This is a genomic window from Pseudomonas sp. CFBP13509, assembly GCF_005233485.1.
GTDB lineage: Bacteria > Pseudomonadota > Gammaproteobacteria > Pseudomonadales > Pseudomonadaceae > Aquipseudomonas > Aquipseudomonas marginalis.
In genome coordinates this window covers 57672-164143 of sequence record NZ_QGAA01000014.1, presented here as the reverse complement: position 1 = coordinate 164143, position 106472 = coordinate 57672, and the positions used below count along the sequence as shown (strand labels likewise).

At 59.4% G+C, this 106472-nt stretch carries 88 protein-coding genes and 1 tRNA gene (1 of these 89 only partly in view); 36 read left to right on the top strand and 53 right to left on the bottom strand.

What is annotated here, in order from left to right; all coding sequences use genetic code 11:
- Positions 1-266: 266 nt before the first annotated feature.
- From tcyJ to PspCFBP13509_RS22555, 11 genes are all read left to right on the top strand, one after another.
- Positions 267-1067 carry a cystine ABC transporter substrate-binding protein gene (tcyJ, locus tag PspCFBP13509_RS22605; protein WP_065925824.1) on the top strand — a complete coding sequence of 267 codons (801 nt, stop codon included), beginning with the start codon at positions 267-269 and terminating at the stop codon, positions 1065-1067.
- A complete protein-coding gene (gene tcyL / locus PspCFBP13509_RS22600) occupies positions 1067-1732 on the top strand; it encodes a cystine ABC transporter permease (RefSeq protein ID WP_065925825.1) in 666 nt (221 codons plus the stop codon). Before tcyJ ends, tcyL begins: the two co-directional genes overlap by 1 nt.
- A 3-nt stretch (positions 1733-1735) precedes the next feature.
- Positions 1736-2482: an L-cystine ABC transporter ATP-binding protein TcyN gene (gene tcyN / locus PspCFBP13509_RS22595; RefSeq protein WP_027607834.1), complete on the top strand. Its 747-nt coding sequence runs from the start codon at positions 1736-1738 to the stop codon at positions 2480-2482.
- Between the two features lie 305 nt (positions 2483-2787).
- Positions 2788-3564 carry a hypothetical protein gene (locus PspCFBP13509_RS22590; protein WP_137212723.1) on the top strand — a complete coding sequence of 259 codons (777 nt, stop codon included), beginning with the start codon at positions 2788-2790 and terminating at the stop codon, positions 3562-3564.
- A 187-nt stretch (positions 3565-3751) separates the two neighbouring features.
- Positions 3752-4993: an SfnB family sulfur acquisition oxidoreductase gene (locus PspCFBP13509_RS22585; protein ID WP_065925828.1), complete on the top strand. Its 1242-nt coding sequence runs from the start codon at positions 3752-3754 to the stop codon at positions 4991-4993.
- Positions 4994-5017: 24 nt separating this feature from the next.
- Positions 5018-6211 (top strand): SfnB family sulfur acquisition oxidoreductase, encoded by a 1194-nt coding sequence (locus PspCFBP13509_RS22580; RefSeq protein ID WP_137212722.1) that lies wholly within the window; start codon positions 5018-5020, stop codon positions 6209-6211.
- A complete protein-coding gene (locus tag PspCFBP13509_RS22575) occupies positions 6211-7563 on the top strand; it encodes an LLM class flavin-dependent oxidoreductase (protein WP_065925830.1) in 1353 nt (450 codons plus the stop codon). Before PspCFBP13509_RS22580 ends, PspCFBP13509_RS22575 begins: the two co-directional genes overlap by 1 nt.
- Before the next feature lie 145 nt (positions 7564-7708).
- Positions 7709-8524: a MetQ/NlpA family ABC transporter substrate-binding protein gene (locus tag PspCFBP13509_RS22570; RefSeq protein WP_065925831.1), complete on the top strand. Its 816-nt coding sequence runs from the start codon at positions 7709-7711 to the stop codon at positions 8522-8524.
- On the top strand, positions 8521-9636 hold the full coding sequence (locus tag PspCFBP13509_RS22565) for a methionine ABC transporter ATP-binding protein (protein ID WP_065948525.1): 1116 nt from the start codon (positions 8521-8523) through the stop codon (positions 9634-9636). The genes PspCFBP13509_RS22570 and PspCFBP13509_RS22565 overlap by 4 nt, the downstream gene beginning before the upstream one ends.
- Complete coding sequence (locus PspCFBP13509_RS22560) at positions 9626-10270, top strand: methionine ABC transporter permease (RefSeq protein WP_016974994.1); 645 nt, start codon at positions 9626-9628, stop codon at positions 10268-10270. The genes PspCFBP13509_RS22565 and PspCFBP13509_RS22560 overlap by 11 nt, the downstream gene beginning before the upstream one ends.
- A 39-nt stretch (positions 10271-10309) precedes the next feature.
- Complete coding sequence (locus PspCFBP13509_RS22555) at positions 10310-10936, top strand: class I SAM-dependent methyltransferase (protein ID WP_065925833.1); 627 nt, start codon at positions 10310-10312, stop codon at positions 10934-10936.
- Positions 10937-11019: 83 nt separating this feature from the next.
- Here the strand turns inward: PspCFBP13509_RS22555 and PspCFBP13509_RS22550 are convergent, their stop codons facing one another.
- From PspCFBP13509_RS22550 to PspCFBP13509_RS22535, 4 genes are all read right to left on the bottom strand, one after another.
- Entirely contained in the window at positions 11020-13194 is a 2175-nt protein-coding gene (locus tag PspCFBP13509_RS22550; protein WP_137212721.1) for a glycoside hydrolase, read from the bottom strand.
- 161 nt (positions 13195-13355) lie between these two features.
- The gene (locus tag PspCFBP13509_RS22545; protein ID WP_065925835.1) at positions 13356-16412 is read right to left on the bottom strand and encodes an efflux RND transporter permease subunit; all 3057 of its coding nucleotides are present in this window, start codon (positions 16410-16412) and stop codon (positions 13356-13358) included.
- Positions 16409-17479 carry an efflux RND transporter periplasmic adaptor subunit gene (locus PspCFBP13509_RS22540; RefSeq protein ID WP_065925836.1) on the bottom strand — a complete coding sequence of 357 codons (1071 nt, stop codon included), beginning with the start codon at positions 17477-17479 and terminating at the stop codon, positions 16409-16411. Before PspCFBP13509_RS22540 ends, PspCFBP13509_RS22545 begins: the two co-directional genes overlap by 4 nt.
- Entirely contained in the window at positions 17476-18558 is a 1083-nt protein-coding gene (locus tag PspCFBP13509_RS22535; RefSeq protein WP_065948527.1) for an efflux RND transporter periplasmic adaptor subunit, read from the bottom strand. Before PspCFBP13509_RS22535 ends, PspCFBP13509_RS22540 begins: the two co-directional genes overlap by 4 nt.
- Positions 18559-18797: 239 nt before the next feature.
- Between PspCFBP13509_RS22535 and PspCFBP13509_RS22530 the strand changes: the two genes are divergently transcribed.
- Entirely contained in the window at positions 18798-19154 is a 357-nt protein-coding gene (locus PspCFBP13509_RS22530) for a hypothetical protein (RefSeq protein WP_137212720.1), read from the top strand.
- Between the two features lie 57 nt (positions 19155-19211).
- Here PspCFBP13509_RS22530 and PspCFBP13509_RS22525 read toward each other — a convergent pair whose 3' ends face one another.
- From PspCFBP13509_RS22525 to PspCFBP13509_RS22470, 11 genes are all read right to left on the bottom strand, one after another.
- A complete protein-coding gene (locus tag PspCFBP13509_RS22525; protein WP_065925839.1) occupies positions 19212-20063 on the bottom strand; it encodes a transporter substrate-binding domain-containing protein in 852 nt (283 codons plus the stop codon).
- Positions 20060-20836, bottom strand: a complete 777-nt coding sequence (locus PspCFBP13509_RS22520) for an amino acid ABC transporter ATP-binding protein (protein WP_065925840.1) — start codon at positions 20834-20836, stop codon at positions 20060-20062. Before PspCFBP13509_RS22520 ends, PspCFBP13509_RS22525 begins: the two co-directional genes overlap by 4 nt.
- Entirely contained in the window at positions 20833-21492 is a 660-nt protein-coding gene (locus tag PspCFBP13509_RS22515) for an amino acid ABC transporter permease (protein ID WP_027607849.1), read from the bottom strand. Before PspCFBP13509_RS22515 ends, PspCFBP13509_RS22520 begins: the two co-directional genes overlap by 4 nt.
- On the bottom strand, positions 21473-22138 hold the full coding sequence (locus PspCFBP13509_RS22510; protein WP_057725386.1) for an amino acid ABC transporter permease: 666 nt from the start codon (positions 22136-22138) through the stop codon (positions 21473-21475). The genes PspCFBP13509_RS22515 and PspCFBP13509_RS22510 overlap by 20 nt, the downstream gene beginning before the upstream one ends.
- Positions 22139-22725: 587 nt before the next feature.
- Positions 22726-23508, bottom strand: coding sequence for a MetQ/NlpA family ABC transporter substrate-binding protein (locus PspCFBP13509_RS22500; RefSeq protein WP_027607851.1), 783 nt, complete (start codon positions 23506-23508; stop codon positions 22726-22728).
- Between the two features lie 149 nt (positions 23509-23657).
- Positions 23658-24578, bottom strand: coding sequence for a sigma 54-interacting transcriptional regulator (locus tag PspCFBP13509_RS22495; RefSeq protein WP_137212718.1), 921 nt, complete (start codon positions 24576-24578; stop codon positions 23658-23660).
- Positions 24579-24627: 49 nt separating this feature from the next.
- The gene (locus PspCFBP13509_RS22490; protein WP_016975008.1) at positions 24628-25209 is read right to left on the bottom strand and encodes an alpha/beta hydrolase; all 582 of its coding nucleotides are present in this window, start codon (positions 25207-25209) and stop codon (positions 24628-24630) included.
- Positions 25210-25539: 330 nt separating this feature from the next.
- Positions 25540-25941 (bottom strand): ExbD/TolR family protein, encoded by a 402-nt coding sequence (locus tag PspCFBP13509_RS22485; protein WP_010565408.1) that lies wholly within the window; start codon positions 25939-25941, stop codon positions 25540-25542.
- Between the two features lies 1 nt (position 25942).
- Positions 25943-26662: a MotA/TolQ/ExbB proton channel family protein gene (locus PspCFBP13509_RS22480; protein WP_027607855.1), complete on the bottom strand. Its 720-nt coding sequence runs from the start codon at positions 26660-26662 to the stop codon at positions 25943-25945.
- Between the two features lie 54 nt (positions 26663-26716).
- On the bottom strand, positions 26717-27532 hold the full coding sequence (locus tag PspCFBP13509_RS22475) for an energy transducer TonB (protein ID WP_012721645.1): 816 nt from the start codon (positions 27530-27532) through the stop codon (positions 26717-26719).
- A gap of 224 nt (positions 27533-27756) precedes the next feature.
- A complete protein-coding gene (locus tag PspCFBP13509_RS22470) occupies positions 27757-28623 on the bottom strand; it encodes a LysR family transcriptional regulator (protein ID WP_065926340.1) in 867 nt (288 codons plus the stop codon).
- 108 nt (positions 28624-28731) lie between these two features.
- On the opposite strand from PspCFBP13509_RS22470, the gene PspCFBP13509_RS22465 reads away from it, so the two are divergent.
- Positions 28732-29919 carry a CynX/NimT family MFS transporter gene (locus PspCFBP13509_RS22465; RefSeq protein WP_065926338.1) on the top strand — a complete coding sequence of 396 codons (1188 nt, stop codon included), beginning with the start codon at positions 28732-28734 and terminating at the stop codon, positions 29917-29919.
- Here PspCFBP13509_RS22465 and PspCFBP13509_RS22460 read toward each other — a convergent pair.
- Positions 29890-32205 carry a TonB-dependent receptor gene (locus tag PspCFBP13509_RS22460; protein ID WP_065926337.1) on the bottom strand — a complete coding sequence of 772 codons (2316 nt, stop codon included), beginning with the start codon at positions 32203-32205 and terminating at the stop codon, positions 29890-29892. The genes PspCFBP13509_RS22465 and PspCFBP13509_RS22460 overlap by 30 nt on opposite strands.
- Before the next feature lie 155 nt (positions 32206-32360).
- Between PspCFBP13509_RS22460 and PspCFBP13509_RS22455 the strand changes: the two genes are divergently transcribed.
- Both PspCFBP13509_RS22455 and PspCFBP13509_RS22450 read left to right on the top strand, forming a co-directional pair.
- Entirely contained in the window at positions 32361-33305 is a 945-nt protein-coding gene (locus tag PspCFBP13509_RS22455; protein WP_065926336.1) for a LysR family transcriptional regulator, read from the top strand.
- A 100-nt stretch (positions 33306-33405) separates the two neighbouring features.
- Positions 33406-35013, top strand: coding sequence for an alkaline phosphatase family protein (locus PspCFBP13509_RS22450; protein ID WP_137212717.1), 1608 nt, complete (start codon positions 33406-33408; stop codon positions 35011-35013).
- A gap of 258 nt (positions 35014-35271) precedes the next feature.
- On the opposite strand, the gene PspCFBP13509_RS22445 is transcribed toward PspCFBP13509_RS22450, so the two are convergent.
- Complete coding sequence (locus tag PspCFBP13509_RS22445; RefSeq protein WP_065948532.1) at positions 35272-36177, bottom strand: TauD/TfdA dioxygenase family protein; 906 nt, start codon at positions 36175-36177, stop codon at positions 35272-35274.
- 179 nt (positions 36178-36356) lie between these two features.
- On the opposite strand from PspCFBP13509_RS22445, the gene PspCFBP13509_RS22440 reads away from it, so the two are divergent.
- Entirely contained in the window at positions 36357-37277 is a 921-nt protein-coding gene (locus PspCFBP13509_RS22440; RefSeq protein WP_065926333.1) for a LysR family transcriptional regulator, read from the top strand.
- A gap of 268 nt (positions 37278-37545) precedes the next feature.
- Here the strand turns inward: PspCFBP13509_RS22440 and PspCFBP13509_RS22435 are convergent, their stop codons facing one another.
- The gene (locus PspCFBP13509_RS22435) at positions 37546-38547 is read right to left on the bottom strand and encodes an ABC transporter substrate-binding protein (protein WP_065926332.1); all 1002 of its coding nucleotides are present in this window, start codon (positions 38545-38547) and stop codon (positions 37546-37548) included.
- Positions 38548-38835: 288 nt separating this feature from the next.
- On the opposite strand from PspCFBP13509_RS22435, the gene PspCFBP13509_RS22430 reads away from it, so the two are divergent.
- From PspCFBP13509_RS22430 to PspCFBP13509_RS22420, 3 genes are read left to right on the top strand one after another with little or no spacing between them, the layout of a single operon-like run.
- Positions 38836-40428, top strand: a complete 1593-nt coding sequence (locus PspCFBP13509_RS22430; protein ID WP_137212716.1) for an ABC transporter permease — start codon at positions 38836-38838, stop codon at positions 40426-40428.
- Complete coding sequence (locus PspCFBP13509_RS22425; protein ID WP_065926330.1) at positions 40425-41240, top strand: ABC transporter ATP-binding protein; 816 nt, start codon at positions 40425-40427, stop codon at positions 41238-41240. Before PspCFBP13509_RS22430 ends, PspCFBP13509_RS22425 begins: the two co-directional genes overlap by 4 nt.
- A 29-nt stretch (positions 41241-41269) precedes the next feature.
- On the top strand, positions 41270-42880 hold the full coding sequence (locus PspCFBP13509_RS22420) for an arylsulfatase (RefSeq protein WP_065926329.1): 1611 nt from the start codon (positions 41270-41272) through the stop codon (positions 42878-42880).
- Here PspCFBP13509_RS22420 and PspCFBP13509_RS22415 read toward each other — a convergent pair.
- Positions 42852-43931, bottom strand: coding sequence for a fatty acid desaturase (locus PspCFBP13509_RS22415; RefSeq protein WP_137212715.1), 1080 nt, complete (start codon positions 43929-43931; stop codon positions 42852-42854). The genes PspCFBP13509_RS22420 and PspCFBP13509_RS22415 overlap by 29 nt on opposite strands.
- A gap of 101 nt (positions 43932-44032) precedes the next feature.
- Between PspCFBP13509_RS22415 and PspCFBP13509_RS22410 the strand changes: the two genes are divergently transcribed.
- Positions 44033-45037 carry an AraC family transcriptional regulator gene (locus PspCFBP13509_RS22410; RefSeq protein ID WP_137212714.1) on the top strand — a complete coding sequence of 335 codons (1005 nt, stop codon included), beginning with the start codon at positions 44033-44035 and terminating at the stop codon, positions 45035-45037.
- 365 nt (positions 45038-45402) lie between these two features.
- On the opposite strand, the gene PspCFBP13509_RS22405 is transcribed toward PspCFBP13509_RS22410, so the two are convergent.
- Entirely contained in the window at positions 45403-45768 is a 366-nt protein-coding gene (locus tag PspCFBP13509_RS22405; RefSeq protein WP_065926326.1) for a response regulator, read from the bottom strand.
- A 38-nt stretch (positions 45769-45806) separates the two neighbouring features.
- Positions 45807-46493, bottom strand: coding sequence for a Crp/Fnr family transcriptional regulator (locus PspCFBP13509_RS22400; RefSeq protein WP_065948537.1), 687 nt, complete (start codon positions 46491-46493; stop codon positions 45807-45809).
- 83 nt (positions 46494-46576) lie between these two features.
- Between PspCFBP13509_RS22400 and PspCFBP13509_RS22395 the strand changes: the two genes are divergently transcribed.
- The gene (locus PspCFBP13509_RS22395; protein ID WP_137212713.1) at positions 46577-47104 is read left to right on the top strand and encodes an Mpo1 family 2-hydroxy fatty acid dioxygenase; all 528 of its coding nucleotides are present in this window, start codon (positions 46577-46579) and stop codon (positions 47102-47104) included.
- Between the two features lie 126 nt (positions 47105-47230).
- Here PspCFBP13509_RS22395 and PspCFBP13509_RS22390 read toward each other — a convergent pair whose 3' ends face one another.
- The 6 genes from PspCFBP13509_RS22390 to dibA form a co-directional block, all read right to left on the bottom strand.
- The gene (locus tag PspCFBP13509_RS22390; protein ID WP_065948539.1) at positions 47231-48211 is read right to left on the bottom strand and encodes a sulfate/molybdate ABC transporter ATP-binding protein; all 981 of its coding nucleotides are present in this window, start codon (positions 48209-48211) and stop codon (positions 47231-47233) included.
- A gap of 3 nt (positions 48212-48214) precedes the next feature.
- On the bottom strand, positions 48215-49087 hold the full coding sequence (gene cysW, locus PspCFBP13509_RS22385; protein WP_065926322.1) for a sulfate ABC transporter permease subunit CysW: 873 nt from the start codon (positions 49085-49087) through the stop codon (positions 48215-48217).
- 13 nt (positions 49088-49100) lie between these two features.
- Positions 49101-49919, bottom strand: a complete 819-nt coding sequence (cysT, locus tag PspCFBP13509_RS22380) for a sulfate ABC transporter permease subunit CysT (protein ID WP_027607868.1) — start codon at positions 49917-49919, stop codon at positions 49101-49103.
- Between the two features lie 140 nt (positions 49920-50059).
- Positions 50060-51070 carry a sulfate ABC transporter substrate-binding protein gene (locus PspCFBP13509_RS22375; protein WP_053137687.1) on the bottom strand — a complete coding sequence of 337 codons (1011 nt, stop codon included), beginning with the start codon at positions 51068-51070 and terminating at the stop codon, positions 50060-50062.
- A 66-nt stretch (positions 51071-51136) separates the two neighbouring features.
- Positions 51137-51319, bottom strand: coding sequence for a sulfur starvation response protein OscA (gene oscA, locus PspCFBP13509_RS22370; protein ID WP_003170956.1), 183 nt, complete (start codon positions 51317-51319; stop codon positions 51137-51139).
- Between the two features lie 298 nt (positions 51320-51617).
- Positions 51618-53528 (bottom strand): phosphodiesterase DibA, encoded by a 1911-nt coding sequence (gene dibA / locus PspCFBP13509_RS22365; protein WP_137212712.1) that lies wholly within the window; start codon positions 53526-53528, stop codon positions 51618-51620.
- Positions 53529-53694: 166 nt separating this feature from the next.
- Here dibA and desA point away from each other — a divergent pair, with 166 nt between their 5' ends.
- Positions 53695-54879 (top strand): delta-9 fatty acid desaturase DesA, encoded by a 1185-nt coding sequence (desA, locus tag PspCFBP13509_RS22360; protein WP_065926320.1) that lies wholly within the window; start codon positions 53695-53697, stop codon positions 54877-54879.
- 188 nt (positions 54880-55067) lie between these two features.
- Positions 55068-56069 carry a sensor domain-containing diguanylate cyclase gene (locus tag PspCFBP13509_RS22355; RefSeq protein ID WP_065926319.1) on the top strand — a complete coding sequence of 334 codons (1002 nt, stop codon included), beginning with the start codon at positions 55068-55070 and terminating at the stop codon, positions 56067-56069.
- A 394-nt stretch (positions 56070-56463) separates the two neighbouring features.
- Here PspCFBP13509_RS22355 and gabT read toward each other — a convergent pair whose 3' ends face one another.
- Both gabT and gabD read right to left on the bottom strand, forming a co-directional pair.
- Positions 56464-57741: a 4-aminobutyrate--2-oxoglutarate transaminase gene (gene gabT, locus PspCFBP13509_RS22350; RefSeq protein WP_065926318.1), complete on the bottom strand. Its 1278-nt coding sequence runs from the start codon at positions 57739-57741 to the stop codon at positions 56464-56466.
- 182 nt (positions 57742-57923) lie between these two features.
- A complete protein-coding gene (gene gabD / locus PspCFBP13509_RS22345) occupies positions 57924-59366 on the bottom strand; it encodes an NADP-dependent succinate-semialdehyde dehydrogenase (protein WP_065948543.1) in 1443 nt (480 codons plus the stop codon).
- 374 nt (positions 59367-59740) lie between these two features.
- Here gabD and PspCFBP13509_RS22340 point away from each other — a divergent pair.
- The 3 genes from PspCFBP13509_RS22340 to PspCFBP13509_RS22330 all read left to right on the top strand — a co-directional run bounded on the left by PspCFBP13509_RS22340 (position 59741) and on the right by PspCFBP13509_RS22330 (position 61614).
- A tRNA-Arg gene (locus tag PspCFBP13509_RS22340) sits at positions 59741-59817 on the top strand.
- 196 nt (positions 59818-60013) lie between these two features.
- Complete coding sequence (locus PspCFBP13509_RS22335) at positions 60014-60907, top strand: hypothetical protein (RefSeq protein WP_137212711.1); 894 nt, start codon at positions 60014-60016, stop codon at positions 60905-60907.
- 71 nt (positions 60908-60978) lie between these two features.
- Positions 60979-61614, top strand: coding sequence for a hypothetical protein (locus PspCFBP13509_RS22330; protein WP_137212710.1), 636 nt, complete (start codon positions 60979-60981; stop codon positions 61612-61614).
- 719 nt (positions 61615-62333) lie between these two features.
- On the opposite strand, the gene PspCFBP13509_RS31995 is transcribed toward PspCFBP13509_RS22330, so the two are convergent.
- Together PspCFBP13509_RS31995 and PspCFBP13509_RS22325 are read right to left on the bottom strand one after the other, a co-directional pair.
- Entirely contained in the window at positions 62334-62465 is a 132-nt protein-coding gene (locus PspCFBP13509_RS31995) for a hypothetical protein (RefSeq protein ID WP_017337405.1), read from the bottom strand.
- 62 nt (positions 62466-62527) lie between these two features.
- Positions 62528-63010 carry a toll/interleukin-1 receptor domain-containing protein gene (locus PspCFBP13509_RS22325; protein WP_242001091.1) on the bottom strand — a complete coding sequence of 161 codons (483 nt, stop codon included), beginning with the start codon at positions 63008-63010 and terminating at the stop codon, positions 62528-62530.
- 1208 nt (positions 63011-64218) lie between these two features.
- Between PspCFBP13509_RS22325 and PspCFBP13509_RS22320 the strand changes: the two genes are divergently transcribed.
- From PspCFBP13509_RS22320 to PspCFBP13509_RS22300, 5 genes are all read left to right on the top strand, one after another.
- Complete coding sequence (locus PspCFBP13509_RS22320) at positions 64219-69096, top strand: hypothetical protein (protein WP_137212708.1); 4878 nt, start codon at positions 64219-64221, stop codon at positions 69094-69096.
- Between the two features lie 167 nt (positions 69097-69263).
- Complete coding sequence (locus PspCFBP13509_RS22315) at positions 69264-69785, top strand: hypothetical protein (protein ID WP_137212707.1); 522 nt, start codon at positions 69264-69266, stop codon at positions 69783-69785.
- Between the two features lie 583 nt (positions 69786-70368).
- Positions 70369-71145: a helix-turn-helix domain-containing protein gene (locus PspCFBP13509_RS22310; RefSeq protein ID WP_137212706.1), complete on the top strand. Its 777-nt coding sequence runs from the start codon at positions 70369-70371 to the stop codon at positions 71143-71145.
- Between the two features lie 103 nt (positions 71146-71248).
- Positions 71249-72154, top strand: coding sequence for an aromatic amino acid exporter YddG (gene yddG, locus PspCFBP13509_RS22305; protein WP_137212705.1), 906 nt, complete (start codon positions 71249-71251; stop codon positions 72152-72154).
- 130 nt (positions 72155-72284) lie between these two features.
- On the top strand, positions 72285-73982 hold the full coding sequence (locus PspCFBP13509_RS22300; RefSeq protein ID WP_242001090.1) for a B12-binding domain-containing radical SAM protein: 1698 nt from the start codon (positions 72285-72287) through the stop codon (positions 73980-73982).
- A gap of 112 nt (positions 73983-74094) precedes the next feature.
- On the opposite strand, the gene PspCFBP13509_RS22295 is transcribed toward PspCFBP13509_RS22300, so the two are convergent.
- Complete coding sequence (locus PspCFBP13509_RS22295) at positions 74095-75159, bottom strand: 2,3-butanediol dehydrogenase (protein ID WP_227432305.1); 1065 nt, start codon at positions 75157-75159, stop codon at positions 74095-74097.
- A gap of 781 nt (positions 75160-75940) precedes the next feature.
- Between PspCFBP13509_RS22295 and PspCFBP13509_RS22290 the strand changes: the two genes are divergently transcribed.
- Entirely contained in the window at positions 75941-76576 is a 636-nt protein-coding gene (locus PspCFBP13509_RS22290; protein ID WP_065926312.1) for a LysE family translocator, read from the top strand.
- A gap of 80 nt (positions 76577-76656) precedes the next feature.
- On the opposite strand, the gene PspCFBP13509_RS22285 is transcribed toward PspCFBP13509_RS22290, so the two are convergent.
- The 7 genes from PspCFBP13509_RS22285 to PspCFBP13509_RS22255 all read right to left on the bottom strand — a co-directional run bounded on the left by PspCFBP13509_RS22285 (position 76657) and on the right by PspCFBP13509_RS22255 (position 81966).
- A complete protein-coding gene (locus PspCFBP13509_RS22285) occupies positions 76657-77262 on the bottom strand; it encodes a hypothetical protein (protein WP_137212703.1) in 606 nt (201 codons plus the stop codon).
- A complete protein-coding gene (locus tag PspCFBP13509_RS22280) occupies positions 77259-77831 on the bottom strand; it encodes an RNA polymerase sigma factor (RefSeq protein WP_065926310.1) in 573 nt (190 codons plus the stop codon). The genes PspCFBP13509_RS22285 and PspCFBP13509_RS22280 overlap by 4 nt, the downstream gene beginning before the upstream one ends.
- A 47-nt stretch (positions 77832-77878) precedes the next feature.
- On the bottom strand, positions 77879-79501 hold the full coding sequence (locus tag PspCFBP13509_RS22275) for a vWA domain-containing protein (RefSeq protein WP_137212702.1): 1623 nt from the start codon (positions 79499-79501) through the stop codon (positions 77879-77881).
- A 121-nt stretch (positions 79502-79622) separates the two neighbouring features.
- On the bottom strand, positions 79623-80273 hold the full coding sequence (locus tag PspCFBP13509_RS22270; RefSeq protein ID WP_065926308.1) for a DUF799 domain-containing protein: 651 nt from the start codon (positions 80271-80273) through the stop codon (positions 79623-79625).
- A complete protein-coding gene (locus tag PspCFBP13509_RS22265; protein WP_131697033.1) occupies positions 80270-80632 on the bottom strand; it encodes a DUF4810 domain-containing protein in 363 nt (120 codons plus the stop codon). The genes PspCFBP13509_RS22270 and PspCFBP13509_RS22265 overlap by 4 nt, the downstream gene beginning before the upstream one ends.
- A 29-nt stretch (positions 80633-80661) precedes the next feature.
- Positions 80662-81342, bottom strand: coding sequence for a CsgG/HfaB family protein (locus PspCFBP13509_RS22260; protein WP_027608087.1), 681 nt, complete (start codon positions 81340-81342; stop codon positions 80662-80664).
- A 42-nt stretch (positions 81343-81384) separates the two neighbouring features.
- A complete protein-coding gene (locus tag PspCFBP13509_RS22255) occupies positions 81385-81966 on the bottom strand; it encodes a hypothetical protein (protein WP_074848316.1) in 582 nt (193 codons plus the stop codon).
- A gap of 173 nt (positions 81967-82139) precedes the next feature.
- Here PspCFBP13509_RS22255 and PspCFBP13509_RS22250 point away from each other — a divergent pair, with 173 nt between their 5' ends.
- Positions 82140-82751 carry a hypothetical protein gene (locus tag PspCFBP13509_RS22250; RefSeq protein WP_083221256.1) on the top strand — a complete coding sequence of 204 codons (612 nt, stop codon included), beginning with the start codon at positions 82140-82142 and terminating at the stop codon, positions 82749-82751.
- A 16-nt stretch (positions 82752-82767) separates the two neighbouring features.
- Entirely contained in the window at positions 82768-83355 is a 588-nt protein-coding gene (locus PspCFBP13509_RS22245; RefSeq protein ID WP_065926305.1) for a hypothetical protein, read from the top strand.
- A gap of 91 nt (positions 83356-83446) precedes the next feature.
- On the opposite strand, the gene PspCFBP13509_RS22240 is transcribed toward PspCFBP13509_RS22245, so the two are convergent.
- Positions 83447-84067 (bottom strand): hypothetical protein, encoded by a 621-nt coding sequence (locus PspCFBP13509_RS22240; RefSeq protein ID WP_065948563.1) that lies wholly within the window; start codon positions 84065-84067, stop codon positions 83447-83449.
- 581 nt (positions 84068-84648) lie between these two features.
- On the opposite strand from PspCFBP13509_RS22240, the gene PspCFBP13509_RS22235 reads away from it, so the two are divergent.
- On the top strand, positions 84649-84906 hold the full coding sequence (locus tag PspCFBP13509_RS22235) for a hypothetical protein (RefSeq protein ID WP_065948568.1): 258 nt from the start codon (positions 84649-84651) through the stop codon (positions 84904-84906).
- A gap of 33 nt (positions 84907-84939) precedes the next feature.
- On the opposite strand, the gene PspCFBP13509_RS22230 is transcribed toward PspCFBP13509_RS22235, so the two are convergent.
- The 10 genes from PspCFBP13509_RS22230 to PspCFBP13509_RS22180 form a co-directional block, all read right to left on the bottom strand.
- Entirely contained in the window at positions 84940-85374 is a 435-nt protein-coding gene (locus tag PspCFBP13509_RS22230) for an RDD family protein (RefSeq protein WP_065926302.1), read from the bottom strand.
- A 7-nt stretch (positions 85375-85381) separates the two neighbouring features.
- Positions 85382-85855 carry an RDD family protein gene (locus tag PspCFBP13509_RS22225; protein ID WP_065926301.1) on the bottom strand — a complete coding sequence of 158 codons (474 nt, stop codon included), beginning with the start codon at positions 85853-85855 and terminating at the stop codon, positions 85382-85384.
- 127 nt (positions 85856-85982) lie between these two features.
- Positions 85983-86768: a signal peptidase I gene (lepB, locus tag PspCFBP13509_RS22220; protein ID WP_065926300.1), complete on the bottom strand. Its 786-nt coding sequence runs from the start codon at positions 86766-86768 to the stop codon at positions 85983-85985.
- Positions 86769-86807: 39 nt separating this feature from the next.
- The gene (locus PspCFBP13509_RS22215; RefSeq protein WP_065948564.1) at positions 86808-87257 is read right to left on the bottom strand and encodes a hypothetical protein; all 450 of its coding nucleotides are present in this window, start codon (positions 87255-87257) and stop codon (positions 86808-86810) included.
- Between the two features lie 22 nt (positions 87258-87279).
- Positions 87280-87741, bottom strand: coding sequence for an Imm6 family immunity protein (locus PspCFBP13509_RS22210; RefSeq protein ID WP_065926298.1), 462 nt, complete (start codon positions 87739-87741; stop codon positions 87280-87282).
- A 52-nt stretch (positions 87742-87793) separates the two neighbouring features.
- Positions 87794-88273, bottom strand: coding sequence for a hypothetical protein (locus PspCFBP13509_RS22205; protein WP_065926297.1), 480 nt, complete (start codon positions 88271-88273; stop codon positions 87794-87796).
- Positions 88274-88524: 251 nt separating this feature from the next.
- Positions 88525-88929: a hypothetical protein gene (locus PspCFBP13509_RS22200; protein ID WP_074848310.1), complete on the bottom strand. Its 405-nt coding sequence runs from the start codon at positions 88927-88929 to the stop codon at positions 88525-88527.
- 734 nt (positions 88930-89663) lie between these two features.
- Positions 89664-90338 carry a hypothetical protein gene (locus PspCFBP13509_RS22195; protein WP_065926296.1) on the bottom strand — a complete coding sequence of 225 codons (675 nt, stop codon included), beginning with the start codon at positions 90336-90338 and terminating at the stop codon, positions 89664-89666.
- Positions 90339-91297: 959 nt separating this feature from the next.
- Positions 91298-91672 (bottom strand): hypothetical protein, encoded by a 375-nt coding sequence (locus PspCFBP13509_RS22185; protein WP_065926295.1) that lies wholly within the window; start codon positions 91670-91672, stop codon positions 91298-91300.
- 2 nt (positions 91673-91674) lie between these two features.
- Entirely contained in the window at positions 91675-95724 is a 4050-nt protein-coding gene (locus tag PspCFBP13509_RS22180; protein ID WP_242001088.1) for a hemagglutinin repeat-containing protein, read from the bottom strand.
- A 410-nt stretch (positions 95725-96134) separates the two neighbouring features.
- On the opposite strand from PspCFBP13509_RS22180, the gene PspCFBP13509_RS22175 reads away from it, so the two are divergent.
- Positions 96135-96392 (top strand): hypothetical protein, encoded by a 258-nt coding sequence (locus PspCFBP13509_RS22175; protein ID WP_027608116.1) that lies wholly within the window; start codon positions 96135-96137, stop codon positions 96390-96392.
- Between the two features lie 207 nt (positions 96393-96599).
- On the opposite strand, the gene PspCFBP13509_RS22170 is transcribed toward PspCFBP13509_RS22175, so the two are convergent.
- The 3 genes in view from PspCFBP13509_RS22170 to PspCFBP13509_RS22160 are tightly spaced (at most 29 nt apart) and all read right to left on the bottom strand, a layout consistent with a single transcriptional unit that may run on beyond the window.
- The gene (locus tag PspCFBP13509_RS22170; RefSeq protein WP_137212701.1) at positions 96600-97175 is read right to left on the bottom strand and encodes a hypothetical protein; all 576 of its coding nucleotides are present in this window, start codon (positions 97173-97175) and stop codon (positions 96600-96602) included.
- Positions 97176-97177: 2 nt separating this feature from the next.
- Positions 97178-105556 (bottom strand): two-partner secretion domain-containing protein, encoded by an 8379-nt coding sequence (locus PspCFBP13509_RS22165; protein WP_242001087.1) that lies wholly within the window; start codon positions 105554-105556, stop codon positions 97178-97180.
- Positions 105557-105585: 29 nt separating this feature from the next.
- Positions 105586-106472, bottom strand: the 3' portion of a protein-coding gene (locus PspCFBP13509_RS22160) for a ShlB/FhaC/HecB family hemolysin secretion/activation protein (protein ID WP_065947708.1). The gene runs 835 nt beyond the window's last position; 887 of the gene's 1722 nt are visible here — the last part of the coding sequence; its start codon lies beyond the right edge, outside the window — the gene reads right to left on this strand; its stop codon occupies positions 105586-105588.

Sequence of the window (106472 nt, the reverse complement as noted above, 5' to 3'; positions counted from 1 at the left end):
CGTTATCGTTGACGTTTTTCGCGAGCAAGCTCGCTCCTACAGGAGGCGATGTACGCTTAACTGACTGGCATTAGGGCTTGCCCCCTCCCACATTAGACTCAACACATATTCAAAAATAGAATATCAATTGAGTTTAATATTATTTTCAAGTCTTAAAACCCGGCTTTATCATCGCGCCGCAGGCGAAGACGCGCTACGCGCTTTAAGGCAGGATACGACTACCGCGTCACCTGCTTCGCTCAACATAAAAAACACAGGGGCTCTTCATGACTATTTCTGTATTGCGTCGCACGTTGCTGGTTGGCACTTTGGGTCTGGCTCTCGGCGCCGGTTGGCTGGGCCAGGCGGTTGCCGGCGAGCAACTGGGCAACATCAAAAAGGCCGGCGAGATCAAAATCGGCCTGGAAGGCACCTACCCGCCGTTCAGCTTCCAGGATGAGAAAGGCAAACTGGCGGGCTTCGAAGTCGAGCTGTCCGAAGCGCTGGCCAAAGAACTGGGTGTGAAGGTCAAGCTGCAGGCCACCAAATGGGACGGCATTCTGGCGGCATTGGAATCCAAGCGTCTGGATGCAGTGATCAACCAGGTGACCATCTCCGACGAGCGCAAGAAAAAATACGACTTCTCCGAGCCCTACACCGTTTCCGGGATTCAAGCGCTGGTCCTGAAAAAGAACGAAGACAAGCTCAACATCAAATCAGCCGCCGACCTGGCCGGTAAAAAGGTGGGTGTCGGCCTGGGCACCAACTACGAGGAGTGGGTAAAAGCCAATGTGCCTACCGCTGATATCCGTACCTACGAAGATGATCCTACCAAGTTCCAGGACCTGCGCATCGGCCGCATCGACGCCATCCTGATCGACCGCCTGGCGGCCCTGGAATATGCCAAGAAAGCCCCGGACACCGTCGCTGCCGGTGCTGCCTTCTCCCGTCAGGAAGCCGGTATTGCCCTACGCAAAGGCGAACCTGAACTGCTTGAGGCGGTGAACAAGGCCCTCGACAAATTGCGCGCTGACGGCACCTTGAAGAAGCTGTCGGATAAGTACTTCAACGCTGACGTTACTCAATAATGGAAGCAAAGCTCCAACTCGTCCTGGATTCCACGCCCTTCTTGCTGCAGGGCGTGTACTTCACCGTCATCCTGAGCCTGGGCGGAATGTTTTTCGGCTTTCTGCTGGGCTTCGGCCTGGCACTGATGCGCCTCTCGCGCATCAGGCTGGTGAGCTGGATCGCCCGCGTCTACGTGTCGTTCTTTCGCGGCACGCCGTTGCTGGTACAGCTGTTCGTGATGTATTACGGCCTGCCGCAAGTGGGCATCGAGCTGGACCCGATTCCCGCCGCCCTGATCGGCCTCTCGCTGAACATGGCCGCATATATCTGTGAAACCCTGCGTGCCGCCATCAGCTCCATCGAGCGCGGCCAGTGGGAAGCCGCTGCCAGTATCGGCATGACCCGTGTGCAGACCCTGCGCCGGGCGATCCTGCCGCAGGCGATGCGTACGGCACTGCCACCACTGGGCAACAGCTTTACCTCACTGGTGAAGGACACCTCGCTGGCCGCAACCATTCAAGTGCCGGAGCTGTTGCGCCAGGCACAACTGGTGTCTGCGCGGACCTTCGAAATGTTTGCCATGTACCTGTCGGCCGCCCTGATCTATTGGGTACTCATCAGTATCCTGGCGCATTTCCAAAACCGCCTGGAAGACCGGGTCAACCGGCATGACCTGGAGTCTTGAAGCATGATCGTGGTTGAAAAACTGACCAAACAATTCAACGGTCAGGTGGTACTCAACGGCATCGACCTGGAGGTCAAGGAAGGCGAAGTCGTCGCTATCATCGGCCCCAGCGGTTCCGGCAAGACCACCTTCCTGCGCTGCCTGAATTTCCTCGAAGAACCCACCAGCGGCCGGATCAAGGTGGGCGACATCCAGATCGACGGCAGCAAACCGCTCAACCAGCAACAAGGCCTGGTGCGGCGCCTGCGCCAGCACGTGGGTTTTGTGTTCCAGAACTTCAACCTGTTCCCCCACCGCACAGCGCTGGAAAACGTCATCGAAGGGCCGACCGTGGTCAAGAAGATGCCCCGTGAAGCCGCTGTTGCCCTTGGGCGCAAGCTGCTGGCCAGGGTTGGCCTGGCGGGCAAGGAAGACGCCTACCCACGGCGCCTGTCCGGCGGCCAGCAACAGCGCGTGGCGATTGCCCGCGCGCTGGCCATGGAGCCGGAGGTGATCCTGTTCGACGAACCCACATCGGCGCTGGACCCGGAGCTGGTGGGCGAAGTGCTGGCGACCATCCGCAGCCTCGCCGAAGAAAACCGCACCATGGTCATCGTCACCCACGAAATGAGCTTTGCCCGCGATGTGGCCAACCGGGTGATCTTCTTCGACAAGGGCGTGATCGTGGAGCAAGGCGAAGCCAAGGCGTTGTTCGCCAACCCCAAGGAAGAACGCACCCGGCAGTTCCTGAGCAAGTTCCTCGCCCACTGATGTGCCGAGGGAGCTTGCTCCCTCACCACACAATCTGCTCCTACAGGAAATCCTCGCCATCCACGCGTAAACCCGCCGTCTCCCTGATCCAAAAACCCCCCGCCCAGTCAGACCCTTCTGAATCTGCTCCAACCCGCCGTTTAGCCTTTTGCCGCCATTGACGCTCCTTGGCCAACCCTCTTATCTAGCGTCCAGAGGATTGGATCCTATCCCGGCTACTCACTGAATCGTTCCTTTCAGCCTACCTGCGCATCCGCGCCGCAGGGCTGGAACGATTGCTGCTGGCTGCATCAAGGAGATTACTTATGACGCGCACTGCAACCCCGGCCCTGCTCACAGCCCCCACCTTGCCCCAGGCTAACCGGCACGGCATCAACGCACTGGCGGCCAGTCAACTGCAGGTGGACATCGCGCCTTACCCCGGCATGGATGAGGGCGACTTGATCGAACTGTTCTGGAACAACTGCTTTGCCGCCTCACGCAGGGTGAGCGCGTGCAAGGTCGGCTCACCGACCCATCTGCGGGTGCCGGAAAGTTTTGTGCAGGACGGCCTGGCCCAGGTGCATTACCAGGTCATGCAAGTCGGTCGTGCACCTGCCCGCTCGGCCGTGAAAGGTGTGTGTGTAAAGACCCGATACCCCGGTGGCCAGCCCTCCCCCCTGTACAGCGACGAAAACCACAACCTCGCCCCCGTCGGTTTGCCCGAGACCATCCGTCGCTACGGCGTCAACGGTCGCCAGGTGCGACGGGGTATTCCGCTGACCATCGCGCCTTACCTGAACATGGCCACGGGCGATGCCATCACCCTGCGCTGGGGAGATGTACGCATGGACCTGCCACGGATCCAGGCCAAGGCCGTCGGGGTGGTCGTGCAGGTGTGGGTGCCTTCGACGGTGATTGTCGAGGCCGGTGATGACAGCCGCCTGGAGGTGACGTACTGCATTCTCGATCGTGTCGGCAACAATTCACGCTGGGCGCCCACGCGCACGTTACGCATTGCCGCCTGCGCGCCGAGCCAGCCGGCCGGGACCGCGCGGGTCTACCAACCACGGCCCCTCGGCTCGCCCTGTGAACCGGGGTGACAGACCTTCTATGCATATTCCCAAAAGTTAGTTTATTTAAATATTTAACACGCTTAGGGTATATGCACCGGACCACCGGACATCTCTGATTTTTCTGTTTTTATTTCATTGAATGCGAGGTCGGTATGGTCAGAATTACCCCGGTGCATAACGCCAGGGCATTACGTGCAGCCAAGGAGCGGCGCTGATGTCTAACTTGGCTCTAACACCCCCCCAGCGTGATCTGGACGTTGCTCCCCTGCTGTTGCCGGCCGCTGTGCTGCGCAACGATGCAGAGGCGCTGCAGGCTGCCCATGAGCTGGCCCAGGCCGCGCGCCTGCACGCCGCCCAGCGTGACCAGCAACGCAAGCTGCCGTGGGCGCAGATCGAACAATTCACCCGCAGTGGGCTGGGCAGTATTTCCATCCCCCGCGAATACGGCGGCCCACAGGTGTCGTACACCACCCTGGCGGAGGTGTTCGCGATCATCAGCGCGGCAGACCCGGCCCTCGGGCAGATCCCGCAGAACCATTTCGGCATCCTGCAGGTGTTGCAGGGCGCCGCCACCGAGCGCCAGAAAGAGCAACTGTTCCAGAGCGTCCTCGACGGCTGGCGCATCGGCAATGGCGGCCCGGAACGCGGCACCAGGAACACCTTGGAGCTCAAGGCGCGCATCACCGCCCAAGGCGACGGTTACGTGATCAGCGGCCAGAAGTTCTATTCAACCGGCGCACTGTTTGCCCATTGGGTGGCCGTGAAGGCGCTGAACGACGACGGCAGGCAGGTCATGGCGTTTGTACGCCGTGGCACCGCAGGGCTGCGCATCGTGGATGACTGGTCGGGCTTCGGCCAACGCACCACCGCCAGCGGCACCGTGCTGCTGGACCGCGTGCCCGTGGACGCCGAACTGGTCGTAGACAACTGGCGTATCGGCGAAAGCCCGACTATCCAGGGCGCCGTTTCCCAACTGATCCAGGCCGCCATCGACGCCGGCATCGCCCGTGGCGCGCTGGATGACACCATCGCCTTTGTGCGGGAGCGTTCGCGCCCGTGGATCGATGCCAAGGTCGAGCGCGCCAGCGATGACCTCTACGTGATCGCCGATATCGGCAAGCTGAAGATCGAACTGCACGCCGCCGAGGCGCTGTTGCGCAAGGCCGGGCAAGTGCTGGACCAGGTCAGCGCCGCGCCGATCACCGCACAGTCCGCCGCGCGAGCGTCAATTGCCGTGGCCGAAGCGAAGGTGCTCACCACTGAAGTGTCGTTGCTGGTCAGCGAAAAGCTCTTCGAACTGGCCGGCAGCCGCGCCACCCTCGCCGAATTCAACCTCGACCGTCACTGGCGCAACGCCCGGGTGCACACCCTGCACGACCCGGTGCGCTGGAAGTATCACGCCGTCGGCGCCTATCGCTTGAACGGCACGTTGCCGGCTCGCCATTCCTGGATTTAACCGACCAGACCTCTGGAGAAACTCATGACCTTTTCTCACCGTGTCGCGGTTATCACCAGCGACGAACAAGCCCTTATTGTCGCCAGCGACCTGGCCGAAGACTTGCGCCGCGACAGCGCCCAGCGCGACCGCGAACGCCGCCTGCCGCTGCCCGAACTGGACGTGTTCTCGCGCTCCGGCCTGTGGGGCATCAGTGTGCCCAAGGCGTACGGTGGCGCGGGCGTGTCCAACGTCGCCCTGGCCAAGGTCATTGCCCTGATCGCCCAGGCGGATGCCTCCCTGGGCCAGATTCCGCAAAACCATTTCTATGCCCTCGAAGTGCTGCGCGTGAATGGCAGCCCTGAACAGCAACAACGCCTGTACGCCGAAGTACTCGCCGGCCAGCGTTTCGGCAACGCCCTGGCGGAACTGGGCACCAGGACCGCCCACGACCGTGTTACGTCCATCACCCGCGACGGCGACGGCTTCCGTATCACCGGCCGCAAGTTCTACGCCACCGGTGCGATCTATGCCCAGCGCATTCCTACCTCGGTGGTGGACGAACACGGCATCCAGCAACTGGCCTTCGTGCCCCGCGACAGCGAAGGCTTGACGGTCATTGACGACTGGAGCGGCTTCGGCCAGCGCACCACCGGCAGCGGCTCGGTGGTGTTCGATAACGTGTGGGTCGCCGCCCACGACGTGATCCCGTTCCAGAGCGCTTTCGAACGCCCGACCACGGTCGGCCCGCTGGCGCAGATTCTTCACGCCGCCATCGACACCGGCATCGCCCGCGCCGCCTTTGAAGATGCGCTGCACTTTGTGCGCACCAAGACCCGCCCGTGGATTGACTCCGGCAACGACAAGGCCACCGAAGACCCGCTGACCCTGAAGAGCTTCGGCCACCTGAGCATTCGCCTGCACGCCGCTGAAGCCTTGCTGGAGCGTTCGGCTGAATACCTCGACCGCGCCCAGGCCGACAGCAATGCAGAGACCGTGGCGGCGGCGTCCATCGCCGTCGCTGAAGTCCGCGCCTTGAGCACCGAGATTTCCCTGGCCGCCGGCAGCACCCTGTTCGAGCTGGCCGGCAGCCAGGCCACCCTCGCCGAGCACGGCCTCGACCGCCACTGGCGCAACGCCCGCGTGCACACCCTGCACGACCCGGTGCGCTGGAAGTACCACGCTGTGGGCAATTACTACCTCAACGCTGAAAACCCGCCACTGCGGGGGACCATTTGATGGCAAAGAAAAAGATCCTGCTCAATGCCTTCAACATGAACTGCATCGGGCATATCAACCACGGTATGTGGACCCATCCACGGGACACGTCCACCCAGTACAAAAGCATCGAGTACTGGACCGACCTCGCGCAAACCCTGGAGCGCGGGCTGTTCGACGGTTTGTTCATCGCCGATATCGTCGGCGTGTATGACGTGTACCAGAACTCCATCGATGTGCCGCTCAAGGAGTCGATCCAGCTGCCGGTCAATGACCCGCTGCTGCTGGTTTCGGCGATGGCCGCCGTGACCCGCAACCTCGGCTTCGGCCTCACCGCCAACCTCACCTATGAGCCGCCGTACCTGTTCGCACGGCGCATGTCCACGCTCGACCACCTGAGCCGTGGCCGGGTCGGCTGGAACATCGTCACCGGCTACCTCGACAGCGCCGCCAAGGCCATGGGCCTCACCGAACAGGTCGAGCATGACCGGCGCTACGACCAGGCCGATGAATACCTGGAAGTGCTCTACAAACTCTGGGAAGGCAGCTGGGAAGACGACGCGGTGCTCAACGATCCGCAGGCGCGGGTCTACGCGCAGCCGGGCAAGGTGCACAAAGTCGAGCACCATGGCGAGTTCTACCAGGTCGAGGGTTATCACCTGTGCGAACCGTCGCCGCAGCGTACGCCGGTGCTGTTCCAGGCCGGCAGTTCAGACCGTGGCCTGTTGTTCGCCGGGCGCCATGCCGAGTGCGTATTCATCAGCGGGCAGAACAAGGCCGCGACCAAGGTGCAGGTGGACAAGGTGCGCGCCAGCGCGGTCGAGGCCGGGCGCAATCCGGATGACATCAAGGTGTTCATGGGGCTGAACGTGATCGTCGGCGCCACCGAAGAACTGGCCTGGGCCAAGCATGCCGAGTACCTGAGCTATGCCAGCGCGGAGGCCGGCGTCGCGCATTTCTCGGCGTCCACCGCGATTGATTTTGCCCAATACGAACTGGACGAGCCGATCCAGTACGTAAAGAGCAACGCGATCCAGTCGGCCACCAAGAACCTGCAGAACAACGACTGGACCCGACGCAAGCTGCTCGAACAGCATGCCCTCGGCGGGCGCTATATCACCCTGGTCGGCTCCCCCGGACAGGTCGCTGACGAGCTGGAATCCTGGATCAGCGAAACCGGGCTGGATGGCTTCAACCTCACGCGCATTGTCACGCCGGAAAGCTATGTGGATTTTATCGACCTGGTGGTGCCGGAGTTGCAGAGGCGGGGGTCGTACAAGACCGCCTATGAGCAAGGAACGTTAAGAGAAAAAGTCTTCCAAGGCAGCGCCCGTCTACCCGAACAACACACCGGCTCGACCTACCGCCACTGATTGAAAAATGTGGGAGGGGGCTTGCTCCCGATAGCGGTGTATCAGTCACCGGATTGGTTTGCTGACACTCCGCTATCGGGAGCAAGCCCCCTCCCACAGTGGATCTCCACTGTTTGTACAAATACCTTATGACTGGAAATCGACCATGAAAAAAACACTGCTCTCCCACCCAGTCAAAGCACTGGCCCTGGCCTTCGGGTTGTTCAGCTCGGCCGTATTCGCCGCCGACGCCCCGTTGAAAATCGGCACCACCGCCGCCTTCGCGATTCCCCTGGAAGCCGCCGTCGCCGAAGCCGGCAAGCAAGGCTTGAAGGTCGAGCTGGTGGAGTTCACCGACTGGATCGCCCCCAATGTCAGCCTGGCCGCCGGCGATATTGACGTGAACTACTTCCAGCACATCCCGTTCCTGGAAAACGCCAAGGCCGCCGCCGGTTTTGACCTGGTGCCGTACGCGCCGGGCATCATCAACAACGTCGGCCTGTACTCGAAAAAGTACAAAAGCATCAACGACCTGCCCCAGGGCGCCAGCGTGGCGATTGCCAACGACCCGATCAACAGCGGTCGCGGCCTGCAACTGCTGGCCAAGGCCGGCTTGATCACCCTCAAGCCGGGCGTGGGCTACAAGGCTACCGAAGAAGACATCGTCACCAACCCGAAAAACATCAAGATCCTGCAAGTCGAGGCCGTGCAACTGGTGCGCGCCTATGACGATGCCGACCTGGTGCAGGGCTACCCGGCCTACATCCGCCTGTCCAAGACCTTCGATGCCGAGTCGGCGCTGCTGTTCGACGGCCTCGACCACCCGGAATACGTGATCCAGTTCGTGATCCAGCCAAAAAGCAAAACCGACCCGCGCGTGATCAAGTTCGTCGACATCTACCAGCACTCGCCGGTGGTGCGTGCCGCCCTGGATAAATCCCTCGGCAAGCTCTACCAAGTCGGTTGGGAAGATAAAAAATGACCGCCGCCCACGCTCGACTGCGCGACCTGGGCTCACCGCCCAGGGACGCCGAACAGACAGAACTGCATCCGGACCTGAACCGCGCGCACGTGCGCTTTATCAACCTGGGCAAGACCTACGACGGCGGCGTGCATGCCTTGCAAGGCATCGACCTGGCGATCCAGCACGGTGAAGTGTTCGGTATTATCGGCCGCAGCGGCGCCGGCAAATCCTCGCTGATCCGCACCATCAACCGCCTGGAACAACCCAGCAGCGGGCGCGTGCTGATCGATCAGGTGGACATCGGCGACTTCGACGAAGACCACCTGGTGGCGCTGCGTCGGCGTATCGGCATGATCTTCCAGCACTTCAACCTGATGTCGGCCAAGACCGTGTGGCAGAACGTCGAGTTGCCGCTGAAAGTCGCCGGCGTGCCCAAGCCCCAGCGTGAGCAAAAGGTGCGTGAGCTGCTGGAATTGGTCGGCTTGCAGGACAAGCACAAGGCCTACCCGGCGCAGCTGTCCGGCGGGCAGAAACAGCGCGTGGGCATCGCCCGTTCGCTGGTGCACGACCCACAGATCCTGCTGTGCGACGAAGCCACCTCGGCCCTCGACCCGGAGACCACCCAATCGATCCTCGGCCTGTTGCGCGAGATCAACCGACGCCTGGGCCTGACCATCGTCTTGATCACCCATGAGATGGCGGTGATCCGCGACATCTGCGACCGCGTGGTGGTGCTGGAACACGGGCGCATCGTCGAGCAAGGCACGGTGTGGCAAGTGTTCGGCAACCCGCAGCACGAGGTCAGCCAGACCCTGCTGGCGCCGCTGCAACATGGGCTGCCGGAAGAACTGCAAAGCCGTTTGCACACCCAGCCTGAATCACCGGACGCCGCCGTGGTGCTGCGCTTGCAGTTCACCGGCAGTGCCAGCGATGAACCGGACCTGGCCGCGCTGTTCAGCGCCCTCGGCGGGCGGGTGCGTCTGCTGCAGGGCGGTGTCGAGCGGATTCAGGGGCATGCCTTGGGGCAACTGCTGCTGGCGGTGAATGGCTCGCCCCATGGCACCGAAGAACTGCGCAACCGCGCTGCGAACTGGGCACAACAGGTGGAGGTGCTGGGCTATGTGGTTTGATCGTTTGGTGCAAGGCGCCATCGACACCTTGTTGATGGTCGGCGTGTCATCGTTGATCGCCTTGCTGGTGGGCATTCCGCTGGCGGTGTTTCTGGTGACCAGCGACAAAGGCGGCATCTACCAGGCGCCGGCGCTGAATCGGGTGCTGGGGGCGTTCGTCAATCTGTTCCGCTCGATTCCGTTCCTGATCCTGATGGTGGCGCTGATCCCGTTCACGCGGCTGATCGTCGGCACCACCTATGGGGTGTGGGCGGCGGTCGTCCCGCTGACCATCGCCGCCACGCCTTTTTTTGCGCGGATCGCCGAAGTGAGTCTGCGCGAGGTCGACCACGGCCTGATCGAAGCTGCCCAGGCCATGGGTTGCCGACGCTGGCACATCATCTGGCATGTGCTGCTGCCCGAAGCGCTGCCAGGGATTGTCGGCGGGTTCACCATCACCCTGGTGACCATGATCAACTCGTCGGCCATGGCCGGGGCGATCGGGGCCGGTGGCTTGGGCGACATTGCCTATCGCTATGGCTACCAGCGCTTTGATACGCAGATCATGCTCACGGTGATTGTGCTGCTGGTGATCCTGGTGGCGGTGATTCAACTCGGCGGCGATCGCCTGGCGCGAGTGCTGAACAAGAGGTGAGGTATAGTCGGGCCATCTCAGCGCCCGGTATTCATCACCATGCCCCTCAAGCCCGACGACCTCGACCAGATCACGTCCACCACCCTCGGCCACTACAACAAGGTGGCCGAGGATTTCCGTGAAGGCACCCGCGATCACGATGTGAGCCAGAACATCGACGCGCTGCTGCGCCATATCCAGGGCTCGGCGCCCTTTACCGTGCTGGATTTCGGCTGCGGGCCGGGGCGGGATTTGCAGACCTTTACGCGCCTGGGGCATATCGCCGTCGGCCTGGATGGTTCCGAGCGGTTTGCGCAGATGGCGCGCGAAGACAGCGGCTGTGAGGTGTTGCAGCAGGACTTCCTCAAGCTGGATTTACCCGCCGAACGCTTTGACGGGATCTTTGCCAATGCAGTGCTGTTTCATATCCCCAAGCAGGAACTGCCCCGTGTGCTCAAGCAACTGCATGGGGCGTTGAAGCCCGGCGGTGTGCTGTTCAGCTCCAATCCACGGGGTGAGAACCAGGAAGGCTGGAATGGGCCGCGGTATGGTTCTTATCACGACTTGAAGGCGTGGCAGGCATTGCTGACGACGGCGGGGTTTGAAGAGTTGGAGCACTACTACCGGCCGGCGGGATTGCCTCGGGATCAGCAGCCTTGGTTGGCCAGCGTTTGGCGCAAGGTTTAAGTCTGGGCAAGCCCACTCCCACATTTGGAATGCATTCCCCTGTGGGAGGGGGCTTGCTCCCGATGACGGACTGATACACACCACTACTGCACCTGATACACCACCGATGTCCCATCCACCACCGCTGTCACACTCCTCGCCGCAAACCCCTCTCTCGACCCCGTGGAAAAATTCGCCACCAACCGCGTGCCATCGGCAAACGTGGTTTCCTGCACCTGCCGATCCGCCGTCAGCCAGCGAAACCCGGTCATCGCCTGGGTGGCCAGGCGCTCATGCAACGGTCGGAAAAATCGATCCTGGCGCTGGATCAGCGGCAGCCGCGCCTTGAGCGTCGCAGCACTCAGGTGATACAGCGGCGGCACGTTGTAGAGCAGTTGGGTCAGCTCATTTTCAGCCCGTACATTGCTCAGCTTGAGGCTGTCGAACAGCCAGTGATGGGTGGTGATCACCGAGCCATGGAACACCGCCTGATACAGCGGCAGGCGCAGCGTCGGGTCGAAGTAGAGGGTGCGAAACGGCTCGTTCAGCGGCACCGACTTGAAGAACACCGCTGGTTGCTCCGGCGGGTACCAGTTGCCCACGTAGTAGGGCGACTGTTTGTCCTGGGTCATGTCGCGATCCCCCCAGCCCAGCACCGGGGTTTGCATGCCATGGGCGAACAGGATGCCCTGGGCGGTGATGGCGTTACCGTCTTCGGAGCCGGTCGGCAATTGCAGCGTGGTGTTCAGCCAACGGGCTGCATCGATATTGCCTTCGGCGTTTTGCGCCTGGGTCATCGGTGCGCTGTCGCGGTAACTGTCGAACAGCATGCTGGTGGCGTACGCATCGAGAAACCAGGCGTTGAAGCCGGCAACGGCCTGCACGGCTTTCACCCGCGCCTCCAACAGAGGTCGCACACAGCGCGGGTCGGTGTAGTGGCCGGACTGCTGGAAGCCGGTCTTGGGTGTGCCGTCCTTCAACACGATGGCGCAGTCGCGGTAAGCCTGGCTGCCCAGGTGGGCGGTGGTCCAGTCGGGGTTTTCGGTGGCGGACAACGCGGTTTGGTAGGAGTCGTAGGGCGCCATCAGGTAGCCGGCGTCGACACCGGCGCGGATGGTCTCGGGGTGCCAGAGGCCGCCTTCCCAGCCTTCGCCCAGGGTCAGCATCAAGCGTGGCAGCCCGGCGTCGCGCAGCGTCTGTACCACCTGGCTGCCCCAGGTGCCGGGGCTATCGCGCAGGGCACCGGCAAAGTCCACGGCCAATTCGCGACGCAACTCGCCGTAGCGCGCGGCAAGACGGCTCATATCGGGCTCGTCCACCTGCCAACTCTGCCGGGCCTTCCTATTGATCGCGGCATTGAGGCCGCGTAACAGCACGCTTTGCTCGTAGCGATTCAAGGCGCGGGGCTGCGCCAGCAGCGCTGCGGAGTCCTTGTCCAACGGGCCTCTGAGTTCATGAGCGCGCAAGCGCTGGAGCAACAACGGCCAATCACGCACATCCTCCGGCGCCAGCAGGTCATTGCCCCACAGGTAGACATGGCTGGCGCCCAGCAGCTTTTCAGCCCCAGGGGTTTGCCGCAGCTTGTCTGCCAGGGGTTCATAGCGCCCCTGCTCGACCAGCCATCGGCGATAGCGCTTGGCCCCGGCCAGCGGATCGCTTTCGCCCAGGTGCAACAGCAGGGTCATGGGGGCGGCAGGCCCGAGCGAGGTGAACTCATGGGCCAGCGACAACGCCTGGCCCCGCCAGCGCAGGCGGTTGTTATAGGGATTGGTCAGCAGCCAGTTGAGGGTGAAGGCGCCGTGATCGACGCCCCACAGCGGCAGGCTGAGGTCCTGGGTGGTGTTGATGTCACCCTGCGCCACCAGGAAAGCGTTCCACATGGCATTGCCGGCCGGCACGTAATGCCCTTCGGCCAACGGCCACATCAACCCTCGGCCCATGGCGCTCGGCGGTTGCAGAAGAATCGGCAGCTCACCGGCTTCCCGCGCCGTGATCGACAGCACCAGGTCGCGCTGCTCAAGGCTGGCAGTCACGCGATAGGCACCGTCATCCCATTGCCAACTGGCCTGTTGCGCGTTTTGTGCAAGTTGACTGACAGCACGCGCCGCTACACCGTTGGAGGCCTGCACCTGCGGCTGGCCACTGGGTGTCACACGGATGGCGAGGGTGGCCGGATCGAGTTCGACTCGCCACAACGGGTTTTCCAATACGGTGCCGGCAAAGGCCAGGGGCGACAGGAACAAGCAGCAGATCAGCGAGGTAAGACGCAGACGGTTCATGGCAGGCGACCGTTGAGAGGTGGAGGTCGAAGGGTAAAGCACTCAACGGTTGGCCAGGGCAACAGGCGTCACTTCCGGAAATTTCCCACGTCTCAAATGCCCAGCTGAGATCAATTGTGGGAGGGGCGGTGCGACGATTCGACTTGCTCCCTCCCACATTTTTAACCGTGTTGTTCCTGCTTTGGTTCGCGGATCTTGTACCAGGCCACATACAGCGCCGGCAAAAACAGCAGCGTCAGCAAGGTAGCGATGATGATCCCGCCAATCATCGCGTAGGCCATCGGCCCCCAGAACACTTCGCGGGCAATCGGGATCATGCCCAGGCTCGCCGCAGCCGCCGTGAGCAGGATCGGCCGGCGCCGATGCTCGGTGGCTTCCACTACCGCGTCCCACGGCGTGTAGCCGGCCACTTCATATTCGTGGATCTGCGTCACCAGGATCACCGAGTTGCGGATGATGATGCCGATCAGCGCCAGGATGCCGAGGATCGCCACAAAGCCCATGGGCGTGCCCGTGGGGATCAGCGCCAGCACCACGCCGATCAGCCCCAGCGGCGCGACACTGGCCACCAGGAACATCTTCTGCACGCTGTGCAGCTGGATCATCAGGAACGTCGCCATCAGGAACAGCATCAACGGCACCACGCTGGCAATCGGGCCCTGGGCCTTGCCGCTTTCTTCCACGGTGCCGCCGGTGGCGACCTTGTAGCCCACCGGCAGGCCGGCGCTGAACCTGTCGATCTCCGGCTTGAGCTGCTTGACCAGATCGGTCGGCTGCATCTCATCACGCACCGAGGCCTTGATGGTGATGGTCGGCTTGCGGTCGCGACGCCACACCAGCGGCTGCTCCAGCTCATACCGCACAGTGGCGAAGGCCAGCAGCGGAATCGAGGTGCCGTTGGGGGTGACGATCTGCAGGTTCTGCAAGGTTTCCGGCGTGCCACGTTCGGCGTCTTCGGCACGGCCGACCACGCTGATCAGGTAGATATCGTCGTGCACCTGGGTTACCGAAGCACCACTGACCACGCTGTTCATCAGTTGCGCCACGTCTTCGGAGGACAGCCCGAGCTGGCGCGCCTTGTCCTGGGCAATGTCGATGCGCAGCACTTTGCCCGGCTCGTTCCAGTCGTAGATGATCTCGCCCAGGTGGGTGTTTTTATCCAGCAGGGTCGCCAGTTCGATGGCGTGTTTGCGCACCTGGTCGGTGTCTTTGCCAGACACGCGGTACTGGATCGGACGCCCCACCGGCGGGCCCATTTCCAGCGGCTGCACGAAACTGCCGATGCCCACGAAGTCGTCGCGCAGGCGCTTTTGCAGGCGCGCAATCAGGGCACCGCGCTCTTCCAGGCCTTTGCTGACGATCACCAGTTGCGCGTAGTAGGGGTTTTCCAGTTGCTGGTCGAGGGGCAGGTAGAAACGGATCGCGCCCTGGCCGATATAAGTGCTCCAGCGTGCAATGTCCGGGTCGTCCTTGATGATCGCTTCGAGGCGGTCGACGGCCTTGCGCGTCTCGTTGATCGAGGCGTTTTGCGGCAGGTTGAGGTCGACGAGGATTTCCGGGCGGTCCGACGACGGGAAGAACTGGTTCTGCACAAACTGCATGGAGAACACCGACGCCACGAACAGGCCCACGGTAATGCCGATCGCCCACCAACGGTTGCGCATGGCCCACAGCATGCCGCCATTGAACGCGCGGCCGATGCGCCCCGGCTCGGCGTCGTGGGGTTTCACCTTGGCACTGAGGATATGCACGCCGATCACCGGCGCAAACAGCACCGCCACCACCCACGACACCAGCATCGCTACGGCAATCACCGCGAACAGGGTAAAGGTGTACTCGCCTGCCGAACTGGCGTTGAGGCCAATCGGCACGAAGCCGGCGACGGTCACCAACGTACCGGTGAGCATCGGAAATGCCGTGGAGGTGTAGGCGTAGGTCGCCGCCTGCTCCTTGGTTTCGCCTTTTTCCAGGCGCGTGATCATCATCTCCACGGTGATCATCGCATCGTCCACCAACAGGCCGAGGGCGATGATCAACGCCCCCAGCGACACACGCTGCATGGTAATGCCGCTGTATTCCATGAACACGAATACCAGCGCCAGCACCAGTGGAATCGAGCACGCCACCACCAGCCCGGCGCGCATGCCCAGGCTGATAAAGCTCACCACCAGCACGATAATCACCGCTTCGAACAGCGCGCTGGTAAAGCCGCCGACGGCCTCTTCCACCACTTCGGCCTGGTCGGAGACCTTATGCACACCGACGCCCACCGGCAGGTCGGCGGTCAGCTCGTCCATCCGCGTGTGCAGCGCCTTACCGAACGACTGGATATTGCCGCCCTTCTGCATGGCGATGGCCAGGCCAATCGCCGGCTTGCCGTTGAAGCGGAACATCGGCCGCGCCGGGTCGACGTAGCCACGGCTGATCTCGGCGATATCCGCCAGGCGATAGAAGCGGTCATTGAGGCGCAGGTTGACGTTGGCCAGGTCTTTCTCCGAGGCGAACTGCCCCGAGGTACGCACCGAGATGCGCTCCGGACCGGCCTCGATCACGCCGGCGGGGGTCACCGCGTTCTGCGATTGCAGGCTTTGCACCACCTGGCGCTGGTCGATGCCCAGGGCCGCCAGTTTGCGCGTGGAGAAGTTCAGGTAAATCACTTCGTCCTGCTGGCCGATCATCTCGACCTTGCCCAGCCCCGGTACCGAACGGATCTCGGCGCGCACCTGCTCCACGTAGTCGCGCAACTGGCGCATCGACAGGCCGTCGCCGGTAAAGGCATACACCGAGCCGAACACATCACCGAATTCGTCGTTGAACGACGGCCCCTGCAAGCCCTGGGGGAAGGTGCCGCGAATGTCGTCGATCTTCTTGCGGACCTGGTACCAGATCTCCGGGATGGCCTTGGCGCTGGTGGTGTCCTTGAGGAACACGAACACCGTGGATTCACCCGGCCGGGTGTAGCTTTTCACGTAGTCGAGGGCGTCGAGTTCCTCGAGCTTCTTCTCGATGCGGTCGGTGACCTGCTTGAGGGTTTCTTCCTGGGTCGCGCCCGGCCAGCGGGTCTGGATGACCATGGTCTTGATGGTGAACGAGGGGTCCTCTTCACGGCCCAGGTTCATGTACGAGAACACGCCCATCAGCAGCGCGACGAACATCAGGTACCAGACAAAGGACTGATGCTTGAGGGCCCAGTCGGATAAGTTGAAGCTGCCTTTCATCGCGGGCTGTCCTCGTCGATTTTGACTTTCTGCCCGGGCTTCAGGCTGTTCACGCCGGCGGTAACGATACGCTCGCCGGGTTTGACGCCGCCGTTGAGCAAGGCGCTGTCAGCATCACGACTCAGCACCGTGATGTCGCGCGGTTGCACGGTCTGGCTTTGGGTATCGAGGATCCAGATGCGGGTCTTGCCGTCGACTTCCTGCAAGGCGCTCAGGGGCAACTCGATGCGTGGGGCGATGGCCGAACTCAAGGTCACGCTGATCGCCGTGCCAAGGCGGAACGCGGGCGGCGTTTCGGCCAGGGTCAGGCGCGCGCGACGGGTGCGCGTGGCGCTTTGGGCCTGGGGTTCGATCTCGCGCACGGTGGCGGTGGTGTGGACGCTGGGGTCGAGTTGCCCGGCGACGAGGAATACCACATCCGCTGGCAGGCGCTCGGCGAGGCCGGCGGGCAGGTCGATCACCGCCTCCTTGATGTCCGGGCGCGCCAGGGTCACCACTTGCTGACCGGCGCTGACCACCTGGCCGGCCTCGGCATTCCAGGCGGTGACGATGCCGGCGTGGTCGGTGCGCAGCTCGGCGTAGTTGAGCTGGTCCCTGGCCTGGTTGACCGAAGCCTGGGCCTGGTCGAGGGAGGCCTGGGTGGTTTTCAGGTCGGTCTGGGCCACGTCCAGTTGGGCCTGGGCGCCGACGCCACGGTTGAACAGCTCCTGCTGGCGGCGGGCATTGGCCTGGGCGTTGATGAACTGCGCCTGCACCCGCGCCAAATCGCCTTGGGCGGCGCGCAACTGGTTCTGTTGGTCGGTAGGGTCGAGCACCGCGAGCAAGGCGCCCTTGTCCACTTCGGCGCCCACATCCACGGCACGCCGGGCGATGCGACCGGGGACGCGGAAGCCCAGATTGCTTTCATAGCGCGCCTGGATGGCGCCGGCGAAACGGCCGAGGGTTTCCTGGTCCTCGGACTTCACTTCCATGGACAGCACCGGGCGCAAGGGCTCGGGCGCCGGTTCTTCCTTTGAACAGGCCATCAGCAACAGGCTGGCGGCAAGTACAACCGTCAGGCGCTTCATGGCTGGGCTCCTGGCTGGGCGATCTCGACCAGCATGCCGGGGTGCAGCAATTGCCCACCGGCCACCACGACTTTTTCGCCGCCCTTGAGGCCGTCGCCAACAATCACTTTGCCTGTGAGGTAACGCGCCACCGTGACCTTGTGCAGTTGCGCCTTGCCCTCGCCGTCCACCAGCCATACGGCGGGCTCGCTGAGGTCTTTGGTCAACGCCGACCACGGCAGCTCGATACTCGCCTTGGCCGGGCCATTGGCGGTGGCGCTGACCACCGAACCAAGCCGCATGCCTTCGGGTAACGATTGCAGGGCGATCTTCACTTGCACCGTGCCGGTATTGGCGGCCACGGCAGGCGTGACTTCACGCACTTTACCCACGGCCTTGATGCTCGGGTTATCCAGCAGGCTGACGGTGATCGGCGCATCCGGCGGCGGCTCAACCAGCAGTGACTCATAGACGTTGAACACCGCGTCGCGCTCGCCATCGCTGGCCAGGCTGAAAATCGGCACGGTGGCCTGCACCACCTGACCGACTTCGGCCTGGCGCGCGGTGATCACCCCCGGCGCGTCCGCGATCAGCGCGGTATAGCCGAGTTGTTCACGGGCGTTGGCCAACTGCGCCTGCGCGGCGGCCAGGGCACTTTGGCTGCTGCGCAGCGCGGCCTGGGCGGAATCGTATTCGCTGCGGCTGGTATAGCCCTTGGGCAGGAGCTTTTCCTGGCGCACAAACGCAGCGGCGGTTTGCTTGACCCGCGCCTGCTCGGCCACGACCTGGGCCTGGGCGGAATCGACGTTGGTCTGCAAATCCTTGGGATCGAGCCTGGCCAGCACCTGTCTGGCTTTGACGCGATCGCCTACATCCACCATGCGCTGGATGATCTTGCCGCCGACGCGGAAGGACAAATCGGTTTGCACGCGGGCCTGGATATCTCCGGTCAGCGTGACGGCCGCGGCGAAATCGGCGGGTTGTACGGTTTGAACAAAGACCCGCGAATGGGCCTTGGGCTCAGCTTTTTCCTGGCCACACGCGCTCAGCAACACCACTAAACCCAGACCGACGATACAGATGGAAATACGACCGCCCATGCAGACTCCTTGTGCGCGATGCGATGTGCCAGTGTGTATGCGACTGTGAGCTTAGTTCAGGGTTCCTTATCTGCATGGGGCTCCCGCACCCCGAGGCTTCGCAGGCCGGCCAGACCTGTGAGTTCTAACAGTAGACGGCCGCCGCCAACCCTCGTAAATATTGGCTCCCGTCTTGCTGCGCGGACATTCCCACGCGCTGCCGTGCAAGCACCTCACTTACCCGTACTGAGGTAGACCCAATGAGCAGCCAAAAGACAAAAAAACTTCCGTCCCTGCAAATCAATGAGGCCAAACCACCGACTGCCCCCTCAGACTACTGGTTACTGTCCTTGAGGGATGTGCCCCCCGAGGGAGCAACCGCCGTCATTCAGCCTACCGACATAGGCACAAGCAATGATCGCCTGCAGATTTACATCGATGGCGAAGTCGTGGTGGACAAAGAGTTCAACAATCAGCCGCCGCGGGAGATTCAGGCATTCATTCCCAGGGATGCATTGCTGAAGAACATAGGCCAGCGGCAAATCCACTACATGATCCGAATCGGCCAGGGAAATGGCGAGATGGGCGACTCCGAAAAATTCCACATCACCCATTGAACAGGGGCCTGGATTATTGCTGATCGTTCCCACGGAGTGGGAACGATCAGCTAGGAATCAGCCCTGCCACTTCCCGCCTTCGACAATCACACTCTCAGGCTTGGTGTCATCGCTCAGCTCCTTGCGCACATATTGGTCATACAGCTTGAGCAGGAATTTCTCCTCACCCAGCTTCGCCAACTCGGCATTCACCCAGTCGCGCAGTTCGATATTGCCCTTCTTCACCGCCGGGGCAATCGGCGCTTCGTCACCGAGTTTCTCCTCCAGCACGCGGTAGCCCGGGTTCTGCTTGGCCCAGCTGAACAGCACCAGGTTGTCTTGCGCATAGGCATCGCCACGCCCGGCCGACAGCGCTTGCAGCGACTCGGAGTTTTTCTCGAACTTCAGCAGTTTCCAGTCCGGGTGGTTCTTGGTCAGCCAGATATCGGCAGTGGTGCCGGTGGTAACGATGGTGGTGCGGGTGGCCAGGTCATCCAGGCTTTTCACCGCGCTGTCCTGGGGCACCAACGCCTGCACCGCGACTTTCAGGTTGGGGTTGGTGAAGTCCACCGCCTCCTTGCGCTCGGGGGTCACGGTCATGTTGGCGAGGATCAGGTCGACCTTGTCGCTTTGCAGGAACGGAATACGGCTGGCCGGCTCGACGGCGACGAATTCGACCTTGTTCTCATCGCCCAACAGGTCCTTGGCGAATTGACGACCGATGTCGGTATCGAAGCCGACGTAGCGCCCGGCTTCGTTGACAAAGCCAAACGGTGGCTTGTCGGTGAATACGCCGACGATCAGCTTGTCCCGCGCCTTGATCTTGTCGAGGTAGCTCACGGCGGCAGCAGGTTTAGCAGGCTCTTCGGCCTTTTTATCGCAGCCGGCCAGTAGGGCGACAGCCAACAGTGGCAGCAGTAACTTTTTCATAGCAGCTCCAGTTCCTGGGTTTTCTTGGGCAGTGTTGAGACAAAGGAGAATTTCTCCAGGAACTGCTGCGCGCGTGCGGTTTGCGGGTTCGTAAAGAATTCTTCGGGGGTGTTGTGTTCGAGGATGCGACCGGCCTCCATAAACACCACGCGGTCGGCGACGGCGCGGGCGAAGGCCATTTCGTGGGTGACGATCAGCAGGGTCATGCCATCGCGGGCCAGGCCCTGGATCACCTCCAGCACTTCCTTGACCATCTCCGGGTCGAGGGCGGCGGTGACTTCGTCAAACAGCATGACCTGAGGGTTCATGCACAGCGAGCGGACGATGGCGATGCGTTGCTGCTGGCCGCCGGAGAGCTGGCGCGGGAAGGCGTCGCGCTTGTCCGCCAGGCCGACGCGCGCCAGCAGTTTCTCGGCCTGCTCGCGGGCTTCGCGCGGCTCGCGCTTTTGCACTTTCAGCGGGCCGAGCAGGATGTTGTCGAGCACACTCATGTGCGGGAACAGGTGGTAGCTCTGGAACACCATGCCTACGTCCTGGCGCACCTGGCGCCAGTCGGTGGTTTTATCCAACAACTCCTTGCCGGCAAACCGCAGGCTGCCGCTATGGGCCACTTCCAGGCCGTTGAGGCAGCGCAGCAAGGTGCTTTTGCCGCAGCCGCTGGGGCCGAGGATCACCACCACTTCGCCGCTTTGCACACTCAGGTCGATGCCCTTGAGCACCTGCTGGTCGCCGAAGAATTTGTTGAAACCCTGGAACTCGATCAATGCGCTCATGCTTGGGCCCAGCGCCGTTCCAGCACCTTGGAGGCGGCCGACAACGGGTAGCAGATAAAGAAGAAAAACAGGAACAGCGCGCCGTAGATCAACACCGACTCATAGGTGCGCTCGATGATTTGCTGGCCGACCTTGATCACGTCCACCACACCGATCAGCACCGCCAGGGAACTGGTCTTGATGATGCGCGTGTAGACGTTGATGGTCGGCGGCGTCATGCGCTTGAGGGCCTGGGGCAGCAACACGTAGCCGTACAACTGCGGGTCGGACAAGCCAATCGACAGGCCGGCTTCGCGCTGGCCGCGGGGCAGCGAATGCAACGCGCCGCGTACCACTTCGCCCACTTCGCTGGCGCCCCACAGCGACAACACCAGCACCGCGCACCAGAAGCTGGGGATGCTCAGGCCAAAGAAGATCGGCAGGCCAAAGAACAGCAGGTACAACCACACCAGCACCGGAATCGCCCGGAACAGCTCCAGGTAAACCCGCAGCACCGCGTTGACCAGCCTGTTGTTCAAGGTGCGCAGCACGCCATACAACACGCCGCCGACCGTACTGAAGGCGATGCTCAACAACGAAATCGACAGGGTCTGCGCTGCGCCCTTGCCCAGTTGCGGCAACGACACCCACAACAACTCAAGACCCGAACTGGCCATGCTGGAGCCTCCTTTCCAGGCGGCTGAGCAGCAACGACAGCGGCAAGAACAGCAGCACGCAAATCAGCGTCAGCACGGCGAGCATTTCGTAGGTTTTGTAGTAGAGGGCGATGTAGCTCTTGGTGGTGTAGAGAATCTCCGGCACCGCCACGGCAGAGACCACGGTGGTCTCCTTGAGCAGGAAGATGAAGTTGGCGAACAACGCCGGCAGGCTGAGGATGCCGGCCTGGGGCAGGATCACATGACGCAGCAGTTGCCAGTCCGACAGGCCGATGGACTTGCCCGACTCGATCTGCGCCAGCGGCACCGCTTCCACACCGGCGCGCAGTACTTCGGTGAGGTAGGCACCGCCGAGGAACGTCATGGTGATGATCGCCGCCCAGAACCCGGAGATATTCAAACCCAGCGCCGGCAAGGCGAAGTACACGAAGAACAGCTGGATCAGCAGCGGTGTATTGCGCGCCAGTTCCACATAGAGCGCCACCAGGCGCGACAGGTACGGCGTGCGAAACACCAGCAGTGCGGCGTTGATCAGCGCCACCAGCAACGAGGTGGCAATGGCGATCAGGCCCACTTGCAGCGTGACGCCCACGGCTTTCAGAAACGCCGGCAGGGTGCTGAGGATAAAAGCGAAATCGAAGGTCATTGTGAGTCCATGACACCGCAGGGGTAATGCGGCGAGCGTCGTCCGATCCGGCGTGGGTAACGCCGGGTAGCGCGAACTTTAAAGGTATAAAAAGTAAAATTTAAATACCGAAATAGCATATTGATATCACCCAAAAAGATAACCGACGGATTCGCGGGTTTTCCAGGTGACGGCTATGGTTGGGGGGTCAGTGTTTCGAGGGAATGAACAATGAACAAAGCGAAACCGATTGATCCGCAGGAGCTGGTGAAATGGTTGGTGGCGTTGCGCAGGGCGATCAATAGCCGGGATCTCTAAAACACTGTAGATCCGATGTGGGAGGGGGGTTGCCCTAATGCCAGTCAGTTAAGCGTACATCGCCTCCTGTAGGAGCGAGCTTGCTCGCGAAAAACGTCAACGATAACGCGTGCTTCCTGAATGAACGCGGCGCCTGTGAGTTTTTCGCGAGCAAGCTCGCTCCTACAAAAAGCCTTCTGACTGGCAAGCCCCTTCCCACATTTTTATTGCATTCCAAATTCCAGGCATAAAAAACGCCGACGCTGTAGTAGCCGCCGGCGTTGAAACCTTGAAGGGGGTTTTGGCTTACATCAGAACGCGGGCACGACTGCGCCGTTGTACTTCTTCTCGATGAAGGCTTTGACTTCCGGGCTGGTCAGGGCCTTGGACAGTTTCTGGATAGCGTCGCTGTCCTTGTTGTCCGGGCGCGCCACCAGGAAGTTCACGTACGGCGACTTGGCATCTTCGATGATCAGCGCGTCCTTGGCCGGGTTCAAGCCAGCTTCCAGGGCGTAGTTGGTGTTGATCAAGTCCAGGTCAACCTGGTCCAGCACCCGTGGCAGCAGGGCCGATTCCAGCTCCTTGAACTTCAGGTTCTTAGGATTGCTGGCAATATCTTTCGGCGTGGCCAGGGCGTTGGTCGGGTCTTTCAGGGTGATCACACCGGCTTTCTGCAGCAGCAACAGGGCGCGGCCGCTGTTGGAGCCTTCGTTCGGGATGGCCACGGTGGCGCCATCCTTGAGCTCGGAAATATTCTTGATCTTTTTCGAGTAACCGCCGAAGGGTTCAACGTGCACGCCAACCACGGTGACCAGGTTGGTGCCCTTGCCCTTGTTGAAGTTTTCCAGGTACGGCAGGGTCTGGAAGTAGTTGGCGTCCAGGCGCTTCTCGGCAACCTGTACGTTTGGCTGTACGTAGTCGGTGAAGACTTTGATTTCCAGATCCACGCCTTCTTTGGCGAGGGTTGGCTTGACCAGTTCAAGGATCTCGGCGTGCGGGATCGGGGTGGCGGCCACCACCAGTTTCTCGTTGGCCTGGGCGAAGCTTGCAGTCAGGGCAGCCGCCAATGCGGTAAACAACAGAACCTTTTTCATGCAGTGTCCTTATCGAAATTCCGGGGCGTCTCTGACGACCGTTTTTTATGTGGTGTGCCAGCGAAGTGCTATCGCGGCGTGGAATGGACAATACCTAGATTTTTTATTCCCGAACAATATCTTTTATTCACGTTGATATTCCATTTTACTCATGTAGCGGCTTGTTCCTGTAAAAAGCTGCGCAAGGTTTCCCGCTCATCCAGGCTGGCATTGGCGAAGATGCGCTGCACTTGCTCCAAGGGCGACCCCGCCACCGGCAGGTTCAGGTGTTCGGGCAGAATTTCGTCGCCGCTGCTCACCAACAAAGCGAAGTGGATGACGTTCTCCAGCTCGCGGGTATTACCCGGCCAGCTGTGGTGTTCGAGGACGCGCTGGGCCGCATCGCTGATCAGCGGCACCGGCAGGTCCAGGCGCTGGCTGTAGATACCGAGGAAGTACTCGGCCAACGACAGGATATCGCCCACCCGCTCACGCAATGCCGGCAGATCCAGCTGGCCTTCGCTCAGGTAATGGAACAGCCGCTCATGAAACTTGCCGGCGGCCACGGCCTGGGCCAGGTCGATGCTGGTGGCGGCCACCAGGCGCACGTCCACCGGGCTCGGCTGGTGAGCGCCCACGCGGGTGACTTCATGGTTTTCCAGGGCCGCCAGCAGTTTCACCTGGATCGGCAGCGGCAAGTCGCCGATCTCATCCAGATACAAAGTGCCGCCATTCGCCGAGCCAAACCACCCGGCCCGGCTGCTGGCCGCGCCACTGTGGGCGCCGGCGGCGTAGCCGAACAGTTCGGCGTCGGCGTAGGTGGGGCTGATGGCACCGCAATTGACCGATACAAACAAACCGGAGCGGTCGCTGCCCCGGTGAATATGCCGCGCCAGCAATTCTTTACCGCTGCCGGTCTCGCCTCGAATCAATACAGGCAAGGCGCGCGGGGCGAGATTTTCCAGGTCTTCGCGCAGCTTGCGCGAGCGTGGGTCGACAAACACCAGCGCCTTGGCGCGGATGCTCAGCGGGCTTTTTTCGGCGTCGGGGAAGGTCAGCAGCGGCTGACCGAAGGTTTCATGCAGACTCATGGCAGGCTCCCGCCCCAAATCCACTCAGGGACGGGGCGTTGAAAAAATATCAGGCTGTGCGCCGGGCGTGATGCTCGAGGCGGCTTTGCAGGCGATACAGGTAGGCGAACCCCTGCTCCCAGCGCTGGTGACCGGACTTCACATTGATATGCCCGGCCCCCGACAGGATGCCGGCTTCGGCGCCCCAATTACGCGCCAGCTCCAGGGCCCGGGGGGCGCTGACGGCGCTGTCGTTATCGGAACTGACCACCTGGCTGGGAAACGGCAGCAGGTCGGTCGGGATCGGCGCAAAGTTGCGCAAGGCCGGCGAGCAGGCTGGCCGTTCAACATCCGCCGGAGCCACCAGCAAGGCCCCGCGCACCTGCCGCAGGAACTGCACGGGTGCGGTGGCAGCCCAATGGGCCACGGTGATGCAGCCCAGGCTATGGGCGATCAGAATTACCGGGGTGCTGTCGGCGGCAATCGCCTCGGCCAGCGCAGCCACCCAGTCCTCGCGGCGCGGCGTCAGCCAATCGGCCTGCTCCACCCGTGCGCTGTTGGGCAGGCTGTTCTGCCAGTGACTTTGCCAATGATCTTCTGGCGATCCTTGCCAGCCCGGCACGATCAGATAACGAATCGACTCGCTGTGCATGGGTGTGCCCTCCTGCAGCGTTTAACGTTGTAGGACAGTATAGGGACGAGGGTTATATTCGTTAAGGAATAAGAAGCTATTTATTAATAACCAAAAACTCAAACCTGCATGAGGTTCAAATGTGGGAGGGGGCTTGCTCCCGATGGCGGTGGGTCAGCTGACAAATAGGCCAACTGACACTCCGCCATCGGGAGCAAGCCCCCTCCCACATTCCACATTCCACATTCCACATTCCACATTGGGATTTGGCGGTGTGGCTTGAATTCCAGGCAAAAAAAAAGGCCGCACCCTGCCAAGGAAACGGCCAAAAAATTGTCGAGGCTTTTGCAACTAACGTGCGGTAATCACCGACAGCTTGGTAATCCCCGCGCGCTCGATAGACGCCATGGCTCGCGCCACTTCGCCGTAGTTCACACCATCGTCAGCCTGCAGTTGCACCCGCACATCGGGGTCCTTGGCCTTGGCCGCCTGCAGGTTGAATTCCAGCAGGTCCGGCTGGATTTCGTCCTTGTTGATGAACAGTTTGCCGGCGCCGTCGATGCTCACCACCAGCGGGTCCTTCTGCTCCACCGGGGCTACGGCCTCGGTCTTGGGCAGGTTGATCGGGATCGCGTTGGTCAACAGCGGCGCGGTGACGATAAACACCACCAGCAGCACCAGCATCACGTCCACCAGGGGCGTGACGTTGATCTCGCTCAGTACCTCATCACTGTCTTGCGTGGAGAAGGCCATATCAGGACGCCTCCTTCACTTTTTGCGGGTTACCCGGCGCATGTTTAGTCAGGGCAGGATGCAGCAGCACACGGAAGGAGTTTTTCTGCGCCAGGCTGTAGAAGTCGTGGGCAAAGTCATCCAGGTCCGCCGCCGTGAGCTTCAGGCGACGCAGGAAGTAGTTGTAGACCAGCACCGCCGGCACCGCGACGGCGATCCCCACGCCAGTGGCAACCAGGGCGGCACCGATGGGGCCGGCCACGGTTTCAAGGCTGGCGGAGCCGGCGGCGCTGATGCCCTTGAGTGCTTCCATGATCCCCCACACGGTGCCGAACAGGCCGATAAACGGCGAGGTGCTGCCGATACTGGCGACCACGGCCAGGCCGGTTTCCAGGGACCGGCGCTCACGTACGATCTGCTGGCGCAGGGCACGCTCGAGGCGGTCCTGGTGGTTGATCGCCTGGCTCAGGTCGGCCGCGTGCGGCGCTTCCCCGACCTGGATCGCGGCGTAACCGGCCTGGGCCACACGGGCAGCGGCGCCGGGCTGGGTTTCGGCCAACTCGGCGGCCGAGTCGAGGCTCGACGCCGCCCAGAACTGTTTGTGGAACTTGCGATCCTGCGCTTTGAGGCGACCGAACTGCACGCCCTTGAGCAGGGCCAGGCCCCAGGTGGCGACCGAAAAGACCACCAGCAGCCAGATCACCGCGCTTTCGATGGATTCAAGTGGAGATGCTAATGCCATGATGTTTTCCCTCTGTACAAGTCGCGGCGTGTGCTGCACACCGCAGCGCAATAGTTAGTGAATCTTGAAGTCGATCGGTACGCTGACCCAGCCGTCCTGGGCCACATCGCCCTGCTTGGCCGGCACGAAGCTCCACCGCTTCACGGCGGTCAGTGCGGCGTCGTCGAGTTGCTGGCGACCGCTGCTTTTCTGGACCTGGATCTCGCCCGGCTTACCGCTGGCCAGTACATGCACCCGCAATAAAACCGTGCCTTCCCAACCGCGACGCTGCGCCAGTGACGGGTACTCCGGCGCCGGGTTCTTGAGGTACGCGGCGTTGGCCGAAGCCGGTGTCACCGGGGCTGGCGCGGGCGGAGCGGGCGCGGGTGCCGGTGGCGCCGGTTGCGGTGGAGTGGGCGCCTGCTCGACCGGTTTCGGTGCGGGCTTGGGCTCAGGCTTTGGCACCGGCTTGGGCTTAGGTTTTGGAATCGGCTTGGGCGGCGCCGGCTTGGCGGCCAACTCATCCACCACCGGCGGCGGCGGCTCGACAACAGGCGGTGGCGGTGGTGGCGGCACAGGCGGTGGCGGTTCCACCACGGGCGGTGCCGGCTGGGAAAATTCGATGGTCATCGGCGGAATTTCCGGCGGCACAATCGGCAGCACCGGCGTGGGTTTCTGGCTGACCCAATAAATCACTGCACCGTGCAGGGCCAACACCAACAAACCGAGCAGGATCCCTTCGCGGCGGCTGGAGAAGCGCTTCGGGGTTTGCTGCGTTCGCAATTGCCCCAACGGCGCGCGGTGCGGCCGGCCAAGGTCGACCAACTCACCACTCGGTGCCTGGCGCCATTGCGCCTCGGGTGCACTGGCGGCGGTCTGGACATTGCCCATTGATTGACTCCCTACGGTTTCGAAACAAAAAAACCGACGGGCCTGCGTGGAAGGCCGTCGAGGGCTGAATCATCGGGGCCAGACGCTTATCTCTTAAAGTAATCTTTGAAGTTATAGATAGATCAAATTTGAATAAACGAATGCTCTGCAAACACCAAAGCCCCGGCCCACGTGGCCTGGCGCCGAGGTGGTTTTTTTTGATGCTTTTCAGGCATACAAAATATTCACTTAAGGCATGGCTCAACGGGGCTGTTTGCACACAAATCGAACAGCTCAGCCTGCAAGCACTGCCCCGCGGCACTCAGGCCATGACGGGCATACAACGCCAGACGTACGCCTTGCACCACGGGCAAACCGCTGTCCGGCCCCAGTTCCACATGCCCTGGCTGCACGACCCGTCGCGGCAACAGACTCACACCCAACCCCGCCGCCACCGCCGAACACACGCTGGCCAGGCTTGCGCTGGAATAACCGATGCGCCAGCGCCAGCCGCCCACTTCCAGGTGGTGCAACATTTCATTGCGGTACAGGCCGCCCACCGGGAATGCCACCAACGGCAGAGGGTCGCGCCCCAGGCACGGCGTGCTGCGGCTGTCTACCCAACACAGCGGCTCGGGCCACGAGGCCAGGCAGTCATCGCTGCTGCCCATCTGCTTGACCAGCAACACATCGAACTCGCCGCTGCGGTATTGACGCTGCAACTCGGGCCCCAGGCCGCTGGTGACCTCCAGGCGCACCCGTGGATAGGCCAGCACAAATGCCGACAGCAACGGCATCAGGCGCTCGGCGGCAAAGTCTTCCGGCACCCCCAAGCGCAATACGCCGTCGCTCTGTTGGTTGATCAACACATCGGTGGCTTCTTCATGCAGCGCGAGGATGCGTCGCGCATAGGCCAGCAAGCGTTCGCCCTCAGCGGTGGCGACCACGCGGCGCTGGTCGCGGTCCAGCAACTGGCACGCCACCGCCTCTTCCAGGCGGCGGATCTGCTGGCTCACGGTGGATTGGGTCAGGTGCAGGCGCTCGGCGGCGCGGGTGAAGTTGCCGCAGTCCACCACGGCGACAAAGCTGCGCAACAACACGGGATCGAACATCAGCGTCACCATTCTCTTTGCCACTGGTTGGCATGGTTATATTTAATTTCAGAATACCTTGGGTACTGACCATACTCACGCCTCATTTACCGACTGCAAGAGCGTTGCATGACCCTGAATAAATCCCTCGCCGGCTGGGGCCTGCTGGTGGTGCTCGGCCTGAACCTGCGGCCGATCCTCAGTTCCATCAGCCCGTTGCTCGGCGAGATCCGCCAGGCCACCGGCCTGAGCTTCCAGAGCAGCGCCTTGCTGACCAGCCTGCCAGTGGTGTGCATGGGGCTGGTGGCGCTGGTGGGCGTGCGCGTGGAAGCCCGCCTGGGTGAGCGGCGTGGCATCGCCCTGGGCCTGATGATGATCCTGCTGGCGTGCCTGGCACGCTGGCTGATGGGCCAGGCGTCGGCGCTGCTGGTCACGGCGCTGCTCGGCGGCGCGGGTGTGGCGCTGATCCAGGCCTTGGTGCCGGCGATGATCAAGCGCGAATTCCGGCATCGCGTGCCGGTGGCGATGGGTGTGTACTCGGCCTCACTGATGGCCGGCGGCGGGCTCGCTGCGCTGCTCAGCCCGCTGGTGGCCACGCATTTCCAGGAATGGCAGGCGGGGTTGGGGGTGTGGCTGCTGCCGGCGTTGGGTGCCTTGCTGCTATGGGCCTGGCTGCCACTGGGCGCGGCCAGAAATCCACAGGTGGTGCCGGCCTTCAAGGACCTGCGCAATCGCCGCGCCTGGTTGCTGGCACTGTATTTCGGCCTGGTCAATTGCGGCTACATGAGCCTGGTGGCGTGGCTGCCGGCCTACTATCAGCAACTGGGTTGGGGCGTGCTGCCCAGCGGTTCGCTGCTGGCGTTCATGACCATCTTCCAGGTGATCGCCGCGCTGTTGATGCCGGTGCTGGCGCAGCGCGGTATCGACCGTCGGCCGCTGCTGGGCATCGCCCTGCTGGCCCAGACCGTGGGTTACCTCGGCCTGATCGTCGCGCCGCAGGAATATCCGCACCTCTGGGTGGCGTTGTGCGGCTTCGGCCTGGGCGCGTGTTTCGCCCTGAGCCTGCTGCTGACCCTCGACCACCATCGCGACCCACGCCAGGCCGGGCAACTGGCGGCCTTTGTGCAAGGCGTGGGCTTCTTGATCAATGCGGTGTCGCCGTGGCTGACCGGCTGGCTGCGCGGGCTGACCGGCAACTTTGTCAGCGCCTGGGTGGTGCTGACGGTCACGGCGGTGGCGATGCTGGCGGTGACACGCGTGTTCAGCCCGGCCACCTATCGCACGGGGCTAGAAGTCATAGCGCCCGGTCACCCCTAGCGTGCGCGGCGTACCGAGCAGGCCTTCGTAGCCGCCGTTCCCCCCCGTCCACAGCGTGGTGTAGTAGGTCTTGTCGAAGGCGTTTTTCAGCCATAACGACACGTCCCACTGCCCCTGCTCATAGTTGCCGCGCAGGCCGGTGGACAGGTTGACCACGGCGTAGGCGGGAATCTGTCCATAGTCGGAGTCCTCCACCGTGCCCACGGCCTTGGAGCGGAAGGCATAGCTGGCGGTGACGTAGGGTTCGAAGCCGTTATCCAGGTTCCACTTGTATTCGCCGTTGGCGTTGGCGATCCATTTCGAGGCCCCCACCACTTGGTGCCCACTCAGGTCGCAGGAGGCCGGCGCACCGGGGCGCAGACTGACTTCCGGCGGGCACGGCGCGTCCTTGTAAGACAGGTAGCTCACATCGTTGAACGAGCCGTTGAGGTTCAGCGTCAGGCCCTTGATCGGCACCAGGGTGCTTTCCACCTCGACACCCCGCGAGCGCACCGAACCGGCGTTGGTCAGGTACTGCACACGGTTGTCCTGGTCATAGGCATTGGTCTGGTAGCCGTTGACCTGGGTCCAGAACAGGTTGGCATTGAGCTGCAGCCGCCGGTCCCACAGCGTGCTTTTGAAACCCAGTTCGGCGTTGTTGGCGCGCTCGGTGCCGATCAACAGCGAGTCGGCCCCGGCCGTCGGTGCTGAGCCTACCGCCAGGTTGACCCCGCCGGACTTCTCGCCATGGGACAGCGTCGCGTAGCCCAGCAGGTTTTCGTTAAAGCGGTAGCTCAGGTTGAGCAAACCCGAGGGGCTGGTGCTGTATTGCGTGAGGTCGCCGGAGTCGTACGCCCCCGCGCGGCCACGTCGAGCCGTCGCGGCAGCACCGCTGACCGCCGCACCGCCAAGGGGAGCGTTGCGCGTGACCCAGGCACTTTTTTCTTCGTAGGTGCCGCGCAGGCCGGCGGTGAAATCCAGGCGCTCGGTGAGGTGCCAGGTGCCCTGGGCAAACAGTGCAAAACTGTCGGTGCGAATGTGCCCGTTGCCGACGCTGCTGACATTGGCCAGTGCGCCGGCCGGCGTGCCATTCCAGATATCGGCCTGAGGCCCGTAATAGCTGAAGGACTTGTTGTCCAGCGAGTTGCCGAAGTAGTAGGCACCGAGGACGTAATCGAAGAAACCGCCGGTAGGCGAAGCCAGCCGGAACTCCTGGGACCACTGCTTATCTTCCACCGACACCCCGGCGTTATACGACGCCGGCACGTTAAGGCCGTCGTCGTTACGCGGGGTGAAATTCCAGAAGCGATAGGAACTGACCGAGGTCAGGGTGAAATCGCTCGGCAACGTCCAGTTGGCCTCCAGCGACGTGCCGCCCTGGAACACGGTGACGTGCTGGTCGCTGTCCAGGTTGACCTTGCGGTGGGTGCCATCGACCAGGGTCGCGCCTGCGGCGTTGGCCCGCGACTGGTAGAGGTTGGTGCCGTTGATGGTCGGCCCGGTGCTGTACAGCACCCGGGTGCCGGCGCTGGAATCCTCTTCGTTGTAATCACCGATCCAGCGCAGGTTGAAGGTCTCGCTGGGCTTGTACAGCAGTTGCCCGCGAAAGCCCTGGCGCGAGCCGCCGTTAAGGTCATGGCCGTTGTATTCGTTCTTGATGTCGCCGTCGCTGCGGGTGCGATAGACCGAGAAACGCCCCGCCAGGTCATCGGTGAGCGGGCCGGAAATCGTGCCCTTGGTCTGGAAGTAGCCGTCCTCGCCCAGCGAGGTTTCAATGCTGCGCTCCGGGGTAAAACTCGGCGCGCGCGTGCTGATGTTGATCACCCCGGCGGTGGTGTTTTTGCCGAACAAGGTGCCTTGCGGGCCACGCAAGACTTCAAGCTGTTCGATGTCCATCAGGTCGAACACCGCCATGCCCGGCCGCCCCAGGTACACGTTGTCGATATACAGCCCTACGCTGCCCTCAAGGCCATCACTCGCCGGGTTGTTGCCCAGGCCACGAATCGACACGCTGGACTGGCGCGCATGCATATAAGCGACGTTGACGCTGGGCACCAGTTGCTGCAAATCCTGAATCCGATACACCCGTTGGCTCTCCAGGGCCTGGCCGCCGATCACGCTCATGGGCGTCGGCACTGCCTGGGCGCTTTCGGTGCGCCGCCGGGCGGTGACGGTGACCGTCTCCAACTCGCCGCCGGCGCTCTCGCCCTTGCTTACCGGCGCGGGCGTTTCGGCGGCCTGGGTCGGCGACCAACTGGAACTGCCGGCCACCAGAATGGCCAGGGGCAAGGACTTCAACAGACTCATAAGCGGCTCCGGAACCCGGAAATATCCATCGACAGATATTCCTTTAGGTTATTTATTTATGTTTTTACGAACATTTACTGCATAAGAGATAGCCTTTATAAGGAGTCGACCTAATGCATAGCCAATGCATTTCCCGGATATTTTTGATGTGAAAAATGCATATCGATTTGCGCCAGCTTCGTCACTTCATCGCCCTTGCCGAACAACGCAGTTTTGTCGCCGCCGCGTTGACGGTGAACCTGTCGCAATCGGCGTTCAGTCGCAGTATCCAGGCCCTGGAACACAGCGCCGGTTGCCAGCTGATTGACCGTGGCCGCAAAGACCTGGCGCCGACCAAACAAGGCCAGGTATTGCTGGAGCACGCTCGGCGCCTGGTCAGCGGCGCACAGCAACTGGCCAACGAGATCAGCCAGTTCAATGGCCTGGAGGCGGGGGAATTGCGTTTCGGCTGCGGCCCGGCACCGGCCAGCGGCTTGATCCCCCGCGCCATCGGCAGTTTTATCGGGCGCTACCCCAAGGCACGGGTGCAGTACCAGGTGGACGACTGGCAGAGCCTGAGCAAACGCCTGCTCAGTGAAGAGTTCGAGTTTTTCGTCGCCGACACCCGCCACTTCGAAGCCAACCCCGACTATCACACCCACCGCCTGCGCCCGCGCCGCTGGTATTTCTGCTGCCGCGCCGGCCACCCACTGGCCGGACGTGGCAGCGTAAGCGCCGCCGAGCTGATGAGTTACCCCCTGGCCGTGACCATCCGCCCGCCCAACCTGCGCAAGGTCATCGTCGACCTCAGCGGCCGGCCCGATTACCTGCCCAATGTCGAATGCGAGAACGGCTATAGCCTGATGGGCGTAGTGCTGCGCTCCGACGCCATCGGCATCGTCAGCGCCAACAGCGATGTGCTGCACATGGCCCGGGGCGAACTGGTGTGCTTGACGATCGAGGGCCTGGCGGAGGATCTGGAGGAGCGTTACACCCGCTACGGCGTCGTCAGCCGTGCCGGGTATCGCTTGTCGCCGCTGGCCGAAGCGATGATCGAGCAGATCAAGCAGATCGATGAGTTGGATGAAGAGGTGTGCGCGCTGGAGAACGTCGCCGTCTAGGCCATGCATCCACTGCATCAAAGCCAGTCCCCAAATGCACTTGCCAGCCCCCCACCCGAACGGCGAAAAACCTCACCTGTCCTCCGTCTGGTGAAGTCCCATGTCCCACCCCCAACCCGTGCGCAACGTGCTGTACATCATGTGCGACCAACTGCGCCGCGATTACCTGTCGTGCTACGGCCACGCCCACTTGCACACGCCGAACATCGATCGCCTGGCCGCCGCCGGTGTGCGCTTCAGCCGCGCCTATACCCAAGGCACCATCTGCGGGCCCTCGCGCATGTCGGCCTATACCGGGCGCTACGTCAGCAGCCACCAGGTGGCGTGGAACGCGGTGCCGTTGCCCCTGGAAGAACTGACCCTCGGCGACTACCTGCGTCCCCACGGCATCCGCACGGCACTGGTCGGCAAGACCCACGCCACACCCAATGTTGACGCCTTGCAACGCCTGAATATCGACCCTGACAGCGAGCAGGCCGAGCTATTGAACGAGGTTGGCTTCGAGGCGTACCTGCGTCACGACGGCATCTACCCCGACAGCCCGCTGTTCGAGGATAAACGCGAGTCCGCGCCCTACACCCATTACCTGCGCGAGCAGGGCTACAGCGGCGCCAACCCGTGGCACGAATGGGCCAATGCGGCAGCCGGTGAAAACGGCGAAGTCCTCAGCGGTTGGCACATGCGCAATGCAGGCCGCCCCGCGCGCGTGGCCGAGGAACATTCGGAAACCGTCTACACTACCGACCGCGCCATCGACTTTATCCGTGAGCAGGCCGAACAACCGTGGTGCCTGCACCTGTCCTATATCAAGCCACACTGGCCCTACATCGCACCGGCGCCCTATCACGCACTGTATGGCGCCGAGCATATCCAGGCACCGATCCAGCCAGGGGAGACCAGCGATCACCCGGTGTACCAGGCGTTCCGCCAGCACCAGGAGAGCCTGAATTTTTCCCGTGACGAGGTACGGCTCACGGTGATTCCCACCTACATGGGCTTGATCAAACAGGTCGACGACCAACTGGGACGCCTGTTCGATTTTCTGCAAGGCAATGACCGTTGGGACGACACCCTGATCGTGTTCACCAGCGACCACGGTGACTTCCTCGGCGATCACTTCCTCGGCGAAAAAGAATTTTTGCTGGAACCTGCGGTGGGCATTCCGCTGATCGTGCGTGACCCACGCGCCGCTGCCGATGCCAGCCGTGGCACGGTGGACGCGCGCCTGGTGGAAACCATTGATGCACTGCCGACCTTCCTCGACGCCTTGGGCCTGCCCGCAGCCGAGCACCGCCTGGAAGGGCGCTCACTGATCCCGTTGCTGCACGGCCAGGCAACCCGCTGGCGCCGCTACGCCATCGCCGAGTACGACTACGCCTTCCAGGCCCCGGCCCGCGAACGCCTGGCGCAACCCATCGACCGTTGCCGCATGACCATGGTGCGCAGCGAGCGCTGGAAATACCTGGCGTACGACGGCTTCCGCCCACAGCTGTTCGACCTGGAAAACGACCCGCAGGAACTGCACGACCTGGGCAACCACCCGGCCTATGCCGAAGTGCGCGAAACCCATTTGGGGTATCTGTTCGAATGGCTGCGCGGGCTGAAGCGACGCACCACCATCAGCCACGCAGAGATCGATCTGCGTGGCCAACGGTTTCGTTACGGTGAGCCGCAAGCGGAGAAAGTGGTGCAGATCGGCGTGTGGTAAACCACACATCGAATGTGGGGGGTCCCACTACCTCTTCGAAGTAGCGTTGTCGCGCAGCAAACGGGTACCTCTGTGGTGAGCGGGCTTGCCCCGCGTTGGGCTGCGCAGCAGCCCCAGAACCAGGCGCAGAGGAGTGCCTGATACACCGCATTCGTCTTCATCAGGGGCGCTTCGCACCCCAACGCGGGGCAAGCCCGCTCACCACAGGTACGGTGTTCGCCGTTGACTGACTGGCATCAGGGCTTGCCCCCTCCCACATTAGAGACCTTTGGTGGTCTGGCTGCGCTGCCCTTGCACGCCCACCGGCACATCGCCCTTGAGCGTCACCCGGCGCACGATGCGTTCCTGGGTGCCGTAGTCGTCCACGGCGTAATGCTGGGTGGCGCGATTGTCCCAGATCGCCACGTCGCCAGTGTTCCAGCGCCAGCGCACGGTGTTTTCCAGGCGGGTGACGTGGCTTTGCAGCAGGTTGAACAGCTGGGTCGAGTCAGCCTGGGAATAACCTTTCAGGCGCTTGACGAAGTGCCCCAGCAACAGGGTTTTCTCGCCACTGACCGGATGCACGCGCACCACCGGGTGCTCGGTTTCGTACACCGTCGAGGTGAACACCTTGCGGTATGCCTCAAGCCGCTCGGCCGACACATCCGGCTTGAGCGCGGCGTAGTCGTATTCGTTGCTGTGCACCGCCCACAAGTTATCCGCCAGGGCGCGCAGTTCGACGCTGAGGTCGTTGTAGGCGCTCGAGGTGTTGGCCCAGACCGTGTCGCCACCGGACTTGGGCGCCAGCACCGAACGCAGCACCGAGGCTTTCGGGTAGGCATCGACGAAGGTCACATCGGTGTGCCAGGAATTGGCGCGCTGCCCACGGGTACCGTCCAGTTCCATCAGGAAGCGCGTGCCGTCGCGCACCGGCACCGTCGGGTGGGCAATCGGCTCGCCGAGCAGATGGGCAAAGGCTTCCTGGCTCTGGTCATCGAGGTGAGTCTGCTCGCGAAAGAAGATCACCTTGTACTGCACCAGCGCCTGCTGGATGGCTTCGACCGTGGCGGCATCCAGATCGCCGGACAGTGTGATACCGCGAATCTCGGCGCCGATGCGGCCGGCGACCGGGTGAATATCCAGCGCCTGGGCGACGGGTTGAACAGCTAATGCGGCGTTGCTCATGGTGATGACCCTCTTGTGCCTGCTGATGGGGACGCTTTCCGACAACGCTCTATCCATATGCAATTTAGATCTAGTAGATGAACAAATGCTTCATTGACGGAATAAGAGCTTGCATTTAAAACCTCTGCTCCCGTGGTCGCAAATGCCTTCGACCTATTTTTAAGATGCAGGGAAAGCATATGGATCTTCGCCAACTGCGCTACTTCATCGCCCTCAACGAACACCGCAGTTTCGTGCGTGCGGCAGACGCCATGGGCATCACCCAACCGGCGTTCAGCCGCAGCATCCAGGGGCTGGAACAGGAGTTCGGCTGCGTGCTGGTCGACCGTGGCCACAAGGACCTGCGCCCCACGCCGGAGGGCCAAGTGGTGCTGCAACATGCCTTGTCCCTGGTGCACGGCGCCGCCTTGCTGAGCAGTGAAGTGACGCGCATGACCAAGCTCGACGCCGGCGACCTGCGCTTCGGCTGCGGCCCGGCCCCGGCAGTGAAACTGGTGCCGGATGCGGTGGCGCGCTTTATCAGCGCCCACCCGAAAATCCGCACCAGTTTCCAGGTGGATAACTGGGAAAAACTCAGCCGTGCCCTGAGCCGTGAAGAGATCGAATTCTTTATCGCCGACATCCGCCAATTCGAAGCCGACCCGAATTTCCAGACCCGCGCGCTGACCCCCAAGCGCGGGGTATTTTTTTGCCGACCGGGGCACCCGTTGCTGGCCAAGGACAGCCTGTCGACCAACGACATGTTCGACTACCCGCTGGCGTCGCCGCTGATCTCACAGGGCATTCGCAAACTGTTGGCGAACCTGAGCGGGCGCATGGATTTTTCCCCGAGCATCCAGACCGAACATTTCCCGGCGCTGGTGAAGATCGTACTGCAGTCCAATGCCATCGGCGTGGGCACCGAGGAGGCATTCGCCGAAGACATCGCCCAGGGCACGCTGAAGCTGCTGCACTGGCGCAACCTGCCGCAGAACATGGAGACCATGAGCGCCCGCTGCGGGATTGTCAGCCGCACCGGTTCGCGGTTGTCGCCGGCGGCGAAGGCGATGATCGAGACGCTGGTGGAGGTGGACAGGCAGGAGGTGAGTGTGGCGGTTTGAAGGGCCTCATCGGGGGCAAGCCCCGATAGCCATGAGTATCTACACAACTTCAATAGAATAGTGCGTAGCAGCTGTCGAGCCCCGGCGAGGCTGCGTTGGCCGCGACTCGTTCCTGAATCGGCAGCGCGCCTGACGCAGCCTCGCTTGCGCTCGGCAGCTGCTACGGGGGGGCCTTGATGGGGTTGGATAAGACGGTATCTACGCAGAAGGCTCGCTCAAGTTGTGTAGATACCCATGCCCCGATGGCGATAGCCCAGCACCACCCGACTCAAAGCCCCGCCGCCGACAGATTCGGCGCCACCCAGTCACTCACCTGGAACGACTTGCGAATCAGCTTCTCCTTGGAAGCCAGGTCCACCGAACCCTGCAATTTAGCCAGGAACACCGGGTCCAGGGTCGACGGGAAAATCTCGCTGAGGGTCTGGTCTTTCAAGTCATTGGTGAGGATCACCGGCGGGTAACTGGCCAGCCCGGACACCAGCGCTATGTAGGCTTGCTTGTTGTTGTCATCGGTCAACCATTGCACCGCCTGCTGCTGGGCCTTGAGCAGCTTGGCGACGGCGTCGGGGTGCTCGTCGACAAACTGCTTGCTGCCCACCAGCACCGCCTGGACGCTGCCGGCGCCACCGAGGTCCTTGGTGGTCAGCGGTATTTCAGCCAGCCCCTTGGCTTGCAATGCCGTCAGGTTCGAACCGCCCCAGGTGGCGTCGATCTGCTTGGCGGCCAACGCGGCATTGGCGGCGTTGTAGTCCAGGCTGATGACTTTGAGGTCCTTCTCACTCAAGCCCTGGCTGGCCAATGCACTGTCGAACGACAACTGGCTGGCCGTGCCACGGAACACCGCGACGCGCTTGCCCTTGAGGTCCTGCAAGGTCTTGATGCCAGAACCCGGTACCACGCCGAGGTACTGCTTGATGTCCCGCGCGGTAGCACTGAGCAAGCGCGTCTCCAGGCCATTGGAGCGGCCGATGATCGCCGCCAGGTCGCCCAGGTATGCCAGGTCCACCTGCCCGTTGGCGAAGGCTTCGTTGATCACAGGGCCGGCGCCCTTGAAGTAATTCCACTGGATCTTGATGCCTTGGTCGGCAAAGGCTTTTTCGAAGATCTGCTGCTCGCGCAGCACGTCCGTTATGCCCCCGCCGCTGTGCTGGCTGCCTGCGCTGAGGTCGGGCACGGCGATGCGGATTTCCTTGAGGTCGGCAGCCTGTACCAGGCCCGCCAGTGCGGTGCCTGCGACCAGGGTGATCAGACGTTTGAACGGCAGTTTCATAAGCGCAGCTCCTTGTGGGCGAGGGTCGCCTGGGGAGCAGAAAGTAGGCACAACCTGGTCAAAACTTTAAATACTATAAATTCACAATTTAATAGCTTTTAGGACTATGCGAAGGGAAACGCAGGCTCCAGAGGGCTATGCATGAATAGCATCGAAAATATTCTTCGAATGCATTGGATGCGTGCCGGAGCGAGGCTTTAAATGGCTTTTCTTATCCCTCAATCATCTTGATTACGTTTTTATAAGATCGAAATCACATAACGCCCTTGGCGACAACGGAGGTCCTCCATGGCCCGAATCTCACTTTTGAGCCTACCGCTCGCGGCTCCCGGCGCCGCGCCACGTTGGCCGCTGCACAGTGAACGGCTGTTGCCATGGTTGCTGCCGGTGACGCTGTTTGCGCTGTGGTGGCTGGCCAGCCGCAATCACTGGATGAGCGAGCAGATCCTGCCGCCACCGTCGCTGGTGTGGAGCAGCGCCGTGGAACTGGCCGGCGGCGAGCTGTGGAGCCACCTGGCGATCAGCCTGCAACGCCTGTCCTGGGGGTTGCTGGCGGGCATTGGCGCCGGGGCGCTGCTGGGGGCGGTGTTGGGTTTCAGCGCGCGCGCCGAGCGCCTGGTGTTTCCGACGTTCAGCGCGTTGTCGCAGGTACCGACCCTGGCCTGGATTCCACTGTTCATGGTGTTCTTCGGCATTGGCGAAACCCTGAAACTGGTGGTGCTGGTGAAAGCGATCGTGGTGCCCGTCACCCTGCATACCCTGGTGGGCGTGCGCGACGCCCAACCCCAGTTACGCGAAGCCGCCCGCGTGTTGCGCCTGCCCACGCACCTGTTGATCCGGCGCCTGATCCTGCCTGCCGCGCTGCCCGCCTTTATGGCCGGCGTGCGCCTGGCCCTGGCGGCCGGCTGGACCTCGCTGCTGGCGGTGGAGTTGCTGGCCTCCAGCGAAGGCATCGGCTACCTGATGGTGTGGGCGCGCCAGCTGTTCATGCTCGATATCGTCTTCGTGTGCATCGTGGTCATCGGCGTATTCGGCGTGGTGATGGACCGTGGCATTGGCTGCCTGGACCGCAAATGGGTGCACTGGCCCCACCCGGCCACGGCGCAGATTCGTCGCGGCCCGCGCTATCAAGGCTGGCAGCGCCTGCAACCGTGGTTGCTGCCCCTGCTGTTGCTGGCGCTGTGGCAGGTCGCGACGCAACAAGGCTGGGTCGACACGAACATTCTGGTCAGCCCATGGGTGGTGCTGCACACCACCGTCGCCGGGGTGGTGGATGGCAACCTCAGCGGTGCACTGGGCACCAGCCTGGGGCGAAGCCTGGGCGGGTTGCTGCTCGGTGGCGGCCTTGGCTTTGCCATGGGCCTGTGGCTGGGACTGTCACGGCGCAGTGAGCGGGTACTCGGGCCGACCCTGGCCGCCTTGCGCCAGATCGCGATTTTCGCCTGGGTGCCGCTGCTCACTGCCTGGTTTGGCTTGGGTGAGTTGGCCAAATGGGTGTTTATCGCCCTCGCCGCCTTCTTCCCGTTGTTTATCGCCACCCAACGCAGCGTGCTGAATCTGTCGCCACAGCTCAACGAAGCGGTGCAGGTGTTGCGCCTGAACCTGTTCCAACGGCTGCGACGCCTGGTACTGCCAGGCGCCGCAGCCGGCATTTTCGCCGGCCTGCGCCTGAGCCTGATCTACGCCTGGCTGGGCACCATCGGTGCGGAATATTTCATGCCGTCCAACGGCGGTATCGGCAGCCTGATGATCGGCGCCCAACAACTGCTGCGCATGGACCTGATCATGAGCGGCATGCTCCTGGTCGGCCTCACCGGCGCGGCCCTCAACCTGATCGGCCAGCGCATCGAAACCCGCGCCACCCGCTGGAGACACGCATGAACGCACCTATCGTCAGCTTCAACCATGTGGGCAAGACCTTCGACGTCGACGGCTTCGAGCTGGAAGCCATCCGCGAATTCAACCTGGAGATTGCCGAAGGCGAATTCGTCGCGATTGTCGGCTCCAGCGGCTGCGGCAAATCCACCCTGCTGCGTTTGCTGGTGGGGCTCGATACGCAGTTTCGCGGCGAGATCCGCGTCGACGGCAAAGCGGTCAGCGGCATCGGCGGCGAGCGCGGCATCGTGTTCCAGGAGCATCGTCTGTTCCCCTGGCTCACCGTGGCGGAAAATATCGGCCTGGGCCTGGTCAACGAGCCACTGAGCGAAGCAGAGCGCAATCGGCGCATCAGCGATTTTATCGAGCTGGTCGGCCTCACCGACTTCACCCGCGCCTATCCGCACCAACTGTCCGGCGGCATGGCGCAACGGGTGGCGATTGCCCGCGGCCTGGTGGCCAGCCCGCGCATTCTGCTGCTGGACGAACCCTTCGGTGCCCTCGACGCCCTGACCCGCCAGCAGATGCAGGACGAACTCCTGGCGATCCGCGCCCGCGCCAAAATCACCACGGTATTGGTGACCCACGATGTGGAGGAAGCGATTTTCCTCGCCGACCGCGTGGTGGTGATGGAGCCCCGGCCGGGGCGGATCAAGCAGGTCGTCGAGATTGCCCTGCCCCACCCGCGCCAGCGCAGCAGTTTCGAATTCCACCAGCTGCGTGAGGAGTTGCTGCATGAACTGACCAGCGACGGCCATTACCAGCCGCCCGCGCGCGAACAGATCCGCGACCTGCCACTGGCGTTTATCGCCTGCTGAAAAACCGCCTGCTGATGAGGAGTGCCTTGATGCCGCAACGTCCCAATTTTCTCGTGATCCTGGCCGATGACATGGGCTTCTCCGACCTCGGTGCGTTTGGCGGGGAAATTTCCACGCCGCACCTGGACGCTCTGGCGCTGAACGGCCTGCGCCTGACCGACTTCCACACTGCCCCGACGTGCTCGCCTACCCGCTCGATGCTGCTCACCGGCACCGACCACCATATCGCCGGTATCGGCACCATGGCCGAGGCACTGACCCCGGAGCTGATCGGCAAGCCCGGCTACGAGGGCTACTTGAATGACAAGGTGGTGGCACTGCCGGAGCTGCTGCGCGAGGCCGGTTATCAGACACTGATGAGCGGCAAGTGGCACCTGGGCCTGACCGCCGAACTGGCGCCCCACGCCCGCGGTTTCGAGCGTTCGTTCTCGCTGCTGCCGGGGGCGGCCAACCACTACGGCTTCGAACCGACCTATAACGACGACACCCCGGGCCTGCTCAAATCCACCCCGGCGCTGTACATCGAAGACGACCGGTTCGTGGAGCAATTGCCCAAGGACTTCTATTCCTCCGATGCCTTCGGCGACAAGCTGCTGCACTATCTCAAGGAGCGCGACCAGGCCCGGCCGTTCTTCGCCTACCTGCCGTTTTCCGCGCCGCACTGGCCGTTGCAGGCGCCTGCGGACATCGTCGAGAAGTACCGTGGCCGCTACGACGCCGGCCCCGAAGTGCTACGCCTGGAACGCCTGGAAAAACTCAAGGCATTGGGGCTGATCGACGCCAATGTCGAACCCCATCCGTTGATCGAACTGAACACCCAGTGGGCCGCCTTGAGCGACGAACAGCGCCAGGTCTCGGCGCGGGCCATGGAGGTGTATGCGGCGATGGTCGAGCGCATGGACTGGAACATCGGCCGAGTGGTGGATTACCTGCGCCAGCAGGGGCAGTTGGACAATACCTTCATTGTGTTCATGTCCGACAACGGCGCCGAAGGTGCGCTGTTGGAGGCGTTCCCCAAGTTCGGGCCGCAGTTGCTCACCTACCTCAACCAGCATTACGACAACAGCCTGGACAATATCGGCCGCGCCAATTCCTATGTCTGGTATGGCCCGTCATGGGCGCAGGTGGCGACGGCGCCGTCGCGGTTGTTCAAGGCGTTCACCACCGAGGGCGGGATTCGCGTGCCGGCGCTGGTGCACTATCCGCAGTTGTCGCTCAAAGGTCGTATCAGCCATGGTTTCGGCACGGTGATGGACATCACGCCGACCATCCTCGACCTGGCCGGCGTGCGCCATCCGGGCAAACAATGGCGTGGCAAGCCGGTGGCGCCGCTGCGGGGCAAGTCGTGGCTGGGCTTCCTCTCTGGCGAGACCGCCCAGGTGCACGACGACAACACCGTAACCGGCTGGGAACTGTTCGGCCGCCGCGCGATTCGCCAGGGCCAGTGGAAAGCCGTGTACATCCCCGGCCCGGTGGGCCCGGCGACCTGGCAACTGTATGACCTGGGCCAGGATCCCGGCGAAATTCACGACCTGGCCTTGAGTCATCCGGACAAGCTCGCCACGTTGATCGGCCACTGGCAGCAGTACGTCGACGAAACCGGCGTGGTGCTCAGCGCGTCGCCGTTTCAGCCGGATTGAGCCGGGCCTGGGGCGACGCCATGGGCTCAAGCCGATTGGCCCGCGCAAACGTGCCGAAATCATTGAAGCGCACGCCCATCTCGGCCATGACCTTATGTGCCACCTTGGCCGTCATCTGGCGGATGTAGAACGGCTCCTTCACCACAAAATGGTGAATCCCGTGGGTGCTGCCGAAGTTGAAGCAGAACGCCTGCAACGGCCACAGCCACCACGGGTTCAGCACTTGGGTTTGCTGGATCACATTGCCCGGTTCCACATCGCCGTAGTAGTGCATGTTGGAGCTGACAAAGTGCAGGCAAAAGGTGCGCAGCACATTGGGGCCGATGATCACCACGGCGGCGATGTCGATCACCTGCATCATCTGCAAGGTGCCGGTGGACCAGTCGATCGGCGTGCCCAGCAGGCTGGCGATGCCGTTGGCGGCATGGAAGCCGAGGAAGATATACCACGCGCCCCAATGCAGCAGCGCCAAAGGTGCGTAGACCAGCAGCGAGCGCTTGAGGATCTTGAGTTTGTGGCCCCAGGTCTTGGCGCGCAGCATGCGGATAAACGCCGACATCACGTTATCGCCCACCATCAGCAACCGCGCCAGGCCCCAGGGCTCGCCGTTGGTGATCGCACGTTCCTCCATATCGGTCTCGGTGCCGGAGACCTTGTGGTGATTGAGGTGCAGGTGCCGACGGATCCACGGGTTGATGGTACTCGGCCGCGCCAGCCACACCAGGCCCATCATCAGGTTGTGGGCCACGCGCTGTTTACGAAAGTACATGCTGTGGATCAGGTCGTGTTCCAGCTCGTGGGTCAGTGAGGCCAGGAACGCATTGAGCAGCAGGCAGGTCCACCAGGCCATATGACCGCTGATATAGAGCGCCGCCGAGCCCATCATGCCGAGCAAGGCAAAGGCCAGGATACCCGCGCCCAGGGCGTCCTGATGCTGCAACCACGGGTGCCGGCGACGCAAGCGCACGCCTTCGGCGAGCACCACTTCACGGATATGCGCCGAACGCTGTTGCGCGTTCATCTGCTGGGGACTTGCAGAAGTACCGTCCATGCTCCCATCCTCTTATTCATTGAGGGTTACATCCTGCACCAGGGCTTCTTGCAGGACGCTAGCCCCACACGCCAACCTGTTGACTGCAAGCGCCAATCGCCATGACCGAACCGACTTCCCTCGCCAGCTGGACCCGCGCCCTGCGCAAGCAGCTCGATGCCCTGGGCCTCGACAGCGCCGCGCTGTGCGCCCAGGCCGGGCTTGATCCGCAGCAGATGGACGACCCCAACGCGCGTTACCCGCTGTCGGCCACCACGCGCCTGTGGGAACTGGCGGTGCAGGCCAGCGGCGATCCGGCCATCGGGTTGCGGGTGTCGCGGTTTGTCAGCCCGACCACCTTTCATGCGCTGGGTTATGCATTGGTGGCGAGCGGCAGCCTGCGCGAGGTGTTCGAGCGCATCGTGCGGTATCACCAGGTGGTCAGCGATGCCCTGAGCCTGGAACTCAGCGGCGATGGCGAGCGCTACCGCTTTCGCCTGCTGCAACCGCCAGGCAGCCCGGCGCCGGCGCTGGAAGCCATCGATGCGTTTGCCGCGATCTATGTGCGCACGTGCCGCAATCGCCTGGGCCGCGACTATGCGCCGCTGGCGGTTTACCTGCGGCGCCCGCAACCCGCCGACCCCAAGCCCTGGCACACGGTGTTCCGCGCACCGGTGTTTTTCGGCGCCGAGGAAGACCGCCTCGAATTCGCCGCCAGCGCTTTCGACAGCCACCTGGACGACGCCAACCCGGAACTGGCCGAACACAACGAAACCGTGCTCAAACGCACCCTGGCGCAACTGCAACCGCTGACCTGGGAGCGCAAGGTGCGCGCGGCCATCGAGGCGCAACTGCCCGATGGCGAGCCGAGTGCCGAGCGGATTGCCCAGGCGCTGCACTTGAGTTTGCGCAGTTTGCAGCGGCATCTGGCGGATGAGGGGTGTCGGTTTGATGCGTTGCTCAATGAGTGTCGCCAGAACTTGGCGTTGCTCCACTTGCGTGATCCACAGTGTTCATTGGCCGAGGTCAGCCATCTGTTGGGATTTGCCGATACCAGCAGCTTTAACCGGGCGTTCAAGCGCTGGACGGGGATGACGCCGGGGCAGTTTCGGGATGGGTTGCGGTAAGGGGATATGTGGGGAGGCTGAAGGTCTCATCGGGGCATGGGTATCTACACAACTTTTCAGCCCCTGACAAATCTCACTGTGGCGAGCGGGCTTGTCCCGCGCTGGGCTGCGTAGCAGCCCCAAAACCAGCCTCTACAGAGTGTCTGATACACCGCGTTCTTCTTTACTGGGGCTGCTACGCAGCCCAGCGCGGGACAAGCCCGCTCACCACAACAGCCCTATCTGCCGGGCGCTCAGTGTTGAGCCCAAGTTGTGTAGATACCTATGCTCATCGGGGGCAAGCCCCCACATTTGAAATGCGTTCTCCTGTGGGAGGGGGCTTGCTCCCGATGGCAATCTTTCAGGCACTACAGTGACGGGATCAATCAGCGACCCCGATCCCGCCGCAACAGTTTCCTGACCCGCATCACCAACCCCTTGGCCTCAAACGGCTTGAGCAGGTAATCATCCTCATGCAGCTCCAAGCCGCGCAGGCGATCTTCAATCCCGCCCGGCGTGGTCAGGAACAACACCGGCGTCTCACCCTTCTGCCGGATGGCCTGCTGCAGCTTCCAGGCATTCAGGCCAGGCAACATCACATCCAGGATCACCAGGTCGTATTCGGCGCTTTCGACAAAGCGCTGCGCCGCCATGCCGTTGGCCGCGACTTCCACGGTGTAGCCGGCCTCGTTCAATCCCCGGGCCATCCGCTGTGCCTCTTCGGATTCATGTTCCACTAACAGCACACGCATAACACACCTCGATTGATCAGGTTTGCAGGCTAACACCCTCAGGTGTGCGCCGCCTCTCGTAGCCGCTGCGCATCGAGGATTTCGATCTCGCCGTAGCCCAGGCGCACGATGCCCTGGGCTTGCAGGTCCTTGAGCAAGGCATTGGTGGTCTGGCGCGACAGGCTCAACATCGCCGCCAGGTCTTCCTGGGGCAGTTGCAGCACGCGTTTTGAAGGCGCCATGTCGCCGTAGCCCTCAACAATCATCAACAGCCGGTGGGCCAGGCGCACCGAAGCGGGCATCAGGCTGAGCTGTTCGAGGCCGATAAAACTCAGGCGCAGCTTCTGGCTCATCAGCAACGCCAGGTCGCGCCAGTAGCAAGGGGATTGATCGAGGATCTTCAGCAGCGCCTGCTGCGGCACCTGCACCAGCGTGCACGGCCCCGTGGCGCAGGCGTCGTGGGTGCGCGGCAAGCCGTCGAACAGGCAGATCTCGCCGAACCAGTAGGGCGCCCCCACCAGGCTCAACAACGCTTCCTTGCCGTGCTCATTCACCGCACTGACACGCAACGTGCCGTCGAGCACCGCATACAAGCCGCAGGGGGGGTCGCCGCGCTTGAACAGGTATTGACCCGCCGTCAGCTGCCGCAGCCGCGCATGGGCCAGCAGACTATGCTGAAAAGGTACGGGCAGGTGACTGAACCAGTGGCCGACGGCCAACCGGGAGTGCCATTGCGTCGCATCCATGAGAACTCCGAAGATTGTCGCCCAACTGACAGTTAGTCCCAGGCTGACAGGGCATGATCAAACATCCTACAGGAGGAACAACAATGAAAAGCCTCGTCGATCACCTCAGTCAATACGCCGCGTACCACCGCGACCCACGCAATATCGCCAGCCACTTCATCGGCATCCCGCTGATTGTGGTCGCCGTGGCTGTGCTGCTGTCACGCCCCGAATGGGCTGTGGGTGGGCTGTGGCTTTCCCCGGCAGTGATAGTGGCGCTGTTTTCCGCGTGGTTTTACCTGCGGCTTGAACTGGCCCTGGGCGCGCTGATGACGGTGTTGATAGGCTTGTCGGTGTGGGCCGGGCACGTGTTGGCGGCGCAGAGCACGATGGTGTGGCTCAGCAGCGGGGTGGGAATGTTCGTGGTGGGCTGGGTGATTCAGTTTGTCGGGCATTACTACGAAGGCAGGAAGCCGGCGTTTGTGGATGACGTGTCGGGGCTGATTGTGGGGCCGCTGTTTGTGGTGGCGGAGGTGGCGTTTTTGCTGGGGCTGCGCCAGGGTTTGAAGCAGCAGATCGAAGAGCGCTCGGGACCGGTGGTTCGCCGCGATCTGAAGCCGAGACAGATCTGAATGTGGGAGGGGGCTTGCTCCCGATTGCAGTGGGTCAGCAGCAGATAAGCTGGCTGAAACACCGCTATCGGGAGCAAGCCCCCTCCCACATTGAACCTGTTTCACATCGGGTTTTTTGTTTGGGGCTCAGGCTTTTTGCCAGACCTTGGGCTTGAAGAACAAGGTCTCGCCTCGTACCAAACCAGTCAGGCTGTCGTGGTCCTTCACCACTTCGGCTTCGATCAGCTCGCTCTGGCCTTCGACCTTCAAGGTCACCCGCGTGGTCGCGCCCAACGGACGAATATCACGCACTTCGGCCGCGTGATGATCTTCCAGTTCGTGGCGCGACAGCGACACTTCGTGGGGGCGGAACAGCACGTGCCGGTCTTCACCCAGGTGCAGGCGGTTGGAGTCGCCAAGGAAGTGGTAGACGAAATCGCTGGCCGGGTTTTCGTAGACGTCGCCCGGTGAGCCGATCTGCTCGATCACGCCTTTGTTCATCACCACGATGCGGTCGGCGACTTCCATGGCCTCTTCCTGGTCGTGGGTCACGAACACCGAGGTCAGGTTGATGTCTTCGTGCAGGCGCGCCAGCCAGCGGCGCAGTTCCTTACGCACCTTGGCATCGAGGGCGCCGAAGGGTTCATCCAGCAGCAGCACCTTCGGCTCGACCGCCAACGCGCGGGCCAGGGCGATACGCTGGCGCTGGCCGCCGGAGAGTTGTTCCGGGTAACGGTCGGCCAGCCAGTCCAGCTGCACCATGTTCAGCAGTTCATGAACCTTGGCCGCAATCTGGCTTTCGTTCGGGCGCTGGTTCTTCGGCTTCATGCGCAGGCCGAAGGCGACGTTGTCGAACACGGTCATGTGGCGGAACAGCGCGTAGTGCTGGAACACAAAACCGACGTTGCGATCACGCACGTCGTGGCCGGAGACGTCTTCACCGTGGAACACGATGCTGCCGTCATCCGGGGTTTCCAGGCCGGCGATGATGCGCAGCAAGGTGGTCTTGCCGCAGCCGGAAGGCCCAAGCAAGGCCACCAGTTCGCCACTCTGGATATCCAGGTTGATGCTGTCCAGGGCCTTGAAGGCGTTGAAGTTCTTGCTGACGTTACGGACTTCGATCGACATGACTTATTCCTCAGCCGCACTGGCGCGCAGGCGATTAATACGGTTCTCGCTCCACTGCTTGAGCAGCAGGATGAAGAGCGCCAGGATCAGCAGCAGACTCGCCACCGCAAACGCGGCAACGTGGTTGTATTCGTTGTAGAGAATCTCGACGTGCAGCGGCAAGGTGTTGGTCACGCCGCGAATATGGCCGGACACCACCGACACCGCGCCGAACTCCCCCATGGCCCGCGCGGTGCACAGCACCACGCCGTAGATCAGGCCCCATTTGATATTCGGCACGGTGACATGCCAGAACATCTGCCAGCCATTGGCGCCCAGCAGGCGTGCGGCCTCTTCTTCCTGGGTGCCCTGCTCCTGCATCAGCGGGATCAGTTCGCGGGCGACGAACGGCACGGTGACGAAGATGGTCGCCAGTACGATGCCGGGCAAAGCGAACACGATCTGGATGTCATGCTCCTGCAACCAAGGGCCAAACAGGCCCTGGGCGCCGAACATCAGCACGTAGACCAGGCCGGCGATCACCGGGGAGACCGAGAACGGCAGGTCGATCAGCGTCACCAGGATGCTCTTGCCACGGAACGAGTACTTGCTCACGCACCAGGCCGCACTGACGCCGAATACCAGGTTGAGCGGCACCGAAATCAGCACGGCGATCACCGTGAGTTTCAGCGCGGACAACGCGTCCGGTTCAAGGATTGCGGTGAAAAACGCGCCGAGGCCGTTCTTCAAGCCCTGGGATACCACGATAAACAGCGGCAGCAGCAGGAACAGGAAGAACACCAGCCAGCCCAGGCTGATCAGGATGCGCCGGGAAACAGCGCTGCCACGGCGGGCTGCGTTGGCCGAGGATGCCGCGGAAATAGACGATTGGGACATGTTCCGCGCCTCCTTATGGACGTTCGATGCGCCGCTGCAACAAGTTGATCAGCAGCAGCAGGACAAAGGAAACCACCAGCATCAGTACGCCAATGGAGGTGGCGCCGCGGTAGTCGTACTGGTCGAGCTTGACCATGATCAGCAACGGCAGGATCTCGGTTTTCATCGGCATGTTGCCGGCGATGAAAATCACCGAACCGTACTCACCGACGCCACGGGCAAACGCCAGGGCGAAACCGGTCAGCCAGGCGGGCAGCAGCGCGGGGACGAGGATGTAGCGGAACACCTGCAACGGCTTGGCGCCCAGGCAGGCGGCGGCTTCTTCGATTTCCCGGGGGATATCCGCGAGTACCGGCTGCACCGTGCGCACCACGAACGGCAGGGTCACGAAGGTCAGCGCCAGGGTGATGCCCAAGGGGCTGTAGGCGATCTTGAAGCCCAGGTCGGCGGCGAACTGGCCCACCAGGCCGGTCGGCGTGTACAGCGCAGTCAGGGCAATACCGGCCACGGCGGTGGGCAGGGCGAACGGCAGGTCGATCATCGCATCGATGATCTTGCGGCCGGGGAAGGTGTAGCGCACCAGCACCCAGGCCAGCAGCGTGCCGATCACGCCATTGATCAGGGCGGCGTACAGCGCGGTGCTGAAGCTCAGCTTCAACGCCGCCAGCACACGGGGTGCGGAGATGATGTTCCAGAACTGATCCCAGGTGAGTTGAGCGGCGTGTACGAACATCGCCGCGAGGGGGATGAGTACGATCAGGCTGAGGTACACCACGGTGTAGCCCAGCGTCAGCCCGAAGCCGGGTATGACGGGGGAAATACGACGCGACATAAGAGTCCTTGGTTAAAGGTAGAAACCACTGTAGGAGCGAGCTTGCTCGCGAAGACCTCAAGGGCACCGCGCTCATTCAGAATGCCCGCGTCATCGTTGACGATCTTCGCGAGCAAGCTCGCTCCTACCGGTACTTTGGCTTACTGCGCCGTGTAGATCTGGTCGAACACGCCACCGTCGTTAAAGAATTTCGGCTGGGCAGTTTTCCAGCCGCCGAAGTCTTTGTCGATAGTCACCAGGTCCAGTTTCGGGAACTGCTGGGCGTATTTGGCGGCCACTTTTGCATCCCGTGGGCGGTAGAAGTTCTTCGCCGCAATCTCCTGGCCAGCCGGGCTGTACAGGTGCTTGAGGTATTCAGTGGCGATCTCGGTGTTGCCCTTTTTCTCGGCGTTCTTGTCGACCACGGCCACCGGCGGCTCCGCAAGGATCGACAGGGACGGCACCACGATGTCGAACTTGTCGGCGCCGCCGTCTTCTTTCAGGGCCAGGAACGCCTCGTTTTCCCAGGCCAGCAACACGTCGCCCTGACCGTTGTTGACGAAGGTAATGGTCGAACCGCGCGCGCCGGTGTCGAGGATCGGCACGTGCTTGAACAGCTCCTTGACGTATTCCTGGGCCTTGGCTTCGCTGCCACCGGATTTCAGGCCGTAGGCCCAGGCGGCAAGGAAGTTCCAGCGCGCACCGCCGGAGGTTTTCGGGTTAGGCGTGATCACGGAAACGTCTTTCTTGATCAGGTCGCCCCAATCCTTGATGCCTTTAGGGTTGCCCTTGCGCACCAGGAACACGATGGTCGAGGTGTATGGGGTGCTGGCGTCCGGCAGGCGGGTCTGCCAGTTTTCCGGCAGGGTCTTGCCCAGCTTGGCGATTTCGTCGATGTCACCGGCCAGGGCCAGGGTCACCACGTCGGCGCGCAGGCCGTCGATCACTGCCCGGCCTTGCTTGCCCGAACCACCGTGGGATTGCTGGATCTTGACGTTATCGCCGGGGTGGGACTGTTTCCAGAAGTTGGTGAACTCAGCGTTGTAGTCCTGGTACAGCTCACGGGTAGGATCGTACGAGACGTTGAGCAACTCGTAGTCCTTGGCAACGGCGGAACCGGCAAACACGGCGCTGGCCAGGGCGGCCAGGGCATAACGGCGAATCGACGACATAGAAGCTCCTGAAAATTCTGGGTGTTGGCTTTTTCTTATAGTGACGGGGTCTATCGCCGTTATTGCTTAGCTCGGTTTGTTACCCGGGTTCTGCAAACGGAATTTTTCCTTGCGTTCGATCTGTACCACTTGAGCGTTGTGCACAGTGATTTCCACCGCGCCAAACCGCAGATCGCGCAAGGCGCTCTGGATCTCGCGCAAAATGGCTGCTTCGTCCTGGCCGTCGACGCTACGTAGAGATGCGCTCATGGTCTCGCTCCTGAAATGAATAGTGCCTCGCAGTGGCGGCACTGCTTGCGGCGTAGGGCGATAGTAGATAAGCGCGGATATTCTTAAAAATACTATTTAAGAATGTTTATATAACCAGAAAGAATTTTCTGGCAGGACGTGGTGTTGCGCGCTTGTTTTGCGCCCAAGCGCTGAAATAACGCCTTGTGAATATCCAAATGTGGGAGGGGGCTTGCCCCGATGGCGGTCTATCAGTAACAAATGTTCAGACTGGCACACCGCTATCGGGAGCAAGCCCCCTCCCACATTTGAATGCATTTCAAGGCTGGAGAGTGGGTGCGCAGTTCCAATCAATCTCGTCCGCCGGCATCGGCCGCCCAAACCAGTACCCCTGGCCCATATCGCAGTGCTGCTCCAACAAGAACCGCGCCTGCTCCACCTGTTCGATCCCCTCGGCATGCACCTGCATGCCCATGCTTTTCGCCAGGGCGATCACCACCCGCACAATGGCGGCATCGTCTTCGTCCCACGGCAGCCCGGCGACAAAGCCCTGGTCGATCTTGAGTTTCTGCACCGGCAGGCGCTTGAGGCGCAGCAGGGAGGAATAGCCGGTGCCGAAGTCATCGATGGCCAGGCGCAAGCCCAGTTCGCGCAGGCGGTGCAGTTGTTCCAGGGCCACTTCGGGGTCGTCCATCACCGCGCTTTCGGTGACTTCCAACTCCAGGAAGGCCGGATCCAGGCCGGTATCGTGCAGCACCTGGGCGACTTGATCGTAGAGTTCGCGCCGGGCAAACAGGCGGCTGGATACATTGATTGCAATAAAGCTCAGCGGCGTGCCGTCGGCCAGCCATCGGCACATCTGTCGGCAGGCCTGGTCCATCACCCATCCATCGATCTCGGCAATCAACCCGGTGCGTTCGGCGATGGGGATGAAATCACCCGGCGGCACCAGGCCACGCTCGGGGTGTTGCCAGCGCACCAGTGCTTCGACGCCGATCAGGCGGCTGGTGTGCAAGTCGTGCACCGGTTGGTAGTAGACGCGCAACTCCTGCTGTTCGAGGGCGCGGCGCAGTTCGCTGGCGATTTCCACCCGGTTCTGCGCATGGGCGGTGAGTTCTTCGGTGTACAAGGCGTAGCCTTCGCGGCCCACGCTTTTAGCCTTGAAGAGCGCGGAATCGGCGTTGCGCAACAATTGCTCGGCGCTCAGGGCATCATTGGGGAACAGGCTGATGCCAATGCTGGCGCTGATAAACAGCTGATGGCCGTCAAAGATGAACGGCTGCTTCATCACATCCAGCATGCGCTGTGCCAAAGCCGCCGCCTGCACCACCTGTGAGCAGTTTTCCGCGAGCACCGCGAACTCATCCCCGCCCAGGCGCGCCAGGGTCACGCCGGGGCCGAACAGCGCCTTGAGCCGCTCGCCCACCAGCTTGAGCAACTGGTCGCCCACATTATGGCCAAGGCTGTCGTTGATGATCTTGAAGTGATCCAGGTCCAGCAACAGTAGGGCGCAGCCGCGCTTGTGGAGTTGCGCCGAGGCCAGCGCCTGCTCGGCACGGTCGGTGAACAGCAGGCGGTTGGGCAGGTCGGTCAGCGGGTCGTGGTGGGCCAGGTGGGCCAGTTCGTGCTCGGAATCCTTGATGGCGCTGATGTCGGAAAACACCGCGACGTAATGGCTGATATGGCCCAGGTCATCGTGAATCACGCGAATGGTTTGCCACTGTGGATAAATCTCACCGCTTTTGCGCCGATTCCAGATTTCACCGCTCCATTCACCGGTGTGTTCCAGGGTCTGGAACATCTGTTGATAGAAATTCGACGAATGGCGACCGGACTTGAACAGGCTCGGCTGCCGGCCCATGACGTCTTCGCACTGGTAGCCGGTGATTTCCATGAAGGCCCGGTTCACATGCACGATCAGGCCCTTGGCGTCGGTGACCAACACCCCTTCGCGGGTGCAATCGAACACGGCAGCAGCCTGGCGCAGGCGCTCGCGGTTCTCTTTCAAGGGTTGCTGCTGGTCGGCCCGGGCAGATCGGGCACAGATCAGGTAGATCAACCAGGCACTGAGCGCGACCCACACATAACCGCGCACCTGCAACCACCGGTGCAGGTCGGTCGGATTATCGAGAAACTCGATCAATACACGATGAGTGAGGCCTATCCAGACGCTCGAAGCCAGCAGGTATACCAGCCCAGCACGCAGGGCTCCTCGGTATGAAAACAGCATATGCCCAGTAATCCTTACTAAAAGCCCAGAATCGTCCTACAAAGAATGGGGATTATAGGATATGTAACATCTCGTAAGTCTTATCTGAAAGGGCCGCTGGTTTTCTCTGTAGGCTTAGTGATAATGCGTGTGCTGTTCTTTTCTTTATCTGAGGGCCATACAGCCTATGTGGTACAACGGTTTTCTTGACTTGTCGGCCTGGCAACTGGTGGCAGTCACCCTGTTGATGACCCACGTGACCATCGTTGGGGTCACGGTCTATCTGCACCGCTATTCAGCCCATCGCTCCCTGGAGCTCAATGCCGGCCTGAAACACTTCTTCCGCTTCTGGCTGTGGCTGACCACGGCGCAGAACACCCGCGAGTGGACCGCCATCCACCGCAAGCACCACGCCAAGTGCGAGACCGTCGACGACCCGCACAGCCCGGTGATCAAGGGCCTGTCCACCGTATTGCGCAAAGGCGCCGAGCTGTACCGTGCCGAGGCCGAAAACCCCGAGACCCTGCGCATCTACGGCAAGAACTGCCCGGACGACTGGATCGAGCGCAAGATCTACACTCCTTATCCGCTGCTGGGTGTGGCGATCATGGGCGTGATCGACCTGCTGCTGTTCGGCGCCATCGGCATCACCATCTGGGCAATCCAGATGATGTGGATTCCGTTCTGGGCCGCCGGCGTGATCAACGGCCTGGGCCACGCCGTGGGCTACCGCAACTTCGAATGCCGTGACGCCGCCACCAACCTGGTGCCGTGGGGCATCATCGTCGGCGGCGAAGAGCTGCACAACAATCACCACACCTACCCCAACTCGGCCAAGCTGTCGGTGAAGAAGTGGGAATTCGACCTGGGCTGGGCATGGATCAAGGTGTTCAGCTTCCTGCGCCTGGCCAAGGTGCAGCGCGTGGCACCGATTGCCCACCGCGTGGAAGGCAAGGGTCACCTGGACATGGACACCGCCATGGCGATCCTCAACAACCGCTTCCAGATCATGGCCCAGTACCGCAAGTTGGTGATCGGCCCGTTGGTCAAGCAGGAGCTGGAAAAAGTCGATCACTCGGTGCGCCACCAGTTCCACCGCGCCAAACGCCTGTTGTCGCGGGAAACCAGCCTGCTGGATGACCGCCACCACCTGCGTATCCAGAGCATGCTGGAACACAGCCAGGCGCTGAAAGTGATCTACGAAAAACGCCTGGCGCTGCAGCAGATCTGGCTCAAGACCAGCTCCAACGGCCACGACATGCTCGCCGCCATCAAGGAATGGGTGCACGAGGCCGAGGCCAGCGGCATCCAGTCCCTGCGGGATTTTGCCCACCAATTGAAGACCTATTCGCTGCGTCCTGCGGCGGTCTGACAGTCGCGTGGGAGGGCTTGCCCTCCCACCCATCAGCTTTTTGGCGCCATTTCTCGGACACCGTCAATCGAGCCTGTTGACGGAACTTCACTGCAATTCGCCTCTCTCAATGAACACTTCGCCATCATGGTGGCCCCTTGTAGTGACCGCTGCTCGATCTTGCGGCGCGCCCAGAGAGAGTTGTGCCGATGGTTCTCGAAAAGCCCTTCACCGCCGACAGCCCTACCGCTGACCCTCCGCGTCCGGCCGCGGCAGCAACCCTGCTGGCACTGGTACATGCCCAGGGCGAAGTCGAGCGACTGAGTGAGCGCGAACAATTGCTCAGTTCTCTGCTGGTCAGCGTAAACGCCGTGCTGTGGGCCATAGATTGGCAAACCCGCCGCGTGCTCTACGTGAGCCCGGCATACGAGCGGATTTTTGGACGTTCCGCCGGCCTGCTGCTGGCCGACCACCGCGAATGGCGCAACAGCATTCACCCCGAAGACCTCGACTACGCCGAACACAGCCTGGCGCGCGTGCTGGAGCAGGGAGCCGTGGAAGACCGCGAGTACCGCATCATCACCGCCGACGGGCAGATCCGCTGGCTGAGCGACAAGTGCTACATCAACCAGCAGGTCGAACCCGGTGAGCCGGTGATCGTCGTCGGCATGGCCGAAGACATCACGGAAAAAAAACAGCTGGAACTGGAGCTGCACCGTCTCGCCACCACCGATGTGCTGACCCAGAGCAGCAACCGCCGACACTTCTTCGAATGCGCCAACCAGGCCTTCGACAGCGCCTGCGCCCAAGGCGCGCCGCTGGCCTTCCTGCTGCTGGACATCGATGACTTCAAGGACGTCAACGACACCTACGGCCACCTGGAGGGCGACCAGGTGCTGCGGCGTATCGCCGAGAGCGGTCGCGGGGTCCTGCGCCGTGGCGACCTGTTCGGGCGCATTGGCGGCGAAGAGTTCGCGGCCGTTCTGCCGGGTTGCGCGCCGGAGATGGCGCTGCAAGTGGCTGAGCGCTTGGGCAGGGAGATCCAGGAACTGAGTTTCAGCTATGAAGGCCAGGCGTTCAGCGTGACCATCAGCCAGGGCCTGGCCAGCCTGACCGAGGAAGACTCCACCCTGGACAGCCTGTTCGCCCGCGCCGATGCCGCCATGTATGAGGCCAAGCGCCTGGGCAAGAATCGCGTCATCGCTGGCTGAATGCAGATCACTGTGGGAGGGGGCTTGCCCCAATGCCGGTCAGTTAAGGGACAGAACGGACAACCCGTCACCTGTGGCGAGCGGGCTTGTCGAATCGTCGCTCCGCCCGCGTTGGGCTGCGCAGCAGCCCCAAAACCAAGCGCAGAGGAGTGCCTGATACACCGCATTTTGTCTTTATTAGGGGCGCTTCGCACCCCAGCGCGGGACAAGCCCGCTCACCACAAGAATGCGGTTGCCTGAAATTGTTTATGCAAGACTCAAGATTTTAGAGTGAAATTTTTTACCCTTTAAAATCAGTAAGTTATTTTAAATTTGATAAGAACTGGCTTGCTTCTGATCGACACAAAAAAACCCGCCGAAGCGGGTTTTTCTTATCGATCAGGCCAACTGCCGCTTACAGCTCGGAGAAGCACTCTTCGATGATCGCCAAGCCTTTGTCCAACTGCTCGTCCGGCGAGGTCAGCGGCACCAGTACGCGCAACACGTTGCCGTAGGTGCCGCAGGACAGCAGGATCAGGCCCTTGTCACGCGCCTTGGCCACCACGGCGGCAACGGCTGCGGCGTTTGGCTTGTGGCTGTCGCCGTCTTCGAACAACTCGACCGCGATCATCGCGCCCAGGGCACGCACGTCACCGATCACCGGGTACTTGGCTTGAATCGCCTTGAGGCCAGTCACCAGGCGCTCGCCGACAGCCTTGCAGCGGTCCAGCAGGTGCTCTTCCTCAAACACGTCCATCACCGCCAGCGCAGCGGCGCAAGCGATCGGGCTACCGGCGTAGGTGCCGCCCAGGCCACCTGGGGCAATGGCGTCCATGTATTCGGCCTTGCCGCACACACCGGCCAGCGGGAAACCGCCAGCGATGGATTTGGCGAAGGTGGTCAGGTCGGCGGCAACGCCCATCTGTTCCATGGCGAAGAAGGTACCGGTACGGCCGGCACCGGTTTGCACTTCGTCGGCGATCAGCAGGATGCCGTGCTTGTCGCACAGTTCGCGCAGGCGCTTCATGAACGGCTTCGGCGCGACGTAGAAACCGCCTTCGCCTTGGACCGGCTCGATGATGATGGCGGCAATATCACGCGGCTCGGCATCGTTCTTGAAGATGCGTTCGATGCTGGCGATGGAGTCGTCGTCGCTGACACCGTGCAGTTCGTTCGGGTACAGCGCGCGGAACACGCCGCCGGGCATCAGGCCCATGCCGGCCGAGTAAGGCACGACTTTACCGGTGAGACCCAGGGTCATCATGGTACGGCCGTGGTAGGCGCCGGTGAAAGCGATCACGCCGGCACGGCCAGTCGCGGCACGGGCGATTTTCACGGCGTTTTCAACGGCTTCGGAACCGGTGGTGACCAACAGGGTTTTCTTGGCGAAATCGCCGGGGACCTTGGCGTTCACTTTTTCGCACACTTCGACGTACGGCTCGTAGGCCAGTACCTGGAAGCACGTGTGGGTCAGCTTGTTCAACTGTTCGGTCACGGCGGCGATGATTTTCGGGTGCACGTGGCCGGTGTTCAGCACGGCGATACCGCCGGCGAAGTCGATGAATTCGCGACCTTCAACGTCGGTCACGGTGGCGTTCTTCGCGGATTCGGCGAAGATCGGGTGAATCTGGCCAACACCGCGCGGTACAGCGGCTTCGCGGCGTTTCATCAGGGAAGCGTTGGTTTTGCTCATAAAGTCCTCATTCGCCACTCATCGGGTGGCGTTGTTCAAGGAATACGTGGCGGGGAGGCAACTACGGCAGCATGCGATGATCGACTGCCACAGCTTTCCCGGCCACTACGAATAACGATGTGAAACACGCAAAGGGTCAGCGCTCTCGTGCCCTTTGCGTTTGCTGCAATCTCTTACGGGGCTTAGATGCCCAGGCAGAGGTATTTGATTTCCAGGTAATCCTCGATCCCGTACTTGGAGCCTTCACGGCCCAGGCCCGAAGCCTTGATGCCGCCGAACGGCGCCACTTCGTTGGAGATCAACCCGGTGTTGACGCCGACCATGCCGTATTCCAGGGCCTCGGCCACACGGAACACACGGCCCAGGTCGCGGGCGTAGAAGTAGGAAGCCAGGCCAAACTCGGTGTCGTTGGACATCGCGATCACTTCGGCTTCGTCCTTGAAGCGGAACAGCGGCGCCAGCGGGCCGAAGGTTTCTTCCTTGGCGACGGCGGCGTTTTTCGGCACGTCGACCAGGATGGTCGGTTCAAAGAAGTTGCCTTCCATGACCTTGCCACCGGCCAACAGCTTGGCGCCTTTGCTCAGGGCATCGGCGATGTGTTCCTGGACCTTGGCCACGGCTTTTTCGTCGATCAGCGGGCCGGTGGTGGTGCCTTCTTCCAGACCGTTGCCGATCTTCAATTTGGCCACCGCGACTTTGAGTTTTTCGGCGAACGCGTCGTACACCGAATCCTGGATGTACAGGCGGTTGGCGCAGACGCAGGTCTGGCCGTTGTTGCGGTACTTGGAGATGATCGCGCCTTCGACGGCCTTATCCAGGTCCGCGTCGTCGAACACGATAAACGGCGCGTTGCCGCCCAGCTCCAGGGAAACTTTCTTGATGTCCTTGGCGCATTCGGCCATCAACTGGCGACCGATTTCGGTCGAGCCGGTGAAGGACAATTTGCGCACGATCGGGTTGCTGGTCAGCTCGCCGCCGATGTCGCCAGCGCTGCCGGTGACCACGCTCAGCACGCCTTTCGGGATACCGGCACGGTGCGCCAGCTCAACCAGGGCCAGGGCCGAGAACGGGGTTTGCGAGGCTGGCTTGATCACCATGGTGCAACCGGCGGCCAGGGCCGGGCCGGCTTTACGGGTGATCATCGCGGCCGGGAAGTTCCACGGGGTGATGGCGGCGGTCACGCCGATAGGCTGCTTGATCACGATCAGGCGCTTGTCGGGCTGGTGGCCGGGAATCACGTCGCCATAGATGCGCTTGGCTTCTTCGGCGAACCACTCGATAAAGGACGCGGCGTAGACGATTTCGCCCTTGGCTTCGGCCAATGGCTTGCCTTGTTCCAGGGTCATCAGGCGACCGAGGTCGTCCTGGTTTTCGATCAACAGCTCGAACCAACGGCGCAGCTTGTTGGCGCGCTCCTTGGCGGTCAGCGCACGCCAGGCCGGCAGCGCCTTGTCGGCGGCTTCGATGGCGCGGCGGGTTTCCGCGGCGCCCATCTTTGGCACGGTGCCGATAATCTCGCCCGTGGCCGGGTTGTTGACCTTGATGGTCGATCCGTTGTCCGCATCCACCCAAGCGCCATCGATAAAGGCCTGCTGGCGGAACAACTGGGAATCTTTGAGCTGCATGTCGGCTTTCCTTAACAGCACCGCGCGCACGCGGAGCGAATTAGAGTTGTTGAAAGGCGCCTTGTGGGCTGCCGTCAGGGAAATCAGCCCCCGCGCGCGCGATCAGTGAATAGCGCACGCACGAGAGACAGAGCGTTTGAAATCTCAAACGAATCCTAGGATCAATGGGGGTACAGGGCAATAGTCTGTTCGAAAAAAAGAACGAAAACGGCGCATTTGCCGGACTTTTCTGATCAGCGTGATTCGAGCGCGTTCCGCCGTGTTGACCAACGGCGCCCGGCGCAGGGCCTCTGCGCGGCAAATGCCTACGTTTGAACGGCCAAAGACCGGCATGGACGCCCAAGGTCGACATGGGTATGATGTCGCCCGCACAAGCATCCGTAGCTCAGCTGGATAGAGTACTGCCCTCCGAAGGCAGGGGTCGTGGGTTCGAATCCCGCCGGGTGCACCATATAGCAGTCTCGGGCTGTCTCAGACAGTCTACGAAACACCCCAAGAAGCCCGCCCTGTGCGGGCTTTCTTGTTTCTGGCTGTTCACCTCTGCCCCCCTATACCTTCCCACTGTGTGGATAAAAAATAGAACTCGGGGATACAAAGCACGCGCCAATGATCGAGGTCAGGCCGGTGGTCATGTTCAGGAATGGCGTTTGTTGTTTCTCTCGACCGGGGAAAAGACGTTAGCGCAGCACATGGCAGAGGCAAACAAGGATCTTAAAGCGGGCATGGAAGTACGCATGCTCGCAGTACCTGCCGATGCCAGCAAAGGGCTTGGAATGTTCGACGCCCTCAATGGTTTTGAGGATGCTGCTGCGCTTTCAGACGCTCTAAAAGCGCGGGTGACCAAGTACTACGGCACCCCGCTAACCGCCTTCCTGTCGGCCCTATGTGAGCCCGGAAAGATGCCGGGGTGGTCGACCATTTTGCGCCACACCATTGAGCGGTTTGTCTCGACTTCACTACCCAAATCAGCGAGCGGACAAGCCCAACGTGCTGCCACTCGTTTTGGACTGGCCGCTGCCGCTGGAGAGTTGGCCACCGCCCTGGGGATAACAGGTTGGCCTGAGGGTGGAGTGACCACGGCGGCAAAGGTTTGTCTCAATGCTTGGCTGAATGAGCGCGGCGGCGCCGGAAACTTCGAGAGTGATGCCATCGTGGCGCGGCTTCGCCAAGTGATCGAGCGTTTTGGGGAGAGCCGTTTCACTCGCTGGGAATCCGCCGCCGCCAAGATCGATGAGCACGGCCCTCGCACCATTGACCGGCTGGGCTTTCGCAAGACGCTGGAGCATGGCCTGGGTGATGCGCTGCACACCACCACGACCTACTACGTACTACCCGAGGCTTGGTGTTCCGAAGTTTTCAAAGGCATGAACCTGAACGCCGTTAACAAAGAGCTATTGAGCCGCGCCATTTTAGAGCCTGGCAGCGATGGCAAAGCGGCTCAATCGGTAAGGCTGCCGGGCATGCCTAAAGCCCGTGCCTACGTTTTTAACTCCTCCGCACTCATGGCGGATGACAGCGGGCACTCCTTCGAGGCCGCATAAATTAGTTATCCATTTCGGCCTGCCATTCCGGCAAGCCTTTCGCAGCACCATATGTAAATGGAGATACCCCCATGTTTAAAAGAAACACGCTTTCAACCCCTGAAATCAAAGCGGCTCAAACCAAACACGCAGCTCACCAAAAAACGCTCCAAGAAATGGAAAGGACCAAGGAACAGCTAACCCACAAATTAAAGTCCCTGGTCGCTGAGGACGCTATGGACAAGGAAGCCAAAGCATCTGCGCATGACAAAGCACTTAAAGCCTACAGTGCGGCCATTGCTGCTGGCGATACAGCTGCTGAAGCCGAAGCAGACACAGCTCTGCAATCAATCCTTGGCGAATCGGACAGAAACCGTGGCAAGCACCTGGCTCGAACTGCTGCCATCGCTAAACTTGAACAGGAAGTCACTGAGATCAACCAACGACTTGAACAGGGCAACCAAGCGCTGGAGACTTCACACAAGGAGCTCTTGAGAGCAATTCTGTACAAACGAGCGGAACAAATAAGAAGCAGCGCTAATGAGTTGGTGGCAGTAGCCAAACGATACCAGCAGGTCGCGTATCTCATGGGTCTGCAAGGCTCTTTGCAGGACATTCGGATTCCCTTACCTCCCACTCACCGAGAGGACCGGTTTGACTACGTCGGCCCTCATACAATCAGGACAGGCCCAGCGAGACCGACAGTTGAGGAGCTGCTGTTGGACTGAATGACACAGTATCAACGTGGAACACCTTTTTCCCCTGGAACACATGGTGTTCCAGCTCAAACAAAAGGGTGTTCCAGCCTGAAGGCCACGTACTCCGTGGCCTTCAGCTTTAGTGGAACACCTGGAACACCTGGAACACCGTTTTTTGAGGGGTATCGGTTTTTTACCTCCATCATCCCGTCGCATTGGGCGTCTTCAGCGAGCAACAGCAGGCTCTGCGACACACGTAACAGACCGAACCGACTACGTCTGTCCTCACACAAATCATTCCTGGCACAACCTGCGCCGAACGTAGAGGACGTGACTCTGGGACCGAATCAACAGGCTATCGACGTGGAACACCTTTTTCCGCTGGAACACCTGGTGTTCCAGCTCAAATAAAAAGGTGTTCCACTCTGCAAGCCACGTAATCCGTGGCTTTCAGCCTTCGTGGAACACCTGGAACACCGTTTTTTGAGGGGTAACGGTATTTAACCCCCATCACCCCGTCACATTGGGCGCCTTCAGCGAGCAGCGTAGGGGGTCGCCACACGCATTCCTACACCTCTCCCAGATGCTCAGCAGCCTGAGAAGTTGCGCTCCACTTGACGACCCGTTTGCATTCGTTCTGACCAGCAATTGCATCGGATGTGGTCAACAAGCGTTGAAACCAAGATCGGTAGAGAACGGCCAGAAGCGGCCTAACTCAAGTGACTCGCCCCCCTCTAAGTGCCTTAAGGTCAGTCACCTTTTTTGTGTTTGTGTACTTCCAAATCAGGATGTTTGGGTTTGTTTTCTTCAGTAACACGACGGCGCTGGTCCTTTTTGCCGGTGGATTCAGCGATCGGTTTAGGGCCGGGTTTAATACTCATGTGTACAACTCCTTCGATTGATGACGTGTCTGTAAGTAAAGCCGTACGCATGGACAGTAAAGCTACGGGGCCACCAACTCGGCAAGCTTGGCCGCGATATCTGCAAACGTATCTTCAGCAGTGCTCAGACCGCTTCTCGAACCGAGTAGAGGACTGACTTCGCGCAGCGATTCGTATGTTGTGTCGTGAACGACGGGAACAAGCAGATCCCTTGCGAGGAGCGCGGAAAGCTCTTTGTCGGCGATACCTTCGGCTGCTAGACGGCGCAGCAAAGCAGGGGTCACCAGCACAATACCTACTCGAGACTTCACCAATCCCTTATCAATTTCACGCAGTAACGAAGAGCCTAGAAGAACATCCTTCTCGCTAAACCAAACGGAAACACCGAGCGACTCGAGTACATCATGCAGCTCCTTCGCGGATCCTTTCCGGTCGTCCCAGGCGTGACAAAGAAATACGTCACGTAGATCAGGTACTGTCGCACGCCTTTCGACATTTTCGCGTACCGGTGTGAGCGTTCGTACCTCGGCGGAGGTGTAGGCCACAGAGGATCCAGCTTTCGACCAGCGCGGCCTTGGGCTGCTGGATGAACCGCCGCCACTGCGACCACCCCCGCCATGAGACGGGGACGAATAAGATGGTGCGTAGGACGAGGATGAGTACGATCGCGACCCGTACCCGCTATATCCGCTGCCACATGCGGGACACGCTGCTCTTGCGCTTGCCGAACGATGACCATGTACCGGTGCTGTACATCTAGACATGTCGTAAACCTTCCGTTTGTAGCTGCTCGCCCAAGAGATGATTAAGCAGCGGCTGTACCGAGCCATCAGCTTTTGAAAACACCGCAGCCCATTCTTATTGCCCCGAAATCACCTGCGCTTCAGATCGTGATTCCAATATGCTGGCACAAACGATAGCCCACAACGCGAATTGCGCTAGCAGGCGTAGCGCGAATGTTCGCTAGCGGGTTCCCTTACGACTTCCGTCATGGTCTATAGCTATCGATCATAGCCGTTAGCTCTCAACCAAGGTTTCAGGTGTCTGACGTTCAACGGGACCGCCATCGATGCGGTTATTCAATCGACGGACGTCGCCTATGGGTCGATCTCTGCCGGTCATACACGCAACTCGTGCTGGTCAAATCCGATGCAAATGACTGGTCAGGTCGAATGCAAATGTGTGAGCAAATCGGTGCACCTACCCAGCAGCCAAAACACGGCAGCTCCGCAGAGTTCATGGGTCCTTTGGCAGGTGATTCGCATTGGGGTAATTCGAACCCCGACCTTTTTACAGATTCGAGTGGCTATAGGGGGTTCCGTCTCCGGCTCTATGAGTTCAGTAGGTGGCCAAGCCCCTCCTACTCTATCCAACGCTTGCCAGCTCTAATTGATACTGCTCAGGTATCCGAGGGAGGAGGAGCACCTTTGCTTTTGATCATCGCCGTTATCCGCTGTAGGCCCCCCATACAAAGGGTTGCGGGATAAGTGAGTGTCTATCCCCTATCCCAAAGCCGGTGTGCCACGCAAATCGGCGAATTACATCGCGCGACCGATGCAAAAATAGGCGCTTTCACGCTGGCTGTTTTAGAGAGCATCACTAACATCGAAAGCGTACACTGTATACACATACAGCGAAAACTAGAGGTGCAGGGTTAAAATCTGGCCCGTCACGTTCTTGCGGGTGAGTAAGGAATTTATTTTTTTTGAGGCCGTGATATAAAGTGCTAAAGGATAGGATCAAGGACGAAACGATGAGCAGCGCACAAGATACAAAGCTAGAACCAATCAATTGGAATTACATGCAATCACCTCTCAATGCAGATGAATCTCTGATTGAAAGGAAAGATGTTCTTGATACTATTTATGATGTATTCACAGCTGATAACCACGTAGTTTTTTTAGAAGGTGAGAGCGGTATTGGTGCAACCACTGCACTCGCTCAATTTGTTGCTGCCAACAAAGAAAATACATTTTCTTTATTTTTAAGTCCGTCTAGCCAATACTCCTATAGTCTTGACTACGCAAAATTGATTATAGCAGAGCAATTAAAATACTTTTTAGATGGTGTTGGGTTCGAAAAGCCATCAATAGATGAAGCAGAATATAGCACCTTACTATTTAGAACCCGTTCTAAATTTAAGGGAAAGATAGCCTACTTTGTTGTTGATGGGCTGGCACACATCCCTCCTGATGATGAATCTTATATATCAGCAATACTTAACTCTGCGCTACCGATAGGTGTTGGTAGTTTCCGCTTCTTGATATCTGGCCCACAATCAAGACTAGCAAAAGCCTTAAATAAAGGCGCCTCAAAAACTTGTCAGCTTCGCCGATTCACGGAGCTAGAAGTAGAAGAACTGTTTGAGGAGTTTGACCTCGCCCCGTCAGATATTGGCGATCTGAAACAGCTTTGCCGAGGCAACCCAGGAAAATTATGTGCAATTAAACGTCAGTTAAAAATCGGCACGAGCTTAGCTGATATATTGCTGAGTTCTCCAGACAAACATCTAGACTTTATTGCACTAGACTTCAATAAATTTGACGAACTAAGTGTATCTCAGAAAAAGGTTGTATCACTGCTTGCGTTCTCAAAGCAGCTGGTTGGAAGAAAGGAAATAGAGTTAATCATAGGCATTGATCAAGCACAGATAACGGAAACATTAGAAAACTGCACCTTTTTAGAAGCAAAAGGCCCAGGTCTAATAAGTTTTATTTCAAACTCCCATCGAAAGTATGCAGAGAACAAGCTCAAAGCATATCAGCTAGAAGTCGTAGACTTACAAATTGAATATCTAAGAAAAGAGCCAGAAAGTAGTGAGTCCTTGTTATTTCTTGCAAACTACCTTCGACAAAGAAGCAAAGATGCAGATCTTTTGGAGCTAATTTCCAATGAGCATTACTACCTACTGCTAGAATCTACACAATCATTAAGTCAGCTTAAAGCACGTGCGTCACTTGGATTGCTTAGCGCACATACTGAAAACAAACCTTTATCCATATTTCAGTTCGCATTACAAAAATCTTTATTCGTAGACCTATCTAATTCAAGTGCGTCTAAGGCGGAAGTGAATGCTCTAGTTGCAATAGGGAAGACTCAGCACGCCATGCAACTGGTTGAAAGAGCGCTCACAAAAATTTCAAAGCTTTCGCTTTTGACTGCCTATGCAAACGGATTAAAAAGCAGATCTAAAAACGTAGACTCTTTTTTGCTGGAACATATAGTCCAGCTAATAAAGAGCGTTGACTTCAGCGACGGCGGTGGAGTCGCGTTAAATATTGCGGAAGAACTCGTTTCTGTGGATGTAGCTTTAGCTTCTGAAGCTTTAGAGCGATGCCTTAGCAATGTCAATGACGCCAAGCATAAAGACTTAACATTCTCAAGGTTTAGTATCGTTGCATCGATGGAACAACAAGAACTTAAGGACAATTCATTTGAGCGGCGAATTAAAAATAAAGCCGTCCAAGAGTTTACAGCTGCGATAACACATTTTCATAAAGATGAAAGCTCTGCGGAAATCATTAATTTTTTCGACTCCTCAAAAATAAAAAACAAGACTGGAGTCCTTATAAGATTTGTTTCCACCCAAAACAAAAGAGATGGCATTCTAGACATCGTAAAGTATGTCCTTGATGTTGTAGATCGGGATACAGACTACACAATCACTTTGAAAGAGCTTGCGTGTTTAGCTAGCCCTATTAGATTCTCAGATGGTGAAACAAAACTCACTACCGAATTAATAGACTTATTTGATAAGCAAACAAAACTAGTTAAAGATGCTTCTTCTATTCGTGACTTTGTAAGACTGAGCACATATCTTGCCTATGCGGAAGCAAAAAGTGATCCTAAAAAAGCGTATAGCCGATTACTGGAATCCTATTATGCAATCTGCGAATCCATTAGTTGCGAAGAACAATCGGAATGCTATGTCAGGCTATTTTACGCTTTAAGAGTGATTGATCCTGACGATCAGTTTGAAAGCGAAGAAGGCTTTAAAGTAATTGTAGATCAAGGTTTGAAAACCTCAGTAAGTGATCTGCTCAGTAATGCAGCATCTCAGTACGACTGTATAGAGTCCGTTTTGCCGGCAATGATGGAGTGCGATGTATCGGAAGCGTTTAACTTAGCAAGTAGACTTAATACTCTCCAGAGTAGGAGTTTGGCCCTGCAGTTGATTGCAAAGGACCTTGTAAAGAAGCCTTTTAGTGAGCAAGCAGGTATACTATTAAATAAAATTCTCGCCTCAATTGATAACGATGACCTTAACGGTTGCCTTCTCTCAATTACAAAAATATTAAATAGAGAGGCTTTCGATATTGGATGGGCTAATAATCTGAGGGCCTCCATCGCAAAAATAGAAGACAGTCTAATGGTGGCCAGATGCAAGGTTAATGTTTTTAAATTGTACGCTAAGTCAGATTTTCCTATGGCCCCATCTTACTTAATCGATGCGATAAAGAATCTTATTGATAAGTTACCACCTGGCGCAATAAGAAATGAGGTATGTTTTACTGCGGTTGAAGCCCTGTCTGAAGTTTCGATTGATGAGGCTGAAGAACTATATAAACTTGCAACAGAATTTAGAGGGACTCTGGAGTTCGAACACCTGGGCGTACAACAAAGTTTCATGCAATGTTTGGCATTGGCGATAAGAGCATTTGGAGTAGCACTTAAAAATGGGTCTTTAACCCCAGAAATGATTATTCGCTTATCTTCGTCAATCGGAAAGCTATCCTCTCCTAGACAACAGATCGCCCTATTTACTGACTTGGCTTCACGGGCCTGGCTAGCTGACAGCATGTTGAAAACTATTGTTTCCGACCTGTGCTACCCTCTCTTAGAGAGAGTACGTCGCTCAAATGAAAGCTTGTATGCAGAGTTATTCGAAATCGCATTCCCAGCTCTCTTTGTGTGTCATAGTGAGTCGGCACTCAGAGAGTTAATTTGTTTATCTGAAGGCAACAAAAACGCAACGCTTTATAATGCTTGCGAATTCATTAGGCGTAAGCAGACTGCTACTGATCCGGCCGCAGCGGATTCCTCTGAAGAGTTTACTCTGGATTACAATCAGGCCGTTGATATTGTTACTCTAATAGAACATATGACTTATGATTCTTCGATATATCAATCGCTAGAACGGCTGACACGCTCTATTGCCAGCAAAAAAAATAGGTCTAAATTTTCTGCGCAACAAAGAAAAGATATAAGCTCACGCCTCACCGATCTAATAAACAATAAGTTGCCAGACGCGAAGAACATTAGCCACAAGGGTTACTTATTATGCGCTCTCGCGCGTGTATACATGATTTCGGATATTCCACTACCCATATGGCTAGAGTTGATCGAAGAAGCGAAACTGATCCCGAACGCAGCTGACAAAGCGTTTGTGTATATAGAAATTTTAAGCTCTATGCCCGTAAAATTTCTAACTCAAAAAAAGGAACTTTTAGAAGCTGCGGAAGCGGGTTCTAATGCAATCCCTTGGCTCGTTGATAAAATCGGGCGTTTGGAATTATGTGCGATTACTTGCAAAGAGCTTAATCCGTTTTCATCCAAAAAAATGCTACGTGAAGCATTTGTTATGTCTCAGCAGATAGAAGACATTGACACCACGGCTGAAGTTCAGCGCTCTCTCATTGACACAGCAGATCAAATTGAAGCGAAATTTGCGGAAGAGCTATTGGATCTGATTGATGATGACCCAACTCGTGCGGAAGCTCGCGCTCATGCAAAACATACTTTGTCAGTAGTTAAGGCGAAAAAGGCGTTAGCGGATTGCAATGGCTCTGACAATGGAAAGAGCGTTGACGAACAGTTCCTTGCAGAGGCTGCTTGGAAAAATCTATCTTCATTGTTGTCTGGCCGTATTACCGCCAAGCCCGTTACAGCTCTTACCGCCTATATGCTGCCTACTTTAGAACTTGGCTTGGGTGAATTTTACCCTCTACTGTGTTGGTACATAGAAAATGCTGCGAGAAAATATGTTTCACCAGATGATGTCGTGCAGCATATTACACCAATGTGCGAGATCCTGATGAAAACTGCCGAGTTAGCTATCGAAGTGGTAAGCAACAAAACACATTCGGCGATATGTGTTAGTGACTTTGATGCATCTGTTAAAGGGTTAATAATCAAACCTAACAGTAGAGACTCTGCACTAGGATACATTCAAAACTGGCTCAACCAGAACTGCATAGACTATGTAAAATTCTGCGATCCTTATTTTACATCCGACGACCTTGAAATTGTGCAGATGATCCAGGCAGCCAACTCGTCTTGTAAAATCCAAGTAATTGCTTCGGCAAGTCATTTAAAGTCAAAGAACTCTGCTTCTAATGACGACTTTGAACTGGCTTGGCAGCACCTCTCTGATCAAACAGCACCTGAAACCTATATTTATGGAGTTGGCAAACTCAATGGCGCAGAGCTTATACACGACAGATGGTTAATTAGTAAAGGCGTCGGCTTGAGACTGGGCACTTCATTTAATTCTATCGGATATAAAATAAGCGAGATATCCATAATGACCCCTCAAGAGCTATCGGTTTGTGAGGCTCAGTTGAATAATTTTTTGGGCGATCAGGTTTTCATTGATGGCAATAGAGTAAAAGTTGAAAGGTACCAACTATAACTTTTCGATAACAGCCAATGCTACCAAATTAGCTTATCGAGTTTTTTGACTAATAGCTTAAGTGCAGCCTCAAAACTGGAGACTTTTTGCTTAAATAGGCGCATACACGAATGCGCCTTGGGGCCTCTGAAAGAGGATGCGCTGAGCAACTATCTAGGTAATATGATATGGAGTCCATTGGAAATATTGCACCTGATTGGTTACTGTGGTCAGTTCCAACTTTACTGTTAGTGTGGCAGTGGAAATGGATAGCTAGGCCCTTAGTATGGCTTTATATGAGACTGACGCCTCCCAAACGCTACGAAATAGCGTTTGAATCAGAACCGGAAGCTAATGCGGCGTTCTCAGCGTACCAGTCGCAAAATATGGAACATCGCGGTGTTCCTCTGGTTCACTTCTTTAGCGTTGATTTGATGACACACGACAATCCCATTTCTGTTCAAAAAGTCTGGGTCACCACTCTCAGCGGTAAGGAGTTTGGCGCATGGCGTGTAGGCTCGCAATTCCAAGAGCCCGATGAGCGAGTGCGTATTGAGAATCAAGCCATTAGGCGGTTCCACATAAAAGCGCCATACAATCAAGAACCAGATCGACTTTCTGCCATCCACATCCAACACAATGGTGTAATTAAAATCTTTAGGCTTATCAGTATTAGCGAACGAATTAAGCTCGCTATCAGATTAAAATAAAATACCAAACGCCTATTTTCTGAAATTCAACCAATGAGATAGAAGTTGGGGTGAGGTTCGTAGTTCAAACAAAGCTGGTTATACGCTGCGCATTATTTATGCACATCTCATGTGATTGGCTAGGCGGCCCATGGAGTTCCTCCACGGCTAATTCCAGACGCAGCCAACAATACCTATTCTTATTTATTGGCGCCATACATCGTATTTTATGGAGAGAATGTATTGGCTAGTAGCACTTCCCCTGTATCCCCTCATGTATCCCTTGAATTTACTAAGTTCATTATTTTCATAGAAATCATATTGTTAAGCCACGAGACCAAATGACGCCGGGGCACCATATAGCAGTCTCAGGCTGTCTCAGACAGTCTACAAAACACCCCAAGAAGCCCGCCCTGTGCGGGCTTTCTTGTTTCTGACGGTCCGTGCCCCCCTGTCGCGCCTTTTAATCACACGTCTTAACGTCCTCATAAACACAACCCCCAAGCCCAGCAACACCCCCCAGTCAAACTCCCCCCTAAATACAATCTGGCATCCAAACACAACAGTAACGTACGCTAACCCCCTCACCCCCGGAGACTCACGGATGAGCACCACCACCCCCCAATCGCTCTCCCTCTCATTGCGCTCTTACTCAGGTCAGGTCGAGCTTCACCAGCATGACTTCCATCAAATCGTGCTCCCTCAATCCGGGTCGATGGAGATTGAGGTCGACGGACGAGGCGGCAAGGTCGATGCAAGCCAGGGGGTGGTGATTTCTGCTGGGGCCCGGCATACCTTCCTGGCCAACACCCATAACCGTTTCCTGGTGCTGGACGTCTCGACCGAGCGTGGCGAGGCGCAGAAGGGTACGGTTGCGTCATTTGACCCACTCAACGACAAGCGCTTTTTTGCGGTCAGGCCCGATATACGGCATTTGCTCGATTACGCCAGTTGCAACGGGCCACAGTTGGTCGGCTCGCTCGCGATGGCCGAGTCCTGGAGTCGGTTGCTGTTGTGTTCGTTATTGCAGCCCGAGGTTGCGCGGAGCGATCCCGGTCAGTTCATTCTTGCTCGCGCGCTGGCCTACATCGAGCAGCACTTGGGCACGGCCCTGACGGCGCATGATATTGCGCGTTATGCGGGCACCAGTGAGCGGCGTTTGTATGTGCTGTTTGGGCAGCACCTGAATACAACGCCGTTCTCGCATATCGCGAACTTGCGTCTGAATCTGGCCATTGACCTGCTGCGCCAAACGTCTATGTCGATTATTGATATTGCGCATCGCGCCGGGTACGCCGACCAGAGTGCGTTAACCCATGCCCTGAAGAAAGCCCGCCATCTGACGCCGGCCGTGGTGCGAAAACAAGGGCGAGATCACTGAAAAAACAGCAGTCCCGAACAATTCTTCGGCGGGCCTGATCAATACTCACTCTCTCGACCTTTCTATTGTTCCCGCTTGAGGATTATCCGCAGACGGGGCTTGCATGAGCACTTCCAACCCATCCATCACCCTTGCCAAGGGCACCGCCAGTGCGACGCTGATCGGGGTGATTGCCGTGTTTTTGTGGGCGTGCCTGGCGCTTCTGACCACCTTGACCGCCGGGATCCCGGCCTTTCAGTTGCTGGCTTTGAGCTTCGCGGTCGCCTTCGTGGCCAGCCTGTGCGTGCTGGGGATGCGTGGCGCAGCAGGGTTCAGCAGTTGGCGCCAGCCCTGGTCTGTGTGGGCGACGGGGTTTACCGGGATCTTCGTCTATCACGCGTTGTATTTCTTTGCCCTGAAGGCCGCGCCTGCGGCTGAAGCCAGCCTGATTGCCTACCTGTGGCCGCTGCTGATCGTGCTGCTGTCAAGCTTTGCCACCGGCGAGTCGCTGCGCAAGCGCCAGCTGCTGGGCGCCTTGCTCGGCCTGGCGGGGACGGCCTTCATCATGCAACTGCGGGCCCGGAGTGACAGTGCGTCGATGCCGGTGATCGGTTACGCCGCCGCCTTTGCGTGTGCCTGGGTCTGGGCGATTTATTCGGTGTTCAACCGGCGGTTCAGCCATGTTCCGAGCAGCATAGTCGGGGGTATTTGCGGGCTGGTGGCTGTGGCCGGGGGGCTCTGCCACCTGGCGTTCGAAACCACGGTGCGGCCTGAGCCGGGCCAGTGGGCGGCGATCATTGCCCTGGGTTTGGGCCCGGTGGGCCTGGCTTTTTTCGCCTGGGACCACGCGACCAAGCACGGAAACCTATCGATGCTGGGCGCCCTGTCTTATCTGGCGCCGCTGTTCTCCACACTGCTGCTGATTGCCGTGGGGCAAAGCGATGCCAAGCCGATCCTGATGATTCCCGCGGTGTTGATCATTACGGGGGCGGTCATCGCCACTTCACGCTCACGCACGACCTCGCGTTGATCTCGACGGGTAAGGAGACAGGGAAATGAACTTGATAGCTTCGCAGGGAACCCTGAGGATCGAGAGCGACGGGCCAAGTTTTTCAGTCGCGCCCACGCGGCCCTTACTCAGTCATCTGGGAAAGCCATCGTTGCTGAACAGCCGAACCGGCATCCGTCGTCGCGCCCATGGCGAGGCGCCTCGTGTGCTGCTGTTTGTGCCGCCCTACACACGCCTGATCGAGCCCACGTCGCACGACAGCGCATTTGCCCGCATCGGCATTGATACGTTCGAAGTGATGAAGCGTGCCGGTACGCCTATCGGCCTGTTGCGCATCGCCACGGTGGCCCGGCGCGCCGGTTATGACGTGCAGATTGTCGATTCGCCCTTTGCCGGCTGGTCCCAGGAGCACAGCCTGGTCAAGGTCGACCAAGGGCATCTGATCCGCTACGGCCTGAGCGATACGCAGATACGCGAGATCATCGAAACCGCGCAACCCGATATTGTCGGGATCCAGTGCAACTACACCGTGCAATGGGGCAATGCACGGGCGTTGGCCGAGCTGGTGAAAACCCTCGATCCCAACCTGGTGCTGGTCACTGGCGGCGCTCACTCCAGTGGTGACTGGAAGAACGCACTGCTGGATTCGGCCTTCGACTTCGCGCTGATCAATGAAGCTGACCGCGCCTTTACCCTGCTGCTCGATGCCTTGACTCACGAAGGCACAGACATCAATGCCGTACCTGGGGTGGCGTACCGCGACAGCCGGGCGCAACTGATTCGGCCCACCCAGAAGTCCAGCTACCTGAGCATCATCCCCAAGCGGCAGGACCTCGAAGAGCGGCTGGGCGTCATGCCCTTGCCGGACTTCAGCTTTCTGGACATGAAGCATTACCTGCAGCCTTATCACTCCTCAGGGGCACGCGTACGCAAACATGGCGCGTGGGCGCAGATATTCTCCACGATTGGCTGCAACGTGAACTGTAACTTCTGCTACATCCCGAAAATCAACGGCCCTTGGCGTGCACTTGGCCTGGACTGGTTTGACCTGCACCTGGCCGATCTGGTGAAACAGGGGGTCACTGAAGTGCTGATCGAGGACGATCACCTGATGCATGACCCGTTGTATGCGATGGAGGTTGGCAAGCTCCTGAAAAAACATGACTTGCCCTGGGTCGAAGAAGGCGGGTTGAGCCTTTTCAACCTGATCCTGCTGCATTTGGGCGAACGCTTCATCGACCAGATGGATGAGAAGGAGCGCAAGAACCCGCAATATCGCAATGTGATCGAGGCAGTAAAAGGCGGGCTCACGGCAAGGAAGTTCATTCGCTCGATTGCCGAAAATGGCTGCTACAACATCTACCTCGCGGTGGAGAGCGCGAACGAAGACAGCCTGGTCAATTCCAACAAATCCCGACTTAACGCGATCCAGCACTCGACGTTCGAGCTCATCGAGATTTTTACCGAGCACGGCATTCAGGTTACCGGCGGGTTCATGCTGGGGTTCGTCAACCCCCCCGGCGGACCTGGGCAAAAGCCTTTTGTAGAGAGCCTGGAGCTGATCGACCGCACCATCGATTACGCGGTCAACCTCATGGGTGCCGGCATGGCGTACGCCAACCCGTTTATCGTCACGCCGATTCCCGGGACGTCGATGTGGGAATACCAGCAGCAGTATGTGGTACGTCACTACGACAACGGTTGGTCCCATGAAAAAGCCACGATGGCGACCGACCAATGGAGTGCCGAGGACATCGAGAAAGCACGCATGGAGTTGCTGGTTCGGGCCAACGGGGCTGATCGTGTCAGGGAGATGGTGCGTCGCGGCACCTGGCCTGTGGATGCGTGAGTGAAGGACGCTGGCTGCGAGGATTTTTAGCGCCGTGTTGCCTCCGCTCCTCTCCCCTGTTTTGCTTGGGGAATCAGGAGCGGGGCAAAGACTGCGGCGGTCAGCGTGCGCGTCAGACCCTGGCAGGCGACACAATGATCTTCACATTGTGTTCCTTGTTTTTAACCAGTTCCTCGAAGCCCTGGCCCACGATCTGCTCCAACTGAATGCGCCCCGTCACCAGTGGCGAGATGTCCAGCCGCCCATCCGCGATAAACGCGATCACGTCGGCGAACTCACCGTTATAGGCCAGCGCGCCGAGTACCTGTTTCTCAGTGGCCACCAACTCGAAAAAGTTGAATTCACTGGGTTCTTCGAAGATGCCCACCAGTACGCACTTGCCGGCCTTGCGGATCAGGTCGATGGCGAGTTTGGCCGTGTGTTTGTTGCCGATGCATTCGAAACTGACGTCCGCGCCGAGCCCGCCGGTCAGGCGGCGGACCTCGGCCAGGGCGTCGCATTCATTCGGATCGAGCACATGGGTCGCCCCCACTTCCCGGGCCTTGGCCTTGCGCGCGCCGGACATTTCCAGCGCGATCACCTGGGCCGCGCCCGCCGCCTTGGCGCACATGATGGTGCACAGACCGATGGTGCCGGCGCCGACCACCACGACGTTTTGCCCGAGCAGGCTTCCGGCTTTTTTCACCGCGTGCATGCCGACGGCCAGAGGCTCGATCAGCGCCCCGGCTTCAGCGGGGAAGTTCGCCGGTAGCTTGTACAGCAGGTTGGCGGGCACGTTGACCAGTTCGGCGAACGCACCGTTGTTCATCAAGCCGGTAAAGGCCAGGTTCTCGCAAATGTTGTACAGCCCGTGGGTGCAGTAGTAGCAGGTGCCGCAATGCTGACAGGCATCGGCCGCCACCGGCTCGCCAACGCTGAAGCCCTGTACGCCGGCACCGAGTTCGACGATCTCGCCACAAAACTCATGACCGAGAATGCACTGGCCCTTGATCCCGGTCAGCGGGTGCGGGGCGTCGACCGGAATGAACACCGGGCCGGCCACGTACTCATGCAGATCGGAGCCGCAAATGCCGCACCATTGCACGCGGATCTGCACCCAACCGGCAGGCGGCGAAACGGGCAGCGGCACGTCTTCGACGCGGATGTCGTTACGACCGTGCCAGACAGCGGCACGCATGCTGCGTTGCGAGTTGCTCGAAAGGCTCATAGCGAAGTCTCCTTGAAACGGTTGGCACTGGCGCGCCGGGTGGGTTGCCAGTGGCCAGAGCAAGGCCGGTGCCAGCTGTGCAAAAACGCCTGGACGCCCCTCTCCTAGAGCCGCCGAATGAACACCCAAGGGTGGCCGGCATTGAGGTCAAACGAGACGCGCCATGCCAGATCGCGCACGGTAGCGACGAGACCGCGAGACGTTGCGTCTCACTGCAAGCGTTGATGCCAGGGGCGTGCCTGATCCACCTCAGTCGTCTTCAATAGGGGCGCTTCGCACCCCAACGCGGGGCAAGCCCGCTCACCACAGCAAGCCCGCTCACCACAATAAGCTTGCGCAGGCTCACCCGATAACGCATTCGAGATTGCACCTCCACGCCCCACGTGATCGAGGACTACTCGTAACTTGTGGTGAGCGGGCTTGTCGAATCGTCGCACCGCCCGCGCTGGGCTGCGGAGCAGACCCAAAACCAGGCGCTGCGGTTTACCTGACAGAACACAGGGATCCTGATTGGGGCTGCTTCGCAGCCCAGCGCGGGGCAAGCCCGCTCACCACAGCAAGCCCGCTCACCACAAGTAGGGTGTTCGCCCTTAACTGACGGACCGGCGCCAACCAAGGGTGCTCAAGCGGCCCAAGCCCCCTGTATGACGTTTTGTCAGCCGATCTGTATCTAACGCGCGCCCTGCTCCCGCCCTACCATCAGGCGCATCCAACCTGCGCAACGACGCGCTCTACCTACAGGAGTGAACCCATGCCCGAACTGTCGAGCCTGCTGGCGTATGGTCTGATTTCCCTTGGCATGGTGCTGACGCCCGGCCCGAACATGATCTACCTGATTTCGCGGTCGATCTGCCAGGGGCCGCTGGCCGGGTTGATTTCACTGGGTGGTGTGGCGCTGGGTTTCGTCGTGTATATGCTGTGCGCGGCGCTGGGGATTACCGCGCTGCTGATGGCGGTGCCGTATGCGTATGACGCGCTCAGGCTCGGCGGTGCGCTGTATCTGTTGTACCTGGCTTGGCAGGCGGTCAAGCCCGGTGGGCGCTCGGCGTTTCATGTGCGTGATTTGCCCAGGGACGGCCCACGCAAGCTGTTCATGATGGGCTTTGTGACCAACCTGTTGAATCCGAAAGTCGCGGTGATGTATCTGTCATTGCTGCCCCAGTTCATCTCCCCCACTGGCCACGGCAGCGTGCTGACACAATCCATCGTGCTGGGGTTTACCCAGATCATGATCAGTGTGAGCGTGAATGCGGTGATCGCCATCATGGCCGGTTCCATCGCGACCTTCCTGGCGGCCAAGCCGGTTTGGCAACGGGTGCAGCGCTGGCTGATGGGGACGGTGCTGGCTGGCCTGGCGGTGCGCATGGTTTTTGATGCGCGGCGTTGAAGACGGGGCTTGAGGGCACTGTGGCGAGCGGGCTTGCCCCGCAAGCCACAGGTTACCGGTGGCCTGTTCTTTTTTTGTAGTCAATGCGTGCGCAGCGCCTCCAGCCGTGCGGGCAGGTCTTCCTCGGGGAAGCGCGCGTGCAACGCCAGCAATTTTTCATCCGCGGCTTTGCTTTCACCCGCTTCCCGCAAGCGCACGATCGCCTGTAACTCTTGCTCCAGCGACGGCAACGCTGACGGTGCGCGCTTGCTGAGCCTGGCGCTCGATTCATCTGCCATCGCACCTGCAATCTCAGCCTGAACCGGCGCACGTTCAGCCTTGGGCGCGGCGGCGATGCGCGCCATCGGCGCCGGTGCGGACAACGCTTGCGGCGCCGGGCGGGCGGCTTCCTCGTGCAGGGCGGAGAAGGTCGCCGTGGAGATTTCGGGTTGTGGCACTGGCGAGCGCGTGACCACGCCGATCATCAGCGCCAAGCCGGCCACGGTGGCGAATGCCATTTGCCAGCGCGGGCGTTGGCAGGCGTGCAGCCAGCGTTGCCACAGGCTCGGTTGCGGCGCCGGGGCCTCGCGGCGGGCGGCGTTGAGGATGAGGGCGTCAAGGGACGCGGGCGGCTCGCCGGTGCTGTGTTGACGGTAATGCTGGATCAGCACGTCGTCGGTGTCGGGAGTGTGTCGAGAGTCGGTCATGCGAGTATCTCCTCGGCCAGCAGGCGGCGCAGTTTCTGCTGGGCGTAACGCAGGCGGCTTTTTACGGTTTCCAGCGGGGCGCCGGTGAGGGCGGCGATTTGCGGCACGTCGAGGTCGCCGTGCAGGCGTAGCAGGAAGACTTCGCGCTGGTCTTCGGGCAAGGCTTGCAGGGCGGCGTCCAGGCGCGCCTGGTCGCGGCTCAGGCTCAGCTGTTGCTCGGGGCCGGCGCTGTCGTCGGCCTGGGCGTGCAGTTGCTCATCGTAGCTGTCGTGCAGCGGGTTGTGGATGCCGTGCTTGCGCCAGTGGTCGATCAGGCGGTTGCGGGCGATCTGGAACAGCCATGTACGAAAACTCGCGCGGCCTTGTGGCTGGGTGTTGCTGCGGATCAGGCTGAGCCAGGTCTCCTGGTAGATTTCCTCGGCCAGTTCGGCCTTGTTGCTCAGGGACACGAGGAAGCGGTAGAGGCCTTGGCGATGCCGCGCGTACAAGGCTTCGAACGCGGCGGCGTCACCGGTTCGGTAGCGGGCCAGCAGCGATTCGTCGCTGGATGGATCATCTGGAACAGCCATGCAGGGGGCGAACTCCTTTTGTAAAGTTAACGCTGTTGCGTTCAAGATCAGGGTTTCAGGCTTTGGGCCAGTTCCACCATTTGCACGAACTCGTTGCGCAGACCAAAGGGGTCATCGCCCCGGGCCGAGCGGGCCAATGCGGCGGTGTCCTTCAAACTCATGCTGCCAGTGTAGCGGCCATCGCCCTTGAGCTGTTGGGCGAAGGCGGCCACCGCCGCCGAGAAGCGCAGGTCGTCGCTGGCCTGGGTGGTTTCGTGGCGGATGGGCCGTTCGATCAAGCGGCTGTCACCGCCCGTGGCGGGCTTGTAGCGCACGCGCAGCATCGCCAGTTCATCGGATTTACCTTCGGCCGCAGGCGCAGTGGCGTAGCGCAAGGGCTCCAACCAGCCCCTCTGGCCCTTCGGCACAATTTCATACAGCGCGGTCACGGTATGCCCTGCGCCGATCTCACCGGCATCGACTTTGTCGTTGTTGAAATCCTCACGCTTGAGCGCGCGATTTTCATAGCCCAGCAGTCGATACTCGCTGACCTGTGCCGGGTTGAATTCCACCTGCACTTTCACATCCCGCGCGACCACCGCCAGGGTTGAACTGAGCTGGTCCACCAGCACCTTGCGGGCTTCGCGCAGGTTGTCGATATAGGCGTAATTGCCATCGCCGGCATCGGCCAGTTGTTCCATCAGGTGTTCGTTGTAGTTATCCACACCGAAGCCGAGGGTGGTCAGGGACACGCCGCTTTTACGCTGGCGGGCGGCCATTTGCTTGAGGCTGTCGAAGTCGCTGACGCCCACATTGAAGTCACCGTCGGTGGCCAGCAGGATGCGGTTGATGCCCTTGTCGATAAAGCCTTCGCGGGCCATCTGGTAGGCCAGTTCGATGCCGGATGCGCCTGCCGTGGAACCGCCGGCGGTGAGTTGATCGATGGCATTGCGGATCTTGGCCTTGTCGCGCCCCGATGTGGGCTTGAGCACTACGCGGGACTCACCGGCGTAGACCACCAACGCAACCCGGTCCTGATCACGCAACTGATCCACCAGCAATTTCAGGGTGCTTTGCACCAGCGGCAAGCCTTCGCGGCGGTCCATGGAGCCGGACACATCCACCAGGAACACCAGGTTGGCCGGCGCCAGGTCCGCCACGGCGCGGTCAGACGCCTTGATGCCGATGCGCAGCAGTTTCGTGCGCGGGTTCCAGGGTGTGGCGGCGACTTCGGTGGTCACGCCAAACGGTGAGCCGTCGGTGGGCAAGGCGTAGTGGTAGGGGAAGTAGTTGACCATTTCCTCCAGTCGCACAGCGCCTTCGGGCGGCAGGCTGCCTTGGTTGAGGAAGCGTCTGACGTTGGCGTAGCTGCCTGTGTCGACATCCACGCTGAAGGTGGACACCGGCGTTTCGGTCACGCGATGCACCGGGTTGTCCGGCAGGTTGGCGTATTGCTCGCGGGGTTCGCTGCGGTAGTCCATCGCCGCTGATTCCTGCATGCGCATTGGAGCGGGCATTGCCATGCGCTTGACCAAGGCGCCCTGGGGCGACGCGCGTTGCAGCTCGGCTACGGGCTCGGCCGGTTTGGCCAACTCAGGGGATGAAGACAGCCCACACCCGGCCAGCGCCACCACCAGGGTGACGGCAAAGCCTTGGGCAGCAGGACGCAGGAAGAGCAGAGGACGGGACATGGGCTGAACCTCGTGAATGAATGATCCGTTCACAAGGTCAGACGCAAGGTGCGGGATGTTCGGGTTAACCCTGATTCAAATAACACCACAGTTGGTCTGTGGTGTTCTCAGAATCCGGATATCAGTCCGTGCCGTACTTCGGGTTGCGCGGGCCGTACAGGATCCCCGCGCGTTGGCCCGGCGACAGCAGGCGTGCACTGGTGATGCCGGCAATCGGGTGCGCCGCATCGGTGGAGCTGTTGATCACTTGCTTGACCGCCGCGGTGATCAGCATGCCCACCAGTCCGCCGCCGTTGTTGTTGCCTTCTTCACTGGACGCCCGCGCCGAACCGGTCCACAGGGTGGTGCCGGTGCGCAGGTCCACCAGTTTGGCCGAGGCCGTCACGGCGGTGTCGCTGGAGATCAGCATGTACTTGGTGCCGTACTCGCTGACGGTGATGTACAGCGCCGCGTCCGCGCCGAAGATGTCATGCAGCTTGGCCGGTGGCACGCCCTGGATATCGTTGGCGGTGGTCAGGCCGTTCTGGCGGAAGGTTTCGTCCACCAGGGCAATCGGCAGTACGTAGTAGCCGGCTTCGGCCAGCGGGTAGGTCACTTGCGAGACCAGGCTGTACGAGGCCTGCACTTCCGGCGACTCGTTGATCGGCGGCAGTACCAGGATCGACTTGGGCCGCGCCTGTTTGTACGCGGTGTAGTCAATGGTCTTGGGGGCTGCGCAACCGCCGAGCAAGGCCAGGGCCAGCAAGGCACCGGTGAGTTTTAACAGGCTCATTTAGTGGCCACTCCGGTCTTGGCGTTTTTCAACAGGAAGTCCATGTACGAGGCAGACTCGGGGAACAGCGCCTTCTCAGTGCGGAACTCCTGCACCATCTGGTCATCCTTGCCCATGCTCAGGTACAGCATGCCCAGGTGCGCGTGGTAACCCGGCGGCGCCTTGCGGCCGCTGGCGTTGATCTTTTGCAAATCACGCTCCAGCGCCTCGACCTGCGCTTCCTTGGGCTCGCCCTTGAAGTACTCGTAAACCTGCGGCTGGTAGCTTTCCCATTGATACAGGGGCTGGGGCGCCGTCTGGCACCCGGCGACCGCCGCGATTGCTGTCAGCATCAGCGCCGACTTCACTGCCTTGCTCATCCGTGTACTGCTCCTTGAGGGGTTGCTGATCAGTTGCGCGGGTTCCAGGCGCCGGCGTTGATGCCGTCGACCAGGCGGTTGATGGCTTCGCGCATGGCCAGGTCGAGGACCTTGCCATTGAGGGTGGAGTCGTAGCTGGCGGTGCCGCCGAAGCCGACCACTTCACGGTTGGACAGCGCGTACTCACCGGCGCCCTGGGTGGAGTACACCACTTCGGAGGTGCTGATGTTGACGATGTTCAGTGCGACCTTGGCGTAGGCCACTTGGGTCTTGCCACGGCCGAGGATGCCGAACAGCTGGCGGTCGCCGGTCTCTTTGCGGCCGAACTCGGTCACGTCGCCGGTCACGACGTAGTCAGCGCCCTTGAGCTTCTGCGCGGTGCCCTTGATCGCGGCTTCCTGGGAGATTTCGCCCATGTTGTCGCGGTCCAGCACGCTGAAGCGGTTGGTCTGCTGCAGGTGGGTAATCAGGATGGTCTTGGCCTGGCCACCGAGGCGGTCGACGCCATCGGAGAAAATGCCGCGCATGTAGCTGGAGCGGTTGTCGAACTTGCCCACGGCGATGGGCACACGCACGCCGGAATAGGCGACGTTGGCGCTGGCGACCTGTTCCACCGGCATGGCGCGGTTGCTCTCCGTGGCGCAACCGGCCACGGTCAACAGCGCTGCGGCGGTGAGGCCGGACAGCAGGATTTTGGACAGTGTGTTCACGGGGTGCTCCTAAATGGGGGGAATCGGGTATGGCAGCTGACGCTAGCGAGACGGAATATCGCGCAGGTCGTCGACGATGTAGTCGCTTAGCCCACTAGTGAAATACCGCTCGACACTGGAGTTACCGCTGTTGGTTACAACGCCGGCAAGGGTCCTCCATTGTTGCGGCTGGCCTCGCCAGTTGCTGGGCTCCAGGCTGGGGCGGTTCTGGGCGAAGTGCAGCACCTCGGCACCGGCTTTCTTGACCTTGACCTTGTAGCCAAAATCGATGCTTTGCAGGATGGTACCGTCGTCAATCAACAGGTTCGAAAACCCCCCATTGGAGTCGATGATATGGCGCACATAGACGACGTCGACATCCAGCAAATAATCGGCGCTGTCTTTACTGGTTGCGTAACGCTTGGCTTTGAGCAAGCGGTTTACCAGATCGACGCCGAGTTCCTGGCGAACTTTGTCATCCGACATGAAGTGCTTACTCTTGCCCTTCACCTCAACGTTGAAGGTGTCGAGCCAGTAAGTAGCAGTCTTCGAAATCGTGACCGGTGCCGGCGAGATGTAGTACTCCGGCTTGGAGGCGCAGCCCGCCATCAGGCAGGCGACGAGGAATACGGCAAACATGCGCATGTCTGGATTCGTCCCTGAAAAGTATCGTGCTTTAAACAATCGCGGCATTTTACGGGGTTGAGAGCGGTTCTCAAGGTGTTTCGTCGGTTGCCGTGCGGTGGCGCACATTCCCTCAAGTTATGGGGATACGGGTCGAAACAGTAACTTGGCTTGCTCACTTATAGGGACATTGCGTGCTTAACACTCTGCTTCGGGCTACGGCCCTGATCGCTGCGCTGTCGATGACCGGCTGCGTTTCCTACACCGTCACCGGCCCCATCGCCGCCCCGCTCCACCCGGTCGCTGTCAGCAGCCCGCGCAGTGCGCAAATCGCCGATGTGACGGTGAGCGCCGCCGACGTCAACGAGGCCAACAAGGCCGCCATCAGCAGCTCCCTGACGGCCCAGATCACTCAGTACGTGCGCACTGGGGGTTACTTCAAGCAGGTCACCGAGTATCCGGTGCGCCTGGGCGAGCAGGACGTGACGCTCACATTCAACATGACCGCCCTCAAGGGCCATCGCGCGCCACACCCGGCGTACGTACCCGGTGCGCTGCTGACGCTGACCATCTGGATCTGGGTCAACGGCCCGATCTACGTGGACAGCTTCGAGGTGGCCGGCGACCTGGTGATCGTCGACCGCAACGGCAAGGAACTGGCCAAGGCCAAGGATTCGATCAAATTCGAACACAACGTCGGGCTTTACAGCGGCCAATACTGGGCACCGTCGATGGGCGGCCAACAGCTGACCAAACTGGTCGGGCAACTGCTCGACACCGCCACCGCCAACCTGGCCAAACCGTAATTCCAAGGAGTGATGCATGAAAGGATTGATCAAACACAGCCTGGTACTCGCCGCCGTCCTGCTGACCGGCTGCGTGTCTTACTCGCAGCACGAATTGCCCGCTGTACAGCCCTGGCCACCGACCGCCAACGCCCCGGCGCAAAAGCCCACGGCGTACGTGCACACCACCGCGCAGAACCACGTCAACGGCGGCCCTGGCAACGCGGCAGTCGGCGCACCGGTGGTGCTGTGGGAAAAGGCCGTGGCCGATTCGTTTCGCCAGTCCAACCGTTTCTCGCGGGTGAGCACTGACAAGGTCGACTCGGATATCTACGTCGATGCCACGCTGCACAACAACGAACAGTTCAGCATGGCCTCGGCGATCATCACCGGCGCGACGTTCTTCATCATCCCGAGCACAGCGAAAAACACCTTCACCCTGGAGACAGTGTTCAAGGACAAGGATGGCAAGGAGCTGGGCCGCGTCAAAAAGAGCGAATCAGTGCGCACCTGGATGCACTTGGTACTGATCGTGGGCATCCCGTTCCAGGCAGACACGCGGGAAGTGGTCGAGGCGTTGACGCGCAGTACGCTGGATGAAGCGGTGCAGCGCAAGTTGCTGTAACCCCGCCCTCTGCAGGAGCGAGCTTGCTCGCGAAAAACCGGAGAACACCGCAGGCATTCAGCATGCCCGCGGTATCGCTGCCAGCCTCAGCTCACTTGATCAGGTCAGGTCGAGTGGTCTTGAGCATCGCTGCGCTCACCGCGCCCTGAACCGAGCAGGTGATCATGCCATTGCTGGTCTTGGCCAGGTCATCGGGTGCGGGCTCGACCATCAAGATGCGTTCGGCCGTATCGGTGACCAGCTTGCCCGCGTTGTCATCGCCGCCTTCCGGCACCCAGGCTGATTGCTTGTGCGACCAGATCTGCGCACGCGCGTAGATACCGTTGGCTTTCTCCAACGCCGTACCCGGTACTTTACTCAGCTGAGCGTAAAGCGCGTCGGGTGCCTGTTCGGTGTAGAAACCCCAGTTGATGATGCGCGAGCCCATCAGGTCCTGGTCTTCGGCGAAAAAGCCGGTCAAGGTCATACCGTCAAGCGTCAGTGGCGTGTCGAACATCCAGCGCTGGCCCATATCGGACTTTGTGCCGCCGCTGAGCGTGATCTTGCCGTTCTCCAGCTTATGGGCAACACGCTCCTTGAGCCCTGCCTGGCTTACCACCGCCAGGGAGTTCTGGTCGCAAGCGAGAAAACTTTGCAGGGCAGGCGCCGCGGCGAAGCTGCTGGTGCAGGTCGCCAGTGCAGTGAGTGAGATAAACAGACGATGCAGTTTCATTGACAGCTTCCTTGGGTCCAAATAATGGGTGGGGGGGAGCGAGTTTGCTTCTGCAGTAACGGGATAAAACGGTTAACACGCATACAGGGCTTTGAGCATCATGCCGTTGGCATCAACTCACGGTGTTTGAACGGGCGCAGATTTGCTCCCACCCTTTCTCAATCGTGCCCGTGTACTTACCGCACGACGCGCCCCTTTCGCCGGCGAAGGCCGGTTCAGATCTTTGATGCGTCTGGGCATCGCCAGTGTGTCGGCAGTGGGTGGCATTGCATGAGGCATTGTGCCATTACTCTGACGCCTTGCGCGGTTTTGGGTGAGGGGCTTATAGTCCGGCCGTCGTCCAAATGGCGATCAGGTTTGGCGACCTGACAACAGAGTGCAAAAGCAATCCGCTTTCATGCAGGTGTTTTTGCACCCGCAAAGCCGTGCCTTTTATGGCGGCTGTGCGCGGGAGACCTTCGGGTCTGCCGGTTTACTCTGTTGCCGGTTCGCCAACCTGCGTACAGCTGCCACCCATTCGTTTGGCGACGATTGAGTGGTGGTCTCAACCACTTAACAGAGTGCCAATTATGAACCGTTACATGCCCCTGACCGGCCACGACTGCACCGTCCCCGCCCTGCTCATCGACACCCAAGCCCCCCTCGACGTCCTCCACGACGCCGCCGTGCACCGCATCCAAGCCGTCACCCAACTCCTGGAAAACCTGGCCTTCCGCGATCAGCTCAGCAGTGATGCCGTGGTGCTGCAGGACTTCGCCCATCTGCTGGCGATTCCGCTGCGCGACGGCTGTGATTTGTTGGATGCGATCAGTCGCAGGCTGAACGCCAACCCGTCCTGAGTTACACAGGGCGGCCCGTCCAGGCCGCCCTGCTCAGGAATTGATGACAATCGTCTTGGCCAACATATCGCCCAAGCGACGACGCAGGCCGAACAGTACAAAAAGACCGTCCAGCACACTGAACACCATCTTCGGAACATTGCGCAGGAACGACTGGAACAGCGTGCAGTTCGTGGGGTACGGGTAACCCACCACCGCCGTGCGGCACACTCGCTTGCCCAGGCTCTGGCCATTGGGCAAGGCATCGCAAAACAGGTAGTACCCGAAGGCTGAAAACAGCAGCACATAGTGGAGGCCATCAAACAATGCCGGGCCTCCTGCAGAGCTCAGATAGAAATAGGCATAGTCCAGGTTTCGGTTCAAAAACAGCAGGAAAAACACCACGGCCATATCGATCAGATAGCCGAGCAACCGTCTGAACGGGCTGGCGATGTCCCAGGTTTGCGTGGCCGATACCGAATCGTTCATGACGTATTTATCCCCTACCGTTGTCATAAATATCCGCAAGGCTGCGAACGCTCGTCAGGTTGCCGGTCTGAACCACGATGGTCTTGGCGAACATATCGCCCAGGCGCGTTCTGGACTCCATGAATATCCACACCCAATCGATCACCACCAGCGCTCCGGAATTGCGGGTTAACGCCTGGGAAACCGTGCAGCTTTTGCGAGTTTTACGGTCGACGACGGCGATGCTCAACAAACGCTTGCCCAGGCTCTGGCCGTTGGGCAACGCGTCGGCCAGCAGGAAGTAGGCGAAGGCTGCAAAAAACGCCGAGAGAAAACCAGCCTTGGGCGTCACGGCCGGCACGTAGGCAGACAATGCACCGGCGCAGAATTTGATGATGAAAAAGATCAGGACTGCGATGGCGCAGTCGATAAGGCGCGCGGCCAGGCGCCGGCCGATGCTGGCCAGGATCGTCGGGCGTTTGGCGGAGTGGTTTGCGTCCATGCGGTATTGCTCCAGATTCATGGCGTTGGTGTGTTTTGACTGGGCGCAAATCGGCTCCCAGCCTTTCAATGGTATTGCTGTGCTGCCCGCCGGCCGGGAGTACCTGCGCCAGCGATGCTCGAAAGGCTCATGGAAACGTCGTCCCGATACGCGCTCGTTCATTCGAGAACCAGATGCCGGTGACCTTGCCCACCACATCCTCAAGCGCGACCTGGCCCATGAAGCGGCTGTCGTTGCTGACATCCCGGTTGTCGCCCAACAGGTACACATGCCCCGGCGCTACCTGGAGCGGCGCCAACTCAAGGGAGTAGTCCTTTTTGACGCGCTCAGCCGGTGCGTGAAACAAACCCAGGTTCTCACCGTTGCGGATCACCTCGCCATGGACGATGGCCAGAGTGTCACCACCGATTCCCGCTACCCGTTTGACCGCCTCGGTGCCATTCCAGCGATACACCACGATATCCCCCACGTTGGGCACGCCAGCCCGCAGGTCCGACATGATGTAGTCGCCAATCGACAACGTCGGGACCATCGACCCCGACGGAATGTAATAGTTTTTGAAGCCCAACAACGGCACCCGAAAGACGTCCAGCGTCAGCACCAGGACCACCACCACGCCGACGTAAAGAGCATGGAAGCGTTTACGCGGCACATTGGGCGGACCGCTGTAGCGACGGGCCAACACGGCGGACACGATGGCAGAGGTCAGTTTGACCGTGATGACGAAAGCGAAGAATGCATACAACCCAAGGGGTGTAGTGACCAACCCCAAGGCACCCATCAGCGCGACCCCGCCGAGCAACAACGCTGCGACCCGGATACCCCACTGTGTACGGCCTACATACACCAGGCCCCAGCCGGGTATGAGGCAGGCCATCAGGAAGGCCTGGAGGGAGAATTTTGCGGGTTTCATTGATCGTCCTTAATAATGCAAATGCTGGCGCCGCGCATATTACTGCTGGGCTCGCCAATCCACATAACCTTTAATCGCTGTTAACTGGCTAAGGATGAAGCTGGAAAAATCCTCATATAAGACTTCCGCATCACTCAATTCAGGATCAATTTCGACAATTGACCAATCATTCGCAGCATCGAATGCATAAAAGACACCGCTCCCGGTACTGGCAAACACATACATATTACGATAAGCAACTACATCACATCCGGTGACAACTGAATACTTCGTTGGACCATCCTCGATGTAAAGTGCGCTATCCAGCTCACCAAATCCAAACTGTTCAAGGAATTCAAGATAGTCGAGCGGCACACCTACGCGGTCGAGAACCTCAACACCTCTCAAGACTAATTCACGGTTACTTAAGCAGCTTCCATAATCACCTTCATACAACGCACTGGACACTATTTCTCTTATAAGAACACCAACTTCCGACGCGCCTTTCATCGCCACTCCTTGCATCTGAACATTAACACTTTTTAGGTAGATAAACGTCTAACACGCCACCCGCTCCGACCTTATAGATATATTCGACTATGTATTCAACAGCCTGCTCACCTGCCTCGTTGACTGAGGCGGACATTCTTTCTTGCCGACCTGAAACCTTATAAGCCTGATGTGCAAAAAAGCCAATGACCAGAAGTATCAGAATCAAGCTGTCTTGCTCTAAGCTTTCCGTAATGAAATTATGCTCTCCCAAAGGACCATTTTGCATTTCATCCGAGTCTAAATAGTAGGCCAACTGCTCAGGGCTTAAACTTCTATCGGTTAACCATGACCAGCACAACTCAATAGCCTCACTACATTTAGTATAGGTAGCGGGAGCTGACGATAGATTATCTAAAGTTTGATCGAGAATCAAAAGAAAAATAGCCGCTCTTTTAACCCACATTTGCCCCTCTAAAACAGACAGACTTTCCGAATAACTCATAGAACCCGATCCTTTTTAGCTCAAACACAGAAAACAATTAAGCTCACTTCTATCAAACTCCCTGACACTTCCACAAAATTGCGTAAGGCACCTCATCATTCAATAACCCCAATGAGCGAAAATAATAGACCGCTGACGGACCTTCCAAACTCTTATGAACAAAAGCGCCATCAGACATCACACGATAAGAGGCATACTCTCGAATATTACCGGCAGTCTCCAACGCTCGCTTTATTTCAATATAGGTCGCCCCTGCCTCCTCTGGCATCAACTCAAAGGGCGGAGGGCAAACAGCCCCATCATCACTTTCGACGTCTCTGTAATAGGCTCGCTGAAATGCTGCGTCACTGGCCGCCCAGTAAAATGACAATACTTTCAGCTTATCCTGCCCATCCTCTTTAATCGCATCTGCCAAGCAGTACTGAGTGACCGACATCTTGTACACTCCCTCATCGATGAGTAAAAGTCCTGCTTCGGGCACAGCAAGCGCATCACCCTTTTTAAGCTCGCGTAACAGTGCCCATTCAGTCATCACCAAACACTCCTGTTGCGATTTCCAATTATCTCGATGGGAACATACATGCGACGATTTGTCATACCGCTTAGTATCCTCCGACACTCAGAGGAAAGAGGGGCCTGACCCTGAGGAATCCCCACCGGATTGTCCCGCTCGAGATTGGCGGATATGGAGCTATTGGTGCGCGATGAAGTACACCGGCAAGCTCAGAGGCTAGAGTAGATTTGTGGGGACTCCTCAGGGTCTGCCCCCTTTTTTTCACTTATTCAGCCGTCGCTTTGACTCAAAATATTTATCTCACGCCAGTAGACAGTCGCTGGTAGAGACTGATTCTGATTAAACAAGGAAAAAACCTCGATTACATCATCAATATTAAACCACTCATCCTTTTTTAATGGTACACGGCCCGCACCAAACGACAGTAAGCTTCCATCTTCAAAGTTTGTACTAGAATTTGAATGATAACCTCTGAACAGTTTTTTACTTTTAGCGTCATATCTTTCAATAAAACAAGTGAATCTGCCTCCAGCCACTTGCACATAGTTACCCTCATCATCAGTTATACATGCGAATGAGCTAGGGCCGTAGCTTTTTAATTTTTTTAGCGTTTTTATAATCTGCGCTTGATTTACACCTACTACTACAGGACTATTTTCGGCTTCGAGCTTCATATTTCCCACCTTTATGGCACATAGACTGTTGTAGCGCTTTCGATGACTTGTCCATTTAGCCGTCCTTTCCCTTGCGCCCCAAACTCATTAACAAAGTAATCGGTAAATTCTTGATAGCTGGTCTTACTAGCCGACCCGCTTTTTACCTCAAGAGAAATAGGGGTCAGACCACCAATATACATTGGTGCACTAATCGTGGTCTGCCCCCTATTTCCCTGGGTGTCTTAGCCGCACCAAGCAACTGCTTAGTAGCGAACTTCCCATCAAAAAGAACAGGCAAATTATTCTTACTGGTTCCGGCTACTTCTTTTGCATCTACTATTCAAAACGACAGTAAAGTGGCCATTTATCAAGCCCGATTGAATTCAGGATCAACAATGCAATCAAGCCCAGCAGAAACAATTCATGTCCTTTGTCATTCGCCTCACCTGTGACTCGGATATTTCATCTCGGCCCTGCCTTCCAATTAAGGACTTCGGATCTACCACCTGTGGAACGCCGCTAACAACATCCGCCCCAACCGCTCGGGGCTCACTACCTGCATACCGCCGCCAATCCGGATGGTAAGGATTGGCCTTCATCTCGTCCGTAACCGTGGTAAGTCTCGTCGGCTTAGGTGCTTCCGCTGCCGGCTTTTCATCCTGGAAGCTCGCGCCATTCGCCGCTGGAGCACCGTCACCCACGGCTTTCGTTGTCCCAGAGGGCAAATCGCTCGGAGGTCCTTTTGCACCTGTTCAACCCTTCAATGCTGGCAAAGACAGCACTTCATCGTACTGTGGCCAGTCTTCCCTTGCGCGCTTGAGCACACCTTGCATCAACTCGTCCAACTCAGGCACTGGTTGCTCGGGCGGCAATTGGTCAAAGGGCGCGGCCAGCAGCGGATGATCAATCTTCTGCGGATTGGCTAAACCTTCCCACTGGCGCAGGCGCAGGATATAGAGAATTTCCACCGGCACGCGCTCCAAGTGCCAGTCCTGATTGAAGTCGTAGGAACTCTTCTGGCTCTCTTTGCCGGTTTGCCAAGTGTGGCGGTCACACGCGGCCAACAGGCAGGGCATCAGGTCGTCGGGGCTGGGAGTGCGCCACTTGGCCAACAAGGCTTCGTAGATGGGTTCGTCGTAAGCATAAGCAGGCCATTGATGCGAGACATCGCCCACCCAATCGGCAAACACACGCAGCATAAAGGCTTGGGCGCGGCGGTGTTGCTCTTCGTACTCAATCACTAATTGATGCCCACGATTGAGAGCCGCATGGGTGAGATAGCCCTGATGGATGACGGCATCCTTCCAGCCTAGGATCGCCATGGCGGCCATCATATTGGTGGCGGTTTGGATGCTGTAGTTTTGGCGGCGTCGATCATTGCCTGCCGCTTTGGCAATAATGTCGAACTGACCCGCCCAGAAGAACAACTGCCAAATTCCTACTTGGTAATAGCGCAGCCAATGGGCCAACTCCAGAAGCCATCGCGGATTATCTGGTGCGGTCGCCAATACCTTGTGGGCTCGTGTGACGGCTATCCATTCGGAGCTACTACGCGTAACGTTGTCACTATTCGGTACAGGCATTGATGGCTTCGCAAATGCATCGCCGCGCTCAACATATTCACGGATGCCATTCAACTCGTATTCATCTGAGACGTGTGGCCCCTTGGCTATGCGACCCAGCACACTTTTGTAGGAGGGCCATTTCGGGTTTACGCCCGAGCGCTCGCACTGAATTACTTCTTGGTCCATATTTCCACCTTAAATTCTGCTACACCAGTTTTACTGGGGGCGGGAACACCGACTTTGACTGTTACACCTTGAACCTTGGCTTTTCCTGAATCCAACGCCGCTTGCAAAGCATCGCGTAAAGCAGGATCAGAGTCGGGAATTCGAGAAATAGGGGTCAGACCACCAATATACATTGGTGCACTAATCGCGGTATGACACCAATTTTTAGCGGATCAACGAACACTAAAAAACCAAAGAACGAGACCTAGAATAAAGCCAGCCCCAGCTATTTCTAGATAGAGCGCCATATACTCTTTTATAAGCCCGGCAACGTCTTCACCACCACTCAATCAATACCCGGCAACCTGAAAGAACACACACATAAACAACAGGCCGAACGCACAGGCACAAGGAAGATAGATGGCGATCCACCAAGACTCATTTCTTTTCATTGCCAACCGAAACCATTACGTGCGCCACACCACCAAGAGAAATTTGCCCCGCTTATTTGGGGACTTTATAAAAATGTGATCTGCCCCCGATTTCCTCTGATGTGGATGTTGCTGTAAATTCGCATCATTAGCCGCTGGTGTACCGTTACCGACTAACTTTGCTTCACCAGACGGCAAGCCGCTCGCAGGTTCTTTTGCACCAACTTATCTAGGAAGAAGATATTTCTCCCTAACCTGTGCCATACAATCGATCATTTCTGCCAGTTTCTCCCCTTTTAGCCCCACGTCTGCTAAATCATCGGCGCAGCATTTTTCATAAGCCCTAGCCAAACCCTCTAACATATCCTCCGCATAAGGACTTTCTCTAGATAACTCTAACCCATACTTCATACCCTCGCTAAATATTGCAGTTTGCAACACTGCAAATAAACCTACATCAGCAGACGTGCAAAGAGAGCCCGCTTCATCTTGAACATAAGCAAAGGCTTGTTCTGGCCGAAGACGAATCTGTGATATAGCCTTTTCATAAAGCCTAGATACTATCGGATAAATTTCTTCCACAGCCAAATCGATCGCCATAATTACTTCTCCACAGTAAATATATTTAACTGGATGTTAGGATACCGCTCGCGAAACTGATTGACAATATTAGTACAACTTGGGCAAACCATTTTCTCTGAAATCAAATTTATACGCCCAGAAGTTTGTGAGTTCGGACCTAGACGCTGAGCTAAAGTTTCCAAAATTTTAAATTCTGTATCCATGTCTCGCAGATACCCCTCAGTCGTTCCAACATATTTAGACGTAGAAACTTGAGGTTTTAATATCCACGAATTCAGATCACCACCAGGCTTCGGCAAAAACTCCTCGACCCTATTATCAAACTGACTATAAGCTTTCATCACCATAGTCTCTGATGACAGCGCACCAACATCCACTTCAGCAAATGCGACGTTTCCTTCTCGAGGTAACCCTGTCCGAACATCACTAACCGCCGCCGAAAGCCTATCCCTGATTCTCGGCGCGGTGGAGTTAGATAGGTAGACTAGGCGTTCCCCCTCTGCAATCGTCCCAGTCGTTTTTGTGCCGTTTGCCCCTAGGACGAAAAGCTCACCTGACGCCTCCGTCGCCAATTTCCTTTTCGCAAAGGCAGCGGCAATCGCCGCCGAAATCCTCGCTCCCAGGCCTACACCTGTGAGCGAAAGGGCCGCCTCATCCACCGCCGTGACCGGTTCAGCCGATTTCCTAGCTAATAACAACAGCCTCGACATCGCGTCTTTTGAAGCCATTTCGTTGGTCGAGACGTTAATGATTTCTGTCGCATGAGCATCTGCCTGCTCCCGACCGTATTGAACCCATTTGTCAAATGAGCTCAATTCGCCATAAAGGCCGTCGCCCAAGCCATTAAAAAGGCTCGTGTCTACAAACTGCTCTTTGGTGGAGTTGAACGCATAAACTGCAGAACCATTGGCAATAATTGCGGTGCCGTCTTTCCACGTTAATGGAATCTTCTGTTCAGCCAATTCTTGAATCGCACCTCTGGCAATCGCCAAATCACGATCCAGCCAATCTCGCGTCGGGTCATTGCCCCAGTTCTTTTCAAGCGCATCTAAACGGGCGTTTTCGACGACATCGACCTTTGATCCTGCTGCCATACGCAGCAAGTCTTCCCACGAGGCATCCGATTTCGGCTTGCGCCAAATTTCCTCTAACTCTTCTGCTTTCTTCTTGAGTAATGGCACCTCTTGGGTCAGGTGAAGTTGTCGATTGAATACTTCGACGCCGTAACCGGTCCCGGCCCCGACAACAGCGCCGCCGGTGCCATTCCCGGCGCCTGCTCCAGCGCCGATCCCGGTCGCAACCAACGCAGTGATGTTTTCCTGGCTGACCTTAGATAATTTGCTGTTTTCCAGCGCCTTTGCAATCGAGGGCATCAAGGCGGCGGAAGCACCGGCCCCCAACGCGCCACTTTCCACGCTGCCGCTGGACAACCCCATGGCGGCACCTGCCAACGCGTGCAACATGACGCGTGCTGCTCCACCTTCTGCCCATGCGGCTCGGGTGGCCGCGTCCGATTTCGGGTTCAGGGATTGCGCCTCAGCGTAATCACCCACTCGCTTGAAGATCTCGCTAGACGCAGTATTGGCGACGATACCGACTGTCGTACCGACGGGCGCGCCACCAAGGCCCGCGGCGATCAGTCCCGTCGCGATATCGGCCATCATTTTCTTGTCGCCGCCGAACTGCCAACGCTTGGCTTCCGAATAAGCCAGATCGGCGGCACGGGCGGTATCAGCAGCACCAGGCGCGCCTGCGTCTGCTTGTTCCTTCGCCGCCTGCCCAAGCTTCTTGGCCTCATCGGCCTTCGCCCTGCCTACCGCACTGATCACCCCACTGGCCAACTGCGCCGAGCTTTGGATCAGGTCAATACGCTCTTGCATGGCCTTTTCATCAGGCCGGTCAAGTTTCTGATTGGCGTTGGCGGTGTCGCGATTCAACCCCACCAGGTCATTGGCACCTTCGGCATTGCGAACCACAATCGTGCCTTCGCTGACCGCGCTACGGGTGTAGCTATGGTCTTTCTCCTTGAGCGCTATCGGGATGCTGCCGCCCATCGAGGCACCGCTGGTACTGCTGGAAGACACCGAAATACCAGCAGACTGACTTTTGATCTCGCTGACATTCTTGATATCGCTGACGATCAGCCGATCCGTGCTGAGCCGGTTCTTATCAGCTGACGCCTCACTGGCAATCACCGCGCCTTGCAGGGTGGTGGTCTTGCCGACATTGATGTCGTAGCCGCCCGTGCCCGCATACAAACCGCTCTGGTCGGTCACGCCCTTGTAGTCGCTGTTCATATTCGCGGCGGCAAGGTTCGCCGAGCCCGCTACGGTAGAGCCGTAGCAGAACGGAGGGACGCAGATACTGGCGCCGAAGCCTGCGCTGCTCTGTTTGCTGCGCGACGACTCGGTGTCCTGGAGGGAGATGATATTGAGGTTTCCGCCAATATCTGCCTTGATACGGTCCGCACGAACCTGGGCGCCTTTGAGGGTGGTATCGCCACCGCTTTGTAACAACAGGCTGCCTGTATCGAGGGTGCTATTGACCTGAGTGACGGAGTTACCGTTGCCATTGTTCTTGGCACCCTGCGCTCCGAGGTCGAGGGTGAAGCCGTTTTGCTCGCCAATATTGAAGCTGGCGCCAATGGCGGTTTTATTTTTCGACCCTTCGTTTTTGCGGTCGGTGGTGTTCTGTGCGCTTTGCATCAACACATCGTTTTTGGCTAACAACAACGTGTTGGCGGCTTTCAAGCTGCTGCCGGTGATCTGGATATCACCCTGAGTACCCGCCGCTGCGCCCGTGGCAACGATCGACAAGTCTTGCCCTGCGTTGAGCGTGCTCTGCTTGGCGGTGACACTGTTGAATTCGCTGCTGTTCTTGCTGCGGTTATTGGCCAGTTCAGTACCGATCTTGATCAGCGAACCGTTGCCGGGCGTGCCGCCGGTTTTGTTTTTGAAGCCGGAGCTTTGCGCATTGGCGTCCGAAGCCTGGCCATTCAGGTTGTAGGCGGCGAGGGCTGCCTGGGCGATTTTGACTGCCTTGAGTCGTGGGTCATCAGCGCTACGGGCCGCTTTGACGGCGTCGCGCATGCTGGTGGCGGTGTCCACTACCGAGCCCGCGATCACCCGCCCAACCGCCAAGCTCTTGGAACTGTCCTTACTGGTCTGACTGGCCGTCTCCATCCCCGAAGTAACGGTGACATCAGCCCCACTCAACTCCATGTTCTTGGTGCTCACCAGATCACTGGCCACCACCTTCAACTCACGCCCCGCCGTCAACGACACATTGCCCGCGCTCGAACCAATCGTGCTGCCGGTCAAGGTCATTTCATTGGCCGTGCCGTTGTGCTTCGAGCTGTTTATGTACAGCTTCTGGTTGCCGGTCATGTCGTCCAGACCGAGCTTGTTGCCGGTCAGCAAGCCGGTGAGGTCGCGATTTTTTTCCTTGTGCATGTCGGTGCGGGCGAAGGTGTTCTGCGCCGCGTCGATGGTCAGGTCACGGCCGGCCTGGACGGCGAGGTCGCCGGTGCTGACCAGGTTGGAACCGGTGACCGTGGCGTCGCGTTTGGCGGCGACGGTGACGGTTTCGCCGGAGACCATGCTGCCCAGGGCGGTGGTGCGTTTTTCGTCGACTTTGTCCTGGACTTTGCTCGACTTCAGGCCGCCCCAGCTGCTTTTGCTTTCCTTGCGTTCGTGGCGGGCGCTGTCGGCGTTGCTGACGGCGAGGATGTTCACGTCCTGGCCGGCCACCAGTTGCGTAGCGCCTTTTTCGGCAGTGACGGCGCTGCCGGCCAGCAGCAGGTCCGCACCGGCGACGACGGTGCTGTTCGTCCCCGCGCTGACCAGGCTGCCGACGTTGTTCACGACGTCGGTTTCATCCAGGCGGAATTTCTTGCCCTGGGAGGTTTTCTTGGTCTTGCTGTAGAAGCTGTAGTCCTGGTCTTGCGCGGCTTTGAGCTCGAGGTTTTTGCCGGATACCAGGTACGCCTCGTTGCCGGCATTGACCTGGCTGGCGACCAGTTGCAGGTTCTGCCCGGCGCTCAGGGTGGCGTCGCCGCCGGCCTTGATCACGCTGGAGACTTGCTGGACGTGGTCTTCGATGCTTTTGATTTTTTCGAGTTGTAGGTCGAATGCTGCTCGTTGGCTGCCGCGATGGCGTTGAGGTTGGCGCCGGCTCGCAGGGCGACGTTGGCCTTTTGATGCCTTGCGTGTTTTTACGCTGAGGACTTATAGTCCGCCGGTCGTCCAAAAGGGCGATCGGATTTGGCGATCCGTTGACCGTATGCGAAAGCTTTCTGCTTGCTTGCAGGGGTTTCCGTACCCGCATCGCTGCTTTATGGCAGCTGTGCGCGGGAGACCTTCGGGTCTGCCGGAACTCGGTCCCGGTTCGCCAACCTGCGTACAGCTGTCACCCATTCGTTTGGCGACGATAGGTGACAGCTTTCATTACATCGACCGAGGCTTTACCTATGAATAGATACATGCCGCTTACAGGCCATGACTCAACCATCCCCGCGCTGGTGATCGACACGCAAGCGCCCCTAGATGTTCTCTATGATGCCGCCGCGTATCGCATTCGTGCGGTGACTCAGTTTTTGGAGAACCTCGCGTTTCGGGAAGAGATCAGCAGTGATGCGATTGTGCTTCACGATTTTGCGCTGTTACTGGCAATTCCGCTGCGAGATGGGTGTGATTTGCTGGATGTGATTGGCCGGAAGTTGAACTCAAAAATTTCATAAATAAAATGGGCGGTTATTTTAAAAACCGCCCAGCTTAAAAACTTCCCAGACAAATGAAATAAAAAAGCCAATTATTAAAGAACGTAACACCTCCAGATTTGCTTCTCCACAAGCATTCAAACAAAAACGTGGCCTGCCCCCTAATGGATAGCGCAATCACAGTTACGACAAACGACACAGTGAAATACTTGCACGTCACTGCACATCTTATTTAGCCTTTATTAATTGCATCCAATAGTTATATGTCTCTCGAAGCCGACCTAATGTCTTTGATCCATCAGCAATAGCGCACGCGAATGCATGAGCAACTCTTACTGGATTGGTAGGCAGCGAGCCAGATGCGGATATAACAGGCTGCCCGTAATCCGCCTGTTTCTTATTACCTTTTAACTGACTCCAGCTCAGTTCAGGGTTATTTCGAACCGCCACTTCACCATAATACATTCCAACTAAAACAGCCAAAGACATTGCCTCTTCGGATAGAACAGGTGTGTTCAAATCAGCCGTGCCGGCAATTGAATCATTTCCTGTTTCGTTAACCGTTGATGACAGTTGCTCTTTATAAATCCGTGAAGCTAACCACTCAGCCACACCATCTAAAGATTCCGGGGAAAAATCCGCGTTCCAGCTTTCATATCCCGGCGTATGCCAAACAGCTTGAATTAACTCATCTAAACAGTAGGGTTTATTAAGCATAAAGAGTTCATAAAAACTATTTAGCTCTTTCGAATTCATAGATGAAAAAAAATCTGCGACTGGCGTATAGGCGGTTGTAAATTCCATAATCAATGCACCTTAATTTTGATTCCCGCGTCGGACAAAGCTTTTTCAAGGGCTGGCGCAGGTCCAACGCGTCCTGTGACGGGGCTCCTATAAAAATTCCATGTTACCCCATTAACCATACCGCGGCTCAGGAGCTCCGTATCCTTCATCACCTGAAGGGCTGTATTGGCGTCGAGTGAAGTGTATCCAACCTTGGACTCATGAGCCAAAGCACCTGGAGCTAGCTGGTCGACGACACGCACGCCTTGGGTCGTTTGGAAGGTAACTTGAGACTGACCACCCAATGGTTTTAGGGCATCCTCCCCGATTTTCCCTGTTGCTCCAATTCCGGCGGACGGATTAGGAGAAACAATTCGCGTCGCTCTATCCTCGGTCAACGTGTAGTAGTTACCATTACCGGCCAGAAACACCTGATTGCCATTGGCGTCCTGCGTTCCGGTAGGTTTGTAAGTCCCACCACCGGGGCCGTTCACGGTTCCATCAATTTCTTGTGTGTAGCCTTTGGGAACATTAAAGCTCGCGTCGTTTGCTGCTGATTTTCCGGTTCCGACAACTTTGGCCTCTCCAGAAATCAAAGTCGATGCAGGCACTTTTGTAGTAGACGTTAACCCTTTTAATCCGTACCCCCCAGCAATCGCCGCCGTGATGGCATGCATCGTCATGACAAAATCATACTGTTGCTCAACTTCCGCCCGCGTTTTCTCAGAACGGCTCGCAAGGTCCGTTATCACGATGTCGTGGAGAATGCTGGCATCGTCTAAGCCACGTAATGCAGCCTCGGCATTTTTTGCATCAGCCGGGTAAAGTTCTTTATAAAGCAGACGGACAGAGACAGGAGCCTCGTATTCCGCAAGAGCCTGACGTGCAGGTTCGATCAAACGACCGCAAGCGGAACTGGACAAATTTCCGGTAGTGCAGGCATCGCGAATCGCTTCATCTCGATCTTTATCGATAACGTTTATATACGCGAGTTCATCTTTTTCTTTGTCAGTGATGGTGCCCAGCATTTGCTTGCGTGAAAGCACAAACTTACGGGTCGCTTCCGGCACGCTGAGATAGTTATTCTCAACCGCATTCCTCCCAACCTGAGCCGCTGCCACCGCATCCAGTGCGCCCTTGCCGGACAACGATCCTGAAAGGCCACCCGCCAAGGTCGCGAGGCTGGAGATCGTCTGCTTTTGCGCCTGGGTCAGGTTCTCGTTACTGACATCGCCATACAGGTTCTCTTTGATCAGACGTGCGGTTTCCTCTGCCGCCACAGCACCGGCTGCACCAGCGAGTGCTGAGTTACCGCCAGCCTTGGCGAGCACAGCACCCAGTACCGCATGGGCCATCAGATTGGCTGTAGGGTCGCCCTTGGTCCTGTCCCTGATTGTTTCTGCCAGATATGGCGCCGCCGCCCCCGCCAACGCCCCACCTACGCTGCCACCCATCGCCGCTTGCACCACGGCAGTCACTGCCTGGCTGGCCTTCTGGAAGCTGCTGCCAACGCCATAATCCTGCTGGGCACGCTGGCTGATCTGAGCCTGTGTCGGATTGGCGATACCCTCATCAATCAACTTCAGGCGCGTGGCTTTGTTGACGTCACTGTTAGGGTCGTCAGCGGCCCTGATCCTGGCCGCAGCAATCGCATCACCAATGCCCTTGGTCAACTCCATCGAACTCTTGATCAGATCCATGCGTTCCTGCATGGCCTTTTCATCAGGCTTGTCGAGACGCTGGTTGGCGTTGGCGGTGTCGCGGTTCAGGCCGACCAGGTCACCCGCGCCTTCAGGGTTGCGCACCACGATCGTGCCTTCGCTGACGGCACTGCGCGTGTAGCTGTGGTCCGAATCGTTCAGCGACATTCCATACAAGGCACCCGGCGTGAGGGTAGTCGCGCCGCCACTGTAGGAACCGGAGACGCTGACGCCGGCCGATTGGCTCTTGATCTCGCTCTTATTCTTGATGTCGCTGACCAGCAGCCGATCGGTGAGCAGCAGGTTTTTGTCGGCCGTGGCTTCACTGGCAATCACCGCACCTTGCAGGGTGGTGTTTTTCGCCACATCGATGGTGTAGCCACCCTTACCGGCAAAGAAGCCGCTCTGGTCGGTCACCGCCTGGTAGTCGCTGTTCATCTTCGACGCCGCCAGGTTCGCGGACGCGGTTACCGGGGAGCCATAACAGATCGGCGGAATGCAGATGCTCGCACCGAAGCCTGCGCTGTTCTGCTTGCTCTTGGACGTTTCGGTGTCTTGGCGCGACAGAATGTTGAGGTTGCCGCCGATGGTGGCATCGATACGGTCAGCGCGTACCTGCGCGCCGATCAGGCTGGTGTCCTGGCCGCTGCGCAGCACCAGCGAGCCGGTGTCCAGAGTGGTGTTGACCTGGGTAACCGAGCCACCCGAGCCAAGGTTCTTGGCGGTTTGTGCACCGAGGTCGATGGTGAAACCGTTTTGCTCGCCTATGTTGAAGCTGGCACCGATAGCGGTCCTGTTGCGTGAACCGTCGTTTTTGCGGTCGGTGGTGTTCTGTGCGCTTTGCATCAGGATGTTGTTTTTCGCGGACAGCAACGTGCTGTCGGCTTTCAACGTACTGCCGGTAATCGTCAAGTCACCCACAGTGCCCGGCGCATCGCCCGCGGCGATGATCGACAGTTTACCCCCGGCGTTGAGGTTGCTCTGGTGAGCGGCCTGCGCCGTGTATTCGCTGCTGCTTTTGGTGCGGGTGTTGGCCAGTTCGGTACCGATCTTGATCAGTGACCCGTTGCCGGCAGAGCCACCGGTCTTGTCCTTGAAGCCGGTACTTTGTTTAGCGAGATCGCCCGCCTGGTTATTCAGGTTGTACATCGACAGCGCCGCCTGAGCGATCTTCACGGCCTTGAGGCGCGGATCGTCGGAGCTGCGCGCCGCCTCGGCTGCGTCGCGGATGCTGTTGGCGGTGTCGACCACGGTGCCCGCAATCACTCGCCCAACCGCCAAGCTCTTGGAACTGTCCTTACTGGTCTGACTGGCCGTCTCCATCCCCGAAGTAACGGTGACATCAGCCCCACTCAACTCCATGTTCTTGGTGCTCACCAGATCACTGGCCACCACCTTCAACTCACGCCCCGCCGTCAACGACACATTGCCCGCGCTCGAACCAATCGTGCTGCCGGTCAAGGTCATTTCATTGGCCGTGCCGTTGTGCTTCGAGCTGTTGATGTACAGCTTCTGGTTGCCGGTCATGTCGTCCAGACCGAGCTTGTTGCCGGTCAGCACGCCGGTGAGGTCGCGATTTTTTTCCTTGTGCATGTCGGTGCGGGCGAAGGTGTTTTGCGCCGCGTCGATGGTCAGGTCGCGGCCGGCCTGGACGGCGAGGTCGCCGGTGCTGACCAGGGACGAGCCGGTGACCGTGGCGTCGCGTTTGGCGGCGACGGTGACGGTTTCGCCGGAGACCATGCTGCCCAGGGCGGTGGTGCGTTTTTCGTCGACTTTGTCCTGGACTTTGCTCGACTTCAGGCCGCCCCAGCTGCTTTTGCTTTCCTTGCGTTCGTGGCGGGCGCTGTCGGCGTTGCTGACGGCGAGGATGTTCACGTCCTGGCCGGCCACCAGTTGGGTGGCGCCTTTTTCGGCAGTGACAGCACTGCCAGCCAGCAGCAGGTCTGCACCCGCCACGACGGTGCTGTTTTTGCCGGCGCTGACGAGGCTGCCGACGTTGTTCACGACGTCGGTTTCATCCAGGCGGAATTTTTTGCCCTGGGAGGTTTTCTTGGTCTTGCTGTAGAAGCTGTAGTCCTGGTTTTCGGCGGCTTTGAGCTCGAGGTTTTTACCCGAAACCAAGTACGCCTCGTTGCCGGCATTGACCTGGCTGGCGACCAGTTGCAGGTTCTGCCCGGCGCTCAGGGTGGCGTCGCCGCCGGCCTTGATCACGCTGGATACTTGCTGCACGTGGTCTTCGATGCTTTTGATTTTTTTCGAGTTGTACGTCGAATGCTGCTCGTTGGCCGCCGCAATGGCGTTGAGGTCGCGGGTGGCAATCAGGTTGACGTCGCGTTTGGCATTGACCTGGCTGGCCACGGCGCTGATGTCGCGCCCGCCAATCACATGCAGGTCGCGGCCGGCCTCGACCACCGAGCCTTGCTGGGCGATGGTGGTGAAGCTGGAGCGGTTGCCGATGGCGCCGCTGTCGAGGCTTTTCGAGGCGGTGATGTTGACGTCGCCCGCCGCCTTGACTGTGGCATCGGCACCGCTCTTGAGCACGCCGCCGACGTTGTTGATGTTGCCGCCAGCCTGCATGGCCAGATCGTTGGCCGATTCGATGCGCGCGGCGCTGTCGACGAAGTCGCTGCGTTCGGTGCGGTAGCTGCTGGCGCTTTCGTGGGTGGTGACGCTGCGTTCGTTGAGCAGGTCGGCGCCGGCGGCGAGGTTGACGTTGCCCGCGCTGATCACACCGCCTGCGCGGTTGGTCAGGTTGTTGCCGCTGAGCAGGTCGAGGCGACCACCGGCTTCCATCAACCCACTGTTGGTGAGGTTGCTGCCGACGTTCGCCAGCAGGTTGCCGGTGGCGCGCAAGGTGCCGGCGTTGTTGAGGTGGCTGCCGGTGATCAGGTTGACGTCGGTGCCGGAAATCAATGCACCGTTGGGTGCCAGGCGGTTATTCGCCTGGGCCAGGTACAGCACCGGCACCAGCACTTGTTGCCCGGCGACGGTGGCGTTTTCCAGCCACACGATGTCGTGGGTCAGGGCAGCGACTTGTTCGGCGGTGAGGCTCACGCCTACGGACAAATTCAGCGCGTTTTTGCTGCTGATGGCGTTGTCCATCAGGTGCTTGAACAGGTCGGCGTCGCTGGTCTGGCCATCGATGAAGCGCTGGCCGGTGCGGGCGAGCACGGCTTGCTGGATCAGGCGTTGTTCATAGAAGCCATCGCCCAGGCGACGTTGCGCGGTGTCGGGGTCGTAGCCCAGCTTGGTCAGCATGTAGTCCGAGCTCATGAACTGGCGCATGTCGGTGAGCAGCGGGTTGGTTTCGATCAGGTACTTGTGCGGGTTGGCCGCGAACTGGCTGGTGGGCAGACCTTTGGCGCCATCGCTGTCGTTGAGGTGGAACAGGCCGTTCTGGCCGGTGGGCAGGTCGAAGCCGGGCAGGCCCAGCGGGTTGACCTGTTGCTGGGCAACGTCCGGTGGCAGTTGCGCGTTGAGGCTGACCAGAGTCGAGTAGCCCGGCGCCTTGGTGTTGGCGCCGCTGCCGACGTAGGTGTAGCCACCTTGCACGACACTGTTGTCGATGCCGACCTGGGCTCTCACGTCCACACTGCCACCGGCCTGGATCACGGCGGCGTAGCTCTGGTCGGGCACCATCAGCTGGGTGGTTTTGCGCAGGTCGGTCTTTTCGCTCTCCATCTTGCCAATGAACGACGCCAGGCCGGCTTCGACGCCGGTCATGTCCTGGCCTGCCGAATAGCGTTGAGTGAAGGCCGCGGCTTCACGGTACCAGCCTCCGGGCTTGCGCTCGCGGGCTGAGGTAAAGACGCGGTCATACTGGGTATCGTGGGTCACGACGCCGACGTTGGTGAGTTGGTTGACGATGGCCGTGAGGTTGCCGCCGGCGGCGATGCTACTGCTGCTGTTGAGCAGCTCGCCGCCGGTGAGCAGCATGTTGCCGCCCGAGGTAATGCTGGACGCTGCCGTGGCATCGCTGACGATGAAGTGATCACGCTGGGTAATCTGGAACGGCCGGTTCTGCTTGCCGCCTTCGCAGTCGCCACCGGTCACCCCGTCGATACAGGCGATGGGCGTGATGGAGGCGCTGTAGATGCCGGACTCGGTGGTGAGCACAGTACGGATGTTCTGGATCGTGCTGGCCGCCAGGATCAGGTTGCGCTCGCTCTCGATCGTCCCGGAGCTGTTGATGATGCTGGTGGCCAGGCCGCCCTGGCCGTCGCGATCGACACGCAGGTTGCCCATGGCGTAGATCGCGGCGCCGAGGTTTTTCAGGCGGTCGACCTTGAGGTTCATGTCGCCGCCACTGAAGATCAGGCCGTGGTCGTTGAGCAGGTTGTCCACCGAAAGATCCAGGCTGCCCTGGCTGGCGACGCTGCCGCCCACGGTCCAGTCCTTGCCGCTGCCGACCAGGGCGCGGATGCCGAGCAGTTTGCCGGTGGCGGTCTGGTGCAGGTTATCGACGTTGACGGTCAGGCGCCCGGCCTGGATCGCGGTGCTGTTGGTCCAGTTGGCTTTATCGAGGATCAGGTCGCCATTGGTCACCAGGCTACCGCCGACATCGTCGAGGCTGATGCCGCTGAGGTCGAGTGCACCCGTGCCCACGTGCAATACCTTGCCGCCGGTGTTCTGGAAGCGGGTGGCGGCGAGGCTCAATTGGTCGTTGGCGGTCTCAAGGCTACCGCTGTTGTTGAGCAGGCCGCCGATGGCGTAGCGGGTCTTGCCGGTGGTGCCGAGGGCGCGCATCTGGCCGCTGTTGGTGAGGCTGGCAGTGTCGACGTCGAGGGCGGTGGCGCTCTCGATCAGGCCACGGTTAACCAGGGCCCCCGTCAGGCTGACGTCGATCCGGTTGCCGGCGATCTCGCCGCCGCTATCCACATTCATACCGGTCAGGTGCACGCGATCCCGAGCAAACAGCGCGCCGCTGCCGTTGTTGAAGTCAGTGGCGTCGATCTGCGCATCACCGGCTTTGGCGGCGATGCGGCCACCGTCGTTGTCGAGGGTGCCGGCGGTGAGGGTCACGCCGGACTTTTCACTGTGGATCAGGCCGTTGCCGCCGTTTTGCAGCAGGCCGCTGGTGGTCAGGGTCAGGCCATCGTTGGCGGCCAGGGTACCGTTGTTGCGGTTGTCGATGCTGTTGGCGAACAGGGTCAGCAAACCTTGGCTGGCGAGCTTGCCTCCCTGGTTGTCAACGTGGGCGGCGCGCTGGATCAGCAACGGGCCGGCACTCGCCAGCTTGCCATTGCGATTGATCAGGTCGCCGATCAGGTCCAGGGTGATTGCGCCGCCACCGGTGAGGCTGCCGGCGCTGTTGTCCAGGGTATCGCCGTGCAGGGTGAAGGCACCGGTGCTGTCGATGATGCCGCCCTGGCTGTTGTCCAGCAGGCCGCTGACGGTGAGGGTCTGCGTGCCGTCGCTGAGCAGGCGACCGTTGTTGCGGTTGTCGACGCTGGCGGCGGTGACGTTCAGCACCTGCTTGGCGTTCATGGTACCGCCCTGGTTGTCCAGGGTATTGGCGGTGGCGCCGAGCTCGCGATTGGCGATCACCGTGCCGGTATTGCTGATGTGCTGGGCCTCGAGCTTGACGTCGCCGACGGTGTTGCGCGTGTTATCGGCGTTGACCCCGGCCTCGACGATGCCGCTGTTGGTCAGTTGGCCGTTGCTGGTCAGTGTGATGCTGTCGCGGGCGGCGAGGGTCTTGCTGTTTTTCAGGGTGCCCTTGGTCTGTGCCTTGAGGGTGGTGCCCGCGTACACGGCGCCCTTGGTCTCCAGGCTCGCGGCCTTGATGTCCACCGCACCGCTGGCGGCGGCCTGGGCCATGCTCAGGTGGCCGTTGGCGTCGAGCTGAATATCGCCACCACTGGCTGCCAGTGTGCCGTCGAGCTTCACACCCACGCCGGCTTCGGTGCCCACCAGTTTGATCGCACCGGCATACATGCCGCCCAGGGCCGACGAGTCGATGGCCAGTTCCGGCTTGGTGCTGCCGTCGTCGGCGCGCGCGGTGGTTTTCAGGCTTTGGGCGTCGACGTCATTGCGTCCGGCAATCACGGTGAGCTGGCGCGCATTGATCTTGGCGTTGATCTTGGCCGAACGGGTAATGATCTCGAAGCGGTCGACGTTGCTGGCGTTCAAGCCCTGGCCGTCGATGGTCACCGCACCGCCATCCACCTGGTAGCGGTCCAGGCGCCCGGCCTGGTCAAGAATCGGCTTGCCGGTGGTCAGGGTGACGTTGGGGGTATTGATAAAGCCGCAACCGTTACAGCTCACGCCATACGGGTTGGCCACGATGACCTTGGCGGACTGCCCCGCCACTTCGGTGTAGCCGCGCAACTGGCTGGGGCTGCCGCCGTTGACTTCGTTGAGGATGACATTCGCAGCGCCGCCCTTGAGGTTCGGGTTGCCGACGATGATCCCGCCCAGCTGCGTGCTCTGCACCATGCCCGTGGCGTTGTTGAGGATCACGCCGTTGGGACCGACGTTGTAGTCCTTGAACTGGTTATGGGACAGCCCGCTGCCATTGGGCGTGGCGATGTTCACCACCGGAACGCCGTTGCCCGCCTGCCCGAGGGTAGTGCCGGGGCCGCTGACCACAATACCCTCGGCCTGGGCCAGCAGCGGCTGCCAGAACAACGCGTTGGCCAGGATCAGGGCCAGGCCGCGTTGGCTCAGGCTTTTCAGGGCAGTAACAGGGCGAACGTCCATATTCAAAATCTCAAGGCAGCGGTGTTGAATTACAGGAAGAAATCCAGGCGGAAATAAATCGGCGCTTCGCGCTCGGTCACGACGCCAGGCCTTTCCAGCGAATGGGCAAACGTCACGCTGGTGCTGACGTGCTTGCCACGGGCAAACAGCTCCAGGGAGTTACTCGATACCCGGCCGTGCTGGTCATCGTTGTAGCGATCGTTGCGAATCACGCCCTGGTCGTAGCCGACGCTGGCGCCGTACTCGGCGAAGGCCGGGCGCATCCAGTCGAGGGTCACCGGGCGCGCCCAACGCACTTCGTTGCGCCAGTAGCCGCCGCTGTCGCCGTTCAACTGCTGGTCCTTGAAACCCCGCACCGAGTACGAGCCGCCAAGACTCATGCGTTGCGGCGCGTACAGCACGTCTTCACTGCGCTGCCCGGTGGCCAGGCTGGAAAAACTCAATGACTCGCCCCACAGCGTGAACGGCTGCAGGTAGCTCAGGGTGGCGGTGTATTTGCGGTAGCGCGGCGTGGGCGTGAGGTTGCCGCGGATACGGGTCTGCTCATCCTTTTGCGCATCGAAGGCACCGATACCGTTTTGCATGCCCACATCAAGGTTGACGAACGCGCTGCCGATACGGCGCCCGTGGCTGATACCCACCTGGAATTCGCTGAGGCGGTTGCTGCTGACGCCCAGGCGTGTGTCGTTGATGTAGTTGTTGGTGCGCAAATGAGTGAGGCCGACATTGACCGACGTCTTGCTCACGTCATCGCGATGCACCACACGCTCGGCGCGCAGCTGGTGATTCTGGCTGTCGCCCCATTGCTTGTATTTGAAGTCATCGACGCTGCCCGGCGTGCGGTAATCGCTTTCACTGTAGGTGTAACTGAAGTTCCACCAGCCCCACGGCACGTTGTAGTAGAGCATGCTGTTTT

What these genes read in the sequence shown, in the direction of transcription:
- PspCFBP13509_RS22420 (WP_065926329.1), top strand. Translation starts at nt 41,270, where the DNA reads ATGCCGCAACGTCCCAATTTTCTCGTGATCCTGGCCGATGACATGGGC.
- PspCFBP13509_RS22440 (WP_065926333.1), top strand. Translation starts at nt 36,357, where the DNA reads ATGGATCTTCGCCAACTGCGCTACTTCATCGCCCTCAACGAACACCGC.
- PspCFBP13509_RS22460 (WP_065926337.1), bottom strand. Translation starts at nt 32,205, where the DNA reads ATGAGTCTGTTGAAGTCCTTGCCCCTGGCCATTCTGGTGGCCGGCAGT.
- PspCFBP13509_RS22235 (WP_065948568.1), top strand. Translation starts at nt 84,649, where the DNA reads ATGCCCCTGACCGGCCACGACTGCACCGTCCCCGCCCTGCTCATCGAC.
- PspCFBP13509_RS22210 (WP_065926298.1), bottom strand. Translation starts at nt 87,741, where the DNA reads ATGAGTTATTCGGAAAGTCTGTCTGTTTTAGAGGGGCAAATGTGGGTT.
- PspCFBP13509_RS22230 (WP_065926302.1), bottom strand. Translation starts at nt 85,374, where the DNA reads ATGAACGATTCGGTATCGGCCACGCAAACCTGGGACATCGCCAGCCCG.
- lepB (WP_065926300.1), bottom strand. Translation starts at nt 86,768, where the DNA reads ATGAAACCCGCAAAATTCTCCCTCCAGGCCTTCCTGATGGCCTGCCTC.
- PspCFBP13509_RS22415 (WP_137212715.1), bottom strand. Translation starts at nt 43,931, where the DNA reads ATGGACGGTACTTCTGCAAGTCCCCAGCAGATGAACGCGCAACAGCGT.
- PspCFBP13509_RS22450 (WP_137212717.1), top strand. Translation starts at nt 33,406, where the DNA reads ATGTCCCACCCCCAACCCGTGCGCAACGTGCTGTACATCATGTGCGAC.
- PspCFBP13509_RS22285 (WP_137212703.1), bottom strand. Translation starts at nt 77,262, where the DNA reads ATGACCGACTCTCGACACACTCCCGACACCGACGACGTGCTGATCCAG.
- PspCFBP13509_RS22455 (WP_065926336.1), top strand. Translation starts at nt 32,361, where the DNA reads ATGCATATCGATTTGCGCCAGCTTCGTCACTTCATCGCCCTTGCCGAA.
- PspCFBP13509_RS22255 (WP_074848316.1), bottom strand. Translation starts at nt 81,966, where the DNA reads ATGCGCATGTTTGCCGTATTCCTCGTCGCCTGCCTGATGGCGGGCTGC.
- PspCFBP13509_RS22175 (WP_027608116.1), top strand. Translation starts at nt 96,135, where the DNA reads ATGCCGCTTACAGGCCATGACTCAACCATCCCCGCGCTGGTGATCGAC.
- PspCFBP13509_RS22585 (WP_065925828.1), top strand. Translation starts at nt 3,752, where the DNA reads ATGTCTAACTTGGCTCTAACACCCCCCCAGCGTGATCTGGACGTTGCT.
- PspCFBP13509_RS22485 (WP_010565408.1), bottom strand. Translation starts at nt 25,941, where the DNA reads ATGGCCTTCTCCACGCAAGACAGTGATGAGGTACTGAGCGAGATCAAC.
- PspCFBP13509_RS22555 (WP_065925833.1), top strand. Translation starts at nt 10,310, where the DNA reads ATGCCCCTCAAGCCCGACGACCTCGACCAGATCACGTCCACCACCCTC.
- tcyJ (WP_065925824.1), top strand. Translation starts at nt 267, where the DNA reads ATGACTATTTCTGTATTGCGTCGCACGTTGCTGGTTGGCACTTTGGGT.
- PspCFBP13509_RS22540 (WP_065925836.1), bottom strand. Translation starts at nt 17,479, where the DNA reads ATGAAGCGCCTGACGGTTGTACTTGCCGCCAGCCTGTTGCTGATGGCC.
- PspCFBP13509_RS22535 (WP_065948527.1), bottom strand. Translation starts at nt 18,558, where the DNA reads ATGGGCGGTCGTATTTCCATCTGTATCGTCGGTCTGGGTTTAGTGGTG.
- PspCFBP13509_RS22205 (WP_065926297.1), bottom strand. Translation starts at nt 88,273, where the DNA reads ATGACTGAATGGGCACTGTTACGCGAGCTTAAAAAGGGTGATGCGCTT.
- PspCFBP13509_RS22280 (WP_065926310.1), bottom strand. Translation starts at nt 77,831, where the DNA reads ATGGCTGTTCCAGATGATCCATCCAGCGACGAATCGCTGCTGGCCCGC.
- PspCFBP13509_RS22395 (WP_137212713.1), top strand. Translation starts at nt 46,577, where the DNA reads ATGAAAAGCCTCGTCGATCACCTCAGTCAATACGCCGCGTACCACCGC.
- PspCFBP13509_RS22270 (WP_065926308.1), bottom strand. Translation starts at nt 80,273, where the DNA reads ATGAGCCTGTTAAAACTCACCGGTGCCTTGCTGGCCCTGGCCTTGCTC.
- PspCFBP13509_RS22470 (WP_065926340.1), bottom strand. Translation starts at nt 28,623, where the DNA reads ATGTTCGATCCCGTGTTGTTGCGCAGCTTTGTCGCCGTGGTGGACTGC.
- PspCFBP13509_RS22375 (WP_053137687.1), bottom strand. Translation starts at nt 51,070, where the DNA reads ATGTCGTCGATTCGCCGTTATGCCCTGGCCGCCCTGGCCAGCGCCGTG.
- gabT (WP_065926318.1), bottom strand. Translation starts at nt 57,741, where the DNA reads ATGAGCAAAACCAACGCTTCCCTGATGAAACGCCGCGAAGCCGCTGTA.
- PspCFBP13509_RS22290 (WP_065926312.1), top strand. Translation starts at nt 75,941, where the DNA reads ATGCCCGAACTGTCGAGCCTGCTGGCGTATGGTCTGATTTCCCTTGGC.
- yddG (WP_137212705.1), top strand. Translation starts at nt 71,249, where the DNA reads ATGAGCACTTCCAACCCATCCATCACCCTTGCCAAGGGCACCGCCAGT.
- PspCFBP13509_RS22405 (WP_065926326.1), bottom strand. Translation starts at nt 45,768, where the DNA reads ATGCGTGTGCTGTTAGTGGAACATGAATCCGAAGAGGCACAGCGGATG.
- PspCFBP13509_RS22560 (WP_016974994.1), top strand. Translation starts at nt 9,626, where the DNA reads ATGTGGTTTGATCGTTTGGTGCAAGGCGCCATCGACACCTTGTTGATG.
- PspCFBP13509_RS22495 (WP_137212718.1), bottom strand. Translation starts at nt 24,578, where the DNA reads ATGAGTCTGCATGAAACCTTCGGTCAGCCGCTGCTGACCTTCCCCGAC.
- gabD (WP_065948543.1), bottom strand. Translation starts at nt 59,366, where the DNA reads ATGCAGCTCAAAGATTCCCAGTTGTTCCGCCAGCAGGCCTTTATCGAT.
- PspCFBP13509_RS22200 (WP_074848310.1), bottom strand. Translation starts at nt 88,929, where the DNA reads ATGAAGCTCGAAGCCGAAAATAGTCCTGTAGTAGTAGGTGTAAATCAA.
- PspCFBP13509_RS22430 (WP_137212716.1), top strand. Translation starts at nt 38,836, where the DNA reads ATGGCCCGAATCTCACTTTTGAGCCTACCGCTCGCGGCTCCCGGCGCC.
- PspCFBP13509_RS22315 (WP_137212707.1), top strand. Translation starts at nt 69,264, where the DNA reads ATGGAGTCCATTGGAAATATTGCACCTGATTGGTTACTGTGGTCAGTT.
- PspCFBP13509_RS22465 (WP_065926338.1), top strand. Translation starts at nt 28,732, where the DNA reads ATGACCCTGAATAAATCCCTCGCCGGCTGGGGCCTGCTGGTGGTGCTC.
- PspCFBP13509_RS22475 (WP_012721645.1), bottom strand. Translation starts at nt 27,532, where the DNA reads ATGGGCAATGTCCAGACCGCCGCCAGTGCACCCGAGGCGCAATGGCGC.
- PspCFBP13509_RS22545 (WP_065925835.1), bottom strand. Translation starts at nt 16,412, where the DNA reads ATGAAAGGCAGCTTCAACTTATCCGACTGGGCCCTCAAGCATCAGTCC.
- PspCFBP13509_RS22445 (WP_065948532.1), bottom strand. Translation starts at nt 36,177, where the DNA reads ATGAGCAACGCCGCATTAGCTGTTCAACCCGTCGCCCAGGCGCTGGAT.
- cysT (WP_027607868.1), bottom strand. Translation starts at nt 49,919, where the DNA reads ATGTCGCGTCGTATTTCCCCCGTCATACCCGGCTTCGGGCTGACGCTG.
- PspCFBP13509_RS22570 (WP_065925831.1), top strand. Translation starts at nt 7,709, where the DNA reads ATGAAAAAAACACTGCTCTCCCACCCAGTCAAAGCACTGGCCCTGGCC.
- PspCFBP13509_RS22550 (WP_137212721.1), bottom strand. Translation starts at nt 13,194, where the DNA reads ATGAACCGTCTGCGTCTTACCTCGCTGATCTGCTGCTTGTTCCTGTCG.
- PspCFBP13509_RS22225 (WP_065926301.1), bottom strand. Translation starts at nt 85,855, where the DNA reads ATGGACGCAAACCACTCCGCCAAACGCCCGACGATCCTGGCCAGCATC.
- PspCFBP13509_RS22435 (WP_065926332.1), bottom strand. Translation starts at nt 38,547, where the DNA reads ATGAAACTGCCGTTCAAACGTCTGATCACCCTGGTCGCAGGCACCGCA.
- PspCFBP13509_RS22590 (WP_137212723.1), top strand. Translation starts at nt 2,788, where the DNA reads ATGACGCGCACTGCAACCCCGGCCCTGCTCACAGCCCCCACCTTGCCC.
- PspCFBP13509_RS22510 (WP_057725386.1), bottom strand. Translation starts at nt 22,138, where the DNA reads ATGACCTTCGATTTCGCTTTTATCCTCAGCACCCTGCCGGCGTTTCTG.
- PspCFBP13509_RS22310 (WP_137212706.1), top strand. Translation starts at nt 70,369, where the DNA reads ATGAGCACCACCACCCCCCAATCGCTCTCCCTCTCATTGCGCTCTTAC.
- PspCFBP13509_RS22400 (WP_065948537.1), bottom strand. Translation starts at nt 46,493, where the DNA reads ATGGATGCGACGCAATGGCACTCCCGGTTGGCCGTCGGCCACTGGTTC.
- PspCFBP13509_RS22520 (WP_065925840.1), bottom strand. Translation starts at nt 20,836, where the DNA reads ATGAGCGCATTGATCGAGTTCCAGGGTTTCAACAAATTCTTCGGCGAC.
- PspCFBP13509_RS22355 (WP_065926319.1), top strand. Translation starts at nt 55,068, where the DNA reads ATGGTTCTCGAAAAGCCCTTCACCGCCGACAGCCCTACCGCTGACCCT.
- PspCFBP13509_RS22490 (WP_016975008.1), bottom strand. Translation starts at nt 25,209, where the DNA reads ATGCACAGCGAGTCGATTCGTTATCTGATCGTGCCGGGCTGGCAAGGA.
- cysW (WP_065926322.1), bottom strand. Translation starts at nt 49,087, where the DNA reads ATGTCCCAATCGTCTATTTCCGCGGCATCCTCGGCCAACGCAGCCCGC.
- desA (WP_065926320.1), top strand. Translation starts at nt 53,695, where the DNA reads ATGTGGTACAACGGTTTTCTTGACTTGTCGGCCTGGCAACTGGTGGCA.
- PspCFBP13509_RS22170 (WP_137212701.1), bottom strand. Translation starts at nt 97,175, where the DNA reads ATGGAATTTACAACCGCCTATACGCCAGTCGCAGATTTTTTTTCATCT.
- PspCFBP13509_RS22525 (WP_065925839.1), bottom strand. Translation starts at nt 20,063, where the DNA reads ATGAAAAAGTTACTGCTGCCACTGTTGGCTGTCGCCCTACTGGCCGGC.
- PspCFBP13509_RS22530 (WP_137212720.1), top strand. Translation starts at nt 18,798, where the DNA reads ATGAGCAGCCAAAAGACAAAAAAACTTCCGTCCCTGCAAATCAATGAG.
- PspCFBP13509_RS22240 (WP_065948563.1), bottom strand. Translation starts at nt 84,067, where the DNA reads ATGAAACTGCATCGTCTGTTTATCTCACTCACTGCACTGGCGACCTGC.
- PspCFBP13509_RS31995 (WP_017337405.1), bottom strand. Translation starts at nt 62,465, where the DNA reads ATGAGTATTAAACCCGGCCCTAAACCGATCGCTGAATCCACCGGCAAA.
- oscA (WP_003170956.1), bottom strand. Translation starts at nt 51,319, where the DNA reads ATGAGCGCATCTCTACGTAGCGTCGACGGCCAGGACGAAGCAGCCATT.
- tcyN (WP_027607834.1), top strand. Translation starts at nt 1,736, where the DNA reads ATGATCGTGGTTGAAAAACTGACCAAACAATTCAACGGTCAGGTGGTA.
- PspCFBP13509_RS22265 (WP_131697033.1), bottom strand. Translation starts at nt 80,632, where the DNA reads ATGAGCAAGGCAGTGAAGTCGGCGCTGATGCTGACAGCAATCGCGGCG.
- PspCFBP13509_RS22515 (WP_027607849.1), bottom strand. Translation starts at nt 21,492, where the DNA reads ATGGCCAGTTCGGGTCTTGAGTTGTTGTGGGTGTCGTTGCCGCAACTG.
- PspCFBP13509_RS22580 (WP_137212722.1), top strand. Translation starts at nt 5,018, where the DNA reads ATGACCTTTTCTCACCGTGTCGCGGTTATCACCAGCGACGAACAAGCC.
- PspCFBP13509_RS22330 (WP_137212710.1), top strand. Translation starts at nt 60,979, where the DNA reads ATGTTTAAAAGAAACACGCTTTCAACCCCTGAAATCAAAGCGGCTCAA.
- PspCFBP13509_RS22295 (WP_227432305.1), bottom strand. Translation starts at nt 75,159, where the DNA reads ATGCGTGCCGCTGTCTGGCACGGTCGTAACGACATCCGCGTCGAAGAC.
- PspCFBP13509_RS22575 (WP_065925830.1), top strand. Translation starts at nt 6,211, where the DNA reads ATGGCAAAGAAAAAGATCCTGCTCAATGCCTTCAACATGAACTGCATC.
- PspCFBP13509_RS22165 (WP_242001087.1), bottom strand. Translation starts at nt 105,556, where the DNA reads ATGGACGTTCGCCCTGTTACTGCCCTGAAAAGCCTGAGCCAACGCGGC.
- tcyL (WP_065925825.1), top strand. Translation starts at nt 1,067, where the DNA reads ATGGAAGCAAAGCTCCAACTCGTCCTGGATTCCACGCCCTTCTTGCTG.
- PspCFBP13509_RS22480 (WP_027607855.1), bottom strand. Translation starts at nt 26,662, where the DNA reads ATGGCATTAGCATCTCCACTTGAATCCATCGAAAGCGCGGTGATCTGG.
- PspCFBP13509_RS22215 (WP_065948564.1), bottom strand. Translation starts at nt 87,257, where the DNA reads ATGAAAGGCGCGTCGGAAGTTGGTGTTCTTATAAGAGAAATAGTGTCC.
- PspCFBP13509_RS22425 (WP_065926330.1), top strand. Translation starts at nt 40,425, where the DNA reads ATGAACGCACCTATCGTCAGCTTCAACCATGTGGGCAAGACCTTCGAC.
- dibA (WP_137212712.1), bottom strand. Translation starts at nt 53,528, where the DNA reads ATGCTGTTTTCATACCGAGGAGCCCTGCGTGCTGGGCTGGTATACCTG.
- PspCFBP13509_RS22410 (WP_137212714.1), top strand. Translation starts at nt 44,033, where the DNA reads ATGACCGAACCGACTTCCCTCGCCAGCTGGACCCGCGCCCTGCGCAAG.
- PspCFBP13509_RS22390 (WP_065948539.1), bottom strand. Translation starts at nt 48,211, where the DNA reads ATGTCGATCGAAGTCCGTAACGTCAGCAAGAACTTCAACGCCTTCAAG.
- PspCFBP13509_RS22275 (WP_137212702.1), bottom strand. Translation starts at nt 79,501, where the DNA reads ATGTCCCGTCCTCTGCTCTTCCTGCGTCCTGCTGCCCAAGGCTTTGCC.
- PspCFBP13509_RS22565 (WP_065948525.1), top strand. Translation starts at nt 8,521, where the DNA reads ATGACCGCCGCCCACGCTCGACTGCGCGACCTGGGCTCACCGCCCAGG.
- PspCFBP13509_RS22320 (WP_137212708.1), top strand. Translation starts at nt 64,219, where the DNA reads ATGAGCAGCGCACAAGATACAAAGCTAGAACCAATCAATTGGAATTAC.
- PspCFBP13509_RS22500 (WP_027607851.1), bottom strand. Translation starts at nt 23,508, where the DNA reads ATGAAAAAGGTTCTGTTGTTTACCGCATTGGCGGCTGCCCTGACTGCA.
- PspCFBP13509_RS22185 (WP_065926295.1), bottom strand. Translation starts at nt 91,672, where the DNA reads ATGGCGATCGATTTGGCTGTGGAAGAAATTTATCCGATAGTATCTAGG.
- PspCFBP13509_RS22245 (WP_065926305.1), top strand. Translation starts at nt 82,768, where the DNA reads ATGAAAGGATTGATCAAACACAGCCTGGTACTCGCCGCCGTCCTGCTG.